The organism is Saccharothrix violaceirubra (genome assembly GCF_014203755.1).
GTDB lineage: Bacteria > Actinomycetota > Actinomycetes > Mycobacteriales > Pseudonocardiaceae > Actinosynnema > Actinosynnema violaceirubrum.
In genome coordinates, this window is the sequence record NZ_JACHJS010000001.1 from 4,575,082 (window position 1) to 4,690,424 (window position 115,343).

General features: G+C 71.9%; 104 protein-coding genes and 5 pseudogenes (2 of these 109 only partly in view). 62 read left to right on the top strand and 47 right to left on the bottom strand.

Going from position 1 to position 115,343, the window contains the following annotated elements; genetic code table 11:
• Together F4559_RS36480 and wzt are read right to left on the bottom strand one after the other, a co-directional pair.
• A protein-coding gene (locus F4559_RS36480; RefSeq protein WP_221447323.1) for an SbcC/MukB-like Walker B domain-containing protein crosses the window boundary here: on the bottom strand, window positions 1–657 show its 5' portion. Its footprint begins 243 nt before the window's first position; the window shows 657 of its 900 coding nt (coding positions 1–657); its start codon is at window positions 655–657; the stop codon falls past the left edge of the window.
• A gap of 366 nt (window positions 658–1,023) precedes the next feature.
• Window positions 1,024–1,815: a galactan export ABC transporter ATP-binding subunit Wzt/RfbE gene (gene wzt / locus F4559_RS21075; RefSeq protein ID WP_184671213.1), complete on the bottom strand. Its 792-nt coding sequence runs from the start codon at window positions 1,813–1,815 to the stop codon at window positions 1,024–1,026.
• A 206-nt stretch (window positions 1,816–2,021) separates the two neighbouring features.
• Here wzt and F4559_RS21080 point away from each other — a divergent pair, with 206 nt between their 5' ends.
• Complete coding sequence (locus F4559_RS21080) at window positions 2,022–2,606, top strand: TetR/AcrR family transcriptional regulator (RefSeq protein WP_312865743.1); 585 nt, start codon at window positions 2,022–2,024, stop codon at window positions 2,604–2,606.
• Here F4559_RS21080 and F4559_RS35365 read toward each other — a convergent pair.
• Window positions 2,607–3,276: pseudogene (locus tag F4559_RS35365) on the bottom strand (IS5 family transposase); the annotation flags it as partial. It abuts the gene before it with no gap.
• 1,086 nt (window positions 3,277–4,362) lie between these two features.
• Here F4559_RS35365 and F4559_RS21090 point away from each other — a divergent pair.
• The 3 genes from F4559_RS21090 to F4559_RS21100 all read left to right on the top strand — a co-directional run bounded on the left by F4559_RS21090 (window position 4,363) and on the right by F4559_RS21100 (window position 8,857).
• Window positions 4,363–5,535: a hypothetical protein gene (locus tag F4559_RS21090; RefSeq protein ID WP_184671219.1), complete on the top strand. Its 1,173-nt coding sequence runs from the start codon at window positions 4,363–4,365 to the stop codon at window positions 5,533–5,535.
• A gap of 1,002 nt (window positions 5,536–6,537) precedes the next feature.
• A complete protein-coding gene (locus F4559_RS21095; RefSeq protein WP_184671221.1) occupies window positions 6,538–7,428 on the top strand; it encodes a 5'-methylthioadenosine/S-adenosylhomocysteine nucleosidase family protein in 891 nt (296 codons plus the stop codon).
• A gap of 34 nt (window positions 7,429–7,462) precedes the next feature.
• Entirely contained in the window at window positions 7,463–8,857 is a 1,395-nt protein-coding gene (locus tag F4559_RS21100) for a hypothetical protein (RefSeq protein WP_184671223.1), read from the top strand.
• Window positions 8,858–9,007: 150 nt separating this feature from the next.
• On the opposite strand, the gene F4559_RS21105 is transcribed toward F4559_RS21100, so the two are convergent.
• A complete protein-coding gene (locus tag F4559_RS21105; RefSeq protein WP_184671226.1) occupies window positions 9,008–9,502 on the bottom strand; it encodes a flavodoxin family protein in 495 nt (164 codons plus the stop codon).
• Window positions 9,503–9,672: 170 nt separating this feature from the next.
• Here F4559_RS21105 and F4559_RS21110 point away from each other — a divergent pair, with 170 nt between their 5' ends.
• From F4559_RS21110 to F4559_RS35370, 4 genes and pseudogenes are all read left to right on the top strand, one after another.
• A complete protein-coding gene (locus F4559_RS21110; RefSeq protein WP_184671228.1) occupies window positions 9,673–10,710 on the top strand; it encodes an alcohol dehydrogenase catalytic domain-containing protein in 1,038 nt (345 codons plus the stop codon).
• Window positions 10,711–10,811: 101 nt separating this feature from the next.
• Window positions 10,812–11,054, top strand: coding sequence for a radical SAM protein (locus F4559_RS21115; protein ID WP_184671230.1), 243 nt, complete (start codon window positions 10,812–10,814; stop codon window positions 11,052–11,054).
• Window positions 11,055–11,237: 183 nt separating this feature from the next.
• Window positions 11,238–11,973: pseudogene (locus F4559_RS21120) on the top strand (IS3 family transposase); the annotation flags it as partial.
• Window positions 11,974–12,022: 49 nt separating this feature from the next.
• On the top strand, window positions 12,023–12,655 hold the full coding sequence (locus tag F4559_RS35370; protein ID WP_246445290.1) for a YbaB/EbfC family nucleoid-associated protein: 633 nt from the start codon (window positions 12,023–12,025) through the stop codon (window positions 12,653–12,655).
• Window positions 12,656–12,959: 304 nt separating this feature from the next.
• Here the strand turns inward: F4559_RS35370 and F4559_RS21130 are convergent, their stop codons facing one another.
• Window positions 12,960–15,032 (bottom strand): DUF8189 domain-containing protein, encoded by a 2,073-nt coding sequence (locus F4559_RS21130; RefSeq protein WP_312865744.1) that lies wholly within the window; start codon window positions 15,030–15,032, stop codon window positions 12,960–12,962.
• 513 nt (window positions 15,033–15,545) lie between these two features.
• Between F4559_RS21130 and F4559_RS21135 the strand changes: the two genes are divergently transcribed.
• On the top strand, window positions 15,546–15,815 hold the full coding sequence (locus F4559_RS21135; RefSeq protein WP_184671234.1) for a hypothetical protein: 270 nt from the start codon (window positions 15,546–15,548) through the stop codon (window positions 15,813–15,815).
• A gap of 45 nt (window positions 15,816–15,860) precedes the next feature.
• Here F4559_RS21135 and F4559_RS21140 read toward each other — a convergent pair whose 3' ends face one another.
• Window positions 15,861–16,319 carry a GNAT family N-acetyltransferase gene (locus F4559_RS21140; protein ID WP_184671236.1) on the bottom strand — a complete coding sequence of 153 codons (459 nt, stop codon included), beginning with the start codon at window positions 16,317–16,319 and terminating at the stop codon, window positions 15,861–15,863.
• 377 nt (window positions 16,320–16,696) lie between these two features.
• Window positions 16,697–17,326 carry an alpha/beta hydrolase gene (locus F4559_RS21145; protein ID WP_184671238.1) on the bottom strand — a complete coding sequence of 210 codons (630 nt, stop codon included), beginning with the start codon at window positions 17,324–17,326 and terminating at the stop codon, window positions 16,697–16,699.
• 145 nt (window positions 17,327–17,471) lie between these two features.
• Here F4559_RS21145 and F4559_RS36795 point away from each other — a divergent pair.
• A pseudogene (locus F4559_RS36795) lies at window positions 17,472–17,795 on the top strand (SRPBCC family protein); the annotation flags it as partial.
• 93 nt (window positions 17,796–17,888) lie between these two features.
• Here the strand turns inward: F4559_RS36795 and ppdK are convergent.
• The 5 genes from ppdK to F4559_RS21170 form a co-directional block, all read right to left on the bottom strand.
• On the bottom strand, window positions 17,889–20,618 hold the full coding sequence (gene ppdK / locus F4559_RS21150; RefSeq protein WP_184671240.1) for a pyruvate, phosphate dikinase: 2,730 nt from the start codon (window positions 20,616–20,618) through the stop codon (window positions 17,889–17,891).
• A 118-nt stretch (window positions 20,619–20,736) separates the two neighbouring features.
• Window positions 20,737–23,268: a cation-translocating P-type ATPase gene (locus F4559_RS21155; protein ID WP_184671242.1), complete on the bottom strand. Its 2,532-nt coding sequence runs from the start codon at window positions 23,266–23,268 to the stop codon at window positions 20,737–20,739.
• 5 nt (window positions 23,269–23,273) lie between these two features.
• Window positions 23,274–23,525, bottom strand: coding sequence for a hypothetical protein (locus tag F4559_RS21160; RefSeq protein WP_184671244.1), 252 nt, complete (start codon window positions 23,523–23,525; stop codon window positions 23,274–23,276).
• Window positions 23,518–24,894 (bottom strand): DUF4389 domain-containing protein, encoded by a 1,377-nt coding sequence (locus tag F4559_RS21165; RefSeq protein ID WP_184671246.1) that lies wholly within the window; start codon window positions 24,892–24,894, stop codon window positions 23,518–23,520. Before F4559_RS21165 ends, F4559_RS21160 begins: the two co-directional genes overlap by 8 nt.
• A 513-nt stretch (window positions 24,895–25,407) precedes the next feature.
• On the bottom strand, window positions 25,408–25,920 hold the full coding sequence (locus F4559_RS21170) for a flavodoxin family protein (protein WP_184671248.1): 513 nt from the start codon (window positions 25,918–25,920) through the stop codon (window positions 25,408–25,410).
• A gap of 155 nt (window positions 25,921–26,075) precedes the next feature.
• Between F4559_RS21170 and F4559_RS21175 the strand changes: the two genes are divergently transcribed.
• From F4559_RS21175 to F4559_RS21230, 15 genes and pseudogenes are all read left to right on the top strand, one after another.
• On the top strand, window positions 26,076–26,300 hold the full coding sequence (locus tag F4559_RS21175) for a hypothetical protein (RefSeq protein ID WP_184671250.1): 225 nt from the start codon (window positions 26,076–26,078) through the stop codon (window positions 26,298–26,300).
• Window positions 26,297–28,543, top strand: a complete 2,247-nt coding sequence (gene pflB / locus F4559_RS21180; RefSeq protein WP_184671252.1) for a formate C-acetyltransferase — start codon at window positions 26,297–26,299, stop codon at window positions 28,541–28,543. The genes F4559_RS21175 and pflB overlap by 4 nt, the downstream gene beginning before the upstream one ends.
• Window positions 28,540–29,268, top strand: a complete 729-nt coding sequence (gene pflA / locus F4559_RS21185) for a pyruvate formate-lyase-activating protein (protein ID WP_184671254.1) — start codon at window positions 28,540–28,542, stop codon at window positions 29,266–29,268. Before pflB ends, pflA begins: the two co-directional genes overlap by 4 nt.
• Window positions 29,269–29,614: 346 nt before the next feature.
• Window positions 29,615–30,124, top strand: a complete 510-nt coding sequence (locus F4559_RS21190; RefSeq protein ID WP_312865745.1) for a DUF6069 family protein — start codon at window positions 29,615–29,617, stop codon at window positions 30,122–30,124.
• A 90-nt stretch (window positions 30,125–30,214) separates the two neighbouring features.
• Window positions 30,215–30,550, top strand: coding sequence for an acylphosphatase (locus F4559_RS36800; protein WP_184671256.1), 336 nt, complete (start codon window positions 30,215–30,217; stop codon window positions 30,548–30,550).
• Window positions 30,514–30,597: pseudogene (locus F4559_RS36805) on the top strand (hypothetical protein); the annotation flags it as partial. The gene F4559_RS36800 and the pseudogene F4559_RS36805, both read left to right, overlap by 37 nt.
• A gap of 133 nt (window positions 30,598–30,730) precedes the next feature.
• Window positions 30,731–31,486: a HypE family hydrogenase expression/formation protein gene (locus tag F4559_RS21200; RefSeq protein WP_221447325.1), complete on the top strand. Its 756-nt coding sequence runs from the start codon at window positions 30,731–30,733 to the stop codon at window positions 31,484–31,486.
• A gap of 107 nt (window positions 31,487–31,593) precedes the next feature.
• A complete protein-coding gene (gene gap / locus F4559_RS21205) occupies window positions 31,594–32,604 on the top strand; it encodes a type I glyceraldehyde-3-phosphate dehydrogenase (RefSeq protein WP_184671259.1) in 1,011 nt (336 codons plus the stop codon).
• Between the two features lie 209 nt (window positions 32,605–32,813).
• Window positions 32,814–32,939, top strand: coding sequence for a hypothetical protein (locus F4559_RS36485; protein ID WP_312865746.1), 126 nt, complete (start codon window positions 32,814–32,816; stop codon window positions 32,937–32,939).
• Window positions 32,936–33,247, top strand: a complete 312-nt coding sequence (locus F4559_RS36490) for a hydrogenase maturation protease (RefSeq protein WP_221447326.1) — start codon at window positions 32,936–32,938, stop codon at window positions 33,245–33,247. The genes F4559_RS36485 and F4559_RS36490 overlap by 4 nt, the downstream gene beginning before the upstream one ends.
• Window positions 33,244–33,390, top strand: a complete 147-nt coding sequence (locus tag F4559_RS34565) for a hypothetical protein (protein WP_221447327.1) — start codon at window positions 33,244–33,246, stop codon at window positions 33,388–33,390. Before F4559_RS36490 ends, F4559_RS34565 begins: the two co-directional genes overlap by 4 nt.
• 86 nt (window positions 33,391–33,476) lie before the next feature.
• Complete coding sequence (locus F4559_RS21215; protein ID WP_184671261.1) at window positions 33,477–34,664, top strand: hypothetical protein; 1,188 nt, start codon at window positions 33,477–33,479, stop codon at window positions 34,662–34,664.
• Window positions 34,665–34,908: 244 nt separating this feature from the next.
• Window positions 34,909–35,478 (top strand): SRPBCC family protein, encoded by a 570-nt coding sequence (locus F4559_RS21220; protein WP_184671263.1) that lies wholly within the window; start codon window positions 34,909–34,911, stop codon window positions 35,476–35,478.
• Window positions 35,479–35,585: 107 nt separating this feature from the next.
• Window positions 35,586–37,829 carry an nSTAND1 domain-containing NTPase gene (locus F4559_RS21225; RefSeq protein WP_345019938.1) on the top strand — a complete coding sequence of 748 codons (2,244 nt, stop codon included), beginning with the start codon at window positions 35,586–35,588 and terminating at the stop codon, window positions 37,827–37,829.
• A gap of 65 nt (window positions 37,830–37,894) precedes the next feature.
• Window positions 37,895–38,437, top strand: a complete 543-nt coding sequence (locus F4559_RS21230; protein WP_184671267.1) for a WD40 repeat domain-containing protein — start codon at window positions 37,895–37,897, stop codon at window positions 38,435–38,437.
• Between the two features lie 15 nt (window positions 38,438–38,452).
• Here the strand turns inward: F4559_RS21230 and F4559_RS21235 are convergent, their stop codons facing one another.
• Window positions 38,453–40,330 (bottom strand): HEAT repeat domain-containing protein, encoded by a 1,878-nt coding sequence (locus tag F4559_RS21235; protein WP_184671269.1) that lies wholly within the window; start codon window positions 40,328–40,330, stop codon window positions 38,453–38,455.
• 551 nt (window positions 40,331–40,881) lie between these two features.
• Here F4559_RS21235 and F4559_RS21240 point away from each other — a divergent pair.
• A complete protein-coding gene (locus F4559_RS21240) occupies window positions 40,882–42,480 on the top strand; it encodes a hypothetical protein (protein WP_184671271.1) in 1,599 nt (532 codons plus the stop codon).
• Here F4559_RS21240 and F4559_RS21245 read toward each other — a convergent pair.
• The 8 genes from F4559_RS21245 to F4559_RS21280 form a co-directional block, all read right to left on the bottom strand.
• Entirely contained in the window at window positions 42,474–44,537 is a 2,064-nt protein-coding gene (locus F4559_RS21245) for an ATP-binding protein (RefSeq protein WP_184671273.1), read from the bottom strand. The two genes, F4559_RS21240 and F4559_RS21245, sit on opposite strands and share 7 nt — an antisense overlap.
• 41 nt (window positions 44,538–44,578) lie before the next feature.
• Window positions 44,579–45,727, bottom strand: coding sequence for a glycosyltransferase (locus F4559_RS21250; RefSeq protein ID WP_184671275.1), 1,149 nt, complete (start codon window positions 45,725–45,727; stop codon window positions 44,579–44,581).
• Between the two features lie 537 nt (window positions 45,728–46,264).
• On the bottom strand, window positions 46,265–46,834 hold the full coding sequence (locus F4559_RS21255) for a class I SAM-dependent methyltransferase (RefSeq protein WP_221447328.1): 570 nt from the start codon (window positions 46,832–46,834) through the stop codon (window positions 46,265–46,267).
• Between the two features lie 10 nt (window positions 46,835–46,844).
• Window positions 46,845–47,780, bottom strand: a complete 936-nt coding sequence (locus F4559_RS21260) for an NAD(P)/FAD-dependent oxidoreductase (protein ID WP_312865747.1) — start codon at window positions 47,778–47,780, stop codon at window positions 46,845–46,847.
• A gap of 184 nt (window positions 47,781–47,964) precedes the next feature.
• The gene (locus F4559_RS21265) at window positions 47,965–48,720 is read right to left on the bottom strand and encodes an FAD:protein FMN transferase (protein ID WP_312865748.1); all 756 of its coding nucleotides are present in this window, start codon (window positions 48,718–48,720) and stop codon (window positions 47,965–47,967) included.
• The gene (locus F4559_RS21270; RefSeq protein ID WP_312865749.1) at window positions 48,717–49,112 is read right to left on the bottom strand and encodes an FMN-binding protein; all 396 of its coding nucleotides are present in this window, start codon (window positions 49,110–49,112) and stop codon (window positions 48,717–48,719) included. Before F4559_RS21270 ends, F4559_RS21265 begins: the two co-directional genes overlap by 4 nt.
• On the bottom strand, window positions 49,109–50,464 hold the full coding sequence (locus F4559_RS21275; RefSeq protein WP_184671282.1) for a ferredoxin reductase family protein: 1,356 nt from the start codon (window positions 50,462–50,464) through the stop codon (window positions 49,109–49,111). Before F4559_RS21275 ends, F4559_RS21270 begins: the two co-directional genes overlap by 4 nt.
• Before the next feature lie 75 nt (window positions 50,465–50,539).
• The gene (locus F4559_RS21280; protein ID WP_312865750.1) at window positions 50,540–51,559 is read right to left on the bottom strand and encodes a DUF3500 domain-containing protein; all 1,020 of its coding nucleotides are present in this window, start codon (window positions 51,557–51,559) and stop codon (window positions 50,540–50,542) included.
• A gap of 389 nt (window positions 51,560–51,948) precedes the next feature.
• On the opposite strand from F4559_RS21280, the gene F4559_RS21285 reads away from it, so the two are divergent.
• Window positions 51,949–52,806, top strand: a complete 858-nt coding sequence (locus F4559_RS21285; protein ID WP_184671287.1) for a polysaccharide deacetylase family protein — start codon at window positions 51,949–51,951, stop codon at window positions 52,804–52,806.
• Window positions 52,807–52,833: 27 nt separating this feature from the next.
• On the opposite strand, the gene F4559_RS21290 is transcribed toward F4559_RS21285, so the two are convergent.
• A complete protein-coding gene (locus F4559_RS21290) occupies window positions 52,834–54,246 on the bottom strand; it encodes a serine hydrolase domain-containing protein (protein ID WP_184671289.1) in 1,413 nt (470 codons plus the stop codon).
• A 252-nt stretch (window positions 54,247–54,498) separates the two neighbouring features.
• Here F4559_RS21290 and F4559_RS21295 point away from each other — a divergent pair, with 252 nt between their 5' ends.
• A complete protein-coding gene (locus tag F4559_RS21295; protein ID WP_184671291.1) occupies window positions 54,499–55,272 on the top strand; it encodes a cytochrome P450 in 774 nt (257 codons plus the stop codon).
• Here the strand turns inward: F4559_RS21295 and F4559_RS21300 are convergent.
• A complete protein-coding gene (locus F4559_RS21300) occupies window positions 55,170–55,469 on the bottom strand; it encodes a hypothetical protein (protein WP_184671293.1) in 300 nt (99 codons plus the stop codon). The genes F4559_RS21295 and F4559_RS21300 overlap by 103 nt on opposite strands.
• 78 nt (window positions 55,470–55,547) lie before the next feature.
• On the opposite strand from F4559_RS21300, the gene F4559_RS21305 reads away from it, so the two are divergent.
• The 3 genes from F4559_RS21305 (at window position 55,548) to F4559_RS21315 (ending at window position 57,694) form a co-directional block, all read left to right on the top strand.
• On the top strand, window positions 55,548–56,267 hold the full coding sequence (locus tag F4559_RS21305; RefSeq protein ID WP_184671295.1) for a maleylpyruvate isomerase family mycothiol-dependent enzyme: 720 nt from the start codon (window positions 55,548–55,550) through the stop codon (window positions 56,265–56,267).
• A 14-nt stretch (window positions 56,268–56,281) separates the two neighbouring features.
• Window positions 56,282–56,668 carry a contact-dependent growth inhibition system immunity protein gene (locus F4559_RS21310; protein WP_184671297.1) on the top strand — a complete coding sequence of 129 codons (387 nt, stop codon included), beginning with the start codon at window positions 56,282–56,284 and terminating at the stop codon, window positions 56,666–56,668.
• A gap of 69 nt (window positions 56,669–56,737) precedes the next feature.
• The gene (locus F4559_RS21315) at window positions 56,738–57,694 is read left to right on the top strand and encodes an NAD(P)-dependent oxidoreductase (RefSeq protein WP_184671299.1); all 957 of its coding nucleotides are present in this window, start codon (window positions 56,738–56,740) and stop codon (window positions 57,692–57,694) included.
• On the opposite strand, the pseudogene F4559_RS21320 reads toward F4559_RS21315, so the two are convergent.
• From F4559_RS21320 to F4559_RS21330, 3 genes and pseudogenes are all read right to left on the bottom strand, one after another.
• A pseudogene (locus F4559_RS21320) lies at window positions 57,653–58,363 on the bottom strand (AraC family transcriptional regulator); the annotation flags it as partial. The gene F4559_RS21315 and the pseudogene F4559_RS21320 sit on opposite strands and share 42 nt — an antisense overlap.
• A gap of 323 nt (window positions 58,364–58,686) precedes the next feature.
• Window positions 58,687–59,541, bottom strand: a complete 855-nt coding sequence (locus F4559_RS21325) for a DUF4231 domain-containing protein (protein WP_184671301.1) — start codon at window positions 59,539–59,541, stop codon at window positions 58,687–58,689.
• 28 nt (window positions 59,542–59,569) lie between these two features.
• Complete coding sequence (locus tag F4559_RS21330) at window positions 59,570–59,998, bottom strand: MarR family winged helix-turn-helix transcriptional regulator (RefSeq protein WP_184671303.1); 429 nt, start codon at window positions 59,996–59,998, stop codon at window positions 59,570–59,572.
• 84 nt (window positions 59,999–60,082) lie between these two features.
• On the opposite strand from F4559_RS21330, the gene F4559_RS21335 reads away from it, so the two are divergent.
• Entirely contained in the window at window positions 60,083–60,715 is a 633-nt protein-coding gene (locus tag F4559_RS21335; protein WP_184671305.1) for an FMN-dependent NADH-azoreductase, read from the top strand.
• Window positions 60,716–60,874: 159 nt separating this feature from the next.
• Here the strand turns inward: F4559_RS21335 and F4559_RS21340 are convergent, their stop codons facing one another.
• The 3 genes from F4559_RS21340 to F4559_RS21350 all read right to left on the bottom strand — a co-directional run bounded on the left by F4559_RS21340 (window position 60,875) and on the right by F4559_RS21350 (window position 64,450).
• The gene (locus F4559_RS21340; protein WP_184671307.1) at window positions 60,875–61,888 is read right to left on the bottom strand and encodes an acetamidase/formamidase family protein; all 1,014 of its coding nucleotides are present in this window, start codon (window positions 61,886–61,888) and stop codon (window positions 60,875–60,877) included.
• The gene (locus tag F4559_RS21345) at window positions 61,885–63,261 is read right to left on the bottom strand and encodes an APC family permease (RefSeq protein ID WP_184671309.1); all 1,377 of its coding nucleotides are present in this window, start codon (window positions 63,259–63,261) and stop codon (window positions 61,885–61,887) included. The genes F4559_RS21340 and F4559_RS21345 overlap by 4 nt, the downstream gene beginning before the upstream one ends.
• A 79-nt stretch (window positions 63,262–63,340) precedes the next feature.
• Window positions 63,341–64,450: an ABC transporter substrate-binding protein gene (locus tag F4559_RS21350; RefSeq protein ID WP_184671310.1), complete on the bottom strand. Its 1,110-nt coding sequence runs from the start codon at window positions 64,448–64,450 to the stop codon at window positions 63,341–63,343.
• A 46-nt stretch (window positions 64,451–64,496) separates the two neighbouring features.
• On the opposite strand from F4559_RS21350, the gene F4559_RS21355 reads away from it, so the two are divergent.
• On the top strand, window positions 64,497–64,916 hold the full coding sequence (locus tag F4559_RS21355) for a MarR family winged helix-turn-helix transcriptional regulator (protein ID WP_184671312.1): 420 nt from the start codon (window positions 64,497–64,499) through the stop codon (window positions 64,914–64,916).
• 165 nt (window positions 64,917–65,081) lie between these two features.
• Here F4559_RS21355 and F4559_RS21360 read toward each other — a convergent pair whose 3' ends face one another.
• Complete coding sequence (locus F4559_RS21360; protein ID WP_312865751.1) at window positions 65,082–66,614, bottom strand: S8 family peptidase; 1,533 nt, start codon at window positions 66,612–66,614, stop codon at window positions 65,082–65,084.
• A 642-nt stretch (window positions 66,615–67,256) separates the two neighbouring features.
• Here F4559_RS21360 and F4559_RS21365 point away from each other — a divergent pair.
• From F4559_RS21365 to F4559_RS21400, 8 genes are read left to right on the top strand one after another with little or no spacing between them, the layout of a single operon-like run.
• Window positions 67,257–70,769: a penicillin-binding transpeptidase domain-containing protein gene (locus tag F4559_RS21365; protein WP_184671313.1), complete on the top strand. Its 3,513-nt coding sequence runs from the start codon at window positions 67,257–67,259 to the stop codon at window positions 70,767–70,769.
• The gene (locus tag F4559_RS21370; RefSeq protein WP_184671315.1) at window positions 70,766–72,832 is read left to right on the top strand and encodes a protein kinase family protein; all 2,067 of its coding nucleotides are present in this window, start codon (window positions 70,766–70,768) and stop codon (window positions 72,830–72,832) included. Before F4559_RS21365 ends, F4559_RS21370 begins: the two co-directional genes overlap by 4 nt.
• Window positions 72,829–73,113: a hypothetical protein gene (locus F4559_RS21375; protein WP_184671316.1), complete on the top strand. Its 285-nt coding sequence runs from the start codon at window positions 72,829–72,831 to the stop codon at window positions 73,111–73,113. Before F4559_RS21370 ends, F4559_RS21375 begins: the two co-directional genes overlap by 4 nt.
• Before the next feature lie 26 nt (window positions 73,114–73,139).
• Entirely contained in the window at window positions 73,140–74,876 is a 1,737-nt protein-coding gene (locus F4559_RS21380; RefSeq protein WP_184671318.1) for a hypothetical protein, read from the top strand.
• Window positions 74,873–76,927, top strand: coding sequence for a hypothetical protein (locus F4559_RS21385; RefSeq protein WP_184671320.1), 2,055 nt, complete (start codon window positions 74,873–74,875; stop codon window positions 76,925–76,927). The genes F4559_RS21380 and F4559_RS21385 overlap by 4 nt, the downstream gene beginning before the upstream one ends.
• Window positions 76,928–76,956: 29 nt before the next feature.
• Entirely contained in the window at window positions 76,957–78,138 is a 1,182-nt protein-coding gene (locus F4559_RS21390) for a hypothetical protein (protein WP_184671321.1), read from the top strand.
• A complete protein-coding gene (locus F4559_RS21395) occupies window positions 78,138–78,644 on the top strand; it encodes a hypothetical protein (RefSeq protein WP_184671322.1) in 507 nt (168 codons plus the stop codon). The genes F4559_RS21390 and F4559_RS21395 overlap by 1 nt, the downstream gene beginning before the upstream one ends.
• A complete protein-coding gene (locus F4559_RS21400; RefSeq protein ID WP_184671323.1) occupies window positions 78,641–79,339 on the top strand; it encodes a hypothetical protein in 699 nt (232 codons plus the stop codon). Before F4559_RS21395 ends, F4559_RS21400 begins: the two co-directional genes overlap by 4 nt.
• Here the strand turns inward: F4559_RS21400 and F4559_RS21405 are convergent.
• A complete protein-coding gene (locus tag F4559_RS21405) occupies window positions 79,317–80,177 on the bottom strand; it encodes an NAD(P)-dependent oxidoreductase (RefSeq protein WP_184671324.1) in 861 nt (286 codons plus the stop codon). The genes F4559_RS21400 and F4559_RS21405 overlap by 23 nt on opposite strands.
• Window positions 80,178–80,254: 77 nt before the next feature.
• On the opposite strand from F4559_RS21405, the gene F4559_RS21410 reads away from it, so the two are divergent.
• Window positions 80,255–80,590: a winged helix-turn-helix transcriptional regulator gene (locus F4559_RS21410; RefSeq protein WP_184671325.1), complete on the top strand. Its 336-nt coding sequence runs from the start codon at window positions 80,255–80,257 to the stop codon at window positions 80,588–80,590.
• A gap of 1 nt (window position 80,591) precedes the next feature.
• Here the strand turns inward: F4559_RS21410 and F4559_RS21415 are convergent, their stop codons facing one another.
• Window positions 80,592–81,158 (bottom strand): DUF4291 domain-containing protein, encoded by a 567-nt coding sequence (locus tag F4559_RS21415; RefSeq protein WP_184671326.1) that lies wholly within the window; start codon window positions 81,156–81,158, stop codon window positions 80,592–80,594.
• Between the two features lie 62 nt (window positions 81,159–81,220).
• A complete protein-coding gene (atpB, locus tag F4559_RS21420; protein ID WP_184671327.1) occupies window positions 81,221–81,985 on the bottom strand; it encodes a F0F1 ATP synthase subunit A in 765 nt (254 codons plus the stop codon).
• A gap of 200 nt (window positions 81,986–82,185) precedes the next feature.
• Here atpB and F4559_RS21425 point away from each other — a divergent pair, with 200 nt between their 5' ends.
• Window positions 82,186–83,190, top strand: a complete 1,005-nt coding sequence (locus F4559_RS21425; protein WP_184671328.1) for an Acg family FMN-binding oxidoreductase — start codon at window positions 82,186–82,188, stop codon at window positions 83,188–83,190.
• Here the strand turns inward: F4559_RS21425 and F4559_RS21430 are convergent.
• Window positions 83,160–83,645 carry a CAP domain-containing protein gene (locus tag F4559_RS21430; RefSeq protein ID WP_184671330.1) on the bottom strand — a complete coding sequence of 162 codons (486 nt, stop codon included), beginning with the start codon at window positions 83,643–83,645 and terminating at the stop codon, window positions 83,160–83,162. The genes F4559_RS21425 and F4559_RS21430 overlap by 31 nt on opposite strands.
• Before the next feature lie 133 nt (window positions 83,646–83,778).
• On the opposite strand from F4559_RS21430, the gene F4559_RS21435 reads away from it, so the two are divergent.
• The gene (locus F4559_RS21435) at window positions 83,779–84,840 is read left to right on the top strand and encodes a VanZ family protein (protein WP_184671331.1); all 1,062 of its coding nucleotides are present in this window, start codon (window positions 83,779–83,781) and stop codon (window positions 84,838–84,840) included.
• Here F4559_RS21435 and chrA read toward each other — a convergent pair.
• On the bottom strand, window positions 84,827–85,951 hold the full coding sequence (gene chrA, locus F4559_RS21440; protein WP_312865752.1) for a chromate efflux transporter: 1,125 nt from the start codon (window positions 85,949–85,951) through the stop codon (window positions 84,827–84,829). The two genes, F4559_RS21435 and chrA, sit on opposite strands and share 14 nt — an antisense overlap.
• Window positions 85,952–86,149: 198 nt before the next feature.
• On the opposite strand from chrA, the gene F4559_RS21445 reads away from it, so the two are divergent.
• A complete protein-coding gene (locus tag F4559_RS21445) occupies window positions 86,150–87,166 on the top strand; it encodes an IPT/TIG domain-containing protein (protein ID WP_184671335.1) in 1,017 nt (338 codons plus the stop codon).
• Between the two features lie 10 nt (window positions 87,167–87,176).
• On the opposite strand, the gene F4559_RS21450 is transcribed toward F4559_RS21445, so the two are convergent.
• Both F4559_RS21450 and F4559_RS21455 read right to left on the bottom strand, forming a co-directional pair.
• Window positions 87,177–88,034: a DUF4231 domain-containing protein gene (locus F4559_RS21450; protein ID WP_184671337.1), complete on the bottom strand. Its 858-nt coding sequence runs from the start codon at window positions 88,032–88,034 to the stop codon at window positions 87,177–87,179.
• 174 nt (window positions 88,035–88,208) lie between these two features.
• Window positions 88,209–89,690: an amidase gene (locus F4559_RS21455; protein ID WP_184671339.1), complete on the bottom strand. Its 1,482-nt coding sequence runs from the start codon at window positions 89,688–89,690 to the stop codon at window positions 88,209–88,211.
• Between the two features lie 65 nt (window positions 89,691–89,755).
• Between F4559_RS21455 and F4559_RS21460 the strand changes: the two genes are divergently transcribed.
• From F4559_RS21460 to F4559_RS21475, 4 genes are all read left to right on the top strand, one after another.
• On the top strand, window positions 89,756–90,724 hold the full coding sequence (locus F4559_RS21460; protein ID WP_184671341.1) for a magnesium transporter CorA family protein: 969 nt from the start codon (window positions 89,756–89,758) through the stop codon (window positions 90,722–90,724).
• 89 nt (window positions 90,725–90,813) lie between these two features.
• Window positions 90,814–91,683, top strand: coding sequence for a PP2C family serine/threonine-protein phosphatase (locus F4559_RS21465; RefSeq protein ID WP_184671342.1), 870 nt, complete (start codon window positions 90,814–90,816; stop codon window positions 91,681–91,683).
• A gap of 183 nt (window positions 91,684–91,866) precedes the next feature.
• The gene (locus F4559_RS21470; RefSeq protein ID WP_312865753.1) at window positions 91,867–92,661 is read left to right on the top strand and encodes an ion transporter; all 795 of its coding nucleotides are present in this window, start codon (window positions 91,867–91,869) and stop codon (window positions 92,659–92,661) included.
• Window positions 92,662–92,833: 172 nt separating this feature from the next.
• On the top strand, window positions 92,834–93,601 hold the full coding sequence (locus tag F4559_RS21475) for a hypothetical protein (RefSeq protein WP_184671345.1): 768 nt from the start codon (window positions 92,834–92,836) through the stop codon (window positions 93,599–93,601).
• A 94-nt stretch (window positions 93,602–93,695) separates the two neighbouring features.
• Here the strand turns inward: F4559_RS21475 and F4559_RS21480 are convergent, their stop codons facing one another.
• The gene (locus F4559_RS21480; protein WP_184671346.1) at window positions 93,696–94,574 is read right to left on the bottom strand and encodes a LysR family transcriptional regulator; all 879 of its coding nucleotides are present in this window, start codon (window positions 94,572–94,574) and stop codon (window positions 93,696–93,698) included.
• A gap of 70 nt (window positions 94,575–94,644) precedes the next feature.
• Here F4559_RS21480 and F4559_RS21485 point away from each other — a divergent pair, with 70 nt between their 5' ends.
• Complete coding sequence (locus tag F4559_RS21485; RefSeq protein ID WP_312865754.1) at window positions 94,645–95,544, top strand: DMT family transporter; 900 nt, start codon at window positions 94,645–94,647, stop codon at window positions 95,542–95,544.
• A gap of 181 nt (window positions 95,545–95,725) precedes the next feature.
• Window positions 95,726–96,529, top strand: coding sequence for a transglycosylase SLT domain-containing protein (locus F4559_RS21490; RefSeq protein ID WP_246445293.1), 804 nt, complete (start codon window positions 95,726–95,728; stop codon window positions 96,527–96,529).
• Between the two features lie 117 nt (window positions 96,530–96,646).
• Here F4559_RS21490 and F4559_RS21495 read toward each other — a convergent pair whose 3' ends face one another.
• From F4559_RS21495 to F4559_RS21505, 3 genes are read right to left on the bottom strand one after another with little or no spacing between them, the layout of a single operon-like run.
• A complete protein-coding gene (locus F4559_RS21495; RefSeq protein WP_221447331.1) occupies window positions 96,647–97,948 on the bottom strand; it encodes an ABC transporter permease in 1,302 nt (433 codons plus the stop codon).
• A gap of 5 nt (window positions 97,949–97,953) precedes the next feature.
• Window positions 97,954–98,652, bottom strand: coding sequence for an ABC transporter ATP-binding protein (locus F4559_RS21500; protein ID WP_184671349.1), 699 nt, complete (start codon window positions 98,650–98,652; stop codon window positions 97,954–97,956).
• Complete coding sequence (locus F4559_RS21505) at window positions 98,649–99,632, bottom strand: efflux RND transporter periplasmic adaptor subunit (RefSeq protein ID WP_221447332.1); 984 nt, start codon at window positions 99,630–99,632, stop codon at window positions 98,649–98,651. Before F4559_RS21505 ends, F4559_RS21500 begins: the two co-directional genes overlap by 4 nt.
• 299 nt (window positions 99,633–99,931) lie before the next feature.
• Here F4559_RS21505 and F4559_RS21510 point away from each other — a divergent pair, with 299 nt between their 5' ends.
• Window positions 99,932–101,575, top strand: coding sequence for a peroxidase family protein (locus F4559_RS21510; RefSeq protein WP_312865755.1), 1,644 nt, complete (start codon window positions 99,932–99,934; stop codon window positions 101,573–101,575).
• An 11-nt stretch (window positions 101,576–101,586) separates the two neighbouring features.
• Window positions 101,587–101,997 carry a DoxX family membrane protein gene (locus F4559_RS21515; RefSeq protein WP_312865756.1) on the top strand — a complete coding sequence of 137 codons (411 nt, stop codon included), beginning with the start codon at window positions 101,587–101,589 and terminating at the stop codon, window positions 101,995–101,997.
• 43 nt (window positions 101,998–102,040) lie between these two features.
• On the opposite strand, the gene F4559_RS21520 is transcribed toward F4559_RS21515, so the two are convergent.
• Window positions 102,041–103,816: a S9 family peptidase gene (locus tag F4559_RS21520; protein WP_184671355.1), complete on the bottom strand. Its 1,776-nt coding sequence runs from the start codon at window positions 103,814–103,816 to the stop codon at window positions 102,041–102,043.
• 98 nt (window positions 103,817–103,914) lie between these two features.
• Between F4559_RS21520 and F4559_RS21525 the strand changes: the two genes are divergently transcribed.
• From F4559_RS21525 to F4559_RS21535, 3 genes are all read left to right on the top strand, one after another.
• Window positions 103,915–104,460, top strand: coding sequence for a winged helix-turn-helix domain-containing protein (locus F4559_RS21525; RefSeq protein ID WP_184671356.1), 546 nt, complete (start codon window positions 103,915–103,917; stop codon window positions 104,458–104,460).
• An 88-nt stretch (window positions 104,461–104,548) separates the two neighbouring features.
• On the top strand, window positions 104,549–105,307 hold the full coding sequence (locus F4559_RS21530; protein WP_184671357.1) for a GntR family transcriptional regulator: 759 nt from the start codon (window positions 104,549–104,551) through the stop codon (window positions 105,305–105,307).
• A 15-nt stretch (window positions 105,308–105,322) separates the two neighbouring features.
• The gene (locus F4559_RS21535; protein WP_184671358.1) at window positions 105,323–106,291 is read left to right on the top strand and encodes an NAD(P)-dependent alcohol dehydrogenase; all 969 of its coding nucleotides are present in this window, start codon (window positions 105,323–105,325) and stop codon (window positions 106,289–106,291) included.
• A gap of 150 nt (window positions 106,292–106,441) precedes the next feature.
• Here F4559_RS21535 and F4559_RS21540 read toward each other — a convergent pair whose 3' ends face one another.
• Both F4559_RS21540 and F4559_RS21545 read right to left on the bottom strand, forming a co-directional pair.
• Window positions 106,442–106,933, bottom strand: coding sequence for an anthrone oxygenase family protein (locus F4559_RS21540; RefSeq protein WP_184671359.1), 492 nt, complete (start codon window positions 106,931–106,933; stop codon window positions 106,442–106,444).
• Between the two features lie 90 nt (window positions 106,934–107,023).
• A complete protein-coding gene (locus tag F4559_RS21545) occupies window positions 107,024–107,698 on the bottom strand; it encodes a YdcF family protein (RefSeq protein WP_246445295.1) in 675 nt (224 codons plus the stop codon).
• Window positions 107,699–108,132: 434 nt separating this feature from the next.
• Between F4559_RS21545 and F4559_RS21550 the strand changes: the two genes are divergently transcribed.
• A complete protein-coding gene (locus F4559_RS21550) occupies window positions 108,133–108,729 on the top strand; it encodes a TetR/AcrR family transcriptional regulator (RefSeq protein ID WP_184671360.1) in 597 nt (198 codons plus the stop codon).
• A 259-nt stretch (window positions 108,730–108,988) separates the two neighbouring features.
• Here the strand turns inward: F4559_RS21550 and F4559_RS21555 are convergent, their stop codons facing one another.
• Both F4559_RS21555 and F4559_RS21560 read right to left on the bottom strand, forming a co-directional pair.
• Window positions 108,989–109,465, bottom strand: coding sequence for a hypothetical protein (locus tag F4559_RS21555; RefSeq protein ID WP_184671363.1), 477 nt, complete (start codon window positions 109,463–109,465; stop codon window positions 108,989–108,991).
• Complete coding sequence (locus tag F4559_RS21560; RefSeq protein WP_312865757.1) at window positions 109,462–110,718, bottom strand: NsdA family TPR-like regulatory protein; 1,257 nt, start codon at window positions 110,716–110,718, stop codon at window positions 109,462–109,464. The genes F4559_RS21555 and F4559_RS21560 overlap by 4 nt, the downstream gene beginning before the upstream one ends.
• A 580-nt stretch (window positions 110,719–111,298) precedes the next feature.
• On the opposite strand from F4559_RS21560, the gene F4559_RS21565 reads away from it, so the two are divergent.
• Genes F4559_RS21565 through F4559_RS21575 form a run of 3 tightly spaced genes read left to right on the top strand, consistent with a single transcriptional unit; the run spans window position 111,299 to window position 113,429 of the window.
• A complete protein-coding gene (locus F4559_RS21565; RefSeq protein WP_184671365.1) occupies window positions 111,299–112,531 on the top strand; it encodes a Fic family protein in 1,233 nt (410 codons plus the stop codon).
• Window positions 112,528–112,815 (top strand): transcriptional regulator, encoded by a 288-nt coding sequence (locus F4559_RS21570; protein WP_246445297.1) that lies wholly within the window; start codon window positions 112,528–112,530, stop codon window positions 112,813–112,815. The genes F4559_RS21565 and F4559_RS21570 overlap by 4 nt, the downstream gene beginning before the upstream one ends.
• Window positions 112,812–113,429 (top strand): hypothetical protein, encoded by a 618-nt coding sequence (locus F4559_RS21575; protein WP_221447333.1) that lies wholly within the window; start codon window positions 112,812–112,814, stop codon window positions 113,427–113,429. The genes F4559_RS21570 and F4559_RS21575 overlap by 4 nt, the downstream gene beginning before the upstream one ends.
• A 167-nt stretch (window positions 113,430–113,596) precedes the next feature.
• Here the strand turns inward: F4559_RS21575 and F4559_RS21580 are convergent, their stop codons facing one another.
• Window positions 113,597–114,172, bottom strand: a complete 576-nt coding sequence (locus tag F4559_RS21580; RefSeq protein ID WP_184671367.1) for a TetR/AcrR family transcriptional regulator — start codon at window positions 114,170–114,172, stop codon at window positions 113,597–113,599.
• Window positions 114,173–114,282: 110 nt separating this feature from the next.
• On the opposite strand from F4559_RS21580, the gene F4559_RS21585 reads away from it, so the two are divergent.
• Window positions 114,283–114,735: a MarR family winged helix-turn-helix transcriptional regulator gene (locus F4559_RS21585; protein WP_184671369.1), complete on the top strand. Its 453-nt coding sequence runs from the start codon at window positions 114,283–114,285 to the stop codon at window positions 114,733–114,735.
• Window positions 114,732–115,343 carry the beginning of an MDR family MFS transporter gene (locus F4559_RS21590; protein WP_184671371.1) on the top strand. The gene runs 927 nt beyond the window's last position, so the window shows 612 of its 1,539 coding nt (coding positions 1–612); it begins with the start codon at window positions 114,732–114,734; its stop codon lies off the right edge, out of view. Before F4559_RS21585 ends, F4559_RS21590 begins: the two co-directional genes overlap by 4 nt.

The following is a 115,343-nucleotide window of genomic DNA, read 5'->3' on the forward strand; positions in this document are numbered from 1 at the left end:
GAAGAGCGCTTCGACGCGACCTGCGCCTCGCGACGTGACCCCCACAAGCGCCAACGCGAGCGCCAGGCTGGCCAGGAACGTCTCGCCGCCGGACAGCGTCTTGACGTCGCGGACCTGCCCGGTGGTCGTGTCGACGATCTTGAACTTCGCGGCGAAGCCGAACCGGCCGTCCGTCATGGACTCGAAGATCTGGCTTGCCGTGCCGAGCGGGGTTCCCTGCCGGCGCCGCACGACGCTGTCGACGAACTTCCCGTCCGCGAGCAGCTTCACGGGCTCGTGGAGCCCCTCCACCACCGGACGCGCCGCGGCGAGCCGGGCGTCGAGTTCCTGGCAGACGGGAAGAGCCCGTTCCGCCTCCCGGCACTCGCGTCTGGCGGTCTCGACCTTGACGTTCGTGCTCCGGACGAGCGTCTCGAGGTGATCCTCGTCAAAGACCTCGACGCCTGCGTACACGAACGTGATCTGTTGTCGCAGTTCCGCGACCTCGGCCTGGCAGGCGTCCGCCTGCTGGAGGCACGCTTCGAGAGCGGACGCGACCGCCACGACCGTGTCACTGGCCCACGCCGAGTCGTCCGCGAGCGTGGGCTCCGTGCCTCGTCCGGGAATCCCCTCGCGGTTCAGCGCGGTAAGTACCACCGAGGCGCGCTCCACGAGCACGCTCAACTCCTCGACCAAGGCCGCTCTCGGTTTCTCGATCTGCTCGTCACGACCTGGGCGCATGTCGGGCCATCCGGTCGATCAGGTCGTCGACCTGCGCGTTGGTCTGAGCGACCACCATCACGGCCTCACCGCCGGCCGCCATTTCGGTGCTCGCGCGGACGACCAGGGTCGACTTCCCCGGTCATGAGGGGTTCTCCTGTCGGTCGGATCGCCGGGCTTTCCCGGGTGCGCACGGCCGGAACCCGCGCCGGGGAGGGCTGTCGGGGCCCGGGGACCGCCGTGCGGGGCTTCGCTGTCGGGGTGGGGGCGCGGTCGGCGATTTCATCCGCATGGCTGCGGCGGTCGCGCCGGGTATCGGAGCCGTCAGCCGCCGCCGACGACCGTCGCCTCGACCGGTTTCCGGTCGTCGTCGGAGCGGGACCGGCCCTTGTACGCCGCCAGGACCTCGTCGAGCGCGCCGTGCATGATCATCCGGCCCTCGTCCATCCAGATTCCGGTGGTGCACAGCTCTCGCAGCAGGTCGTCGACGTGCGAGGCGAACACGAGCAGGCCGGAGCGCCGGGCCAGGTCGACCAGGCGTCGGCGTGCCTTGGCGATGAACGACGCGTCCACCGCGCCGAGGCCCTCGTCGAGGATGAGGATCTCGGGGTCGATCGTGGTCACCACGCCGATCGCGAGGCGTACCCGCATGCCGGCGGAGTAGGTCCGCAGGGGCAGCTCCAGGTAGTCGCCGAGTTCGGTGAACTCCGCGATGTCGTCGATCCGCTGCCGCATCTGCCTGCGGCTCATGCCGAGGAACAGGCCCCGGATCATGACGTTCTCGTATCCCGAGACCTCGGGGTCGAGGCCGATACCGAGGTCGAACACGGGCGAGACCCGACCCACGATCCGCGCACTGCCCCGGGTCGGTTCGTAAATACCTGACAACAGGCGCAGGAGGGTGGACTTGCCGGCCCCGTTGTGGCCTACCAGAGCGACCCGATCGCCCTCCTTCAGGGACAGGGTGATGTCCCGCAGGGCTTCGACGATCGGGACCCGGGCGTCCGTGCCGATCTTGCCGCCGACCTTGCCGAGCACCTGTTTCTTGAGTGACCTGGACTTGGCGTCGAAGATCGGGAAATCGACGTAGGCGCCCTGTACTTCGATGCTCGCCATGCAACGCACCGTCCTCGCTGGTCGACTTCACTGGATGCGAATAGAAGTTATCATTCGCATTAAGGCGGGTCGCGGGACCCGTCGATCGAGGGGCGGGCCCATGCGGCCCGCTGTCGGGAGGTAACGTGCGATCGGTGCGCGGGCGAACTGTCGACGAGGGCTTTCGCCCACCACAGCAGGCTCGCAGTCGGGAGACTCTGCACAAGGTGTTGGCCGCAGCCGAGCACGTGCTGGCCGATCAGGGCATCGAGGAGTTCACCGTCGCCGCCGTCGCCGACCGGGCGGGCATGTCGGTCGGTGCGATCTACCGTCGGTTCTCGGGCAAGGACCAGCTCCTCTACGCCGTGAAGGACCGCATGCTGGGGCTGCTGGAGGACGGTGTCGGCCAGGCGCTCCGGTCGCCCGCGCCGGGCCTGGCCGGGGTTGTCGGCGCGTTCACCCGGACCCTGGCCCATACCTTCGCGGGCCACCACCGGATCTTTCCCGAGCTGCTCGACGGCCAGCGCACCGACGGGCGCGATCGCGGCCTCCAGGCGCTGGCCGCGATCCAGCGGGCCTTCGTGGACGCCGTCGGGCCCTGTCAGGGGGAGATCCGGCGGTCCGACCGCGAGACGGCCGTCCGGATGGTCTCCCGGACGATCATCGGCTCTTGCGTGCACCGCGCCGCCAGCTGCCGGTTCTGGCCCGACGACGGGACGTGGACCGACTGGGCCGCCGAGACGACCGACCTGGCGCTTGCCTACCTGCGCTCACCGGAGAGCGCGGAAGAACCGGCGTGTCTGGAGTTGTGATCATGCGGTGGGGCGAAGGCTGCGTATCCAGATCAGCGCTCCGCGTAGATGGAGACCGGCAAGGCAGCGCTCCGGCTTCTTGTCGTAACGAGTGGCAAGCCCGCGCCATGTCTTGATCTTGTCGATGCAGCGTTCGACGGTGTCGCGTCCTGTGTAGAGCACGGCGTCGTGAGAGACGGGCCGCCCGCCCCGGCGGCCCTTCCTCTTGCGGTCGGCGGCCTGGTCGGCCTTCTCCGGGATGACCGCCCTGATGCCGCGTTGCGCAGGTGGGCGCGGTTGGCACGGCTGGAGTCGGCCTTGTCCGCGGCGATCGCGCCCGGCCGGGTACGCGGACGGCCGAACGGCCCGCGAACCTCGATCCCTTCCAGGACCGGGACGAACCGGGGACCGTCCGCGGCCTGCCCCTCGGTCAGGACGAAGGCCGGCGGGCGGCACCGCGGGTCGGAGGCGCGATGGACCTTGCTGGTCAAACCGCCGCGCGAACGTCCGAGCAACGTCGCCTTCAGCCGCGCCCGGCGTCGCCGCCGGACCCGCCGCCGCTGCTCCCGTTGTGGGTCCGGAACCCCCGGATCGTCTACGACGGACGGCTCCCGCCCCGTTTTCCCGCGCCCTTTGACGCCTCCGCCGCGTCCTCCAGACAGCTCAGAACCTCGTCGCCCACCCGTGCCCCGCCGCGTTACCGTCTGGTCACGACCCTCACCGACGCCCACCGCCACCCGGCCGGCCTCGAGCAGGAGATGTGGTCCCTGCTCGGTCTTTGCCAACTCCTGCGCACCGTCATGGTCGACGCCGCGGAATCCCGACCCGGCACCGATCCCGGCCGCTGCGGGTTCAACACCGCCCTGCCCGCCGCCCGCGACCAGGTCGTCCAGGCGACCGGAATCATCATCGACGGCAACGAAAAGTCCGCGGTCATCGCGCGTCGGGTCCTGGCCGCACTCCTTCCGCCCCGACGCCCACGGGTGAGCACCCCGCAAGGTCGGATCCCCGATCTCCCGCTACGGCGAACGCCGCGACGACGGCAGACCCGACCGAAGCCGCACCGTCACCGCCCTCGACACCGGCGTCCTGGAACCGCCGGATGCACAGCCCGCGCTGCCCGCGGCTTCCCGGGACGACCGCAGTATCACCCCGGCCGAACGTCGCAGGCACCGGATTCTGGTCCTGTTACAGGAAGATTCAACCCGTCTCTGGCGCCCCCGTGACATCGCGGTCCACTTCGGCGACATCACCCTCGACACCATGGACAGACAGCTTTCCCGGTGGGCCGACAGCGGACTCGTCCACAAGATCGGCCCCGGACTCTACGCCGCCACGACATGGTCGCCGACTTCCCTGCAGGAGCACGGAAATCCTTGACTACCCGGCCTTGGGACAACCTCAGACATCCTCCGCGAACAACTCGACGGCGTCACGGGAACCGCAGCCGACTACCAGGACACGCGACACGACAAGGAATACTGGGCAGCCCGGCACAGCGAGATCGAGCGAGCCGCGAAAGCCGCCGCCCGGCACCGACCACCACCCGGTCCCACGCCCCATGGGGTCGTCCGCCCCGCCGGGCGACTCCAACCGACCCGGTCGGTTTCCGCACCCGACGTCCCACAATCACCGCGCGACCGGCATCGCGCCGGAAAGACGGACCGGCGGCATCCCTTGGTCTCTTCGGTCGATCGAATAACACCGCGTTGTTTCGGTAACGTCCGAACCGCCCACCTGTTCCGTCGGATCCACTCGTTCCACGAAAAGGTGTGACATGGGAAAAGCACTGAGAGCCTGTCTGGGCGTCGCCCTGATCACGATGCTGACCACGGTGCCGACCGGGGTGGCGGAGGCGGCCGCGGACCCGCCCGCCATCATCGACCTCGGCACCTTGCCCGGTGACGACGGCAGCGGCGTCACCACGCTGAACAACGCTGACACCGTCATCGGGTACTCAAGGTGGCGGCGGGCACCGGGCGACGCCACCAGCACCTACCGCCCGGTGAAGTGGAACGCCGCCGGCGTCATCAGCGCCCTGCCCATCCCTCCCGGCGACACCAATTCCAGCCATGTCGTCGTCGACCTCAACGACTCGGGCGTCATCATCGGCAACTCCACCGACGCCGTGGCCTCCGGGCCGACGGATCGTGGCCTGAGGTGGGCCCCGGACGGCACCGTCAAGGTTCTCGCTCCCTTGCCCGGTGACACCGCCAGCAGGGCGACGGACGTCACTGCGGACGGCACCGTGCTGGGCCAGTCGTGGCGGCAGGGCAGCCCCGCCCGCGTGGCGCTGTGGTCACCTGACGGCAAGGCCACCACCCTCCCGGTGCCCAGCGGCTACGACAGGAGCTCGGGCGGGGCCATCAACGACGACAAGGTCGTCGTCGGGAACGCCGAGGGCCCCGGCAAGCCCAGGCTGACCCTGCTGTGGAAGCCGGACGGCACGTACGTCGAAATCCAGGACCGGGTGGGTTACCCCTTCCTCATCAACAACGCGGGAGCCGTCGCCGGCTGGTCGCCGGGCTTCCGCTGCGTCAAGCTGAACCCGGACGGCACCGTGGTCGACCTCGGCCCGTACGGACAACTGGCCACGCTCACCGCGGCGGGCGCCGTGGCCGGAGGCATCGGGAACCCGCCCTACTGGCAGCCGACCCGCTGGACACCGGACGGAACCGCCACCACCCTCCCCCGCCTGCCGGGCGACCAGGTAGGCAGCGTGGCGGACATCGACGACCGCAACGTCACCGTCGGCGCCTCGACGCACGTCGTGTCGACGATCGTGCGGGAACACCACGCCGTCTACTGGACCCCGGACGGCACGCTCGTCCCCCTCGGCGCACTGCCCGGCGGCAAGGAGAGTTGGACCCGGGCCATCAACTCGAAGGGCACCATCGCCGGCAACTCCTCCTCGCCTCGCGGGGAGCGGGCCGTGCTCTGGCGCCTCTGACACGCCTCGGTCCCCCGAGCCGACCGTGCCGGATGTCTCCGGCACGCGGGCGACATCGGCCGGGGCGGCGCATCGCCAAGTAATCCGTTGCACGAACACGGCACCCCCGGGGTGGACGGACCGACCCGGACGGTCGTGGTCACCGCCACGGACCTGTACGCCCGACCCCGGACGGTTCGGTCGTGATGCGGTGGACCGGACGGGGTGAGCGATGGGAGCGGGTCGGCGGTCCCGCCGGCGCGTCCACGGGTCGGGCGACGCCCTGCCGGCCGCCGGCAACACCCGCACCGCCATCGACCCGAACACCGGCCGCACCGCCACCGGCGCGGAGGCGTCGACCGGCGAGGCGGGCCTGTTCGGCACCAACGCCACGGGCCTGTTCCGCCGGAACGGCACGGGCGCCGCCCGCCCGGTGGCCCGGCCGGCGCCGTCGTCACCGCATTCTGACCGTCGCCCTCCCACCGGGGCCCACGCCTGGTGGGAGGGCGACTCTTGTGCGCGGCGGTACCCGAGCCGGCAAGAAGCATGCCCACGGCCGAGATCCCGGACGTGCCCCGGCTTCCCGCGCCGACCCGACACGCGGCCGGCTTCCGGTCGGCTCGTGCCCCGGCGCGACAGGCGCGGAGCAGCGGCAGCACGACGACGGTCGTCGAAGCGGCGATCACCTCGGCACGGAAGACCGCGGTCCCGACCGGGCCTGTCCACCACTCCCGCCACCGCGCCGGACCGTCACGTCGGGCGATGCGCGCGACCTCCCGAACCACCCCTTCTGGTCATCGGGACAATTGGCTCTACTCCACCACGTTCCCGATTTGATGTCAGGCTGACACTAAGCTAGTGTGCCGGTCGCGCCCCTCGACGAGGTCGGGGCGTTCACGATCCCCGGGGAGCCGTGCCCACCACACGTGCTCCGGGAGGTTCGGGGCCTCCACCGCACCCGACCGGGCCGCGTCCGCGACGCCCGGTCGACCGTCCTTGGAACCGAGGGAAGCGGTAGTGGCCGTGACCGATGTCGACGGATCGATGAAAGCGTTCCTGACCGCGCCGGAGTGCGAGCGGGACGCCGTGCTCGCGCACCTGGTCGACGTGGAGACCCGTTCCCACGGGAACGGGACGGTGTTCGACGTGGGCCGATCGCCGTCGTGCCCGGGATTCTCGATCGCCGTGGGGTGCACCGGGATGGGCAACCTCAGGCCGGGCACCTTGACCGAACGCGCACTCGCGATGTACTCGCCGTCCTCCACGGTGTTCGTGGGCATCGCGGGCGGGTTGAAGGACCACTTGGAACTGGGCGATGTCGTCGCGGCGTCCAAGACCTACGCCGTACACGGCGGTCGCGGCCAGGACGACGGTTTCCGCGCCCGGCCGCAGTCGTGGGAGGTGCCGCACGTGGTCGAGCAGGTAGCGCGGCGGATCAAGCCCGCGCACTGGCACGGCCTGTTGTCGGACGAGGGCCGGGCGCCCGCACCGCGCGCGTACCTCGCACCGATCGCGTCGGGCGAGGTCGTGCTCGACTCCCGCACCTCGCCGCCGGCCCGGCAGATCGACCGGCACTACGACGACGCGACCGCGGTCGAGATGGCGAGCGCCGGATTCGCGAGCGCGGCCCACGCCAACCGCGGTGCCCTGATCGCCACGGTCCGCGGCATCAGCGACCACGCCGACGGGGACAAGGAACGGGCCGACCGCCAAGGCTCCCGGGAGATCGCCGCCGCCAACGCCGCGGCGTACGCGCTCGCCCTCACGGCCGCGCTGCACGTCAGCGAGGGCCACGCCACCGAGTCCACGCGCCCACGCCCCGAACTGCCCGGCATCCGCAACACCAACGTCGCCAAGGGCCGCGCGCGGATGGGTCAGCAGATCGGCGTCGTCCTGGACGGGCGGGGTCGGTGAACATCGACAACACCAACTCGGCTTCCGGGCAGGCATGGGTCGGCCAGCGGAACGGGTCGACAACGGAACGACCATTTTCCACAACGGGCAAGCGACCTACCGGCTGTCCGATGGCGAGAACCGGCAGGAGCGGATCACCGTGGCGATCAACCGGCTCAAGGCCGGAATGCCCCGGCTGGCCGAAGAGGCGTCGGCGGTCGACCGGGTGCTCGACCGGCTGGAATCCCTGGACGAGAAGACCCGGCTGGAGATCATGCTGAACGTCGAGCGGATCGTGGGCGGCGTGCTCCAGGACGCGCTGCACGTGGCCAACGCCAGACTGGTCGCCGGACAGCGGATGGAGGCCGGTCGCGAGCGGCGCGCGTGGAAGTTCTTCGAGCCCGAACCCGCCGCCCCCAGGCTGCTGGATTGGGGCGTGGCCGAGGTGCCCGGGATGTGGCAGCCGGCGGTGGCGGCCGTCGCGGCGTTGTCGGGGCTGGTGGCGATGGGGATCGGGCACGACCTGTCGACGACGTGGCTCGCGCTGCCGCTGCTCGTCGGTGGTGGGTGGCTCGTGTTCGGAGCCGCGCCGGAACGGGGACTGCTCGACGCCCGGATGGCGAAGGCCGGCCGGGAACACGGTGTGCCCGCCCAGCCCGCGCCGCCGGCGTCGAACGAGTTCCGCCGGCTGATCCGGTGGCACGTTCGACAGGTCGCCGGGCATTGGCACCGTGGGGACTTCTTCGCGTACCGGCCGGCGCTCACCGTGCCGAAGAACGTCACACTCCGCTTCGGCGGCGGGGTGACGACTGCCACCGTCGGCCTCGTGGTGCTGTTGTGCGGCGGCTGCGCTTGGTTCGTCGCGCGGTCGGTCGCGCCCAGGGCGGCGGCCATCGCCCGCGACGAGGCACAGGAACTCCACCCGGCCGAACAAGCGGAGTTCGAGCGGTGGCGCGCGGTGTTGGCGTACCACCCGGAAGACGTGGAGATGGGGCGGTGGCTCGAACTGGACAGCGCCTACTTCCTCGACGGCGTCGCGCACGACGAGCAACTCAGGTCGTTTCGCTACGAGGCACTCGCCTCGGCCCGGGTGGAGGAGGAAGGCATCCGGAGGGCGGCGGACGGCGAGGACCCCGGTGCCGGCGCATCGGCCCCGTTCGACCGGCAGCGGTTGCGGCGCCGGAGATTCGCCCTGTCCCTTGTGGACTGTCATCCGATCTCGGCGCTGGCCGAGACCTTCCAGGGCCCGCCCGACGCCGACGCCGAGAGCCAGGCCGAACTCCTGTGCCTCGCCGTGGGAGGTTCGGGCATCGAAAGCGCACCGCACATCCGGGAGTCGGTCGCCGCCGAAGGTCCGGGGTGGATCGCGCGCGAGGGGACCGGTGGCGTCGTCGGCAGGACGCGTGGCGACAGACCGGGACGGCGTCGGAGGAAACGTCGGAAACGGTAGTACCAGGAGGACTGCCGACGCCCGAACATCGGCGCGGGCCGGGTCGGCGCGACGAGGTCCGAGCGGAGCGACCCGGCGTCCACCGGACCTCGTGGTCGGTGGGCACGGGCGGGTCCGCCGAGGGCGGGTGTGGCCGCACCGTCGGCGTCGTCACCGCGGTCGCGTCGACGTCTCCGCGAGGATCGTCCGCGCCCAGGCGGTCGCGCGGTCGAGTTCGCCGTCCAGGAGCGGTCCGGTGGTCCCGGTGACGCGGAAGGACGCGGGTCTGCGCGGGACGGTGAACCGCAGGGCGCGCAGCTTCCGGGTGACGGCCTTGGCCGCCGATCCGGTGGGCCACCGGGTGGCCATGCGGGTGTCGAACGCGTGGGCGGTCACGAGGTGGCCGGGTGGGGAGAGGGCGGCGAGCCATTCGCGGATGCCCCGGACAGGGGTCGTCGGGGCGTCGGCGGACTCGCGGGTGGCCGGTCGGCTCAGGCCGAAGGCGTGGGTGGGCGCGCCGACGACGAGCAGGTCGACGTCGTCGGGCAGGACGTCGGGGGCGTCGGAGACCGCGACGACCCGCGCGTCCAGGACCGCGCCGACCGCCTCGGCGACCGCGCGGGTGTTGCCGAACAGGGACTCGTGGACGACCAGTGCCCGGGTCATGGTGGACCGCCTTCCTGCCGCCTCCCACGGTGCCCGCCGGCACGCCGCCCGCCCAGCGGCGGACGACCCGGTCCGGCAGGGACCTTCGTCGTGCGTTCCCGAAGCCCGACGGCCCTGCTCCGCACGGTCTGCCCGGAGCAGGGTCGGGATGGAGCGAACGAGGAGGACACATGAAGGCGATGGTGTTCCGGGGCCCGAACCGCCGGTCGTGGGAGGACGTGCCCGACCCGGTGGTGGTCGCGCCGACCGACGCGGTCGTGCGGGTCACCGCGGCCACGATCTGCGGGACGGACCTGCACATCCTCAACGGCGACGTGCCCGAGGTGGAGCCCGGCCGGGTGCTCGGGCACGAGGCGGTCGGCGTGGTCGAGAGCGTGGGCGCGGCCGTCACGTCGATCAAGCCGGGCGACCGGGTGCTGGTGTCGTGCATCAGCGGCTGCGGCCGGTGCGAGTACTGCCGCACGGGAGCGTCCGGGCAATGCCGGGGCGGCGGCGGCTGGCTGCTGGGCCACCTGGTCGACGGCACGCACGCCGAGTACGTGCGCGTGCCGTTCGCCGACTTCTCCACCCACAGGCTGCCGGACGAGGTCACCGACGGCGACGCGGTGATGCTCTCGGACATCCTGCCCACCGCCTACGAGGTGGGGGTGCTCAACGGCCGGGTGCGGCCGGGACAGGCCGTGGTGGTGGTCGGCGCGGGTCCGATCGGGCTGGCGGCGATCGAGACCGCGCGGCTGTTCAGCCCCGGCCTGATCGTGGCCGTCGACCTGGCCAAACCCCGGCTGGAGGCGGCGAAGCGGTTCGGCGCGGACGTGACCGTGCACGCCGACGAGGACGTGGACGACCTGGTCGCCGACCTGACCGGCGGGCTCGGCGCGGACCTGGCGATCGAGGCGGTCGGCGTGCCGGAGACCTTCGAGCTGTGCGCGCGCCTGATCCGGCCCGGCGGCCGGGTCGCGAACGTCGGCGTGCACGGCCGGCCCGCGACGCTGCACCTGGAACGGCTGTGGATCAGGAACGCGACGATCACCACCGGCCTGGTCGACACCTACTCGACGCCCATGCTGCTGCGGATGCTCGCGGCAGGCCGGTTGGAGGCGACGGGGTTCGCCACCCACCACTTCGCCCTGGACGAGATGGATCTCGCCTACGACGTGTTCACGCGGGCCGGGGAGACGGGCGCCTTGAAGGTCGTGCTGACCCGATGACCGCCGTCGAGGAGCGCGCGGACGTACCGGCACGTCACCGGCGGCGGCGTGGAACCCATGCTCCGGTTCGCCCGGCGGCTGGCGGACCTGGGCAAGCCGATGTGGATCAGGTTCGGGCTCGTGCCCGGCCTGACGACGGGGACGCCGAGGTCGAGGACGTCGCGTCGTTCGTGTCCGCTTTGGAGGGAGTCGAACGCGTGGACGTGCTGCCGTTCCACAAGATGGGTGCGCCGAAGTACGCCGCGATGGGCCTGCCGTTCGCCCTCGCGGACACGCCGACACCGGACGGCGGGCTGGTGGAGCGGGTGCGTACGCGGTTCCGGGCGCATGGCCTGCGGGCGTGACGGACGGGACCCCCGGCCGCCGCGGACCCGGCCGTTCACAGGGCCGGGTGCGCGTCCTCGCCACGCCGAAGACGGCAGAGGGTTCACCGCCAGGGTCTGCCGCACGGAGTGGTGACATCCGAGTCGGCTTGCCGTGATGGTGAGCTGGGAGGATGTCGCTGTGCCCAAGCCCCATCCCCGGGAGACCAGGCATATCGGGCGAACGCGTTGTTCGACGCGCACCGCGACGACCCGGAGTTCGGCTACCGGTTCCCGGCCGACGAGGCCCGCGACGCCGGCCGGTCGGACCGCGTGGCGGATCTGCTCGTCGATGGGCTGGTGGAGCGCGTTCGGCAGGAACCGCGGCCGCGACGGCAAGAAGACCGGCCCACCGGTCCACGACGACCTCGTCCAGCGTGACTTCACCGCCGCCGCGCCCAACCGCGTGTGGCCGGCCGATATCACCGGACATCGCACCACAGCGGGAAAGCTGTATCTCCGCGCGGTCAAGGACGTCCATTCCAACCGGATCGTGGGCTACTCCATCGACTCCCGGATGAAGTCCCGGCTCGCGGTCACCGCGCTCGCCAACGCCCTTGCCCGCCGCGGCGACGTCGCCGACTGCGTAGTGCACACCGACCGCGGCTCGCAATTTCGATCAAGGAAATCCGTCCGCGCGCTCGCTCGCCACGGCCTGGCCGGGTCGATGGGCCGGGTGGGTGCCGCGGGCGACAACGCGGCCATGGAGAGCTTCTTCGCGTTGCCGCGGAACAATGTTCTCGACCGGCGCACCTGGTCCACCCGCGAGGAACTGCGGATCGCGATCGTCACCTGGATCGAACGCACCTACCACCGCCGCAGACGCCAGGCTGCCCTCGGCAGGTTGGCCCCTGTCGAACACGAAGCAATCATGACCACGTCAGCCAGTCAGGCTGCGTGACTACACCTGTCACCTACTCGTGCGGCAGACCCTTGTCACAGGGGAGCCGATGACTGATCCGTTGGCCAACGTGCAGCGCTTGGTGGACGAGTGGGAGCGCGACGCGGAGGAGAAGTCCGCCCGGTACGAGTCGGTGCGGCACGAGGTCGAGCGGATCTGCATCACCGCGTCGGCCGCCGGTGGCGCGGTGAGCGTGACCGTGGGACCGAACGGCATACCCAGTGCGGTGACCATGACCGACGGGGTGAGCAGGGTACGGCCGGCGCAGATCGCCGCGGCGGTGATGGAGGCGATGGCAAAGGCCCGGGCCGGTTACCCGGCCCCGCACTCCGGTGACGAACGCCTCTGCTGTGCCGTGGGCGCGCGGGTGGACGCTGGTCCCGTGGCCGCGGCCCGTCCGGTCGTGTGCGTCCCACCGGAGCAGGCCCGACGTGGGCCCGCGACCACCGGCACCGAGGAGGTTGTCATGCGCTGGTACTGCGGCGACGGCTACGGATGGGGAATGCTGCCGGTGATCGGGCTGTCGGTGTTGCTGGTCATCGTCATCGCGGTGGTGGCCGTCGTCCTGGTGCGCTCGCAACGGGGTGGCTCGGCCGCCCGCATCGTGGACGAACGCCTCGCGCGGGGCGAGATCGACACCGAGGAGCACGCACGCCTGCGCAGCGCGCTGCGCTCCCGGTAGCCCGCCTCCGATAGCCGGTACCCCTCGTTGTCGGCCTCGTCCCCGCGTACTCGGGGTCTTCCCTCCAGCCATCTGCCCTTGGCGTCGCGGATGCGGGCCGCGTCCGCGAGTCGCGCGAGCGCGTCGTCGACCCGGTGCCCGTGACGAATCGTCCACGGCGGACAGACGACCGCGATCGGGCACAAGCGCGAAGCCCCTGGCGATGACTCGCTCTTGATCGAGGAGTCATCTGCCAGGAGCTTCGCCAGGTCCGCTGCGGTCAACGCCCGAGTCGCCAGGCTGCGGCGAGGGGCGGAGCCCGCGGCTACTCGATCTCGCGGTAGCGGTCGAGTGGCGCGGCGCCGGTGCAGGTGGTCTGGTTGCGCACGGTCAGGCTGCCCGCGTCGGTCATCGCGAACGAGTACACGCACCCGTTGCGGTCGACACCGGCCGCGGGTTGGGCGATGTGGGCCGAGCCGAGGTCGTCCCAGGATCCCGTGTAGCCCTGGTCGGGCTCGTTCTGCCTGGTCATGCTCTGGCCGCTGCCCCCGTTCCCGGTGAAGACCAGGATGCGGGCGTCCGGGATCTGCGCGGAATCCGCCCAGGGGCCGGGCGCTTCGCTGACCGCGACCGCGCCGACACCGCCGTGTCCGCCGATCTGCTCGCCGGTCGGGCTGAAGGACTCGTCGCTTCGCTGCCAGGTGTGGCCGACCATGCCCGCGAAGTCGTTGGCGTTGTTGCTCGCCAGGCGGTAGAACACGTCGAGCCTGCCGTCCTTGTTGTGTGCCACGGCGGGCGGCCCTGAGGGTTCGAAGCCCGCCAGGTTCGGCTGCTGGGCGTAGTCCTGACCGGCCGCGGCACGCCAGTGCTGGATGACGCCGACAGTGCCGTTGATGGCGTAGGCGAACACGTTGACACCGTTCGTCCGGTCGATCGCCAGTGCGACCGGGTCCTGTACGCCCGGACCACCGCCGAGGTCCGCCCAGCCGGTGTTCCACGCACCGTTGGCGATTTGCTGGCTGATCAGGCTGACCCCGCCACCACCGTTCTTCACCGCGAGGCGCAACAAACCGTCCGGACCGAGGATCGAGACGGGCGCGCCCACCTGGGCCGCGCTGTCCGTCCCGGCGTTGGGGTTGCCCATCGATCCCCACTGGTGGGAGAAGACGCCGTTGACCGAGACCTGCCAGGTGGTCACGATCTCGTGGTTGTCGGCCCTGCGGGCGAACACCTGGAGCCTGCCGTCCGCGTTGCGGTTGACGGTCACGCCGGGCAGCAACCGCCAGGGGGTCACCATCACCTCACCGGGGCCGAACTCGCCGTCACCGCGCTGGTACCAGGTGACAAGACGACCGCTGAGCACGGCGAACGCCTGCAACCGGCCGTCGGCGTTCGCACCGACCCAGGTCGTGCCGGTCGGGTACCGGTGGTACATGCGCTGGGTCCACGCCAGGTAGCCCGAGTCGTTCTCCGCCGTGAAGGTGTCCCACCCGGTGTACGCGAAGAAGGTCGCCGCCTTCTGGCCACGACTGCCGTCGGGGAGTTCGGGATGTCCCGACAGGTTCATCTGGCTGTCGGAGATGTTGTAGTCGCGGTAGTTGATCAGGTCGACACCTTGGCGGCCGGTGGCGTCGGTGTGCGCCTTGGCTGCCTCGCCCGCGAAGCGGGCGGTGTGGACGTGGTCGCCGTGGTCACCCCTATACCTCGGGTCCGGCTCCGGGTCCTGCACCCGGATCACGGTCGGGAGGTAGTGGTCGAACAAGCCGCGCAGCACGTCGACGAGCCGGTCATGGTCGTAGGTGTAGCGGCCTGCCAACGTGCCCCAGGTCAGCACGGTGTTCGCACTGGCGGTGCGCTCCCACAGGCGCACCAAGCTCGCTCCGCCAGGCGGAGCGACATCGTCGTGGACGTCCGCGTACTCGGGCAGGTTCAGGAAAACCAACGCCACCTCAGGCCGACCACGCAGCGTGTACTGGTCGACGACGACCGGACCCGCGCCGGTGGCCACCGACAGGGTTCCGTGGTCCCACTCGTCGGCCTGGTCCGCCATCAGCGCGTACGCGGCCATGGCGCCGCGCTGGCGGCAGTACGCGTACTCTTCCCGGACCAGGTTCTCCCCGCGCTTGCAGCGGTCGCGGCCGGGTAGCGTGCCGTGCTCCCCGGGTCCGTATTCGTTCTCACCCGCGGTGACGAAGATCGTCTTGACCGGTCGGCCCACCCGGACCGAGTTCTGCAGGTCCGGATTCATGAACAGGATGTCGTCGTCCTCGTGCGCGACGACCTGGACGATCACCGGGTCGGGCGAGGCCACCTGCGCCAACGCGGGTACCCCCGCCGCGGGTAACAACGACAACACCACGCCCGAAATAGCCATTGCACACATGAGCTTTTTCTTCACGATCACTCCTCACACATTGTCGCACCAGTGCCGGAAACGCCGACCGCGAACGTTTCATCGTGGGCCCAGCCTCGCCGATCGTCTGCCGAGCCTTGGCGGACCGACGCGTGCGATCTACTTTGTCGGTGCGTCCACAGCGTTCTTCGATACCCGAGGAATCGACTCACCGCTGTCGTCTTGTTCGCGACTCGGCGAATTCCGAACAAGAATGTTCGGCCTTACGTATCCGCCCGTCGAATTCCCGAGTCAGTCCAGCACTTCGGCACGGCAGGCGCCACGCAGAACGACCGGCAGGACAAGACCGGACCGGCAGAAGTCAGCCTCCCGTCGGGGCCGGGCACACCGGCACGGCATCATCCTGCCACCCCATGACCCGACCACGTGGGTGTCGGTCACCCGGCAGTCGGACACTGTCGACCCCGACGAGTTGGCCACCGATCGACCGAAACGGATCGCCGCGGACGCCGACGTGTGTGCCTTCCCACCGAAGACGAACTCACGACTGCCGCGGGCGTGCCGTCCGCGAAGCCCGTCGGACGCCTGCCCGGCGAGTTGTGCATGTGGCAGCTCGGCGACGAGAAGGGTCTGGTCGACGGATACCCGGCGCGGCGGCGGTCCGGGGAGGGGTTCTGTGGCTACGAAGTCGGGCTGCGCCGCCCCGAAACCCGGAACGACCGGGTGGTGCTCACGGTGGACCTGCGTCGCGCCGACAAAACCGCCGACGCGTGCCCTGCCACCCAGAAGCTCACGGAGGCCGCCTTGGGACGGGTTCCCGACGCCTGAAGTGCCGGCGGCGGCGTGTCGTCGGCACGAGGGGCGTGCCCGGGATCAGAGCGGGCGGCTGATCAGGCGGCGGCCTTCGTCCCGGAAGCCGTGTGCGAGGTAGTAGTCGACCAGTGGGCCGATGTCGCGGCCGTTGGGCGCCACCACGAGTTCCAGGCTCCGGCAACCCCGCTCACGCGCCCATGCGGCGCTGTCGGCGACGAGTCGACCACCCAGTCCCCGGCGTCGTGCCGACGGCAGCACGTAGAGGTCCTCCAGTTCGGCGATCAGCCCGTTCTCCAGGCCGAAGCCGGTCGTGGTGACCGCGAAGCCGAGCGGTCGGGTGTCGGACCGCACCACCGCGACCCGTGCCGCGGGCGACTCGAGCAGCACTGTCAGGTTGTCGCGCAGCGCGTGCTCGCCGGTGCCGAAACCGTGCTCCGCGTAGAACGCCACGGCCAACGGCAACACCGCCGCCAAATCGGCGGGGCCGGCCCCGCCCAGAACCACCGGCGCGATCGTCATGCGCTCCAGTACACCCGAGTCGGTCACGGTCGTGCACGGGTCTTTCGCGGCGCGTGATCAGGGACGGAACTCGTGATTCGGCGACCACGGGTACGGCGGGTCTGGTGGGACGTGCCCGACGGTGCGGAGGGCGGCGATGGTCGACCGGGTGGTTCCGGTGCGCCCGGAACAGGTGCGGGGATTGGTCGGGTGGCCGGCGTCCGCAGAGCTGCTGATGGCCTGGCAGGGCCCACCTGCGACCCCCGACCGGCCGGGATGATGACCGACGGACGCTGCGGGACGTGGCGGCGACTGGCCACCACCGTGCTCGGACCGCTGCGCGCCGACCCGCACGTCGACCGGCTGCTGGTCGCCCTGCGCGCCTGGTGCTCCGGCCGTCATCGCGACCCGACGTTTCCGGTCAGGAACCCGGTGACGGCGTCGACGAACGGTTCCACCTGCGTGGCGAACTCCGGTCGGGGCGGCTCCGCGGACCCCGGCAGCTCCTCCGCATGCGGCACCAGCGCCTTCACCGCGTCGATGGTCAGCCGCTGGTGGAACGGATTCTCCGGCTCGGACGGCACCAGGCCCACAGGCATCGTGAGACTCTCGAGAGCGGTGTCCGACACGCCGCGGATCACCCCGCCGGAGAGCAGTTCGTCGACCACCGCCGCGGTGGCGCCGAGCCGGGTCAACCGCCGCCGCGTCGACTCGTCGACCACCGGGTCCGCCGCGGTCGCCGGCCAGGCCAGGACCATCCGCGCCACCCGACCCGGACGGGTCGACGCGAGCCGCACGGCCACCGAGCACCCGTTGGAGCCCGCGATCATCGTCACCGGGTGGTCCGGCAGCATCGGCGCCATGTGGTCGACCTCCTGCCCCCACCCGGTCGCCCGGTGCCCGCGGTCCGGCGCGAGCACCTCGATTCCGCGTCGCCGCAACGCCGACACGATGCCGGGGACGACCCAGAACCGCTCGGCGTCCATCTCCTCCCACAGACCGCCGTGGATGAGCACCACCGTCGGCATCAGGACCTCCGTTCGACCGCAAGGGATCATCGCGCACCGCCGGCGGTCGATGGAGGTGGTTCCCGCCGACGCGACCGCACCCCCGCGCGACGGGAAGCTCCGGGCATGGCCGACCCGACCGGATCGGTGGAGGGCGGACGAGACCATGGCTTTCGCACGTCGGACCAGTCCGCTGACCTTCGCGGTCGTCGCCGTGTTCGGTGGCGCCGCCGCGCCTGCCCAAGCCGCTCAAAGGTCGGTGCCGGCGACCTGTCCGGGCAACGGCGTCGACCCGGACGGCGAAGCCCGCCACCGGGCCGAGACCCTCGTCCACGCGCCGTTGCGCACCGTCTGGAACCTGCACACCGACGTGGAATCCTGGCCCTCCTGGCAGCGGCCCGCGACACCCATGACCATCGAACGCCTCGACCCCGGTCCGCTGCGCGCCCGCTCCCGATTCCGATTCCGATTCCGATTCGGCGCCACGATCCAGCTTCCCGCGCCGCCGACCGCCACGGTCGTGATCACCTCGACCGTTCGGCAGATCCGACGGTCCGGGCTCGGGCCGTCGGATACCGAGGAGTCACCGGTCGTGCCCGGGGCTCGGGTTTCGCCGCTGCCTTGGCGGCTTTCCAGCGGTGGTCGGATCGGCATCGCCGACGGCGGCACGGCCTGCTTCCAGGCGGGCGACGGGCACCCGGAACGGTGAGCAGGACACGTAGTCGAGGCCGGCCTCGTGGAAGAACCGGATCGACGCGGGGTCGCCGCCGTGTTCGCCGCAGACACCCACAGTGAGGTCCGGGCGGGCGTCGCGGCCTTCCCGCACCGCGATCTCGATCAGTCGGCCGACGCCTTCGCGGTCGAGTGTCTCGAACGGGGACACGGTGAACACGCCCTTGGCCAGGTAGGTCGGGAAGAACGAGCCTTCGACGTCGTCGCGGGAGAAGCCCCACACGGTCTGCGTCAGGTCGTTGGTACCGAAGGAGAAGAACCCGGCGGTCGCGGCGATGCGGCCCGCGGTGACCGCGGCACGCGGCAGTTCGATCATCGTGCCGATGCGGTACCTGATGTCCACACCGGACTCCCGGGCCACGTCGGCGACGGTCCGCCGGGCCTGGGCCGCGACCACCTCCAGCTCCCGCGCGTCGCCGACCAGCGGGACCATGATCTCCACGTGCGGTCGTCCGCCCACCAGGATGCGCGCCGACACGGCTTCGGCGATCGCGCGGAGTTGCAGGTCGTACAGCTCCGGGATGAGCAGCCCGAGCCGCACGCCGCGCGTGCCGAGCATCGGGTTCCGCTCGTGCAACCGGTCGACCGCGCGCAGCAGGTCCTCGGGTGCGCCGGTGTCACCGAGCGCCTTCGCGACCGCGACCCGCGCGGTGAGCCCGACGCGGTCGGGCAGGAACTCGTGCAGTGGCGGGTCGAGCAGCCTGATCGTGACCGGCAGGCCGTCCATCTCCTCGAAGATGCGCGTGAAGTCGTTGCGCTGCAACGGGAGCAACGCGGCGAGCGCCACGGCGCGGGCGTTGTCGTCGGCGGCCAGGATCAGCCGTTCGACGAGCACGCGGCGGTCGCCGAGGAACATGTGCTCGGTCCGGCACAGCCCGATGCCGGTGGCACCGAGGCGACGGGCACGCGCGGCGTCCTCGGGGGTGTCGGCGTTGGCACGCACCTCAAGCCGGCGTCGACGATCGGCGTGGGTGATGATCCGGTCCACGGCGCGCAGCAGCTCGTCGCCCTCGGCCGGGCGGCGGCCCTCGAAGTAGTCGGCGACCGGGGACGGGACCACCGGCAGTCCGCCCGCGTAGACCGCGCCGGAGGTCCCGTCGACCGAGATGACGTCGCCTTCGGCGACCACCGTGCCGTCGGCGGTGGTGAAGCGGCGGGCCTCGGCGTCGACGGTCAGCGACTCCGCCCCGCACACGCAGGTCCGGCCCAGGCCGCGGGCGACGACGGCGGCGTGCGAGGTCTTGCCGCCGCGGCTGGTCAGCACGCCTCTGGCGTGGATCATCCCGTCGAGGTCGTCGGGGTCGGTCTCGCGGCGCACGAGGATCACCGCGGTGCCCTCCTCGCCTCGGCGGACCGCGGTCGCGGAGTCGAACACCACCGCGCCGACCGCCGCGCCCGGCGACGCGGCGACACCGGTGGCCAGCGGTGTCCGGTCGGTGTCGGCGAAGCGCGGGAACATCAACCGGCCCAACTGGGCGCCGGTCACCCGGCGCAGCGCCTCGTCGGCGTCGATCAGACCCTCCTCGCGCAGTGCGTCGGCGATGCGGAACGCGGCGGCGGCGGTGCGCTTGCCGACGCGGGTCTGCAGCATCCACAGCTTGCCGCGTTCGACGGTGAACTCGATGTCGCACAGGTCGCGGTAACGCCCCTCCAGCGCCGCCATGATCTCCATCAGCCGCTCGTGGGCCCGGGGCTGCAGGTCGGCGAGCCGGTGCAGCGGCAGCGTGTTGCGGATGCCGGCGACGACGTCCTCGCCCTGGGCGTCGGGGAGGTAGTCGCCGTAGACCCCGGGGGCACCCGTGGCGGGGTCGCGCGTGAACGCGACCCCGGTGCCCGAGTCGTCGCCCAGGTTGCCGAAGACCATCGCGCACACGTTGACCGCCGTGCCGAGGTCTTCCGGGATGTGCTCGGCACGCCGGTAGATCCGCGCCCGGTCGGTGTGCCACGAAGCGAAGACCGACGTGATCGCCATGCCCAACTGCGCACGCGGGTCCTGCGGGAAGTCGCGGCCTGTTCGGTCGCGGACGATGTCCTTGAACGTCGCTGTGAGCACACGCAGGTCGTCGGTGTCCAGGCCGAGGTCGCCGGTGGCACCCTTGGCGCGCTTGGCGTCCCGCAGCGCGGCGGCGAAGTACTCCGCTTCGACACCCAGCACGGTCGTGCCGAACATCTGCACCAGCCGGCGGTAGGAGTCCCACGCGAGGCGCTCGTCTCCCGCCCACGCGGCGAGCCCGGCCACCGAGTCGTCGGTCAACCCGATGTCGAGGACCGTGTCCATCATCCCGGGCATCGAGAACCGCGCGCCGGAGCGGACCGCGACCAGCAGCGGCCCGTCGGCCTGCCCGAGCTTGCGGCCCATCGCCCGCTCCAACGCGTGCAGGTGCTCGTCCACTTCCCCGTCGAGGCCTTCCGGCACCGCGCCGGTGGCCAGGAAGGCGCGGCACGCTTCGGTAGTGATCGTGAACCCGGGCGGTACGGGCAGCCCCATCACGGTCATCTCGGCGAGGTTGGCACCCTTGCCGCCGAGCAGGTCGGCCATGGACAGGTCGCCCTCGGCGAAGTCGTACACGTACTTGGGCATCATCGCTCCTCGTTCGGTCGCTTGTGGACGGATGCGGGTCGGCTTCCGCGGCGCACGTCGAGCGGCGGGCGGCGGTCGCCACGAGGGCGAGGAACAGCGGGAACCCGCCCGGCCCCGGTCACGTCAGGCGCCTCCGCACCCACTTCTGCACCGCGTCCACGAGCAGGACGACCGGGATGGTCGTCGCCGCGAGCGCCCAGCCCAGCGGGGTCGGCGCGCTGCCACCCAGCAGGCCCGGCAACGGCGGCACGAACAGGAACACCGCCAGCAGCACGAGTTCGAACAGCACCGCGCCGACGAGCAGCCGGTTGCCCCGCAGGGTCTTCACCGGCGTAGTGGCGCTGCGGCACGCGAACGCGTTCGCCAGCTGCCCCAGCACGATCGCGGTGAACGCGGTGCCCGAGGCGGTGGCCGCCAACACCGGGTCGCCCAGGTCCCAGTCGCCCGCGAGCAGCACGAGCGTGAACGCCGCCATCGCCGCCAACGCCTCGGCCGGACCGAGCACGCCGAACGCCCGCACCAGCACCGAGCGGTCGATCAGCGATCCGGTCCGCGCGGGCCCGGTCATCGTGCGGGGGTTGGGCTTCTCCGCGCCCAGCGCCAGGGCCGGGAGGAGGTCGGTGCCGATGTCGAGCGCGAGGACCTGGAGCACGCTCAGGGCGAGCGGGTACGAGCCGCCGGACAGCGCCCAGAACACGAACGGCGTCAACTCGGCCACGTTGTCGGTCAGGTGGTAGGTCAGGAAACGGCGGATGTTGGCGAACGTCGCACGTCCCAGTTCGACCGCCGCCACGATCGTGCCGAAGTGGTCGTCGAGCAGCACCAGGTCGGCGGCCTCGCGGGCCACGTCGGTACCGGACGCGCCCATCGCCACGCCGATGTCGGCCGCGCGTAGCGCCGGGCCGTCGTTGACGCCGTCGCCGGTCATGGCCACGACGTGGCCGCGGCCCTGTAGTGCGCGGGCGATGCGGAGCTTGTCCTCGGGGGTCACGCGGGCGACGACGACGCCGTCCCGGTCGAGCAGTTCACCCAGGGCGTGGTCGTCGGCGGGCAGGTCCCCGCCCTCGACCACGAGCCCGTCGGGACCGAGCAGCCCCGTCTGGACGGCGATGGCGCGGGCGGTGGCCGGGTGGTCGCCGGTGATCATGGCGAGCTTGATGCCCGCCTCGCGGCACAGCGCGATGGAGTCGGCGACGTCGTCGCGCGGCGGGTCCTGGAGTGCGACGACACCCAGCAGGACCAGGTCGCGTTCGGCGTCCGCCTGGTCGACGGCGGCTCCGGGGCGCCACGCCACGGCGAGCACGCGCAGCCCTCGCGCGCCGAGTTCGGCGACCGCCTCGCGCGCTCCGGGGGTGGGTGCGCACAGCGGCAGCACGGCGTCGGGTGCGCCGATCACGTGCACGCCGTCGCCATCCGCGACGGACGAGCGGCGGCGGCGTGGGTCGAACGGGAAGCGGGTCGCCTCCGGCGTGGAGGTGTCCGCGCCGACGCGTGCGGCCAGCACGTGCAGGGCCACTTCCATCGGGTCGCCGACCGGCGACCACCGGCCGTCCCGATGCTCGGCGCGGGCACCGGGCGAGCACCGGACGGCGCCGGCCGCCGCTCTCCGCACGGCCGCGAGGGCGTCGGGTCCACCGGTCACGCGACCGGTGGGGGCGTAACCCTCTCCTTCGACCGAGACCTCGCCGGCCGGGGTCCACACCCGCACCGCGGCCATCTCGTTGCGGGTCAACGTCCCGGTCTTGTCCGTGCACACGAAGGTGGTCGCGCCCAGGGTCTCCACCGCGTCCAGCCGCCGCACGAGTGCCTTGCGGTGCGCCATCTCCTGGGCGGCACGCGCCAGCGACAGCGTCACGGTGGGCAGCAGACCTTCCGGAACCAGCGCGACGGTGACGCCGACCGCGAACAGGAAGCCCTCCGCCGGGTCGAGGCCCAGCAGCATCGCGACCCCGTAGAACGCCACGCCCACCGCGACCGCGATGAGGCCGACCACGGTCACCACGCGGTGCAGTCGCAGGGCCAGCGGGCTCTTCGGCCGCACCGCGTCACGGGTGAGCGAGGCGATGCCGGCGAGCCGCGTGTGGGCGCCGGTGGCCGTCACCACGACGGTCGCCTCCCCCTCCGTGACGTAGGTGCCGGCCCGCACGACGTCGTCCGCGGCCGGGTGCACGGGCACGCTCTCACCGCTGAGCATGGACTCGTCCACCGCCAACGCGGCGACCTGGAAAACCCTGGCGTCGGCGCAGACCCGGTCGCCGCCCTGGAGCAGGACCTCGTCGCCGACGACCAGGTCGGCCGCGTCCACCACCCGGGGCTCGCCGTCACGGCGGACGGTGGCCCGGGTGGGCATCAGGTCGCGCAGCCGTTGGGCCGCACGGTCGGCCCGGTATTCCTGGGCGAACGCGAACACGCCGTTGAGCACGACGACCAACGCGATGGCGACCGACAACGCCGGCATGCCCGCCACGGAGGCCAGCGCGGCGGCCACCCACAGCAGGATCGCGAAGAAGTGCCCGAACTGCTTGAGCAGCAGGACGACCGGGTGCGTCCCGCCGGCGGCGGGAAGCAGGTTCGGGCCGTTCTCGCGCAGCCGCCGGGCCGCCTCGGCCGAGGTCAGGCCGCCCGTCGTGGACTTCGTCGTGGCCGGCACCGCCGTCACCAGGCCCGGTGACCGGCGTCGTCCCGGCCATGGGACGGGCGGTGGTGGACGGCGATCATGCCGGGCACGGCCGGGGCAAGCCTCTTACCGCCCGCGGCGGGATGCACCCACGACGTCCGCCGCGAGGCCTCGGGTACCGCGCCGCCCGGTCGGTCCTCGCCGGCGACGACGATCTCCGGGCACGGGGCACCGATGTCGGCCGTGGCCGCCTCGTGGGCCACGGGCGGGGCGACCTCGGGTTCAGGCATGGTCCTCGTCTCCGATCGTCGTCCGGACGGGTGCGGCGGGTCGGGTCGGGCGGGTCGCGGCGAAGAGCACCAGCCCGCCGCCGAGGAGCAGCAGGAGCACTCCGCCGCCGAAGGCGGTCCACGACAGCGGTGCGAGCGCGGGCAGGGTCGCGGTGGCCACGACGGGGGTGTCGACCACGCGCGAGCCGTCGGCGTTCATCACCACGGCGGTCCAGTCGCCGGGCCGCGGGGTCCAGGTGAGCGAACCGACACCGGTCGCCGCCCAGAACGGCTGGGCGTGCGGCGGGGTGGTGGGCGCGACGCCCGTGCTGTGCCGGTACGCGGTCCGGTCGCCGAAGCCGGTGACGCGGTCGCGCTCGACACCGGCCAGGTACCGGGTCACGTCGGCCGCGGGGCCGATGCCGACGAACGTGCCGGGGTCGACGCGCAGGCCGACCGTGCCGAGCCAGTCCTCGCCGACCGCCTGGCCGGCCTCCGTCCACCGCAGCTCGGCGGTGCCCAGTTCCACGGCGTAGCCGGAGGTGTGCACGGTCAGCGCGGGCGCGGCGACGGCACCGGTCGCGTCGCGGCGGGCCTGCTCGGCCCACAGCCCGAGCGCGCCCGCCGACGCCGACCCCGTCCCCAGGAGCAGGAGCAGGACGCCGATCACCGCCGGGACCACCCGGCTCGGCGGGCCGCTCGACGATGCGGGTGGCGGCGGTGCGTCGAGCGCGGCGGCGCCGGGCTCGTCGCCTCCGGGGTCGAACCGGAAGGGCGGGTAGGCGTCGGTCATCAGGCCGACGTACGCGGCGACGCGCAGCGCCCAGCGGTCCATGCCGAGCACGAAGTCGAACACGCCGCGGGGGTAGCGGCCGGTGAACAGCAGCACCACGCCGGCGATGAGCACGAGCAGGCCCACCAAGCCGCCGGCCGGGCTGAACGCCCACTCCCCCGCCCGGAAGGCCAGGTAGCCGCCACCGCCCAGGAAGATCGTGACGACGACCAGGTGCGGGATGGCCAGCAACCATTTCACCAGCACCAGACCGCGGGAGAGCCGCTCGGGGTAGGCGACGTCGAGGGTCGCCGGGTAGTCGGGCTCCTCGCCCAGGCTGAACGGCGGGTACCGGTCGGTCGCCAACGCGCCGAACGAGTAGTACGCGACCCGCCAGGTCCAGCGCAGCACGCCGAGGGCGAAGTCGAACAGCGGACGCGGGTAGCGGCCGGTGACCAGGATCGAGACGAACGCGCACAGCCCCACCACGCCGAACGCCGTCCACAGGACGGCGAGCACGACGTAATGCGGAATCGCCGGCAGCCACTTGACCAGCCAGAGCCAGCGGTTGAGCGCCGGGTCGAACCGGCCGTGCACGCGAACGGGATAGGTGGTCATGACTCCTCCGGCCGGGCTCGACGGCAGCCCACTCGGTGTCCGGCGAGCGGCTCCACGTCCGGGCTCGCGCCGACCGGGCCGGCACGTGCCCGTGCGCGCCGAACGCGGTGGGCGTGGTGGTTGGTGCGTGGGGACCGAGGCCTGCGACGGGCCTGACCGATCAGGCGATCGCGACCCGCGCCTGGGCCCCGACCGACCGCGGTGATCGGCGACCCGACGGCGAGGGGGCGGGCCGCCGGGAAGTGCGGCGTGCCGGTCGTGCGGTACTCGACCGCGGGTCCATGTCCGTCCTCCTCGTCGGCTCCGGTGCTTCCCAGGCTGGTCCGATCCCGGTTGGGCACACAGAGTCGTTGGTCGTCGCGGGGGTCCCTGATCGGCCGGGGCCTACGGCCCTGCGGCGGCCGGCGGGTTGGCCCGGCCTCACGTCGGGGGCCGCCGGTTACCGTCCAATATGGACAATCAGCCGACGGCTCCGACCGCCCGCGTCGGGTCACCTCGGAACCGCCGGACACGTCACGTCCGACTCGCGGGGCGGATCGCCCTGGCCCAGGTCGTCGCGCGGTCGACCTCGCCCGCGAGCAGGGGGCCGGGGGTTCCTCCGACGTGGAACGACGTCGGCGCACCCGCGACGGCGAAACGCAGTCGACGCAGGCGTTTCGTGATCGTCTTGGCGGCCGAGCCCGGCAGCCACCCCGACTTGACCCTGGTGTCGAACGCGAGGGCGCTCACGGCACGGCCGGCGGGCGCGAGCGCGTCGAGCCACTCGCGCACGCCTCGTCCCCGTGACACCAGCTCGCCGGTCGCCTGGTCGGCGGCGGACTTGCGCGTGGCGGCCCGGCTGAGGTCGAACGCGTGCGTGGGCGCACCGACCACGAGCAGGTCGACGTCGCCGGGCAGCACGTCCGGTGCCTCCCCGACCTCCACGACGTCGACCTGCCCGCCTTCCGCCAAGCCCGCCCGCACCGCTTCGGCGACCGCCTTGGTGTTGCCGAACATGGATTCGAAGACCACCAATGCCCGTGCCATCGTCGGCACCGCCCTTCCTCGTCTCCGCACCACGCTGCGCCGCCCGCGGCTCCGTCGACAGCGGTCGACAGCCCTGTCCACCCGGGACCTCGGACCCTGCCCGGCGGACCGGCACGCGTGGACGCTCGAAGCGGACGGAGATCGAGGAGGAGACGATGAAGGCGCTCGTTCATCGCGGTCCCAGGCGGCTGACGTGGGAGGACGTGCCGGACCCGCGCACTTTCACCGACGACGTGCCCGGGATGGCACCCGGCCGGGCCCGGGGCAAGGCCGTCGACGGCACGCACGCGAAGTACGCGCGAGTGCCGTTCGCGGACGCGTCGACCGAACCACCGCGGACGGGCGGGACCGGGGTGCCGAAGGTGGTGGCGACCCGATGACCGCGGTGGAGGAGCGGCTGGACGCGTGGGCCGGGTTCCGCGGCTCGGACTGGCGACACGACATCGACGTGCGCGGATTCATCCAGGCCAACTACACCCCCTACGAGGGCGACGCCGGCTTCCTGGCCGGACCGACCGAGCGGACCGCGACGCTGTGGCGGAACCTGTCCGGGCTGTTCGCCGAGGAGCGCAGGCGCGGCATCCTGGACGTGGACGTGCACACGCCGTCCACCATCACCTCCCACCGCCCCGGCCACCTCGACCGGGAGCACGAACTGATCGTCGGGTTGCAGACCGACGCGCCGCTCAAGCGGGCCATCATGCCCAACGGCGGCCTGCGCATGGTCGAAGCCGGGCTGGCCGCCTACGGCTACGAGCCGGACCCCACCGTGCGCGAGATCTTCACCAAGTACCGCAAGACCCACAACGACGGCGTGTTCGACGCCTACACCGAGCAGATCAAGCGCGCCCGGCGGGCCGGGGTCATCACCGGCCTGCCCGACTCCTACGGACGCGGCCGGATCATCGGCGACTACCGACGCGTCGCCCTGTACGGCGTGGACCGGCTGATCGACGCCAAACTGGCCGAACGCGCCGCGATCGACGACGTGCCGTCCACCGAGGAGGTGATCCGCGACCGCGAGGAACTGGCCGAGCAGATCCGCGCGCTCGGCGAACTGAAGGAGATGGCGGCGTCCTACGGCGACGACATCTCGCGACCGGCCGCCACCGCACGCGAAGCCGTCCAGTGGCTGTACTACGCCTACCTGGCCGCGGTGAAGGAGCAGAACGGCGCGGCCATGTCCCTGGGCCGCACGTCCACCTTCCTCGACGTCTACCTCCAGCGCGACCTCGACGCCGGGCTGCTGACCGAGTCGCGGGCCCAGGAGCTGGTCGACGACCTGGTGATCAAACTGCGGATCGTGCGGTTCCTGCGCACCCCCGCCTACGACGAGCTGTTCTCCGGCGACCCGACCTGGGTCACCGAGAGCATCGGCGGCATCGGGGAGGACGGCCGGCCGCTGGTCACGCGCACCGGCTTCCGGTTCCTCCAGACCCTCTACAACCTCGGCCCGGCACCCGAGCCGAACCTCACCGTGCTGTGGTCGCCCGCGCTGCCCGAGGGGTTCAAGCGGTTCTGCGCACGGGTCTCCGTGGACACCAGCTCGATCCAGTACGAGAACGACGAGCTGATCCGGCCCCGCTTCGGCGACGACACCGCCATCGCCTGCTGCGTCTCGGCCATGCGGATCGGCAGGCAGATGCAGTTCTTCGGCGCGCGGGTCAACCTCGCCAAGGCCCTGCTCTACGCGATCAACGGCGGACGGGACGAGCTGACCGGCGACCAGGTCGCGCCGCACCGACCTCCGATCGCCGGCGACTACCTCGACTACGACGAGGTGCGCGCGGCGTTCGACCGGATGCTCGCCTGGCTGGCCCGCACCTACGTGGACGCGCTCAACATCATCCACTACATGCACGACAAGTACGCCTACGAACGCATCGAGATGGCCCTGCACGACCACCCCGCCCAACGGCTGCTCGGCTGCGGCATCGCGGGCCTGTCGGTCGTCGCCGACAGCCTCTCGGCCATCAAGCACGCGAAGGTCCGGGTCGTCCGGGACGACACCGGGCTGGCCGTCGACTTCGTGGTCGAGGGCGACTTCCCCCGCTACGGCAACAACGACGACCGCGCCGACGCCCTCGCGGTCGGACTGGTCGAGGACTTCATGGCCCTGGTGCGCGGTTACCCGACCTACCGCGACGCCGTGCACACCCAGTCGGTGCTGACCATCACCTCGAACGTCGTCTACGGCCGGCACACCGGCAACACGCCGGACGGCAGGCGCGCGGGCGAGCCGTTCGCGCCCGGCGCCAACCCGATGAACGGCCGGGACCGCCACGGTCTCGTGGCCGCGGCCCTGTCGGTGGCCAAGCTGCCCTACGACCAGGCGCTGGACGGCATCTCGCTGACCGCGAGCATCACGCCGGACGGGTTGGGCAGGGACACCGAGGAGCGGGTGACCAACCTCGTCGGCGTCCTCGACGGGTACACCGACGCCGGCGGGTTCCACCTCAACGCCAACGTGCTCGACCGGGACGTCCTGCTGGACGCCATGGCACACCCCGACAGGTACCCGCAGCTGACCATCCGCGTGTCCGGGTACGCGGTCAACTTCGTTCGCCTGACCCCCGAACAGCAGCGCGACGTGGTCAACCGCACGTTCCACGGGTCGCTGTGACGACCACCGGGACCGTCCACAGCTGGGACCTCGCCACGGCGGTGGACGGCCCCGGCACCCGGTTCGTGGTCTTCCTGGCCGGGTGCCCGCTGCGCTGCCTGTACTGCCACAACCCGGAGACCCGGTTCGCGCGGTACGGGCGGCGCGTCACCGCGGCCGACCTGGTGGACGAGATCGCGAAGTACCGCCGGTTCATCGAGGTGGCCGGTGGTGGCGTGACCGTCAGCGGCGGCGAACCGCTGCTCCAGCCGGAGTTCACCGCCGAGTTGCTGCACGCGGTGAAGGGCATGGGCCTGCACACCGCGCTGGACACCTCCGGCTTCCTCGGTGACCGGGCCACCGAGGCGATGCTGGCCGACACCGACCTGGTGCTGCTCGACATCAAGTCCTGGGACCCGGCCACCTACCGGCACGTCACCGGCGGCGAGGTCGGGCCGACCCTGGAGTTCGCCCGCCGGCTGTCCGACCTGGGCAAGCCGATGTGGATCAGGTTCGTCCTGGTGCCGGGCCTGACCGACGCGCCGGACAACGTGGAGGGCATCGCCGGGTTCGTCGCCACCCTGCCGTCGGTCGAACGCGTCGACGTGCTGCCGTTCCACAAGATGGGCGCGTCGAAGTACCAGGCCATCGGCCTGCCGTTCCCACTGGCCGACACGCCGACGCCGGACGCGGCGCTGGTCCGCCGGGTCCGGGAACAGTTCCTGTCCCACGGTCTGCGGGCATGATCAGGGCTGCTCACCGCTCGACGGCGAAACCGGTCCGCACGCCGGGCTGTCCGGATCGGCGACGCCTGGCGCCCCGGCACGACGTCGAGAGTCGTGTGCTCGCTGCCCGGGGCCCCTACCGCCGGTACCGACCCCCGGACATGTTCGAGCCGTGCACGACGGCACTCCCGGCGATGCCCCCGGGCCGCCGAAGCCGGCCCCGCGAAGGTGCCCGTACGGCCCTGCGCGGCGGGGACTTTCGACCGCTGCCGGTGGGCACCTGCCCCGGCAGGGTCGAGGGGGGCGACCACGAGAAGCCCTCGAACCGGCCCCCGGGCGGTCATCGGACACGACGGAGGAATCAGCCGTGACACCACGACAGGACGGCGACGAGCCCCGTCGCGTCGAGCCCACCGGACGGTTCGAGCTGGAATCGCCGGCGGAGGACACCGGTAGGACGCCGTCGAACCGCTACTCCGCCGGCCTGCTGTGGGCGGGTGGCGCCGCCACCGCGTTCGTCGCGGGACTGCTCGCCGTCGTCGGCATCCTGGCCGCGCGCGGCCTGCTCGACATCGCCGTGCTCGCGCCGAAGGAGGACGGTGCCTGGGGCGGCGCGGACACCCTCACCTACACGCTGGTCGTGGCGGGCGGTGCCTTGGCGGCGACCGGTCTGCTCCAGCTCCTGCTGTCCACGACACCGGACGCGGTCCACTTCTTCACCTGGATCGTCCTGCTGCTGACGGCGATCACGGCGGTCCTGCCCCTCAGCCTGGAAGTCGACACCGGCAGTCGCGTGGCCACCGCGACCCTCAACGTCCTGATCGGCATCACGATCGCGGTCTCCCTGCGCGACGTCGCGCGCCGGTCCCGCCGCTGAGCACGGCCGGCGGACGCGGTCCACCGGCCCCTGGAGCCCTGCGGCTCGCCACCACCCCACGATCGGCGCGGAACCGGAAGGGGCGACGACATGGCGAAGGCCGTGGAGCGGATCGAGGTGCGCGGAACGGTGCAGGGCGTCGGTTTCCGGCCGCACCTGCACCGCGTCGCCTCGGCGCCGGGGATCGACGGCGACGTGCGCGACGTCGACGGCCGGGTGGTGATCACCGCGGCGGGCGAGCCGGGCGAGCCGGCCGCCTTCCGCGAACAAGGTGCGCGCGGTCGCCGGCCGCGGCGGTGGTGGAGCGGATCGACGTGTGCCGGCTGCCGGTGTCGGCGGGTTTCGCGGTCCTCGCGAGTCGCGCCGGCGAGCACTTCGGTGCCCGCACCGTGCCGCCCGACATCGCGACCTGCGGGCCCTGCCTGACCGAGCTGTTCGACCCGGCCGACCGCGGGTTCCACCACCCCTTCGTCACCTGCGCCGACCTTGTCCTGGGGCGGGTCGACGGGCGAGGACGCGCGGAGCGCGGCCATCACCGGCCGCGCATGGCTTTCGCCGTCATGGTGCGCGACGAGGAGGCTGCGCGCGGACTGTGCACAGTGGACAGTGCCGCCCTCCCCTGCCGCACCGGTGGTGCTGTCGCGCCGACGGGACGACGCCGATCTCCCACCCTCCGTCGCGCCCGGTTCGGCGGAGTCCGGGCTCTTCCTCCCGTACAGGCCGCCGCACCACCCGCTGCTCGCCGAACCGGCCCGCCGCCGGGGCGCGGCGGACGGGCTGTGCGTAACGACGACGGGTGTCGGTCTGCCGATAGGCGACGCGCAGCCGTCCGCCGCCGGCCGGGTCGGCGACGTGGTGCTGCTGTCGGGGCCGATCGGCGCGCACGGCACCGCGATCCTCGGCACGCGGGAGGGGCTGGGCTTCGAGGCGGAGAGCGAGTCCGACGGCCGGCCGCTCGACGGCCTGGTGGCGGCGGTGGTCCGCGCGGTCGGCCGGGACCTGCACGTGCCGCGCGACCCCACCCGGGGCGGGTTGACCGGTGCGCTCGACGAGTTGGCGGAGGCGTCCCGTGTCGCCGTCGAGATCGTGGCGGACGACGTGCCCGTACCGCGCCCGGTCGCGGCGGCGTGCGAACCGCTGGACCTGGACCCGCCGCACGTGGCCGACGAAGGCTGCCTGGTCGCGTTCGTCCCGCCCGGTGGTGCCGACGCGGCACCGCGGTCGGTGGCCGCGGGTACGCGGGCATGCGTGATCGGCCGGGTCACCGACGGCCCGGCGGGACGCGTCACCGCGCGCACCGGCATCGGCTCCACCCGGATCGTGGACGTCCTCGTCGGTGAACAGCTCCCCCGGATCTGTTGACCGGAGCCGGAAATCCCGACCGGCCGGGACTTTCGTCACTGCCTGCCGGCACCGCGCGAGGGACAGCATCGAAGCGGGAACCACGGACGTTTCGAGGAGGAGACAGCATGGCGGTCCGAGTGGGGATCAACGGATTCGGCCGGATCGGTCGCGACGTCCTGCGGTGCGCGGTGGATCGCGGCGCCGACACGATCGAAGTGGTGGCGGTCAACGACATCGCCACCCCGGAGTCGCTGGCGCACCTGCTGGCCTACGACTCGACGTACGGCCCGTGGACGCACGAGGTCGACTTCGGCCCCGACCACCTGGCGGTCGACGGGCGCGAGATCCGGGTCGACGCCCACGCCGACCCGGCGGACCTCGACTGGGGCGCGCATGGCGTCGACATCGTCATCGAGGCGTCAGGCCGGTTCCGGACCAGGGAGACGGCCGGTGCGCACCTCTCGCGCGGCGCCCGGAAGGTCCTGATCACGGCTCCCGGCAAGGACGTCGACGCCACGATCGTCCTCGGTGTCAACGAGGACACCTACGACCCGGCCACGCACCACGTGGTGTCCAACGCCTCCTGCACCACCAACTGCGTGGCGCCGATGGCTTCCGTGCTGCACGAGGCGTTCGGCATCCGCGAAGGTCTGATGACCACCATCCACGCCTACACCAACGACCAGTCCATTTTGGACCGCCCACACAAGGACCCTCGACGGGCCCGGTCCGCGGCGGTCAACATGATCCCCACCTCGACGGGTGCGGCGAAGGCGGTCGGCCTGGTCATCCCGGCGCTGGCCGGGCGGCTCGACGGGTCGGCGGTCCGCGTCCCGGTCGAGGACGGTTCGCTGACCGACCTCACCGTCGTGCTGGAGCACCCGGCGACCGCGGCGGAGGTCAACCGGGCGTTCGCCGAGGCCGCCGACGGCCGGCTCAAGGACGTCCTCGTCTACAGCACCGCGCCGTTGGTGTCGCGCGACATCATCGGCAACCCGGCGTCGTGCGTGTTCGACTCGCAGCTCACCAAGTCGACCGGCGGCACCGTCAAGGTGTTCGGCTGGTACGACAACGAGTGGGGTTATGCCAACCGCACCCTCGACCTGTGCGACCTCGTGGCCGCGTCGCTGCCGTGACTCCGTCCTGGACCTCGCCGGTCTCGACGCCCTGATCGCGGCGTTGCGCCGCGGCGGGCACGGGCTTCGACATCGCCCTGGCCGAACTGGTCGACGGCGACGGCCACCGGTTCGTCGCGGTCGCCGGCAGCCCGGTCGGGCTGCGGCTGCTCGACGGGCTGCCCGCCCGGACGGCGGCGGCGCGGTCGGCAGTCGACGCCGCCCGACTGGTGGCCGACCACCTCGACCTGGACGACCACGCGCTGGTCTCGCTGTGCGAACGCGCGATCCGCAACCACGACCCGTGCATCTCGTGCTCGGCGCACTTTCCGCACTTCCACCGGGAACGAGCGTGAACGCGGTGGTCGTGGGCGTGGGCAACGAGTTCCGCCAGGACGATGCCGTCGGACCGGTCGTGGCCCGCGCACTCGCCCGACATGGGGTGCGGGCCGAGATCACCGACGGCGACCCGGTGCGGCTCATGGAGGCGTGGGACGGCGAGGACCTCGTGATCGTCGTGGACGCCATGCGCGGCCTGCCCGGCACCCTGCACCGTTCTCCTTCGGCGGCACCGCCCAGACGGCCAACGGCTCGCACGGCTTCGGAATCCCGGAAGCCGTCGAACCGGCCACCGCCCTCGACAAGCTCCCGCGCCGACTGGTGATCTTCGCGGTGGAGGTGGCCGACACCGACGTCGGGCGCGGCCTGAGCCAGATGGTCCGGATGGCCGTTCCCCGCGTCGTCCAAGCCGTCCTGGACGAACTCCACGACGTGGACACGGCCCCGTCGTCGGGCCGAAGACAGTGACGACCGTGCACGACCTCAGGCTCGGCCTCGACCCGCACCCCGATCACAGCCCATCGATCGGCGACTCTCCCGGGAAGGCACTCGACATGCGACTCCTGCCCTTGGGCTTGACCTTGCCCCTCGCACTGGCGACCGCGGCATTCGCCGGCACGGCGACCGCATCGCCCCGACCGGTGGTGGTGGACCTGGGCACGCTGCCCGGCCACGCCATCAGCGAGACGATCGCGATCGACGACCACGGCTGGGTGGCCGGCATCTCGTACTCGGAGAACCTGACCACCTCCCGCGCCGTCCGGTGGGACGCCGCCCACCAGATCACCGACCTGGGCGTCGTTCCCGGAACCACCCGGAGCGCGGCGAGCGCGATCAACAAGCACGGCACGGTCGTCGGATTCTCCTACACGAACGACCTGACCGACATGCACGCGGTCCGATGGGATCGCGACGGCCGCACGACCGACCTCGGCACGCTGCCCGGCGCGATCGGCAGTCGGGCGGTGGGCGTGAACGACCACGACGTGATCGTGGGCGTCGCACTGCTGCCCGGGAACCTCCAGCGCGCCGTGCGGTGGGACGCCGCGGGCCGGATCACCGAACTCGGCCTGCCGAGCGGGGACCGCAACAGCCTGGTCGGCGGCATCGCGGACGACGGCGTGGCCTTCGGGACGACGTACTACGACCTGGGCCGCTCCCGCCCGGTGCGCTGGGAGCGCGACGGACGCGTCACGGTCCTGGAAAGCCTGCCGGGCGACTCCGAGGGCGCACCCGTGGTCATCAACGACCGCAGCGTGTGCGCCGGGAACGTGTACACCTACGGCAGCGACCAGGGACCGCACGCCCGGCGCTGGGACCGGCAGGGTCGCGTCACCGATCTGGGCACCCTGCCCGGCGCCCGCTACAGCCAGGTCACCGGGATCGACGACCGGGGCACCGCGGTCGGCACGGCGCAGTTCGACGACGGCCGGACCCGCGGCGTGCGCTGGGACCGCGACGGCGTTCCGACCGACCTGGGCGGACTCGGCGACACGACGAGTTCCGCCGCGGGCATCGACCGCCGCGGCCGGATCGCCGGCACCGCCAAGACCGCGGCCGGCCAGGACCACGCCGTGCGTTGGGACCGCGACGGCCGCGTCGTCGATCTCGGCACCCTGCCCGGTACCGGCCTGTCCAGCTGGGCGGTCGGCATCGACGACGCGGGCACGGTGATCGGCAATTCCTTCACCGCGAACGGCCCCTGGCACGCCACGCTCTGGCCGGGTCCGGCAGACCGCTGACGCGCCGGCCCGGCACCGTCCACCCACCACCCCGAAAGGCCGGCGGTGGTGGGTGGACCACGCCGGTCCGGCCGCCGACCGAGGACGTCCGCATCGGCGTGGCGTGTCAAGCGCACCGGAACTCCCTGCACGGCGCCGGCGGGCGGTGTAGGTGGTTCCTGCCGACGCGACCGCACCCCGTGCGACGAAAGACTCCGGGCAAGGCCGACCCGACCGGGTCGGTCGGTGAACGGAGGACGAAGTCATGCCCGCTGCCCGTCGCACCGCCGCACTGGCACTCGCGCTCGTCGCCGTCCTCGGCGTCGCCGCTCCGCCTGCCCAAGCCGGTCGTGGTCCGGTGACCTGCCAAGGGCAGGGCGTCGACCCGGACGCCGAAGCCCGCCACCGGGCCGAGACCCTCGTCCACGCGCCGTTGCGCACCGTCTGGAACCTGCACACCGACGTGGAATCCTGGCCCTCCTGGCAGCGGCCCGCGGCACCCATGACCATCGAACGCCTCGACCCCGGTCCACTGCGCGCCCGCTCCCGATTCCGCGCCACCGTCGATCTGCCCTTCCCGCCCACCGCCCAGATCGTCATCACCTCGACCGTCCGGCAGATCCGACACCACCGGTGCGTCCGCTGGACCGGACCCGCCGACGGGCCCGGCTACCACATCGACGGCACCCACGTCTGGACCTTCACGCCCACCCGCACCGGCGTCCTGGTCCGCACCGAGGAGACCCACACCGGACCCCAAGCCGACCCGAACTCCGACATGGGACTCGACACCTGGCTCGCCGACCTCAAGGCCGCCGCCGAAGCCCACCCGTGACGAGACATCGGACCGGGCGATCCGCTGCTCGAAATCCACGATGCCGAGCAGTCCCCGAGAAAAGGGCGGGTCCGGCGAGACCGGCAGGCTCGACCTGCCGCCGTGGAATGGAATCGCGGGTTCGACTCCACTGCGCCGTTGGAGTGGTCCGCCGCGAATCGACGTTCTTCCGCGCCGCTCCTGAACAGCATGCGTCGTTGTCGGAAAGGAGAACACTCGGACATGCCACGATCCGAAGCGCCGCTCGAGCCCGACGGTTCATCCCTGGTGGAGTTCGCCGCGGACCTGCGGCGACTTCGAAACGTGCGGGCGGCACGCCCTACCGGGGACTGTCGGCGTACGAGGCGGACGACGCGGAATGGTTCTTCGGCCGTGAGCGGCTGCTGGACGAATTGGTCGAGAAGGTGGAGAACCGGCGGTTCGTGGCGGTCTTCGGACCGTCCGGGACCGGCAAGTCCTCCCTGCTGCGCGCGGGCCTGATACCGAAGTCGACGGCCGGCGGTACGAACCGGGTCCTGCTGGTCACCTCCGGCGCTGATCCGATCCGGGAGTGCGCGATCCACCTGTCCGTGCCTCTAGGCACCACGGCCGGCGCGGTCAAGGCCGAACTGGACGCCGATCCGACGAACCTCGACCTCCTGCTGCGGCAGTCCTTGGTCGGCGCCGCCGCGAACGCCGAGATCCTGGTGGTGGTCGACCAGTTCGAGGAGTTGTTCACCCAGTGCGGCGACCGGGCGGCTCGGACCCGGTTCCTCTCGGCGCTGACCGGGGCGACCGAGGCCCCGGGCAGCCGCTGTCGGGTCGTGCTCGGTGTCCGCGCCGACTTCTACAGCCACTGCCTGCTCGAACCCGGGCTCGCGGGCATGACGACCGACGCGCAGGTCGCCATGCGTTCGATGACCGCGGAGGAACTGCGGCGGGTGATCGTGCATCCCGCACGACACGCCCGATGCGTCATCGAGAACGCCCTGCTGACCACCTTGGTCGCCGAGGCCCACGGCGGCATCGGGACGCTGCCGCTGTTGTCCCACGCCCTCCTCGAAACCTGGCGGCGACGACAGGGCAACACCCTCACCCTGGCCGCATTCCATCGCGCGGGTGGCATCGACGGCGCCTTGGCCGCCACCGCGGAAGCCGTGTACGCCACCATGACGCCTCGACAGCAACAGCTCACCCGGAGTCTGTTGCCACGTCTGGTCGTCCTGGGCGACGCCACCGAGGACACCGAACGCCGCACTCGCCGAAGCGAACTGGACGACGACGAGGACACCACCGCCGTGCTGTCCATCCTCGCCGAAGCACGGTTGCCGGTACTGCCCGCCGACAGCGTGGAGATCACCCACGAGGCCCTGCTCGACGCCTGGCCGAGGTTGCGGGACTGGCTTGACGAGGACCACGACGGACAACGCCTGCTCCGCGGCCTCACCGAATCCGCCGCCATCTGGGCGGACCACGGGGAGGACCCCGATACCCTGCTGGGTGGAACCCGTCTGGAAGTCGCCCGGGAATGGGCTCGTGACCGCCACGACCTCAGTTCCGCCGAAAGCCGGTACCTCGCGGCCGGCATCGCCGCCGACAAGCGCGACCGGCAGTCGAAACGACGGCGTCGCCGATCGCTGCGCGCGCTTCTGGCGCTGGTCTCGATCCTGGCGGTGACGGCGGCCGGCACGGCGTTCCACGCCGACACCGTGCGGAAGGCGTCGGCACGGGAACGCGACATCGCCGCCGCACTCGGCGTGGCCGACGAGATCACCGCGTCGATCGTCGACGATCCCCCGCTCGCCGCCGCACGCGGCCTCGACGCCTACCGGCTCTCCCCGTCGCCGACGACCGGTGACCTGCTCCTCGCGGCGGCCGGGACGGCGAGCGGGGCACGCCTGGCCGATGGCGAGTGCGGTTGCATGATCACCATGGCACCGCGGCGCGACCTCGTCGCCACCACCCACCGGCGCACCGGACTCACGACCCTGTCCCTGCTCTCCGGGCAAGGCACGACCGACACCGCTTCCTTCACCGGAGGTGTCGGCAGCGGTGTCTTCAGCCCGGACGGCCGCACGCTCGTCACCCACGACGCCGAGGCGAGAGCCCACCTGTGGGACGTCACCGACCCGAGCCGACCGGTTCGCCGGGCGACCCTCGACGGCCGTTTCGGAAACTCCGTGTTCGCGGCCGACAGTACGACGCTGTTCACCCAGGGCTCAGGCTGTCGACCGAGCCGGGAGCCGTCCTCGTCCGGGATGCGGCGAAGGAACCGTACTGGACGGCCGGAGGCCCCTGGCGGCTGTGGGACCTCGGCGAACCATCCCGGTCACGGCACCTGGCCGAACTGCCCTCCAGGGGGTCGTTCCTGAAAATCGGCCGTGATCTCGCCCTCCTCCAGGATCTCGGCCAACTCGGGGAAAGTCGTGTCGGCGATGTGGAGATCTGGGACATCACCGACATGACGGCACCGCGGCACATCGCCGACATTCCCGTAGCCAAAGGGGACATGCCGGGCCTGGTCTACTTCGTCGACGACCGCCACGTCGCCGTCGTGGGTTCGGACGGGGTGCTCACGGTGTGGGACCTGACCTCGCCGCGAGAGCCTCGGCGCGGCACGAAGACCGCGTTCCACCACGGCTTGGTCGACTACGCGGCATTCAGTCCCGACCGGCGCACCGCCATCGGCGTCGGGGACAACGGTGAGATCAAGTTCTGGGACGTCATGCCCGACTACGCCCTACGTCAGCGAGCCCGGTTCACCTATCCCGTCCAAATTCTTGGCCGATCCGACATTCCGCGGCGACGGGTCCCCCACGCGATCCGTGACAACCCTGAAGGCGACTTCCACTCGGTGCGGTGGTTTCCAGACCCTGAAGACGCCGCCACCGCTGTCTGCGCGGTCGATTCGGCACGCCTCACTGAACCCGACTGGCGACGGCACTTCGGCGATGTCCCCTTCCGCGCTCTCTGCGGATGACCGGAACAGTGGTCCTCAAAGCCGCCCGAGCAATCGGGACGCGGCGGTGCGGAGGGTCTCGTCCTCGGTGAACGCCTGCCAACCACCGGAGTACGCGATGCGGCGCGGGTCGTCGGCGATGGACTGTGCCAAGGCGGCGACGGGTTCGGTCCGGATGTCCATGTCCGCCAAGTGCTTCAGCGCGACGATCCGCACAGGCAGGACGTCGCCGGTCGCGAGTGGTCGAGCGATGTCGGTCAGTACCGCGGCGGGTCCGGTCGGGTCGTCGGTGATGCGCCACAACGCGAACGCCGCCGCTACGCGAACCCAGTCGTTCTCGGAGCGGGTGAGTCGGCGAACCGTGTCCGCGGCGGCCGAGGCCAGGGGGCCGAGGTCCGCCAAGAGGGCACAATCCTCGTGACGGGTCAGCACGTCGACCACCGGTCCTGGTTCGCCGCCGGTGCGCCACAACGCCCACGCGGCGGCCGGTTCGTCGGCTCTGCGCCGGAGTGCGTCGACCGCCACCGGTGTGCCCACGGCCCCGATCGCCTTGGCGGCTTGGGTGAAGATCCGGTCGTCGTCCAGCACGGCGACGACGGCGGGCAGTGCCGCTGCCGCGGCCGGTCCCCATTCCTGGACCACGCGGCACAGGGAGTTCGCGAGTACGTGGTCGTCGTGGGCCGCCGCGAGCCGGGTGGCCAGCGCGTCGACGAGGTGCTCGGCGTGTTCGCGCAACGGGATGAGCACGGTGCGGATTCCGGGCAGCCACAGCGTGGGTACGCCCGGACCGTGGCTGCTTTCGGCCGGCGCGAACCCGAGCCGGTCGCCGGTCAGGCGTTCGGTCAGGCCGGTGACGCAGCGCGGATCGCCCTGGCGTGCCAGTGCCCAGACGGCCGCGTCGCCGACGGTGCTCACCACCCGCGAGTCGCGTCGCGCCGGATCTCCGGCCAGTGCCGCGAGCCGGTCCGTGTGTCCGCCGACGCCCAGACAGCCGAACGCGAACGCCGCGCCGTAGCGGACCTCGGGGAGGTCGTGCTCCAGGTGGTCGGCGAGGAACGCTGGGATCGCGTCGATCCCGGCGTGCCACGTCTCCAGGGTCAGCCACGCTTCCCGCACCGCGGCGACGGGACGGCTGCGGCCGAGCCCGACGACGTAGGCGGCCGCGGCGGCCGGGTCGTCGCGCACCAGGCTTCCCGTGGCCCGGACGACCACTTCGGGACCGCCGCCGAGCCACGCGGACTCCTGCCACAGTCCGGCGTCCGGGTGTCGCACGGCCTCGACGAGCACGTCGACGTGTCGTGCCGCCAGGGTCGGGTCGGCCGACGCGTGGGCGGCGGCCAGCCGCAGGTGCGGGTCGTCGGCCTCGATCAGCGCGTCCACTTCGGCCCGCAGCCGGTCGTCGTCGTGCCACGCGTGGACTTTCCCGAGCGCGTGCGCGAGGTCCCACCGCGTCACCCGGTCCGTCTCGACCAGCCAACGCCGACGCAACGCCGCCACCGAGTCGGGGTGCCGGATGCCGCGGGCGGCCACCATGGTCGCTGCCCCGCGCACTCTCGCGTCGGGGTCGTCGAGCAGGGCGAGCAGGCGGTGGCGGGTGGCGTCCAGCGCGGCCTGCCAACCGTCGTCCACGAAGCGGCTCTCGACGCGGTGGGCTTCCGCGGCCACCTGGTCGATCAACCCGACGATCCCGGCCCGGTGGTGGGCAGCGGTGGCCGCGAGGTCGGCCAGGAACGGCAACGCGGCGGACGCGGCCGAGCAGACCCAGCCGCCCTGGTGGTAGAGCAGGTTGAACAGGTCCTCCGCCGCTTCCGACGCCGTGTCGGCGTCTTCGTCGGCGCAACGACGCAGCAGGTCGGGGATGTCGGAGGCGTTGCCGTAGTTGTGCTCCAACGCCGCCCAGTCGATCGCGTCCATGGCGGGAACGGTAGGGGAAGGGCACGGGCGGTGTAACGCGCGCGCCCCTCGGCGAGAGATGCGGACAACCGGCCCGGGATCGGTCAGCCGACGGGAGACGACGATGCCGGACCGCGGCCGAGGACGTGCGCACGGTCATGTACCGGCCGGTGCTCGCGTCCCGTGAGCCGCTGCTGATCGGGCCATGTACGCCGTCGCGCTCGGCGAGTGCGGTCTCGCGATCGGGTCGGACGTCGTCACGTTGGCCACGCCACTGCCGGGCTTCGCGCACCGGACGGCTCCCGACCTGGTCCGGACGGCCCGAAGTGGACGTTCCCGGTCGCTATCATGTCTCGTCGTGTGTGGATCACGGGTGGTCGCGTCGGTGGCTCGCGGTGTTCCGCACCTTGTGGCACGGTCGGGTGTGGGGACATCGGCCGAGTCGAGGCGGAGCAGGGCTTCTCCGGTTGAGGTCTGGCTAGGATCGAAGGTCTGCCGGGAGCCGGGAGCCGGGAGCCGGGAGCCGGGAGCCGGGAGCCGGGAGCCGGGAGCCGTTCGAGGCGGTGACGTCCGTGGGCGGTGACCTGACCGACGACGGGTCCGACGCCGGGCGCTGGGGCACGTTCCGGGTCGAGCGGACCGTGTTGGCCGTCACGCGGACCCTCACCTCGGCGATCCGGTTGTTGGAGGCGCTGCCGGTGTTCGCCGGGGACCACCGGGTGCGGATCGTGTTCGCCGTCGACCGCCGGTCGCGCAACTCGACCGGCGTCGCCGAGTTGATCCGGGGTCTGCCCGCGAAGGTCCACTCCGTCGAGGACGTCACGCACGACGACTGGGACCTGGTCGTCACCGCCAGCGAGAAGCTCGACCTCGTCCTGGACCGGCCCGCGCCCATGCTCGTCCTCCCGCACGGCATCGGGTTCCACAAGCGGGTGCCCGACGCCGACAGCGACGACACCCGGGTCTCCGGGGTCGTCGCGCCCGAGGTCCTGCGCGGCGGGCAGGTGCGGATGCTGGTCACGCACCCCGATCACGAACGCCGGCTCGCCGAGCTGTGCCCGGAGACCGTCGGCCGCACCCTGCTCGGCGGGGACACGAGCCTGGACCTGCTCCTGGAGAGCGCGCCCCTGCGTGCCCGCTACCGCGAGGCGTTGGGCCTGCGCGCCGGCCAACGGCTGGTGCTGGTCACGTCCACCTGGCGCGGTCAGTCCCTGCTCGGCACGGACCCCGGTCTGCTCGCGGACCTGGTGCGCGAACTGCCCGCCGACGAGTACCGGGTCGCCCTGGTCGCCCATCCGAACGTGTGGGCGTGGGAGGGCGGCTGGGAGCTGCGGCGGGTCGCCGACACGGCGTTGCGCTCGGGCATGCTGCTGGTCGACCCGACACGCGGGTGGCACGCCGCGATGGTGGCGGCCGACGTGGTGATCGGCGACCACGGTTCGGTGAGCCTGTACGCGGCGGCCACGGGCGTGCCGCTGCTGCTGGGCGCGTTCGGCGACGAGGTCGTGGCCGGCACGGCGATGGCCGGGCTCGGCCGGACCGCGCCGAGGCTCGACCGGTCCCGCCCGCTGCTCCCCCAGCTCGAAGAGGTCCTGGCCGGGCACCGGACGCTCGTCGCCGCGTCGGACGTGTTCACCGAGCCGGGCCAGGCGCTGCGCCTGCTCCGGACGCACTGCTACGACGCGCTCGGCCTGCCCGAACCGGATTTCCCGCAACGCCCCGGTCTCGCACCCGATCCGCCGGCGGCGCTGCCGCCGCTGCACAGCCTGGACGTGGTCGGCACGGCCGCCGAGTCGCTCGTCACGCTGCGCCGCCACCCCGTGGCGGCGCGCACGAGCGGCGGCATCCGACATGTCAGCGTGGACGTCCGGGAGCGCGACGTGCGCCGGTTCGCGGACGCGGCGGTGGTGGTGCGCACCGATCCCGCCGGGCCGACCTGGCCCGCGGAGGCGCTGGACCGCCATCCCGGCGCCCGGATCGCCGGGATGGCCACGCCCGACGGGTGCGTGCTCGCGGTGCGCGGGTCCGGGCGGTTCACCGTGAAGTCCGACCTGCCCGACCCGGGCCTGCTCGCGTCGGCGGTCTACACGCGTCTGGTCCACACCGGTCTCGTCGAGGGGACGTTCGACCTGCGCGTGGGCGCCGACACCACCCGGATCACGGTCTACTGACCGAGCCGGGCCTTCAGGTCGTCGACGGGAAGTCCGGCGTCCTCCCGGATGACGATCAACCGGCGAAGGCGTTCGCGGGCCTCGTCGACCAGGCCAAGCCGCTCCAACACGTCCGCCAGGACCGGCAGCGCCTGCGCCTCGTAGTGCGTCAAGCCCGCCCCGTTCAGCACGCGGACCGCGGCTTCGAGATCGGCACGGGCCTCGTCGAGCCGACCGGCGTCCGCGCGCAGGGCACCCAACGTGACCGACACCCGCGCGGCCATGCGCTCGTCCGACGCGAGTTCGTCGTACGCCTCGACCAGCAGGGCTTCGTCGGGCCGGCCGGCCGCGTGCAGCGCGGCACCCAGGAAGTACTTGGCCAGGGCCGCGCCACGCCGCTCCCCCGCCTCCAGGTTGCGGGCCAACGCGGTGCGGTACGCCTCGACCGCCGCGGCCGGGTCGACCCGGTCGAGGTGGCGGCCGGTGAACTCCCACACCGAGGCGATGAGCACCGCGTGGCCGCTGCGCTCGGCGAGTTCCCGGGCGACCCGCAGCTCCTCGCCCGCCCGGTCCGGGTGGTCGAGTTCCGTGTAGGCACGGGACACCACGCTGCGCAGCCGGGCCTCGGCCGCCGGGTTGTCCACCCGCCGGGCCGCCGCCGCGCCGAGGTCGGCCGACTCGACCCAGTCCTCCAGGTGGCGTCGGTTGAAGTAGAGCGCGGTGAGGCCTTCGGCGAGCTGCCACGCCACGTCGTCGTACCCGTGCGTGGCCGCTTCCCGCAGCAACGCGAGCAGATTCGCCCGCTCGGCGGCCAGCCGGTCCAGGGCCTGCGCACGGTCGACGAACCGCGACTCGCCCGGCTTGCCCGGCGTGATCCGCAGTCGGTTCCCCATCACCACCCAGTCCGCTTGGCGCACGACGTCGAGGTAGTACTCCAGCACTCGCCGCAGCCACACGTCGGCCCCGTCCTCGTCCCGCGCGCGTTCGCGGGCGTGCAGGGCGACAAGGCGGTGGAACGCGTAGCGATCCTGATCGACCTCGTCCAGCAGGTTGGCCCGGACCAACCGCTCCAGCGAGTCCCCCGTCGGATCGGCGAGCCGGATCACGTCGAGCGGGAAGTCGCGCACCGGCAACAGGCCCAGCCGCCGGTACAGGGCCGCGGCGGCGGGGTCGAGGTCGCGGTAGGAGTTGTCGAACACGGTGGACAAGCGGTGCTCCCCTCCGTACGCCAGGGCATCCAGCCCCCGCGCGTCGTCCGCCAGCTCGTCGGCCAGTCCGGCGACGGTCAGGAACCGCCGGGACAGCAGCCGTCCCGCCGCCACCCGCAGCGCGACGGGCAGTCCGGCGCACCGCCGCGCCAACGCCCGCGCGGCGACCGGGTCGGCGTCGATCCGGCCGTCGGTGCACAGTGCGCGCAGCAGGAGCACCGAGTCGTCGGGCGTCAACGGGCCGAGTTCCAGGGTGGCCGCGCCGTCCAGGGTCAGTTCCACGAGCCGTTCGTTGCTGGTCGCCACCACGACCGACCCGGACGCGCGGGTGAGGAACGGCGACACGTGCGCGGCTTCGGACACGTCGTCGAGCACGACCAGGCGCCGACCGCCCGCCGTCTTGGTGCGGTAGAGGGCGACCAGGGCCGCGAGCGTCGTGGGCAGCTGCCGGTGGTCGACGCCGAGCGACCGCAGGCAGCCGGCGAGACCGTCGGCGACGGCCGTACCGCCGGGCGTGCGCAACGCGGCGAAGTCCACGTACAGCTTGCCGTCCGGAAACCGCCCGGCCTGGCGATCGGCCCATTCGTGGACCAGCGCGCTCTTGCCGACACCGGCCAGTCCGGTCACCACCGCGACACCGGCGGCGCCGTCGAGGGCGGCCAGCTCGCGCACGCGGTTGACGAACCCCGACGGTGGCGGGGGCAGTTCGTCCGGCGGTCCGACCGGCACCCGGCCGTAGTTGTTGACCACGATGCCGCCCTGGACCGGACCGGCCTGCACGACCGCGCCGACGGTGCCGTCGACGTCGTTGTCGACGTCGTTGTGGGTGGCGTCGTTCCGCCGTGCCCCGTCGTTCCCCGGCTGGTCCATCCACGCCCCGCACATCGGCCGTCTGTGATCGACGGCCAACGCTACGCCATGTCCGGTGCGGACAACGGGTGATCGCGCGGTCCGGCGAGCCGTTCGAGCAGCGGCACGGCCCGTGCCGGTTCGGGCAGTCCCAGGATCTCGGCCCGCACGCGTTCGGCGGCCCGCCGGTGGTCCGGATTCGTCAGCACCTCGTGCACGACCGCGCGGACGTCCTCGGGCGTGGCGGTCACCGGGTCCAGCTTTCCCGCCACGCCCAGCCTGACGCACTGGTCGGCGTTGTGCGGCTGGTCGGCGCCCAGCGGGACGAGCACCATCGGCAGGCCGTGCGCGAGCGTGCCGACCACGCTGCCCGACCCGCCGTGCGAGATCACGAGGTCGCAGCGCGGCAGGATCTCGTCCTGGGGCACGTACCGCTCGATGCGCACGCCGGGGCGGCGGACGCCGAACTCGGCCGGGTCGACGTGGTGGCCCACCGTGGCGATCACGTCGACCGGCAGGTCCTCCAGGCCGTCGAGCACGCGGGCGAACAGGTCGCCGGACTCGCTGTTGAACACCGTGCCCAACGTGAAGTACACGGTGGGCTTGTCGGACCGCGCCGTCGCCCCGACCGGCGGCCGGATCGGGAAGGCGTTGTCCGGCAACGGGAACGCCGGGTCGCGCAGGCTGGGCGGGAACGGCGACAGCAGCAGGTGCCGGTGTCGCATGACCAGGTCCGGATCGGCGGGCAGACCGTGGGCGGCCCGCAACTCGCCCAACGCCTCGCCGACGACCTCGGGACGGATGAACGACCCGGACGCGATCACCTGGACGTTGGCGTAGGGCAGCCCCAGCTTCTCGGCGGCGAGCACGCCGCCGAAGTCGACCTCCTCGCACACCACGACGTCCGGCCGCCACCGCCCGAAGAGTTCCAGGTATTCCGGCACGTTGCGGGCCGCCATCCGCCGGACGAAGCCTTCGCGCAGGTCGTGGTCCTCCCGTTCCCGGTCGGGCACGAGCAACGGCCGCCGCTCCGGCGGACCGGACTCGGGCCCGACCGGGAACGCCGCGAACCCGGCCGCCTCGATCTCCGCCCGCCGGGCCGGCGACGCCGCGAACGCGACCACGTGCCCGGCGGCGGCCACCGCTTCGGCCAGGGGTACCAGCGGACGGAAATGTCCTGATCCACCAACGAACGTGAACAGCATGCGCATCCGGCGGACCTTATCGACCCGACGCGGAATACGCCCCTCGATAACGGCTCAGATCCGCCGGCGCACGGGCTTCCCGTCCTCCGCGATGCCGCCACGTCGCCGGTCCGCCGCGGGCGTGATCCGGTCTGCCACCGGCTGCCGGTGCCGGCGGGCGTGACCGACCCGTGGGCGCGGGCCGTCGACGAGTCCGGCACGGCCGTCGGGGTCGGGTTCGGCGCGGACCGGAGGACGGTTCCGCCGCTGTGGAAGGGGAATCAGGTCGTGGGGTCGACCTCGGGGTCACGGGGGAGCCATGCCGAGGCGGTGGACGACCGGGGGCGCGTCCTGGTGCGGCGCGACCATGCGGACAGTTCGGTGCGCTCGTTCGTGTGGCAGGACGGCAGGTACACCGGACTGCCGCCGCTCAAGGCCGGGGACCCGGCCGGGGCGCAGGGCCTGACCGACACCGGCATCGTCTTCGGTCGGAGCGTGCGTCCCGGTGCTGCCGACGGACAGTGCCCCTACTGCCGCCGAGGGCCCTCACCCCCACCGTGCGCATCAGGGAACCGCCCACCCCCCGCCGACGACCTTGCGTGCCGAGAACACGGCGTCGCGCAACGCATGCCCATGCGGCCCGTCGACCGTCCGGGCCTCGGCCACCAGGACCTCCCACCCATCACCGTCCACAGTGGACGAGATCTGCCCCGCCGTGAGCCGCGACGAGTGGGCACTGTGCCGATCGTCCGGATCGTGACCGACGATCAGCAGAATGCCGCCGGGCGCCACGGACGCGGCCAACCGCGCGACCAGCTCCTCGGTCATCGGGTGGACGTAATGCGACGTGACCAGGTCGTATCCGTCGACGTCCGGCACCCACTCGGCAAGATCGGCGGTGATCCACTCGACCCCGTCGGCCACCACGGCGGGTGCCGCGATGTCGACCGCCGTCACCCGCCACCCCCGCGCCGCCAGCCACCGCGCGTCGGCACCGTGACCGCTCCCGGCGTCCAACGCACGGCCGGGCGGAAGTTCGGACGCCGCCGCGACCAGGTGCGCGTTGGGCCCGTGGGCATGACCACCCGGGTGGGCATAGCGCTCTGCCCAGAAGTGCTTGTCGAACTCGGACATCATGATCCTCTCAGCGGCGGTAGGCAGCCACGGCACGGTCGGTGTCCTCTTCCACCAGATCCGCGTTGAGCCGGGCAGCGGCATCGGCGGCAGCGGCGGCGGCGGCACCGACCTGGGCCATCGGGTTGGTGACGTTGCCGGCCGCCCAGACACCGGACACGGCCGTACGCCCGAACTCGTCGACCGGAATGTGGTCGCCGGCCCCGGACGGGTGCTCGACCGCCGTCAGGTCGAGGGACTTCAGGAAGTCGGCCCGCACCTTCATCCGAGGCGCGACCGCGACCGCGTCCCGAGCCACGACGGAACCGTCGACCAGTCGCACCCCCACCAACCGGTCGGCCGCGACCTCCAACGCCGCCACCTCACCGACGACCACCCGGATCCCCCGCGCGGCAAGCCGTTCCGCCTGCACGTCCGGCAACGGCGAGGTGACGTGCGCGAAGTACGTGACGTCCGCACTCCACTGCCGGAACAACGCAACCTGGTGCACTGCCATCGGGCCGGTGGCCACCACACCGATGGCCCGATCCCGCACCTCCCAGCCATGGCAGTAGGGACAGTGCACGACATCCCGCCCCCACCGCTCACGCAGACCGGACACGTCAGGCAACTCGTCGACCAACCCCGTAGCCACCAACACACGACGGGCACGGACAGTGGTCACGTCCCCCCGATCCACGACAAACCCGTCATCGACCCGCCGAACGTCCACCACCTCACCACGCTCGACCAGCCCGCCGTACCGCCGCACTTCTTCCCGCCCTACGGCCAACAACTCGGCCGGCGGCACCCCATCCCGCGCGAGCAACCCGTGGACACCGTCGGCAGGCGCATTACGCGGCGCCCCCGCATCGACCACGAGCACGGACCGCCGCGCCCGGGCCAACATCAACGCCCCACTCAACCCGGCGGCACCGCCACCGACCACCACCACGTCGTAGTCCACTTGAGAACCACCTCCGCGACCACCATGCGGACCGACCCGACGAATAGGCAAAGTCAGTTGCCGATCCGGCAAAGAACGCACCGAACGCCGGTTACCAGGAACGCACCCTTCCGCCACCCCCGCAACCCGCCCGCACAAAACCCTGTGCCGGGCACGGGCAGCACGGCACCCAAGCGGGTTCGAGCTACCCGGCCACAACCCCGCCGGAAGAAACCACCGCGATCGAACCATCCGCCCACACCACCAACCCACCCCGACCACGCGAGGCAAGCCACTCGACTGCGTCACCCCCCAACGCCCAGGCCGCGGTCGCATCGACATCCGCCCAGGTCAAGGAATCCGCCACGACGGTCACCGAAGCGATCCCCCGCGCCGGCAACCCCGTCCGCGCATCCACCAGATGCGCGCCCCGATGCGCCGTACCCGAGGTCGCCACCCCACCCCGCACCACCGGCACGACCGCGACGACCCGACCGGGACCGAACGGATCCTCCACCCCCACACGCCAAGGCACACTCTCCGCGCGACACACCAGATCCCCACCCGCCGACAAACAGAAGTCGGTATCCGGAAGCAACTCGAGCCACCGCGCGGCCCGCTCCGCGGCCCACCCCTTCACCACCCCGTCGGTGTCCAGCACCGACTCCCCGTCCACACGACGACGAACCGAAAACGCCCCGTAAGACTCCCGCTCGGCACGAGCACCCAGTTCCAACACCTCGGCAACCTCAGGCGGACAGTCCGCCACACCGATCTCCCCCCGCCCCAACCGGGACAGGAACGAATCAGTGCGGAACCGACTGAACACCCGATCCACCGCACGCAGTTCGGCCACGACCGCATCCCAGGCAGCACGCGCCACACCATCAGCCACATGACGTCCACGCAACGCAAGGCTGACCGGCATCCCCATGACCTGCGCGACATACCGACCGGTCACCGTCCGGCCTCGTCAAGCGCCCCTTGAAGGGACTCCACGTACCCCTCACTCGTAACGGTGGCCCCGGTGACCATGTCGATGTCCGCACTCTGGGCATCGAGCGTGGCATCCACCAGAATCGGCAACGCACGAGCATTGATCTGCTCGTCCTTGGAGTTCTCATCCGGGTACTGGAGGACATCCACCGCGGTGATACGACCGTCCTCGAGCGTCACACGCACCTGGACAGGCCCCCATCGGGTCTGCACGACAGGCCCGGTAACCCCGCCACCCGCCGGAGCCGACACCACCACGTCCTTCGCGCCCGACGTGGAAGTGGGATATCCGAACAGCAGAACCAGCGCCGTGACCGTACCCAGAACGAACAAGACAATGCGCCGCGACGATCTCACCACCCGAAGTTCTCGACGTGCACACGATCGGCAGGCGCACCGGCGTTCTCCGCGCACCGCCGCACGGTCGCCGTCCACCCCGACGGCCCGCACACGTACACGTCACGGTCGACAAGATCGGGCACAAGCACGCGCAAGGCGGCGACATCATCGACATCAGGCGTGCCGGCCCCCAACCACGACCCGGAAGCACGCCGACGCCCCGGCAACCGGACCAGCCGCAGCCCACGCGTCCGCACCAACTCGTCGAACTCGGCGTCGAACAACGGCTGCCCGGTGAAGCGGTGCAGGACGACCACCTCACCCGGCGCGTACGCCAACCCTTCGGCCAACGCACGCAACGGCGCGATCCCCACACCCGCACCGATCAACACGACCTTGGACCGGGTCCGCGCCCGACCGGTAAGTCGGCCATACGGCCCTTCGAACACCACACGCGTACCAGCCCGCAACTCGGCCACCCGCGCGGAGTTGTCGCCCGACTCCTTGACCGTGATACGCAACCCACGACCGTCCGGCGCCGCGGACAGCGAATACGGGTTGCCCCGTGTCCACCCCGCTCGATCGAGGAAACGCCACCCGAAGAACTGCCCGGCGTCGACAGCCAGCCGGTCGAGCGCACGTCCGGTCAGGTGTACGGAGTGGACACCGTCACCCTCACGCACCACATGGCTCACCCGCAGCCGATGCCGCATGTTGCGCCGGACAGGAACGCCCACCCGCCACACCAGCACCGCACCCACCGTCGCCCCCCAGGCCGCCCACCACGCGACCGTGACCGCGGTCGACGACCGGAAGTCCGTGCCGGTCCAGAGCTGGTGCGGGAGCGCGAGCCCGACCCCGAGGTACGCGTAGAGGTGCAGCAGGTGCCACGACTCGTAGCGGATCGCGCGCCGGGCCGCCTTGACGCTGGTCACCACGGCCAGCACCAGGCACACCGTCCCGGCCAGGGCCAACAGCATGCCCGGGTACTCCGTGACCAGCTCCCAGAACGTGGCCGGGGTCCGCGTGAGGTCACCGGCCGCGTAGCCCCACGTGATGAGCACGAGGTGGGCGAGCATGAGGTCGAACGACGTGAAGCCCACGACCCGGTGCACCGCCGCGAGCCGGTCCTGACCGAAGGCCCGTTCCAGCACCGGCAAGCGGGCCATGAGCACGACCTGGGCGAGCAACAGCACCGACGAGACCAGCCCCGTCAGCCGCCCGACCGAGGCGAGCGCCGACTCCCAGGTTCCCAGCTGCTGGACGCCACCACGCGCGGCCCACCAGAACACGACAAGTGTCAACACCCCATAGAGCGCACCCGCGGCCGTCAGGCGCACGGCAGCGTCGGGATTCCGAGCGGCGGTCATGCGTCCGACGATCGAGGCAGTGTCTGGGTAGGACACTGGAGAACACTGTGCGTCCGCTGTGAGACGCCCCGGGCATCACGACCCGAACTGCGCCCCGTAATCGTTCCCGGGCTCACGGTAGACCGAGTGGATGTGCATGAGACCTTCGGCGTCCTGGCTCTGCTGGTAGGCGAACTCGACGGTGAACGTCGGCCCCTGCACGCGGTAGTACACCGGCTGACCGGGCTTGGTGTCGCCGTACCAGGCGAACGTCGTCCGGTCGAGGTTCTCCAGGACGGCGGTGAACTTGGCGGCGGCGGTCTCGGCGGGCATCGGCCGGAGCCACTCCTCGACCAGGGCGAGCAGCAGTTCCCGCTGACCGTCGGTGAGGGCGGCGCCTTCGATGCCCGCCGGCGCCAGCGTCTTCCCGTCCTGGCCGGGGCCGAGCACGACCTCGCCGACCGGGGCGGGCAGGACCGCCGCCGCGCGCTGGTCGTCGTCGAACGTGCCGACCAGGTCGAACGCCTTGGACACCTCGCCGCACAGCGGTTCGGCGGTGATGCCGTCGGTCGTGTAGGAGACGGGCTGGGCACCCCAGAACGTGGGCGCGATCGTGAGGTCGTTGCCGGACAGGGTGACGTTGACCGCGAGGTTGTGGCCGCCGTACTGGACGGTCCACTTCCCGGTGGCGGCCGGCGTACCCAGGATACTGATCCAGTAGTGGTCGGCGCCGAGGTCGAGGTCGCCGACACCGCCGGCGGCGAGCACCCCGTCGGCCGTGGTGATCGCGTTGACCTGCGCGTACCCGTCGGGGCTCAGGACCGCGGCGAGGATCTTGAGCACGGCTTCGCGCTGGGCCGGGGTGAGGGCGTCCATCCGCAGGCCGGCGCGGTCGAACAGCGGGTCGGGCTGGTCCGACCACCGGGCGAGGGCCTCGTCGGTGCGTTCGGCGAGCACCGCGGTCCGCTGACCGTCGTCCAGGGTGGCCAGGAACGACTCCGTCGCCGCGAGTGCGGCTTCACCGGCCGGGGCGGGCACGTCGGTGGTCGCCGACGCGACCGGGCAGAAGGACACGGAGGCCGTGGCGCCCCCGGTGGGCAGGGGGGTCGGTGCCACGTCCTCCCCACCGCCCCCGGAACAGGCCGACACCGCCAGCACCAACAGGGCCCCCGCCATCATCCGACGCCGCACCGTTCCCCCTTCCGAGCCGACCACCGAACCGCAGCGACGCTAGCCGGCACCCGCGCCGCCCGCAGTCCGAACCGGAACGGTCGCCCCGAACGTGTGGATCACCCGGCCCCTTCGTGGCGTTCCCGAAGCTTCGCTCCGTCGGCCGGTCGCCGCCGCGGTCGGACGATCGGTCCGCCGGGAAGTGGGACACGTGTCCGGGGCTCCGACCGGCCGGACGGGGCGTCCCGGTCCGGCACTTCGGGGGCGCCGCCGCGGCCGTGACCGATCAGTGGTGTAGACCACTAGGGTCTGCTCACCCCACGACGGAGGTGTGCATGTCCAGGCTCGGAATCGGCATGGCGGTCCTCGGCGCGATGGCCGTCCTGGCGACGGTGGTCACGCCCGCTTCGGCGGCGGGCGGGCCGACCGGGGAGATCGTCTACTCGACGCGCGGCGACGGCCGGGCGCTGGCGCTCACGTTCGACGACGGCCCGTCCCCGACGTGGACGCCGCCGCTGCTGGACCTGCTGCGGGAGCGCAAGGTCCGGGCGGTGTTCTGCGTGCTCGGCGGCGAGGCCCAGCGCCACCCGGACCTGGTCCGGCGCATCGCGGCGGAAGGTCACGCCCTGTGCAACCACTCCATGTGGCACGAGGACCTGGCCGCGAAGACCCCGGACGAGGTGGCGGCCGACCTGGTCGCGACCTCGGACGCGATCAGGAAAGCGGCGGGCGACCCGAACCTGCCGATCCCCTACTACCGCGCGCCGTTCGGGAGCTGGGGCACCACGGCGACCGTCGCGGCCTCGTTGGGCATGAGCGCGGCGGCCTGGTCGGTCGACCCGCGCGACTGGGACGGCTCCCCCGCCGACGTCCTGGTCGACCGGCTCACCGCGCAACTCCACCCGACGGCCGTGATCCTGAGCCACGACGGCGGCGATCGCGGCCCGACCCTGACCGCGTACCGCACGCTGATCCCCCGCTGGCAGGCCGACGGCTGGCGCTTCGACCTGCCCCGCCTGACCGGCGGCCCCTACCCGTCGCTGTGCACCGCGCCGACCTGGGAACGCGACCGGTCCTACCCGGGCGGCAGCCGGGTGTCCCACGAGGGCCACGTCTACCAGGCGAACTGGTGGGCCAGGGTCGAACGCCCGACCACCGCGCCCTGGGTGTGGTCCGACCTCGGGGCCTGCTGACACACGGACGGCACGCGTGCCGACGGGTCACCCGTCGGCACGCGTCGCCGGGACGGAATGCCGTCGAAGCGCCACCATCCGGCCGGCGGCCGTGACCACGGCGGCGACGGTCGCGGCGGCCGGCAGGATCGCAGTGGTGGGGAACAGCAGGACGAACTGCGGCCACGACACCGTCCTGCCCCGGTAGAGGAAAGAGATGATCTGGGGCGCGGTGCCGAGCAGAACGGCCGGTAGCAGGAAAAAGACCAGGCGCAGACGGCCCTTGCCCCGATCCGCCCAGCGGCGGGCCCGCCGCACACCGAGCACACCCAGGGCCAGGGCCGTCGCCGCCAAGCCGAGGATCACGGCATCGACAACAAGATCGGCGTCGGTCGGCGGGGCCGTGGAGCGCCCTTCGAGCAGCGCGATGAGCATCTCTCCGATGCGCTGCGCGTCGCTGTACTGGGTCCCGGTGTTCGCCAGGACCGCGACGCCGTAGCCGGACTCGGGCAGGAGTGCCTGGTAGGCCGTCGAGGTGACCAGGTCGCCGCCGTGGTCCACCAGCCGCGCACCCGACCCGGTGGTCCCGACGTACCAGCCGAAGCCGTACGAGCCCGCCGACGGGGTGTGCGCGGCCTCGACGTCGGCCGGATCCGCGACCTGACGTCCGGCCGGGGTCCGACCGGCGTTGTTCCCGGCGATCAGCCACGCCGCCAGGTCGCGGGCCGACCCGACCACGCCGCCCGAGCCGCCGCCGAAGTCCTGCGGCTCGGCCGCCGCCACGGGCCGGCCGAGGATCTTGACGTGGCCCTGGGCGAACTGCGGCACGTCACGCGCGGTGTTGGCGGCCACGCTGTCGGCCATGCCCAACGGGCCGAACACGGTCCGGGACAGGTAGTCGGCCAGGGACTGCCCGGTCACGGTCTCCACCACGGCGGCGGCGAGCTGGTAGTTCCCGTTGAAGTAGGCCCATTTCGCACCCGGCTCCGATGCGAGCGTCGCCGAGCCCATGCCGGCCGCCAGTTCCCGGGGTGTCCGCACGTCCGGGTGCGGCGTGGTGGCGTCGGTCAGGCCCGAGGTCTGCGCGAGCAGGTGGCGGACGGTGATGCCGTCCGCGCGGGGATCGGCGGGGTGGAACTCCGGTAGGTGGCGGCGCACCGGGTCGTCGAGGCCCAGCCGTCCTTCCCGGGCCAGGTTCTGGACGGCGAACGCGGTGACGGACTTGCTCAACGACGCGAAGGGCATGGGCGTGCGGTCGGTGACCGGCTCACCGGTCGCGGTGTGCCCGTAGCCGGCCACCCGGACGATTTCCGTGCCCCGCGTCACGGCCACGGCGACGCCGGGCACGGCGACGACGTCGCGGTAGCGGGCCACCGCAGCGTCGATCGCGACATCATCCACAGTGGACGGTGTGGTGAATCCGGTTACCAGTGGCAGGATCGCGACCACGGCGGTGAACATGAGTCCAGCGTGGACGACGGGACACCTCGATACATCGGACCGCGGTCCGATGTCCACCACCGGCCGGACAACCGCCGAACAGGGGCGAATGACCGTGTCATTGGACATTGTCGGGTGACAAGCCAGTACGCACCGTCGACGGGGTACCCCGTCGACGAGAGGCACCGCGACGACCACGACCGTCCCGATCCCCCAGCGGACCCCGTTACCGCTGGTCGGCCACGCCCTGAGCCCGCGGCCGGGCTCCGGCAGATGATGGCCGAGGCCCGCGAACTCGGGCCGATCTACCGGATGCGGATCTTCAACTCGGAGTTCGCCCTGGTCACGGGCGCCGACCTGGTCGCGGAACTGGCCGACGGGACGCGGTTCCGCAAGAACGTCCACGCCGAATTGGTCATGCTGCGCGACCTCGCCGGGGACGGCCTGTTCACGGCGTTCAACGACGAGCCGACCTGGCGTAAGGCGCACGACGTCCTGCTGCCCTCGTTCTCCCTCGGCGCCATGCGCGGCTACCACCCGACGATGCTCCGCGTGGCCCGCGACCTGCTGCGCAAGTGGGACGACGCGACCGGGCCGGTCGACGTGGCGGCCGACCTGACCCGGCTGACGTTCGACACGATCGGCCTGTGCGGGTTCGACTTCGGCTCGTTCCGCGATCCCGAGCCGCACCCCTTCGTCAAAGCCCTCGCCGGCGCCTTGGCGTACGCACGACACAAGAGCGAGTCGTTGCCCGGCATGGAGTTCCTCCGCCGCGATCGCGCCCGCCGCTACCGCGAGGGTGACGAAGTGCGGGCACGGGTGCACGTGTGCGGCGACGGAAGGCGGCTGGCACCGGGTGTAAAGGCCGCGTTCGCCGCCTTGTACGAGGCGAAGACCGGCGGCGACGGCGGGTCGCGGGTCGCGGGGATGATCGCGTCCGGCCGCTACGCCGAGGACGTCCGGCAGGGCGGGCGGGCCGGCTCGTGCCCGGTGCGCGCGGCGGCCTCGGCGACCAGCCCGGCCGTCACCTCCGCGATGTCGACGTAGTGCACGGCCGGCGTGTCGCGCAACTGGGGCGAGCGGAGCGCGAACATGACCAGTTCCTTGAGCAGCCGGTGGCCGGCGGGCCGCTCCCGGACCGTGCGCCAGAGCGCGGCGGCGAAGGCGGCCACGGTCTCCGCGAAGCCGGCGTCCTCCAGTGGCGCGGACCGCACCTTCTCGACCAGCTCCGGAACGTGAGCCATGCCGGACACCTTGGTGACCCGCCCCGGCGCGGCACGTCGCCGTGAACCCGCCCTCCGAATTTCGCCTACCGTGATCGTATGACCCCTTTCGGTTACGAAGACCGCTGCGCGGAGATCGTGCGGCAGACCGATCTGCTGACAGCCGCCGTCTCCGGAGCCGACGCGGGGACGCCCGTGCCGACGTGCCCCGGCTGGACGCTCGGCCGCCTGCTCGGGCACGTCGGGAGCGCGCACCGCTGGGCCGAGGAGGTCGTGCGCACCCGGGCCGACCGGCGCGTGCCCGGTGCGGACGCCGACGAGGGGGACGCGGCGTGGCTCGTCGACGGTGCGGCCCGGCTGGCGCGGACGTTGCGCACGTCCGGTCCGGACGTGCCGGTGTGGACGCCGGGTCCGCCGCCGCACCGGACGTCGTTCTGGGCGCGGCGGATGATGCACGAGACCGCGTTGCACCGGTACGACGCCACCGTCGCGGTCGGCGGCGACTACGCGTTGGCGCACGTGGTCGCGGCCGACGCCGTGGACGAGTGGATCGGCTTCAGCCGGTCGGCGCACTCGCGGTCCCGGTCACCGGCGCTCGCCGCGCTCCGGGACGGCGTGATCCGGTTGGAGGACACCGAGGAGCCCGTCGAGTGGCTGGTGCAGACCGGTCGGCGGCCCGACGCCTCGGTGACCGTGCGGGGCACGACGACCGACCTGGCGCTGGCCCTCTACGGCCGACCGGCCGACCTGGACTTCGTCGGCGACGCCGCGCTGTTCCACGAGTGGCAGGACGCCTCGGCGTTCTGGATCAGGCTCTGACGGACAATCCCCTCATGTCCGACAAGCTCTCGATCGAGGAACTGGACGGCGAGCGGTGGCCGGAACCGGCGCGCGACGCGCCCCGGGAGATCGCCGTGCTGCACGCGTTGCGGCGCAAACCGGTCCGCAAGCTCACCGCCGGCGACCTGCGGCTGCTGCTCCTGCGCGACGTCGGCGTCGAGCACGTGCTGCCGCGTGCCGTCGATCTGCTGCGCGTCGACCCGCTCGTCAACGGCGGGCACTACGACGGCGACCTGCTGTTCGCCGTCGTGACCCGGGACCACGCGGTGTGGACGCGACTGCCCGAGATCGCCGCCGTGCTGCGGACCGTGGTCACCGAAGCCGGACTGCCCGCGCGCCTGCACGACGACGTGGACGCGTTCCTCGACGCGACCCGCTGAACGCACAGACGTTCAAGACCACCGGGCGGCACGACCGGTAGGAACACGGCCGACGAAAGGGGTTCCACCGTGCGTGTGGGGTTTGCCGGACTTGGGGTGATGGGCCTGCCGATGGCGCGCAACCTGGCGCGCGGCGACGTGCCGGTGGTGGTGTGGAACCGGACCCCGGCGCGATGCGCCGAGGTCGACGCCGAGCGGGCCGACGACCCGGCCGACCTGTTCGCGCGGTCGGACGTCGTCCTGCTCATGCTCGCCGACGAGAGCGCCACCGACGCGGTCCTCGACCGGCACGGTCCCGGTTTCGGGCAGCGGGTGCGCGGGCGGACCGTCGTCCAGATGGGCACGGTGTCGGCGGGCTACTCGCGGGCGTTGGACGCGGACGTGACCGCGCACGGCGGCGCCTACGTCGAAGCGCCGGTGTCGGGTTCGCGCGGACCGGCCGAGGCGGGGACGCTCGTCGCGATGATCGCCGGGCGGGACGAGGACGTGCGGCGCGTGACGCCGTTGCTCGGGCCGATGTGCGCGGAGGTCGTCGAGTGCGGGCCGGTGCCCGGCGGCGCGCTGATGAAGTTCGCGGTGAACGTCTTCCTGATCACCACGATGGTCGGCCTGGCGGAGGCGTTCGGGTTCGCCGAGTCCACCGGCCTGGACCCGGCCGTGCTGCGGCGGATCCTCGACGCCGGGCCGATCGCGTCGACCGTGTCGCGGACCAAGGCCGCCAAGATCGTCGACGGCGACCACTCGGTGCAGGCCGCGGCGGCCGACGTCTTCAAGAACACCCGGCTGATCGTCGAGGCCGCGCGGGAAGCCGGTGCCGCGTCACCACTGCTCGACGTGTGCGACGCGCTGATGGCCGACACCGTCGCCCACGGTCGCGGCGGTGACGACGTCGTCGCCGTGCTCGACGCGATCCGCCGACACCGCACGCACCCAGGCGGCGGGCGGGAGACCGAAGGCGCGGCCGAACATCCGGGTGAGGTGGCTCTGGTCGGCGAACCCGGCGGACAGCGCGGCGTCGGCGGGTGAGGACCCGTCGAGCAGCGCGGCGCGGGCCACGTCGAGCTGCCGGGCGGTGCGGAACCGGGTCGGGCTCGTGCCGAACGCGAGCCTGAACTGGCGGGCGAGCGACCAGCGGTCCAGGCCGGAGACGCGTTCCAACTCCGCGGCCCGGTGGCGGGTGGTCGGGTCGTCGACGAGCAGCTCGCGCACCGCCGTCACGGCGGCCAGGTCGACGCGTCCGCGTGCCGGCCCGCCGTGCGCCACGAGCAGGTCGGCCGCCAGTGCGGTGATCTCGGCGGCCTCGAGGTCGTCCAACGGGCGGTCCAGGTCGTGCAGGTGGTGCGCCAGCGCGGCACCGAGCGGCGGGGCGTCGAGCACGGGATCGGCGACGAAGGGCAGCGGTCGGCCGCCCAACGCGGCCTGCACCAGCGCCGGGTCCAGGTAGAAGATCCGGTAGCCGAAGCCCTCGCCGGTGCCGGGCGCGCCGTCGTGCACCTCGTCGGGGTGCAGCACGTGCCACTGGCCGGGCAGGCAGAACCGCTGTTCGCCCCGGTAGCGGAACGTCTGCACGCCCGCGAGCGTGAGCCCGATCGCGTAGGTGTCGTGGCGGTGCGGCGAGAACGCCTCGTCGACCAGGGCCGCCGCCAGCCGTTCGATACCCCGCGCACCGCCGCCGAAGGTGAGTCGGCAGGCCATGCCGCGATCGTAACGCCGGTCCGCGCGTGGACCGGCGTACGACCGTTCTGCCCGGACGGCCGGCACGGTGGCCGTACGTGGTCCGAACGGCGCATGTCGCAGCGCCGTTCGGCGTTCCCATCGTCGGACCACCCATGCCGGACCGCAAAGGGAACGACCCGGTTCCGCCCGTGGTGGAGGAGCCGGACCGTGCGCGCGCTGGGCCGTCCGGCTGACGGCGGCGTCGCGGCCCACCGTGCCGGGCCACCCGCTCGGACGCCGCGACGCCGGACCACACGGCCTTCGTTGGGCCACGCGGGTGGTTCACGGATTCGCCCGGTCGTTCACTGGTCGGCGGGCCGGGTCGCCAGCCACAGGGCGTGTTCGCGGCCGATCGTCTCCTCGACCTCCGCGACGGCGGCGGGCCACGTCTCCTCGCCGGCCTCGACCAGCGAGGCGTGGATGAGCGCGAGGTCGCGGGCGGCCAGCGAGTAGGTCGTGGCCAGCGAGGAATGCCGCTTGAGCCCGATCCACGCCGCGCCGCCGGCCACCAGCGCGGCCAGCACGCCGGACCAGTCGGCGTCCCACACCCCGAACGCGCGGCACCCGGCGAGCACGATCGCGACCATCTCGCCGGCGATGAGCACGGCACGCCACTGGTTGACGCGGTCCTCGTTCTTGCGGGCGTTGCGCGAGTACCAGTCCTTCTGGTCGAGCACGCGGCATTGGAGGTAGGCGGATTTGCGCTCGGCGAAAGGCGCGGCGCGCAGGGTGAGCATCCGCTCGGTGACGTAAGGGTTCTCCGCCGTCAGGTGCAGACCTTCGTAGCGGGTGACGATGCCACGGGCGCGTTCGCGCAGCAGCGCGCGGGCGTCGGCGCCGTCGAACGGGAAGCCGGCCACCGCGAACCGCCAGGACAGGCTCTTCAACGACTCGGCGACGGCACGCGCGGAGTACCACTGGCGCTCGGGGCGCTTGAACGCCAACAGGAGTTCGGTCACCAACGCGAGGCAGAACCCGGCGACCGCGACCGCCGCCCACACCTCGAAGCCGTCGACCTTCCACGTGAGCGCACCGCCCAGGGCCGCGAGCAACGCGCCGCCCAGCCTGATCCGGCTCCACCAGAGGGTCTGGTACTGGGCGCGGGCCGCCTCGCGTTCCGCGTCGTGGAAGAAGCCGGGTAAAGCGTCCTCGGTCATCAGCGTCACCTTGTCCACAGTGGACTTCTCAGTCCTCCGAACAGGGGGCGTCCTCCGTCTTGCCGAGCCGATCGAGCAACCCGGCGAGCCGGGTCAGGTCGGCGGGCGCGAGATCGGCGAACAGGTCGTGCTCCACCGTATCGATCGCGTGGTGGAGGTCGGCGACGACGGCACGCCCACGTTCGGTGATCTCGACGATGTGGCGGCGGCGGTCCTCGGGCGCGCGGCGCCGGGTGGCCAGGTCGCGGTTCTCCAGGTCGTTGAGGACGGCGACCAGCACGCTCGGGTCGACGTCGAGTTCGCGGGCCAGGTCGAGCTGGTTGAGCGGGCCTTCGGCCAGGCGCATGACGGCGAGGCACTGGCGGGGTTTGAGGCCGGTGACGGCCATGGCCGTGTGCAGCCGGGCACTGACCGAGAGCCCGAGGCGCGCGAGCGTGAAGCCCAACCTGTCCGCCATGTGGACACCGTAGCAGATGGTCTATGGTCGTAATTGATTGATTGTCTTCAACGATTTTTCTCCGTCGATGATTTGGGGGACTCTATGGCTCAGCTGCTGCGGGTGGACGCGAGCATCCGGCGTTCGGCATCGGTGTCGCGGGCGGTGGCCGACACCTTCCAGCGGGCGTGGTCGGCGCGGCACCCGTCGGGCGTGGTGACCGTGAACGACCTGGAAACCGACCCGCTGCCGTACCTGACCGTGGACGACGTGGCCGTGAACTGGACCCCGCCGGAGGGGCGGACGCCGGCGCAGCACGCGTCGGCGGCGACGGCGGCGGGGTTGGTCGACGAGCTGACGGCGGCGGACGTGCTGCTGCTGGCCGTGCCGCTGTACAACTGGGGGACCCCGGCGTTGTTCAAGAGCTGGGTCGACCACGTGCTCAACGAGTCGCGGGTGGCGGGTCGGCGCGGGGCGTTCGCCGGGTTGCCGACCGTGGTGGTGAGTGCCCGCGGCGGGGCGTACGGGGTGGGGGCGCCGCGTGAGGGGTGGGACCACGCCGTGCCGTACCTGCGGCACGTGCTGGGCGAGCAGTTGGGGTTCGACCTGCACGAGGTGTTGGTCGAGTTCACGTTGTCCGACGTGGACCCGGGGTTGGCGCCGTTCCAGGAGGACGCGCGGCGGTCGTTGGCCGAGGCGCACGTGGCGGCCGAGCGGCTGGCGAAGGAACTCGGCTGACGGCACCCGGCGGCGCCGGAGCGCGCGACTCGCGGTGCCTGAGTGCATGACTCGCGGTGCCGGAACGCACAACTCGCGGTGCCTGAGTGCATGACTCGCGGGTTCCGGCTGGGGGACGGGGGGTGGAGGGGCGGGTGGAGAGGTACCCGCCCCTCCTGGTCAGCGTTGGGACAGGTAGGTGGTGGCGGTGGCGCGCAGGCGGGTGTGGATGTCGGCGTAGGGGGTGGTGGTGAGGAGGTTCTTCGGGAACTTGGCGAGCATCGTGTAGTTCGTGTCGACGACGTTGCCCGCCGGCGCGAGGCCCGCCTGGCTCACCAACTGGTAGGCGTCGAGGATGTCCAGCGACAGCAGGTCGGCGGTCCAGCCGACCAGGTCGTGCTGGCTGACGCGGAACGCGTCCTCCAGCGGACGGGCGGTGCCGGTGGACATGATGTGGTCGGCGGACTCCAGGCGCGGCCACGGGGTGGTCGCGCCCTTGATCAGGTCGACGACCACGACCGTCGCCATCGCCGCCTCGACGGCCGTGCCGCAGACCTCGCCCTCGCCCTGGCGGCAGTGGCCGTCGCCGATCGAGATCAGCGCGCCGGGTACGTTCACGCCGAAGTACGCGGTCGTCCCCGCCCGCATCTCGGGGGTGTCCATGTTGCCGCCGTGCGCGCCCGGCGTGATGCTCATGATCACTTCGTTCGCCGCCGGCGCCACGCCCACCGTGCCGTGCATGGGGTCCAGGGGCAGTTCCACCGAGAATTCGCTGGAACGGGCCTGGAAACGGCACACCCAACGGTCCACGTCGACCTCGTAGCGCCACACCCGTTCCGGCAGTGCGTCGTGCAGCATCGCGGTGGTGTGCGTGGCCGTCAACGCGCCGAAGTGCGGGAACGTCGTCGAGATCGCCCAGTCCCGCACCGGCCGGATGTCGACGAAGTGCACGGCGACCGTGTCGCCCGGTTCGGCGCCCTCGACCGCGATCGGACCGGTGACCGGGTTCAGGTACGGGAACGTGCACACCCGGCTGGGCAGGTCGTCGACGCCGCGCACCGCGCCGCCGAAGCAGTCCTCGGTGGCCAACTCCACCACCGTGCCGGGCTTCACGGTCAGGACCGGTTCCCGGCCGCCGAACACGTAGCCGAGCCGCTCCGGGTCGGCGGTCAACCCCACGACCTCGATGCTCACTTCTCCTCCGTAGCGCCGACGCCCGACAGGACGGGCTTGCGGCCCGTCGCGAGCAGGCCGATCAGGACCAGGACGCCGATGCCCAGCCAGACGAACCCGGTGGTCTGCGCGGCGACCTTGGCGTTGACCACCACGTAGGCCAGGATCGCGAACCCGATCGCCGGCGCGATCAGGTGCGCCCACCAGTTCCGGCTGCGCGAGCGGACCACGTAGTGCACGACGACGGACACGTGCAGCACCAGGAACGCGGCCATGGCACCGAAGTTCACCAACGAGCTGAGCAGCGTGATGCCGTCCTCGCGGGACTGCATGTACAGGCCCAGCGCCAGCGACACGGCCGCGACCAGCAGCGTCGCGTTCACCGGCACGCGCCGGGTCGGGTGCACCCTGGCCAGGAACGCGGGCAACTGCCGGTCGCGGGCCATGGCGAACAGCAACCGCGCGGTCGCGGCCTGCGCCACCAACGAGTTCGCGAAGCCCCACGAGACCGCCGTCGCCACGGCCGTCAGCGTGGCCAGCCAGCCGCCGCCCGCGACGCGGGCCGCGTCGTAGAACGCGGTGCCCGCCGCGTCGCCGTTCTCGATCAGCCCGGCCGGGTCGGGCACGAGCAGTGCGGCGACCCAGGTCTGCACGATGAACAGCACGCCGGTCAGCAGCAGCGCGGCCACCATCGACCGGCCGATCGCACGGGCCGAGTCGCGGTTCTCCTCGGCGAGCGTGGAGATGCCGTCGAAGCCGAGGAAGCTCAGCACCGCGATCGACACCGCGCCGAACACCAGCGACCACGAGAACGTGCCGCCGTCGAAGATCGGCGCGAAGCTGAACCCGCGTCCCCTGCCCTGGAGCAACGCGACCACGCCGATCACCAGGAAGATCGCCAGGACGACGAGCTGGAGCACCAGGATCACGCGGGTCACCAGCGCGGTCAGCTCGATGCCGACGTAGTTGACCGCCGTGTTGAGCACGACGAACGCGATCACCCACAGCCAGATCGGCACCGCCGGGAGCAGCGAGTTCATCGCCACGCCCGCGATCAGGTAGAGCAGGCTGGGCACCAGGACGTAGTCCAGGAGGATCAACCAGCCGGCCAGGAAGCCGACCGGGGCGCCGATGCCGCGTCCGGCATAGGTGTAGACGGAGCCGGCGATGGGGAACGCCTTCGCCATCTGCGCGTACGAACCGGCGGTGAACAGCATGGCGAGCATGCCGATCGCGTAGGCCAGCGCGATCATGCCGCCGGACCCCTGGAACACGCTGCCGAAGATGCCGAACGGCGCGATCGGCACCATGAAGATCAGGCCGTAGACCAACAGGTCGCGGAATCCCAACGACCGGCGCAGTTCCTGGGCGTACCCGTACTGCTCGACTCCCATGACGTCCTCCTGCCACGAGCTGGTGCGGGCAGCCTAGACAGACTCCTTCCATTTGGAAAGATTCCGTTCGCAAGGAGTTCTACAACGGGGCGATCACGGTCAGGTCCAGGCCGTCCGCTCGGGCCAGGAATCCTCCCGCGCGCGGCGGTCCCAGCGCCGCCCACGCGTGGCGGTCGATGCCCGCCAGCAGCGCGGCGGCACCCGACTGGGCGTCGGCCGCCGTGAGCCGGCCCGCCGCCGCCAGGGCGACCGCGAGGTGCACGCCGTCGTAGACGCCTTCCGCGTACGCGTCCAGCACCGGTGCCTCGCCGCCGAACAGCGCGTGGTGCCGGTGCGCCAGCGCGAGTCGCCGCTCGTCGCCCTGCCCGGCGAACGACCGCATCGCCGCGTACAGCTCGCCCGTGTCGTCGCCGCCCGCCGCGAGCAGGCCGTTCTCCTCCAGCGACCCGGACAGCCGCACCACCCGCCCGGCCAGCGGGGAGGCGGCGAACACCCGGTTGAACCGGGCCAGGTCGCGACCGACCAGGCTGACCAGCACGGCGTCGGCCCGCGCCCGGACCAGCCCGGCGACGATCGCCTCGGCGTCGATGCCCGGCCCGGGGAACGGCACCAGACGCCGGGCCACGACCTGGGCGCCGAGCGCCCGGACGATCGCGGTCGCGTCCCGGTGCACGGCCCGCGGCCAGATGTAGTCGCTGCCGACCAGCGCCCACCTCGTCCGCCGCCGGCGTTCGACCAGCCACCGCAGGGCGGACGCGAGTTGGCGTTCCGGGGAGTCGCCGAGCAGCACCACGCCGCTTTTGCGTCGTCCGCCTTCATGGGGTGGCGTGAACACGTAAGGCACACGTCCGGCGAGCGCGTTCTCCAACGCCCGGTGCACGTCGCTGGTGTGGAAGCCCACGAAGGCGTCGACGAGTCCGACCAGGCCCGACGCGTCGACCGCCACCTCGGCGGGCGCACGTCCGGCGTCGACGAGCACCAGGTGCGCCTCCCGCCCGGCGACGCCACCGGCGGAGTTGACCTCGGTGGCCGCCAGCGCGGCGGCGAGCAGCCCGGACGGCCCGGTCAACCCGAGCGCGCCCGACAGCGGCAGCAGCAGCCCGAGTCGCAGGGCCGCCGGGTCGGGTCCGGCCAGCACGACCTCGATCCGGTCGCGCACGACCACGCGAACGACCGCCGCCGAGTCCATGGCCGGAAGTATGCTCGCGGACGCGTCCACCGGCGAAAGGCTCGTCATGGCTGATCAGCGGGGCCTGGTCCGTGCCGACCTGGTCGACCTCCTCACCCGTGCGCAGCGCGCGTTGGCCCGCGATCTGGGCACCGTGCTGGAGGAGGAGGGCGTGACCGTGGACCAGTGGCGCGTGCTGCGGGAGCTGTCGACGGGTGGCCGCACGATGGGCGACCTGGCCATGGCCGTGGAGATCCCCCACCCGACGCTGACCCGGCTCGTGGACGCCCTGGTCGACTCCGCGTTCCTCTACCGCTCGCAGTCGCCGACCGACCGCCGCAAGGTGGCCGTGCACGTGTCGGACCCCGGCCGCGCCAAGCTGGACCGCCTGGAGGCGTTGGCCGCCGCCCACGAGCAGGCCCTGTCGACCCGCCTGGGCACCGACACCGTCACCCACCTCGCGACCCTGCTCCGCACCCTCCCCTGACCCGCACGCGCGAGTTATGCGTTCAGACACCGCGAGTCGTGCGTTCAGACACCGCGAATTGTGCGTTCAGGCAGGTCCGGACACGAAAACGGCACCGCAGGGCGGTGTGCCCGGGTGCCGATAGGGGTGGTGCGGTGCCGGCCGGGGCCGACACCGCACCGGAGATCACTTCACCACGTGGCCGAGGATGCCCTCGGTCGTCTGGCCCTCACAGGTGCTCGAGGCAGAGTCCATGTGGTCGCCCGTGCCCTTGACCTGGCAGCGGTACAACGGCCGCGAATTCGCCTGCGCGGAGTTGAACGCGTAGCCGAGCGTCGCGATGACGGTCTTGCCCTCACAGGCGGCGTTGGCCGACGTGAAGTAGTCCCAGTCGCTGCGGCACTGGTACACCGCGTGGGTGTTCGGCTCCTGGCCGTAGAACAGCTTGCCCAGTTTGCCCTCGGTGACGAAACCCTCACCGGGGGCGCCGTTCACGGTGCTGACGTGGTCGGGCGCCTTCTGGTAACGCGTGAGCACCACCGTCGCGCCCGGCGTGCCGCCACCGTTGAAGAGCAGCTTGTTCGGCGACTCGGCACCGGGGTTGCCGATCTTGTCCGGCGTGGTCTGACCCAGCAGCGCCGTGCCGACCTCGGCCGGCGTGGCGTTCGGGTTGGCGCCCAGGTACAGCGCCGCCGCGCCCGCCACGTGCGGGCTGGCCATCGACGTGCCGTCGATGGTCTCCGTCGCGTTGTCGCCGCCGATCCAGGCCGACTTGATGGCCTCGCCCGGCGCGAACAGGTCCGTGCACCGGCCGTAGTTCGAGAACACGGCGCGCTGGTCGGTGACCGTGGACGCGTTGACCGTCAGGGCCTCCGCGACGCGGGCCGGGCTGAACTGGCACGCGTCGGTGTTGGCGTTGCCCGACGCCACCGCGTAGGTCACGCCCGACGCGATGGAGGCGCGCACCGCCTGCTCGATGGGCTCGGTCTGCGTGCCCGCGACCGCGCCGAGGCTCATGTTGGCCACGGCGGGCTTGACCGCGTTGGCGGTCACCCACTCGATGCCGCTCAGCACGCTCGCGAAGGTGCCGCCGCCCTGGCAGTCCAGCACGCGGACCGCGACGACCTTGGCACCCTTGGCGACGCCGTACTCGGCGCCCGCCGCGGTCCCGGCGACGTGCGTGCCGTGACCGTTGCAGTCGACCTTCGTGCCGTCGATGAAGTCGGCACCCCACGACGCGCGGCCACCGAAGGTGGAGTGCGTCGTGCGGATACCGGTGTCGATGACGTAGACGGTCACGTTCGACGCCTGCGTCGTGTAGCTGTAGCCCGAGTTCAGCGGAAGGTTCCGCTGGTCGATCCGGTCGAGCCCCCACGACGGCGGGTTCGTCTGGATGTCGGTCTTCTGGACGCGGCCGTTCTGGACGACCGTCTTCACCGCCGGGTCGGCGGCCAGACGCTTCGCCTCGTCCTCCGACGCCTGGACCGCGAAACCGTTGATCGCCCGGTTCCACGTCGCGGTGACCTTGCCCCCGTGACGGGCGGTCAGGTCGGCGGAGGCCGACACGGCCGCGTCGTCCTTGAGCACGACCACGTACTGGCCGGGCACCGCGGTGCCTTCAGGGGCCGGGACCACGGACGCGGGCTGCGCGCCGGCGGTGGCGGTCGCCACCGACAGTGCACCGGCCGTGAGCGCGATCGCCCCGAACGCTCTTGTCACACAACGAACTGCGTGCTTCACACACAACCTCCAGCGGTCTACTCCCGACGTCAGAGATTGGCATCCCGACCGACGGAGCGGAGGGTCATTGATCGGTTTGCATTGCGGGATGCCGAAGTCTTGTGACGACTTCCGCACAACTCCGCGCACGACCCGCTACGTCCCGGACGACGGCCTCGCACCCATTGACCCGCAATGACATCCGCACGATTGCGGACAGAGCCGGGTCCGCGCCCGTCGGCGACGGGCGCCGGCGGGCGAGCCGGGCTGGAAGTCCACAAAGGACCGACCGGGCCGCCCCCTAGGGAATCACCCTGAATTTCCGGGCACCCCCGCCCGGAAATCGGACGGGGATTCGTCCCGGGACGCGGCGGACCGGTATACCGGAGGCACGGGCGACCGCCGCCCGACACGGACCCGACGACCACTCGTGTGCACTCCGTCACAATTACCCGCACCGAGCGCGACAAATGGGCCGACGACGGACGGAACACCTGCTCAGCCGCTGATGACCGACGACCGGGAAACAACCTGATCACGGCCGTAACGTGGTCGCGCGCGCCCGCGATCAGCGGATGAGTCCATTGCCGGACAGCGCCGGAAACGCGCACCGGAAAACACCTTGGGGAGGCACGGGCGCGAATGGGGGACGACATCGTCTCGGTCCTGGCGCTGTTCTTCGGCGGTCCGACGGCGTTCGGACGGCTGCTGATCCTCACCGGTCTGGCACTGGCCCTGGTGAACTGCTTCAGATTCCTCGTCGCCCGGCCCGCCGTCGCCCTCGCGGCCGACGGCGCGGCACCGACCGTGCGGCACGAGGGCGGCGCGCGGTTCCTGCGCGGCGCGGGCCCGGCCCTGTTCGGCCCGCCCGTGCTCGTGCTGCTCGGCGCGTGCTCGGCGACCTTCCTGATCACGCCCTGGTACGTGATCACGGCCGCACCGCTGTTCGCCGCGGTCGTCGTCGCCGTCCGGCGACTGCGCGCCGAACACGGGCGCCGCGGCGAGGACGCGGTCGCGGGCCCGGTGCTGGCCGTGGTCCTGTCGACCACCACGCTGGTGCTGGTCGGTGTGATCATGACCGTCCGCCTGGTCGTGCAGCCGGACCCCACGAGCGGGTTCGCCGACTCCGACCGCGGCACCGTCACCGATGTCGTGTTCTCCCTGGCCATCCCGTTGCTCGGCCTGCTCGGGCTGATGTGGTGGGAACGCCTGCGCGTGGTCGACCGCCTGCCGTGGCGGCCACGCAAACCCGTGCTGCTCTACTGGATCGGCATCGGGGCCGTCGTCCTGCTCTTCGTCGCGCCGCTGCTCGACCTGAACCGGAACGACAACCTCGCGTTCTTCGGGATCGCCACGCCCGAGTACGGCAAGGTCCTCTACATCTGGGTGCTGGCGGTGGTCCTGGCCCGGTACGCCATCGGCTTCCAGGTCCGGCCGGGCGCGCTGCGGTGGCGCCCGTCGGTGGCCCGGCTGCGGCGCGCGGCGGCCAAGGGCAAGCACGTGGGCTACATCTTCCTGATGTTCGGCCTGGTCGGCGTCGCGGGATTGATCAAGACGGACATCGGCCCGACCATCCCCACGTTCTTCGCGACCGTGACGATCGTGGTCTTCCTGCTGCGCCTGCAGGTCCGGTCCGGCACGCGGTTGCTCGACACGCTCAACTCCAGCCGGTCGCTGTGGGCCGCGCTGCTGCTGACCGGCCTCATCGCGTACTTCGTGCTGCAACTGGACTACGTGAAGACGCGTCAGGAGGCGTGGCACCAGCCGTGGACGTTCGGGTGGTCGACGCCGTGCGCGCCGCCGCCGGAGGGCGTCGAGCCGCCGAAGGCCCCGGACGGCACGACGGCCTGCCTGGAGTCGCTGGACGCGGTCGCGGCGGGCAAGCGGTCCCAGGTCGCGCAGTCGATGTCGGCCGTGGCCGACGGCGGCGTGTGGGGTCGCGGCCTGTCCGACACGGGCGCGGGCCGACTGCCGGCCGGCAGCACGGACTTCATCCTCGCCGTGCTGTGGAACAAGCTCGGCGGGTTCGCGGTCGTGCTGCTGGCGCTGCTGCTCGCCGTGCTGGCCGCGGCCCTGGCCCGGTGCCGTTCGCACCTCGACAAGTTCGCCGACGAGCGCGCCGACCTGCCGGGCGCGGACCGGCAGTCCCGCGCGGCCCGGCTGTTCGCGGTCGGCGTGGCCGGGATGCTGGTGGGCCAGTTCGGTTTCGTGTTCGTCACCACGCTCAACGTCGTGCCGCACTCGGGCATCACGGTCCCGTTCCTGTCCCGGGGCGGCCATTCGACGCTCGCGCTGGTCGGCGCCGTGGTCGCGGCCGTGTGGCTGCTCTACCGGGCCGACCGGCCGCCACGCCCGAAGGCCGCCACCGAGGCGCGCACGGCCGTCGTCCGCACGGCGCCGATGGGCGGCATGTGGCTGCCGAAGGTCCGACGGGTCCTGCCGCTGACGTTCGTCGCCATGTTCGTGGGCACGACGCTGCTCGCCACCACGATCACGATCGCGCCCTACGGCCGGTACGCCCAGGACCGCCCGTACTGCCCGGTCACGCGGGTCCGCGTCGACCCCGAGGTCTGCTCGACCGACCGGATCGCCAACCGCCGCACGCGGGTCGAACTGCGGGTCGGCGGCGAGCCGGTCTACGTGCGCGACCGTTCCGAGCAGGCGTGGCAGGCCGTCGGCACGCCCGCCGTCACGCTGTCCGACCTCGCCGGGCTGATCCGCTTGAACGGCCGGGGCGGCACGCTCAACAACACGCTGGACGACCTGATCGACCGCGCGTCCGGCACGTCGCTCAAGGAACGCGTCCTGCCCACGCCGGGCGGACCCGAGGCGGGTCTGATCGACCTGACCGTGGACCCCGCGCTGCAACGGTCGCTGACGGGTGCGTTGCGCGCCGACGCCGAGGAGTCGAAGCCGCTCGCGGGCGGCATCGTCGTCATGGACGCCAAGACCGGCCGGGTGCTCGCCGCGTCCAGCGCGCCCAGCGCCCTGGACTGGCCGGTGGTCGAGCCGGTGGAGGCCGACAAGAAGGCGGTCGAGGCGTTCGGCGACGACCACACCGTCTACGGGCCGATCGAGAACGGCAAGGTCGTCACCACCGGCGACGACTGCGACGACACGGACTGGGACGACCGGTGCCGCCGCTGGATCCTGGAGACCGCGCCGACGACGCCCAACCCCAAGGCCCTGGAGGAACAGCGCCGCTACGCGCCGGACACGCCCGACGAGGTGCTGCCGTCGTTGGACGAGAACCGCGCGCTCGACCGCCGCTACGGCCTGGGGTCGACGTTCAAGGTCGTGGTGGCGGCGGCGTTCCTGAAGAACCGGCCGGGCAGCACGGCCCAGTCCACGATCCCCTCCCCCACCGTCTACCAGCCGCCGTTCGGCAAGCCGATCCGCAACTACAACAAGGGTGCGTGCCAGGGCACGGCGAACGAGCGGATCACGCTGAAGCAGGCGCTGACCGTCTCGTGCAACACCGCGTTCGTCGCGCTGGCCGACGAGCTGGGCTGGGACGCGGTCCGGGACATGGCCGTGGAGATGGGTTTCGCGGACCTGTCGGCCCAAGGAGCCGACGACGCCTGGCTCGCCGGTCCGGCGGCCGGCAGCGCGTCGTACGTGCCGCCGTCGGTCGACACCGACGGCATGGACTCGCTGGGCAACAACACCCTGGGCGGCGGCCGGGTCGAGGGCACGGCCGTGCAGATGGCCACCATGATGACCGCCGTCGCGAACGAGGGCCGCGTCGTGCAGCCGACCCTGGTCGCCGCCACCGCCGAGCCGTTCGGCCGCGACCAGGTCCGGTACTCCGGCGAGGTGCGCGAGGTGCTGCCGTCCGGGCAGGCGCGCGAGCTCGCCGAGGCGCTCAGCGGTGTGACGCAGAACGACGATGGCACGGCGCACAGGCTGAAGGCGGAACCGGATCGCGCGCTGCGCGTCAAGACAGGCACACACGAGATCTACGGGGAGGACGAGACGCCACCCGACAAGCGGTTCGCGAAGCAGAACGCGTGGGTCGTCGGCTCGCTGGACACCAAGGCCGGACCGGTCACGTTCGCCGTCGTCGTCGAGACGAAGGTCGAGAAGGACGGGTCCCGCCGGGCGCAGTGGCTGACGCAGCAGGTGATCGACAAGGTCGTGGAGGTACGGGGATGAGCGCGGGGGACGAGGAGCGGCGGGCACGCGCCGTGCGCGGCGCGGTGATCACCTCGGTGCACGACGTGTTGTCGGAGTGCGACGACCTGACCGACGAGCGGGTGCCGCGCGTGGTCGTGCGCACGCGGGTGTCGCTGGACGGCGAGGCGCAGGCGGACATCCGCGCGGCCGTGCGCGAGGTGCGGTCGACGTTCGGCGACGGCGACGGCCGGGTGCGGGTGTCGTTCGAGTTGTCGGCCGACGCCGCCGACCCGTGCGACGTCGAGTGCACGGTGCCCGGCGTGGAGCGGCCCGAACCCGAGGCCGAGCCGGAACCCGAGGTGCTCGACGCCTCGGCCCGGTTGCTGGTGCTCGGGTTCGACGGGGTCGAGTTCCACTTCCTGCTGGAGCCGGGCCGGGACTGGCTGCCGCTGCTGCGCCCGGCGGCGGGCTACGACGGCACGGGTCTGCTGCTGCCGCAGGCGTTGTCGGACGTGCCGCACGGGCACCTGGTGGACCTGTCGTTCGCGGGCGGTGTGCTGCGCGCGCGGCGGGCGTCCGAACGTCCGGACTACGCGGTGTCGGTCAACGGCACGAACCTGGTCCCCGAGGGCGCGGCGATCCCCGAGTCCGGCGAGGTCCTGTTCGCCTCGCTGACCGGGTCCGGCTCGCGCGCGTTGACCTACGAACTGCTGGCGTGGAGCGACGAGGTACCGAGTCCGGGCACGGGCGCGGACGTCCTCGACGGTGCGCCGCACCCGACCGAGTCCGCCGACCCGGCCAATCCCGGCGCGCTGCTGGTGCAGCCGCCCGCGGCGGGCACGAAGTCGGCCGCCCGCCGGTTCCCGCTGCCCACCGGCCGCACCGACGCGCCCGTGCACGACCTGCACGTGCAGGTCCTCTACACCACCGCGACGCACCCCGGCTCCAGCGACCGGTCGCACGTCAAGATCTACCGCTGCGCCACGCCGCAGCACGCCGCGTACCTGCGTCGGCACCTGGCCACGCAGGCGGGTCTGGTGCGCCAGGCCAACGCGGTCGCGGGCAGGCCCGGCGAGCGCACGTGGTCGGTCGCGCCGATCCACCTGGTCGCCGTGACGCCCGCGCCGCAGGTGCTCACCGCGCGGGCCGACCCGTCCTCGGTCACCACCAACGCCGAGAACCGGTTGTCGGCGTGGTTCGGCGTGCCCGACCAGCCGCAGCCGGACTGCTTCGTGATCGTGGCCAGCCCGCTGCTGGAGCCGGTCGGCTGGGCCGGGCACGAGCAGTTGGGCACCGCGCCCAGCGGCGGTCAGCTCTCCGCGCTGGCCGCGCTCGCGGCGGGCGTGGACCACCTGCACTTCCTGGGCGTCGCGCACTGCGACATCAAGCCGCAGAACGTGTGCCACCACCTCGACGCGCAGGGCCGCGGCGTGTACGTGCTCGTCGACGGCGACGCGATCACGCGTACCGGCGGGCCGGTGGCCGCGCTGCGGTTCACGCCCGAGTACGCCTCGGCCGAGGTGATCCGCGCGGCGCAACGGGTCCGCGCGCCCGGCCGCGAGGTGATCGACGTGCGCGAGCACGACCGGTTCGGGTTCGTGCTCGTGGTGCTGACCGCGCTGGTCGGCATCGACAAGGTGGACGCGCTGCTGCGCGGCGCGTACGGCAAGCGGCCGGTCGACTCGATCTCGATGGTCGAGGAGGCCGTGGCCGACCTGTGGTCGACGCGGTGGGACCGGTTCACCGAGGAGCTGATCAGACCGCTGCGGCCGGGCACGCTGCTCGACGACGAGTGGTCGGCCAAGGCGTGGCTCGACCGGCTGTCCGCGCTGTGGAGCCCGGAACAGGAGCAGCGGGTCGTCGAAGCCGACCGGGTCGCGGTCGGCACGTACGGGCGTGAGGTCACCGCGATCCGCACGGGCGTCCAGGACGAACGTGCGCCCGCGTGGGCCGAGTGGCGGGCGGAGTTGGTGAACCGGATCAGGGCGCACCAGCAACTGGTGGCCCGGCGGGTGTACCGGAACTGGCTGTGGGCCGGCCGGGTGGCGTTCGGGGTGTGCGTGCTGTTGCTCGTCGCGACGATCGCGGGGGTGCTGTCGTGATCAAGACGTTCCTGGAGACCGGACCGGGTCACCTCAAGGCGCGGGTGGGTGCCCTGCCGTTGGGCGGTGACGCGGACGAGGGCGTGGACCACCAGGTCGTGGACTGGGCCATGGGCGGGCTGCCCGACGCGGCGGCACGCGACGTGGAAGCGCGTGTGCACGGCTACCTCCAGGAGGCGGCCGACCTCGGCAGCGCCCTGGCGAAGCGGCAGTGCGTGCTGTGGCTGGTGGCCTGCGTCCCGGTGCTGCTGCTCATCGGTCTGCTGTTCAAGTTCACCTGACCCCGCCGCGTGGAACGGACGCACCCATGACGAAGAGCCCCCGCAACCTCGACCGCCTGCGCCGGTGCCCCGCCTGCTACGCCGACCTGGGCGTGCCGCCTTCCCTGGACGAGGACGGCTACCCGCGACCGCCGAGCCTCTGGCTGGAGGTGCACGGCACCCAGCCCGGCGACATGCAGTGGCGGGTGGGCCTGTTCCAGGACGCGCGTTCGTGGTCCTCCGGGGAGTTCCAGGAGCGCCGCGTGCGGTGGTGCTACCGCGTCTGCGGGGACGGGCACGTGTTCCTCGACCACATCCGCACCTCGGGCGCGCGCTACGACCCGGAGTGGACCGTGAGCCGGTTCGACGTGGCCGCGGCGGTCGGCGGCACGGCCGCGGGCAAGAGCTATCTGGTGCTGCGCACGCTCAACCAGCAGCTCACCCCGACCGGCCTGGACTCGCTGGACTGGCACGCGGGCACCACGCAGATCAACCCGCAGACCTCCGACGTGCTGGAGGAGCACCCGCTCAACGTCCTCATCGGGCACTACGCCCGCACCGAGGAGGAAGGGCGACCGATGAACGCCACGCAGCTCGGCGAGATGATGCCGGTGACGTTCCTCAACGACACCGTGTCCGCCGACCTCGTGGACCAGGTCGACCGCATCCAGGAGGACCTGGCGCCGGGCAACGAGTGGGGCAAGCGCATCCGGCAGCCGATCGTGCGCCGCTACCAGATCGGCGGCGACCGGGTGCTGACCGCGATCGCCGACCTGCCCGGCGAGCTGTTCGACCAGCGCACCGTGCTCGCCGACGACCGGCAGCGGCTGCTGCGCAACTACGGCACGCTGCTGTGGGTCGTGGACCCGGTGGTGACCAAGGGTTTCGCCGGGATGCTGCCCGACGAGCAGGCCGAGCGCGTGACGTTGGCCAGCATGCGCCCGGCCAACGACGTGAACACCGACCGCGACCGGGTGCGCGGCAAGCGCAACACCGTGCAGAACCAGTTGGCCCGCCAGCTCTCCGAGCTGTCCGGCACACTCGCCGTCGACCTCGGCGGCACGCAGCAGGTGCTGGTCTGCGTGACCAAGGCCGACCTCCTGCGGCTGGCCCTGGAGGGCGGGAAGACGTTGCGGGACCTGGGTCGCGGCCCCGACGCCGACGGTCCCGGCGACGTGGTCACGGGCGTGGCCCGCTACCTGCTGGAGGTGGCACGCCGCTGCGACGCGGGCCGGCTCACGCTCGACGCCGACGGCCGCACCGCGATCGACCGGATCCTGCAGAACCAGTACGACCGGCAGGTGCGCAACAAGGCCGCGCTCCAGCTCGCCGAGTCGCTGGTGACCCACTACAGCGACCCGCACGCGTTGTGGAACCTCGTGCACCTGGGCGGTCGGGACACGGTGAAGATCCAGGCGGGCGAGCCGTCCGCGCTGTTCCCGCCGGGTGCGATCCCGGTGCCCTCGCTCGACCGGCACCTGACCGAGTCCCTGGTCGCGGGCCGTGCGCGCACCCTGCACGTGCGCGACCTGGTGATGTCCGCGCTGACCTGCGGCCTGGTGTACGGGCTCGGGTTCGGCGAGCAGATCCAGAAGATGCTCGGCCAGGACTGGCGGGAACTGCGGTTCTTCCTGTGCTCGCCGCTGGGCGAGGTGCCCGTGCCCACCGCCCGGGACGCGGTGCTGTTCGAACCGCTGGGCAAGGGACACTTCACCGACCTGACCGCGCGGTCGAGCGCGCTGTCCCAACTCCTGCTGTGCGTGCTGGGGAGGCTGCGGCCATGACCGAATTCGTCCTCGTCGAGTACGGAGACCTGGAGGGCGGCGGGTTCGTGCCGTACGTGGCGGAAGGCCGCCCGGCACCGCCCGCGCCCTACACCGCCGTGGCGACCAAGCTGCTGACCAACGTGCCGCAGCCGCCGGAGCCCGCCGACGACGGTTTCCGGTACCCGATGTGGAGCCTGCGCCGGGTCGACGTGGACGGCGAGCCGCACTGGTGCTTCGCGGTGCAGGGCCGGGGCGGGGCGTTCGGCCAGGCGGGTATGTGCCAGTTCCTGTTCGCGCCGGCCGCGTTCAACCCGGCGACGCTCTGGTACGGCGCGGTCCGACTGGTGCGCGCGGACGGCCGCCTGGTGCACCCGGAGGCGGGCGAGCCGAGCGACACGTGGCTGCGGCCGGTGTCCGCCGAGCGCCTGTCGGGTGCACTGACCGCTTTGTTCGCGGGCGACTCCAAGGTGGTCGTCGACGGTGGCCCGGTGGACGTGGCCGCGACGATCGGCGCGCTGCTCTCGGTCGTGCCGCTTTCGGTGGTGGACGGGTACGTGTGGACGACGTGCCTGGTGCGCCGTCCGGTGCAGGACAGCCGGCCGCTGGTGACCGGGCGCTGGCCCGAGGAACTGCCCGGCGGCAACGCGGGCCTGCGGTCGTGGCTGGACCGTGCGCCCGAGAAGCCGGGCACGCCGGTGGCGCACCCGAAGACGCCCGAGGTCGTGGCGTGGCTGACCGACCTGGGTGCGCGGGACCTGTCGCTGCCCGAGGAGTACGCGGCCGCGCCGACTCTGGCGGACCTGGCCGAGCTGATCGCGACCAAGCAGCTCGACATCGACCCGGCGGACGTGCCGCACCTGCTGGCCAAGGACGACCCGCGGCTGGCGATCGGCCGGGGCCGCGAGCTGGTGAGCCGGTGGGCGGCCGACGACCCGGCCGGGGCGATCACCCGGCTGGTCGGTTCGCCGAAGTTGTCGCCGCAGCTCACCGAGATCCTGTTCGACAGCCTGCTGGACGCGCACGTGCACGCGGCGCCGGGCACGAACCCGGCGTTGTTCCCCCCGGCGGCCAAGGCCGTGGCGGGCTGGGAGGCGGTGTTGACCAGGCTGCTGCGCGACCGGTTCGAGGACCGGCCCCGAATGGTCGAGTTCGTGCGGGACTACGTGATCGCCGAGGGCCGGCCGCTGCACGACGGCGACGCGCAACTCGCGCACGGCAGGTGGTTGACGGCGCTGGGCGTGTCACCGGACGACCCGGCGTCGGGCATCTACCCGGTGCCGACCGCGCGGATCGTCGCCGAGATCCGCGAGCGCCGCTCGCTGGGGTCCGTGGGTCGGGCGTTCCTCGCGGCGGCGGCCGACCCGGTCGCGCAGGTGCGGGTCGTGCTCGACGGGCTGGACAGCGTGCCGCCGGTCGTGGCCGCGGAGTTCGTGGCGCTGTGCCCGGACGACCGGCAGGCGGGCGAGGTGCTGACGTACGCGCTCGACCGGGGCCAGGCCCGTGCCGGGGTGGCGTGGGCCGAGAAGTGGTTGCTGGAGGTGCACGACCGCGTCGAGGCCGGGCGGCGCGGGGTCGTGCTGGACACCGGTGTCGGACACTTCGGGCGGATCGACCACGAGCTGCCCGCGAGCCTGTTGGTCCTCGCCCTCCGGTCCGAGCTGGCCGGGCTGGGCGCGGCGGACGCGTTGCGGCGCAAGGTGTTGACCGATGCCGTGGCGAAGCTGGAGGCCGGTTCGCGACGCGGTCACGCCAAGGCCAAGGCGCCGGCGCCGCACCTGATCGTGCACCAGCCGGTCCAGCCGGCCGTGGCGCAACCCCCGGCGCGACCCCAAACACAGCCGCAGCAGCAGCCACGACCGACGCCCTACCCGACCGAGCCGACCGAGTCGCTCGACACGCGGGCACCGTGGAACGTCGACGTCGAGGAAGCCGCGACGAAGCGCAAGCGGCGTCGGCTGCCCGACCTGTCCGCGCACTGGCCGCTGATCGGCAAAGTGCTGATCGCCGTGCTCGTGGTCGCGTTGATCGTGGCGCTCTACCTGCTCGCCCGACACATGTTGCAACGCTGATGTCACCGAAGATCAAGCACGGAGACCCGATGTTCCCGAACATGCCCGACCCGGACGAGGAGTCGGCGGCGGTCCGCGTCGACAAGCTGGTCACGGCGGCGATGCGCCGCCTCGACCGGGTCACCGGCACGCACGCGGGCAACCGGCCGCCGCACCTGGCCCAGCTCGACGCCGTGCTCACCGCGGCGGTCCACCAGGCCAAGCAGGCCGAGGCCGGGTCGTCGGCCGTCGACCGCGACTCGGACCTGTGGCGGCTGCGCGAACCCGGCTACCTGCGCGCGATCTGCGACCACCCGGTGGACCGGCCCGGCGGCACGCTGCCGCTCGTGCCCGTGGTGCTCACGTGGGCGTTGCTGGGGTACGCGGAGTGGACGTACCTGGACGACTACGCGTCGGCGCCGGCCGCCGACCGGCCGTCGTTCTTCGCGGACTGGATGACGCAGCCGGTCTACCGCAGCCCGGTCGCGCTGTCGCTGGCGATCGTCGCCACGGTCGCCGTGATCATGTACAAGTACCGCGCCCCGGCACGGGCGCAGCGGGTGGCCGACGAGGTCGACCGGATCGTGCACCGGCTGGAGGTCGACCTGCTGCCGCCGCTGACCGTGCTGCGCGGCGCGCTCGGGCCGGTCAAGGTCGAGGAGCACACCCGGCAGGCGGCCGTGGAACTCGGCGCGGCGGCCAAGCTGTTCACCACGGCCACCGCGCGGCTGGCCGAGTCGACCGCCGTGGTGGACCGGTTGGTCGCGGGCGTGGAGCGGTTGGTGACCGCGTTGCCCGAACTCGGCGCGCAGACCGGCAAACTCGAAGAGGTGCGGCGCGACCTGGACCAGACCGCGCAGATGATCTCCACCGGCCTCGCCCCGCTCCAGGACCTGGTGTCCGATGTGGACGGAGCGGCCAAGGCCGCGAAGGAGGCCGTCGACCGGTCCGAGACCGTGCTGGGCCGGGCGGCCGGGCAGCTCGCCGACGCCGACGAGGTCGCGCAGCGGCACGCCGGGCACCGCGCGGCGCTGACCGCCGCGCAGGCGCCGTTCACGGCCGTGGCCGACGTGGTCGACAAGGCGTCGAGCCGGTTGGACGCGACCTCCGCGCAACTCCAAGAGGCCGTGTCCGAGCTGCGCAAGACCGTGGCCGAGGTCAACTGGCTGGTCATGGTGTCCGACGGGCTGCGGCACGGCGAGGGCGAGCACACCGACGGGCAGGCGGGCTGATGCGCCGTCGTCGGGGCCGGCCGGACACGTCCGCCGGGCTGTCCACGGCCGGGTGGCTGTTCGCGGAACTGGCGTTGCTGCTCCTGGTCGTCGCGGTCGGCTCCGAGGTGCCGCCGGTGCGCAACGCGATGTCGGAACCGGCCGTCACGAGCACGCCGACGACGACGCAGACCGCGCCGCCGACCCGGGGCCTGTCGCTGACCACCGAGCGGTTCGTCATGCCCGCCGTGCCCGACGACCAGGTCGTGGCCCGGTTCACCGAGCTGATGACCGCCCGGATCGGGCCGGACGCCCAGGTGGGGCTCGTGCTGCTGTTCGGCGTGTCCACCACGGGCGTGCTCGGCGACGGCGAGCAGGTGTCCAAGCGGCTCAAGGGTTTCGTCGAACCCGCCGGGCTCCCCCAGCTGCGGACCAGCACCGACATCCGCCCCTACATCGGCAGCCGCAACGACGCCGGCCCCGGCGAGGTGGTCGTCGAGCTGTTCCTGATGAACGGGCCGTCGTGATCGGTTTCCTGCGGCGTTTCCGGCGCGCACCCGTCGTGGTGGAGCACGACCCCGTGGTGCACCACGGGGTCGTGGTCGCGGACGGCACCGGACATGGTGTCGGCGACGCGTTGTGCTCGGCGTTGGCCGTGCACGGGATCGCCGCGTACGCGATCGACCCGTTCGAGGTGGACGCGGGCGCGGACGTGGTCGTGCTGCTGCTGCCGGTGCGGCCGGACACGATGCCGATGCCCGGTGGCACGGCCCTGTCGGTGCTGGGTCGGGTCGGCGCCGACCCGGTCGCCGCCGCCGCGTTCCGCAGCCGGCTGGTCGTCGTCTGGTACCTGCGCAACGCCGCGCGCCCCCGGCTGTCGGCGCCCGGTGTCGGCCGGACCGGGCGGGTGTGGAACGGCAGCGAGCTGCTGCTGGCCACGTCGTGGCGCCGGGAACTGGCCCACCACGGCGGGGACCTGGCGGCGGCCGTGCGCTGCCGCAGCGGCCGGGTCGACCGGATGGTGCACGCGCCGACGCACCACCGGCTGGGCGCGAACCTGGTCCCGGACGTGTGCCGTGACCTGCGCGTCCTGGACCCGGACCTGGTGCACGGCCTGTGCGTGGAGGTCGCCGACCACCGCGTGGACGACACGGTGCTGCGCTGGACCGGCGCCCGGTCGGTCGCGGCGGCCGTGCGGGTCAGCGCCGCAGCAGCTCGATGAGCCGCGCGCCGTCCTCCGCGCCCTGGCCCTCGGCCACGCCCCGGGCCGACAGGTCGAGGTAGGGCGTGATCAGGTCCGGGCGCACGCCCTGGTCCACGGCGGTGTCGACCATGGTCCGGTTGGCCGTGACCTGCATGGCCAGGTTCGACGTGACGTCCGAGGTGTAGTCGCCGGTCACGATGCGCTGCGCCATGCGCTGCGTGAACGGCAGGCACGCGGCGAGCCAGTCCACGAGCAGCGTGGCGAACTCGCCGGTGTCGATGTCCTTTTCGCCGTGCACCAACGCGAACGCGTGCGTGACGCCCGCGAACAGGCCGGTCATCCCACCGAGCAGCGCCACGTCGTGCAGCGCCGCGTGGCCCGGGTCGTCGCCGACCCACTTCGCACCGGCCGGGACGGCGAGGGTCCGCTCGTGCTCGGCGAACAGGTCGACCGACCCGCTGTAGAACACGTACGCGCCCGAGTCGGGGACGCCGATCATCGGCGGGACGGCCATGATGCCGCCGTCGACGTACCGGGCGCCCCGGCCGGCCGCCCACTCGGCGCGGTCCCGGGCCTGCGCGGGCGTGCCCGTGGTGAGGTCGACCAGGTCGCGGCCGGCGAGGTCGGTACCGTCGAGGACGTCGACGACCGAGGCGTGGTCGAGCAGGCAGGTGACGACGAGCCGGTTGGCGGCGACCGCCTCGGCCGGTGTCGCGGCGACGGTCGCGCCCTCGGCGGCGAGGCGTTCGGCCCGGGCGGGCGTGCGGTTCCAGACGGTGACGTGGTGGCCGGCGGCGAGCCAGGCCCGGGTCAGGGCCGTGCCCATCGCGCCGAGCCCCAGAACGGTGAGGGTCATGCGTCCCAGGCTGGGACCGGGGCTCTTGATGATCAAGTACGCACTCGGAAGTGCGTGGTTACCGGGAGGAAAGCGACATGCGCAGGCCAGGGGCGTACCACTGCGGGCTGGACGCGGCGGTCGAGGTGATCGGCGGCAAGTGGAAGGTGCTGATCCTCTGGGCGCTGGGCGAGCGCCCGCACCGGTTCGGGGAGCTGCGCCGCGAACTGGCGGGCGTGACGGAGAAGGTGCTCGCGTCGCACCTGCGCGAACTGGAGGACGACGGCATCGTGCACCGCGAGGTGTTCGACGAGGTGCCGCCGCGCGTGGAGTACTCGCTGACCGGGTCGGGCGAGGCACTCGTACGCGCCTTGGAACCGCTCGGCGAGTGGGGCCGCGCCCACGTCCCCGGTGTCCCGGTCGAACGGATCTAGGTCACCCGCCCGGGGCCACGACCCCGCGCAGCGCCGACGGCATCGGGTAGTCGCGCTCCGCGGGGAACAGCCGCTGCGCCTTGGCGGCGTGCCCGGCCCGCAGCAGTGCCGAGGCCTTGCGGACCAGGGGCGTGAGGTCGGTGAGACCGACCACCCACTCGTCGGCGAACGTCCGGATCAACCGGCGACCGATGCCGACCTGGATGCTGTAGTGGTTCAGCGCCGCTCCGCGCGGCGAGCGTTCCGGGTCCCACTGGACGTGCACGGCCGCACCCGCCAAGGCCGCCGGGTCGGAGGTCGTCGGCACGGCCCGGGAGAGGGCCTCCGCCCAGCCCTCCCGGGTGATCCGCACCGCGAGGACCCGTTCCTGGCCCGGTTTGCGGGCCCAGTTGCTTCGGTGCATCAACCACAGGAACGACGGCTTGATCCACGTCATCCGCTGGAACGAGAACGGCGCGACGAAGCGACCCGCCCGCAGTGCCGCGTCGGCGATGGCGGGCGAGTACGCCTGGTAGACCACGATCGTGTGGGCGTCGTAGTCGGCACGAACCTGGTACCGGGGCGTCATGCGGCGCACCCTGCCACCCCGTCCACCCCCGCGGCGAGCCGATTTCCCCGGCCACCCCGTGCCTAATGGTGTTCGGCGAGGGAGCGTCCGATGAAATGCGCGCTCAACGTGGCGAAGATGTACGCCTGCAAAACCTGGATGAACGCTTCCAGCAGCGTGATGGCCACCGCGAACGCGAAACTCACCGCCGAGATCGGCTTGAGCAGCGGTGCCGCCTCGAAGAGCAGGAATTCGCCGCCGAGCGCGAAGACCGCCACGAGCAGGTGGCCCGCGAACATCGCGGCGAAGACCCGCAGCGCGAGCGTGACCGGGTCGAAGAAGAACTTGAGGATCACTTCGGTGGGGATCAGTAGCCCCCAGAGCACCGGTTTGGGCACGTCCGGCACGATGAACTGGTTGCGCAGGTAGCCGCGCAGGCCGTGCCGGCGGATGCCCACCCAGTGGTAGGTCGGGTAGACCAGCAGCAACGCCAGCGCCGCCGGGAACCCGATGTGCGCCATCGTGGGGAACTGGACCAGCGGCACGATGCCGAAGATGTTGTTCACCAGGACGAACGAGAACAACGCCATGATGAACGGCACGTACTTGCGGTACTCGGCGCCGATCTGCTCCTTGGCGATGCCGTCTCGTGCGACCCCGTAGATGTACTCCAACGAGAACTGGAATCGCCCGGGGACGAGTTTGAGGTTCCGCGTCCCGACGAGCAGCACACCGGCGATGATCACACTGGACAGGACGACCAGGAGTATCGGTTTGGTCACCCACCCGAACAAGGGTGGTAATTCGAAATCCGCGGGCGTCGGCGCCGGGAAGGAATCGGCGGCCATCGGCGTCACCTCCACCGTCCACCCTAGGGATGATCTTCGCCTGCGGGCGACACTCGAACGTCGCCGCCGGTCGCGACTTTCGTGGCGCGAATTCCGACTTTGGTCGTCGCGCGCACCAGGGACCTTCGACCGTGTCGGGGGACCGCATCACGGCGGACAGTGGTCGGATCAAATCGACCGGGTGGACGGGTGGGAGCGGGATGTCGGGGGTGACCGGGGCACTGGGGCTGACGGCCGAGGAGGTCGCGGAGGTGTTGGGTGCCGCGGTGCTCGCGCCGTCCGTGCACAACACCCAGCCGTGGCGGTTCCGCCTGCTGCCCGACCGGATCGAACTGCACCCGGACCCCGACCGGGTCCTGCCCGCGACCGATCCCGAGGGCCGCGAACTACGGCTGTCGTGCGGCGCGGCGTTGTTCAACCTCAGGCTCGCGCTGCTCGGCCTGGGCGTCCGGCCGCTGGTCACGCTCGTGCCCGGCGACGACGCGCCCGGCGCGTTGGCCGTGGTGCGACGGGGCGGCCGGCGGGCACCCGACGACGACACCCGACGCCTGCTCGACGCCGTGCCGCTGCGCCGGACCAACCGGCTGCCGTTCGCACCCGGCGGGGTGCCGGTGGACCAGCGACGGGCTTTGCTGCGCGCGGCCGAACGCGAACGCGCGTGGCTGCACCTGGTCGGGCCGACCGAGATCGACCGGGTGCGGGAGCTGGCCGTGAAGGCGCACCGGCTGCAACTGGAGGACGCCGAGGTGCGCGGGGAGCTGTCCGAGTGGAGTGCGACGCGCCCGTGCGGCGACGGGGTGCCGCACGCGTCGGCGGGCCTGCGGCCGGCACCCGACGACGGGTGGCCGATGCGCGATTTCCGCGGTGCCGAGCGGGCGGCGGACGAGGCGTACGAGCCCGACCCGCTGGTGGCCGTGCTGTGCTCGTTCTACGAGGGTCCGGCCGCCGAACTCCAGAGCGGTCAGGCGTTGCAGCGGGTGCTGCTGACCGCGACGGCACTGGGGCTGGCCGCGTCGTTCCTGTCACAGGTGATCGAGGTGCGTCCGGTCCGCGAGGAACTGCGCCGGTCGTTGGGCGGGACGCTGGTGCCGCAGACCGTGCTGCGGCTGGGTGTCGGTGCGACCGTGCCGGAGCGCCCCCGTCGCGACGTCGCCGACCTGGTGTTGCCGGTCGGTCAGCGGGTGCCGAAGTTCTGGGTCCAGTAGGCGCGCTTCTTGGAGTCGGTGGTGTAGGCCACGCCCAGGTCCTTGTAGCCGCAGTTGAGGATGTTGGCGCGGTGGCCCGGGGACTTCATCCACGCCCGCACGACCTGCTCGGCGGTGCGCTGGCCGTAGGCGACGTTCTCGCCCGCCATGCGCCAGTAGTAGCCGGCTTCGTCGATGCGCTGGCCGGGGGTGCTGCCGTTGACGCCGGTGTGGGTCATCTTTCCGGTCTTGGCCATCTCGTCGTTGTGGCCCTTGGCCGAGCTCTCGAGCTGGGTGTTGGCCTTCAGGGCGGCGCAACCGGCGGCGGCGCGCTCCTTGTTGGTGAGCGTGAGCACCTGGGTCTCGAAGCTCGGCGTCGTCGCGGCGGACGCGGCACCGGCCGTGGTCAGGAACGCCGCGAAGGCGAGTCCGGTGGCGGCGGCGACGGTGGCGATGCGGCGGGCGACGGCGTTCATGTCCGGCTCCTTGGTGGTGGCTGTCTCGGTGGGGTGAGACAAGATTCGGCTGCCGCGGGTCGTGCTCCGGTTCGACGTCGGGTGCGGTTGGGGTGCGGCTTTTCCGACGTCCGGGGTTTGGCGGACGCGCGGAGTGGGCATCGGGATCGGCGTGGGGACGTACCTGGAGTCGGTCCGCGCGGGGTTCGCGGCGTTCGTGGGCGTGGGCGCGCTGGTGCTGCTGCCGCTGGCCGTGCTGCACTACCGCCGGTTCGGTCGGGTGGAGCCGCGTCGGGCGTTCGTCCTGTACGGGCTGCTCGCCTACGGTCTGGTCGCCGCGGCACTGATCTTCCTGCCGTTCCCCGACCCGGCGGCGGTGTGCCGGGGCGAGACGATGACGTCCCTGCGCCCGTTCCAGTGGGTCACGGACATGCGCGCGAACCTGTCCGCCAACGGCCGGTCGGGGCTGGTGGCCGTGGTCACGTCGACGGCGTTCCTCCAGCAGGCGTTCAACGTGGCGTTGTTCGTGCCGCTGGGCGTGGTGATGCGCAAGGCGTACGGCCGGGGGCTGCTGTCCGTGGGCTGCGTGGGCCTGGGGTTGTCGCTGGCGGTCGAGGTCGTGCAGTACACGGGCAACTTCGGGGTGTACGCGTGCCCTTACCGGATCTCCGACGTCGACGACCTGATCTCGAACACGTCCGGCGCGCTGCTGGGCTGGATGCTCGCGCCCGCCGCCGTGGTCGTGCCGGCCGTGCCGTCGCGGACGGAGTCGGTCGCGTTGCCGGAGGCGGTGAGCGTGCCGCGGCGGCTCGTGGCGCTGGCGGCGGACGCCATGGTCGTGGTCCTGGCCGTGCTGCCGGACCCGCGCTGGGCCCCGGTGGCGGCACTCGTGGTGCGCGTCGTGGCGCCCGCCGTGACCGACGGGTGGACGCCGGGCTCGTGGCTGGTCGGCCACCGCCTGCGCACGGCGTCCGGAACGCGGGTGCCGATCCACCGGCTGCTGGCCCGTGAAGTGGTCGGCGCCACGGGGTTGTGCGCGTACGTCGTGCTGGTCTCGCCGCGTTGGGACATGTTCGCGGTGGACGTCGCCGTGGTCGCGCTGGTCTTGCTGGGCGCGTTCGTGGTGCCGGTGTTCCGCCGGGACCAGTGCGGCTGGCCGGACCTCCTCGCGGGGACCCGGGCCGAGCACGCGCGGCGGTCGCTCAGCCGAGCGTGATCAACGCGCCCGCCACGCTCGAGACGACCAACGCGCTCACCACGCCGCGCCGGAGGAGCAACAACCACACGGCCGCCGCACCGAGCACCACGAACTGCCAGGGTCGGTGCAGGGACAGGGCCAACGGCAGGGTCGACCCGCCGATGGCGCCGATCGCCGCCGCGCCCGCGCCCGTCAGGAACGCCTTCGCGGTGGCGTTGGCCCGCAGCCGGTCCAGACGCGGTCCGCCCACGAGCACGAACGCGAACGACGGCGCGAACGCCACCAGCGCGGCCAGCAGCCCGCCGCCGAGCCCGGCCGCCGCGTAGCCGACCACGGCGACCGTCTGCACGACCGGTCCGGGCGTGATCTGGCCGAGCGCGACCGCGTCGAGGAACCGCTCGTCGCTGAGCCAGCCGTACGTGTGCACGGCGTCCTGCCGCATCATCGGGATGATCACGAACCCGCCGCCGTAGGACAGCGCGCCGACCTTGGCCGCGACCCACGCCACCGCACCGAGCCCGCCGCCGACCGCGGGCAGCGCCAGGACGAGCGGCACGGCCGACCGCCGACCCAGCGGCGCCCGTACCGAGACCTCGACCAGGCCGGCGGCCACCAGCACGAGCACCAGCCACGGCCCGGTGACCGCCGCCGCCACCCCGCCCACCAGCAGGTACGCGGCCCACCGCACCCGTGCCGACAAGACGGGCCCGACCTGTCGCAGACTTCCCCGCACCAACGTGGCCGCGGCGTGCGCGGCCACGGCCGGTACCGCCGCTCCCGCGCCCGCCGCCGCACCGAGCACCCAGGCGGGCGCGGCCGTGGACAGCAGCAGCGCGGCGAGGGCGAGGATCAGCACCAGGCCGGGGAGGATGAAGCACGCACCACCGACCAACGCCCCGGGCACGCCCCCGAGCCGCCACGCGCACAGGATCGCGAGCTGCGTCGAGGCCGGTCCGGGCAGCAGGTTGGTCACGGCGATCGAGTCCTCGAACTCGCGCTCGTCCACCCACTCGCGCCGCCGCACGCACAGGTCGCGCAGAAGCGCGATGTGCGCCGGCGGGCCACCGAAACCGACGCAGCCGATGCGCAGCCACTCACGGGCGATGATCGCCACCGGGACCCGGGTCACGCGTCCATCCTGGTGCACGGCCACCCGGACCATCCCACTCGTCGGGAGTTCCGCACATCCCCTGAATATCTGAACGGCCTGATCGACGGAGTCCGAAAAGCCTATTTCCCGTTGCGCGAACGCCGGGAGAATGGACGAGGCGGACCGTTCGACTTTTCCGCAGAAGTGCGGAAATAATTCGGGGCTCGGGGACGGCTGATGCGTTCGCACAAGGTTCTGATCGCCGCGGCGATCGCGCTCGTGGCGGTGTCGGGAATCCTCGCGATCTGGCCACCACGCCAACCCGGCACCCGGACCGGAGACCCCCGACTCCCGGCGGCGGCCGGCACCGCCGTGGTCGGCACCCGCCCGCCACCCCCCGCCCGCCCGGCACCGACGACAACGACGACACCACCGCCCACGACGGCACTCCGCTCCACCACCACCCGCCCGACACCACCACCCCGCGCCTTACAACCCACGACCACGACCGAGCCCCCCGCCGCCCCCCGCCGCCAAGCCCCACCGCCGGACGAGGGTTTCCCGTGGCTGCCACCGGGTCCCGCCGACCCCGGCGACCCGGCCCCGTACCGCTGGTACGCGGCCTACGCACAGGGCAAATGCGACGCCGAGCCCCCCAAGGGGCCGTTGTGGGAAGCCGTCGACGCCCTCTGCGACGCGGCCGTGGACGGCGAGACGAACGAATGGGCGCACGCGAAGTCGGCGGCTGCCTCCGCACCCGCACCGTCGAACTGCTTGGAAACGGCGGCCACGGCCCTCCTGCGCCGTGCCCTCGCCTGGCACGAGAAGCACCCGGGCGACACGAAACCCGTGATCAGACTGTCCGCCCTCGACGACACCCCGGCGTGCGCACTGGCGGTACTCGACCTCACCACCGCCCCGGACAACCTGACCTGCGCGGAAGCCCTCGCACCCCAGGCCGCCGCCATCCCCGCCGGCCCGGTGACCGGAGGCACCCGCCTCCTGCTCACCACGACCGGAACGGACCGGAACAGCACCAAGGTCACCGTGGGCGGCCTCCAGGCGAAGATCGACTGCCTGTCCCCCACCCGCGTGATCATCCGCACCCCGCCGTCCCCGAGGTCCGGCCGGGTCACGATCACGGTCACCACCTCGACGGCCACCGCCAACGCCCCTGCCCAGTTCGAGTACCTCAGATCACGCTCCGACACCACCACCACACCGATGCCCAGGTACGCACCTCCGAGTGCGTGACTCCCGGCCGTCACTCCGGCGGGTCGGGACTCCACAGGCCGGTCCACGACTGGTTCTCGCCCAGGATGATCGCCTCGCACTCGTCGACCAACGCGCCCAGACCGGGCGCGTCCGCGATCGCCGCACGATCCCGCAACGCCCGCAACCGACGCGCCGCACGGCTGTACGACTCCGACTGCTCGAGATGACGTGCCGCGGCGACGTGGGCGGCGACCGCCGTGCCGACCGTGGTCGCCACCGCGACCCAGGCCCCCAGGTCGAACCCGGTGGCCGAGGCCAAGGCCCCCAACACCACCGCCGACACGGCCAACACGAACTCGGCGGTGTGCAACCGCTCGTACCGCCGCCGCTCCTCGACAGCACGCCGCGCGTAGTAACCGTCGACGGCCACCGCCACCCGACGCTCCACATAGGACGGAATGTCGTGGACATCGGGCAACGGACGCTCCTCGACCGGCGAACGCAGCCAGGTCTCGTAACGCTCGCCTTCGGCGACAGCGGAATCACGCCGCCCCAACAACACCGCGTCCCGATCCGACCGGTCATAGGGAGCGACACCGGCCAGGTACCGGTAGACCTCGCTCTTGAGCCGCTCCGACACGGCCCGACTGGCGGTCCACGCCAACACCCGATCGGCACCGAGCTCGCGGGCGGTGATGAACGGCACGACCGCCAGACACGCCGCACTCACCCCCGCCACCACCTGCCCGGGACGCCCACCCCACTGCGCCGAGACAGCCGCCAACACCGCCCCGGCCACGGTCAGCACAAGCTGGCACAACCGCCAGCCGGCAACCCGGGACTTGGCCCGATCCGCCGCCTCGGACCACGCCACCTGGTCCGACATGACCACCTCGGCCGTCGTCATAGCGCAACTCCTCCCACACCAGGGGAGTGCTTCTTACCGAAGAACACCCCCGACCCGGGACCCACGACCACGCCACCCACCCAAAAGGAACAACTTCACCCCCGAACGCACAACTCGCGGTGCCCGAACGCACATTTCGCGGTGTCTGAACGCATAACTCGCGCGTTCACACCCTCAGGGCAGATAGCGAGGCGCCCGCCGAGCCCGAGCCTCCGACTCGAACGCCGCGGCGAACCGCAACACCTTCACATCCGCCCGGTACCCCGCGAAGAACGACACCCCGACCGGCAACTCCCCCACGAACCCGGCCGGCACCGACACGTTCGGATACCCCGCCACCGCCGCCGGGGTGGAAGACCCCAACTCGTACGCGTCGCCGGCCGCGTAGTCGGTCTTCCACGCCGGCGAATTGGTCGGCGCCATGATCACGTCCAGGTCGTTGGCCGCCAGAACCTCGTCCACCGACCGCCGGGCCAACGACGTGGCCGTCGCCCGCTGCTCCCGATAACCCGGATCATCCACCCCGGGAGCATCCACGGCAGCCTCGAACAGCTCCTGCCCGAACTTGCTCAACTCGACCGGATCCGCCCGGTTGAACCCGACCAACGACGCGATGGTGCGCGGCGCCCCCGGCCGGGTCCGCAGGTACTTCTCCAGATCGTGCTTGAACTCCACCGTCAACGCCGGGAACTCGGCCTCGCCGATCCGGTCCTGGTAGGGCAGATCCACCTCGACCACCGTGGCACCCGCCCGCCGCAACACCTCGACCGACCGCGCCACGACCCGGTCCACCCCGGCGTTGCCCGCGAGCCGCCACAACCCGATCCGCGCACCCTTCAGCACCCCCGGCCGCAAGGCCGCCCGGTGATCGACCCCGCCGAGCACCGACATCAGGATCGCCGCGTCGACGACGTGCCGCGCCATCGGCCCGGCCGTGTCCTGCCGGGTGGAGAGCGGCACGATCCCCTCACCACTGACCACGCCCAACGTCGGCTTCAACCCCACGACGCCGTTCTGCCCGGACGGGCAGACGATCGACCCGTCGGTCTCCGTCCCCACCGCGACCTGGGCCAACGACGCCGCCACCGCCGCACCGGACCCCGACGACGACCCGCAGGGGTTGCGGTGCAACACGTACGGGTTGTTGGTCTGTCCACCGACCCCGGACCACCCCGACGTCGACCGGGTCGACCGGAAGTTCGCCCACTCCGACAGGTTCGTCTTCCCGAGCACCACCGCACCCGCCCGCCGAAGCCGGGTCACCAGCTCCGCGTCCACCGACGGCGGCGTGCTCAACGCCCGGGAGCCCGCCGTGCTCGCGTACCCCGCCGTATCGATGTTGTCCTTGAGCAGCACGGGAATGCCGTCCATCAACCCGCGCGCCTGTCCCGCACGACGCCTCCGGTCACTGGCGGCGGCCTGCTCCAAGGCCCGGGGGTCGACCGCGAGGACCGCGTTGACCTTGGGGTCCACCGTCTCGATCCGCCGCAGGTACTCGCGGGTGAGCCGGACCGACGTGAGCGTGCCCGCGTCCAACCTCCGGACCAGGTCGGGGATCGTCGCCGCGTCCAGGTCGAACCCGAGACCGACGGGATGGGCCGCGGCCGGCGGCGCGATCAGGACGACGGCCAGCACGGCCGCGAGCAAGGGGCGCATGCGCACACCACACTGGCGCGCACGGTGCCCGGTCAACCCGCCGAACGTCTACTACCCTGCGGATCATGGCGCGCACCCGCCGGTACCGCGACGGCGTCCTGGAGGCCGAGGACTTCCCGGCCGAGGAGATCCCCCGGCACCTGGCCGAGGACGGCGTGACCGTCTGGCTCGACCTGTGCGAGCCGACCCGGGACCGGATCGCCGCGGTGGCCGACGAACTCGGCCTGCACGAGCTGGCCGTCGAGGACGCGTTGTTCGAGCACGAGCGCCCGAAGTTCCACCGCTACGACACGCACTGCCTGCTCAACGCGTACGCCGTGCGCCTGGACCGGCGGTCCGGCCGGTTGGCCACGGCCGAGCTGACCGCGTTCGTCACGCACAACGCCCTGGTCACGGTCAGGACCCGCAAGTTCGACATGGACGCCGTGGTCCGCGCATGGGACCAGTCCTCGCACCTGGCCGCGAGCGGCGTCCCGTTCCTGCTGCACGGCCTCGTGGACCACATCGTCGACACGCACTTCGAAGCCGTCCAGGCCCTCGACGACCACGTGGAGCAACTCGAGGACCTGGTCTTCGCCGAGCACAGCACGAACGAGGAGATGCAGCGCCGGTCCCTGGCCATGCGCCGGTCGCTGGTGACGCTGCGCCGGGTCGTCGTGCCCATGCGCGAGGTGATCACCCCGTTGCTGCGGCGCGACCACGACATCGTCGACGACGTCATGCAGCCCTACTTCCAGGACGTCCTCGACCACGTGCTGCGCGCGTCGGAGTGGACCGAGTCGTTGCGCGACCTGGTCGCCACGATCCGGGAGACCCAGCTCAGCATCCAGGGCAACCACCTCAACCTGATCATGAAGAAGGTCACGGGCTGGGCCGCGGTGATCGCCGTGCCGACCGCCGTCACCGGCTACTACGGCCAGAACGTGCCTTTCCCCGGCAACGGCGAGCCGTGGGGCTACTGGGTGTCGACCGGTGTCGTCGCGAGCCTGTCCATCGGGCTCTACGTGCTGTTCCGCCGCCGCGACTGGCTCTGACCCGCTCTTTCTTCTCGCCGACTTCCCAGGTAACGCACAGGCCGCACTCAGCATCGACCCGCACCCTCGAGGGTGACGGGAGGTGGGCCATGACGGTTCTCGATCACCGGGCGCCCTCGACGGGGTGGGCGACCGCACGCAACGCACGCCGGTACCGCGCGGACGCCGCGGCCGTCCGGACCTCGCCCCACGCGTTCGCCGCCGCCGTCGCGGACGGCATCGGCGACACCCCTCGGGCCGCCGAAGCGGCACGCCGGTTCGCGGAGGTGGCACTCGACGCGGCGTGGCTCCACGGCCCGACGGCGGGGATCATGGCGGCCCGACGCGCCGCTTCCTCGCCACACCCCGATGAACCGGCCCTCACCGCTCTCGCCCCGGCCCGGCACGCCGAACCGGGTCCGCACAGGGCCACCACCCCTGGACACGACGGACCGCCGCTCCGGCTCCACCGCCCCGCACCGCACCTCCGCCCGGTACCGAACCGTCCCGCGGCCTCCCCGGACGACCGCCCGCCCGGCAACGCTGTCCTCGTCGTCGCGACCGGCGACCACCGGGGCTGGTCCGTGGCATGGGCAGGCGACGCCCGGGCGTACCTCGTGACCGACGGCGACGCCATCCCCCTGACCACCGACCACACCGTGGGCCGCTACTTCCGGGACCGCGGCGCCGACCCCGGCCCCCGACTCGACCACGTCGTGACCTCCACCGTCCGGTCCGGCGCGATCGGCACGACCCACGGCCGCTCGACCGGCCGCCTGGTCCTGGTCACCGACGGCGTGCACCGCGTCCTCGACGCCGCGACCCTCGGCCGCGTCACCCGCGCGGTCGCGGACCCGGCCGACGCCGCCGGCGCCCTGCTGGACGCCGCCCGCGCCGCGGGCACCACCGACGACTGCGCGGCCGTGGTCCTGGACCTGTCCCGACCGGCCGCACGGGCGGCACTCCACGCCGCCGCCTGAGCCGTTCCTCCGCGACCGGAACACCAAGATCGGGTACGCGTCCGCACGTCCGGGTGATCACCGCACGACTCCGAGGAGCGGCCCTACCAGAATTCCCTTGCCCGACCAGGTGAATCGACTCAAGGCGACCCGCCGGCACTCCGATGGCCTCCGTGTCCGTTCCATCGCATGGGGGTAAGGCACGTGAAGGTCCTGCGTCAGCGCGTGGCGGCAGTGGTCGACGACCGGGTGTTCCAACGGGTGATCATCGGGGTCATCGTGGTCAACGCGATCACGCTCGGCCTGGAGACGTCGCCGTCGGCCGTGGCCGCGTTCGGCGATCTGCTCGACATCCTGGACGGCACCGCGCTGACCGTGTTCGTCCTCGAACTCGCGGCCCGGCTGTTCGCGCACGGCCCGCGGTTCTTCCGCGAGCCGTGGAACCTGTTCGACCTGGTCGTCGTCGGGGTGTCGCTGCTGCCGACGGCGGGCGCGCTGTCGGTCGTGCGGTCGTTGCGCATCCTGCGCGTGCTGCGACTGGTGTCGATGGTGCCGAGCATGCGCCGGGTGGTGACCGCCCTGGTCCGCTCGATCCCCGGCCTGGTGTCGTTGACCGGGTTGCTGCTGCTCATGCTCTACGTGGGTGGCGTGGTGGCGATCAACCTGTTCCGCGCGGGCGGCGATCCCCGGTTCGACGGGCTCGGCGCGACCCTGCTCACCCTGTTCCAGATCACCACCGGCGACGGCTGGTCGGACCTGATGCGCGACCAGATGCTCAGCCAGCCGCTGGCCTGGATCTTCTTCGTGGTCTACCTGCTGGTCGCCACGTTCACCATGGTCAACCTGTTCATCGCCGTGGTGTGCAGCGCCATGGAGTCCGAGGCCGACGACCGCCTCCCGCGTCAACGTGAGGAGGGCGACTCGGCCGTGCTCGCCGAACTGCGGTCGTTGCGGGACGAGGTCCGCGCGCTGCGCGACGAACGCCGCGTCGACGCGTAGTCAGGCCGAACACCTCGTCCGTCCTCAATGGACTTGAACGCCGCCTCGCCGACGAGGCGGCCTCACATCCGGCCGGACATCGCGCACGGAACCGGCGATCCGGCGTAACGCCGGGCCACCCCGCCCCGAATCCTCACCATAACGGGGGAAACGTGCGCGGTGGAGGCCGATCGTGGACCGTGACGCACGGGGCGACCGGGAGGTCTCCCGGTCGCGCGTGGTCGGGACGACCCATCTGCTCGACGGGCTGTGGCACCGACTGGGGCACGCGCACGTGCTGCGCGAAGGCTTCGCGCGCGTGAACCTGCCGCCGCACTGGGAGCGGTACGTGTTCGCGGCGTCGGCCTACCTCGCGCTCGACCACCACGACGACGTGTCACTGGTCGAGTGGCTCGCCTACGACGTGGACGTGCCGGGCCTCGAACCGTGGGTGCGGCTGGACGGGGCGGCCACGGCCCTGGCGGGCGCGGAACTGCGGGCGGTCCTGGCTCGGCACTCGCTGGAGCAGGTCGACGGAACCGTCTACATAGGACGGGTCGGCACCGGGCACGGCACGGTCGACCTGGCCATGACCCCGGACGGCACACCGATCCGCCACGACACCAACCTGGCCGCGCTCTACCGCTCCCGGCCGGGCCGGCACCGGGTCGTGGTCGTCGACCACGCCGCGGACGGTCAGGTCGCGGACCTGCTCGTCGCCGCGGTCGGCACCGCCGAACGCCTTTACGGGCGCACCCCCCGCCGCATGCACCCGTGCGTCGGTTTCGCCCAACTCCTGGTGCACACGGCCGAGACCGCGACCGGCACCGAGTGGCCGCGGATCGCCACGCAACTCGACCGCGTGCACCGCGTCGAGTTCGACGACGGCACGACCGCGCTGACCGCGCTCAACCGCCGTCAACGCGAGCTGTTCACACTGTGCGCCGTCGATCCTCCGTGAGTTCGCGGTGCGGTCGCGGCAACACGAACCGTGCGCACCACGCGCCGCCGGCCCTCCGCGAAACCCAGGCCCGACCGCCGGCGACACGAACCGCTCACGCCGTGCGCTGCCGCCCTTCCGTGAAGTCCGCCGACACCGACTCCACCAACGCCGTCACGGCCGGGTGCCACTCGCGGTCCGCCGGGCCGCTGAGCACCAGCCGCCGCGCCACCCGACGAGCCAGCGGCACGAGCACCAGCCCGGACGGCAGCATGGCCGCCGCCAGCCCCGGCACGATCGACACCCCGACGCCGGCCCGCACCATGGCCAGCAGCGTGCCCAGCTCGCGCACGCGGTGCACGGGTTCGGCGGCCCACGCCGGGCTGATCCGCCGCACGTGCCGCTCGCACCCGCCGCCGGAGAGCAGGAACTGGTCGTCGACCAGGTCGTCGACCGACACGACCTCCTGCCCGGCCAGTGGGTGGTCCTGGCGCAGCACGACCTGGAACACGTCCTCGCCGATCCACGCGCCACGCGCGCCGGGCGGGTCGACCAGCACGGCCGCCTCGACCGTCCCGTTGTCCAGCCATTCGGCGACCTCGTCGTCCTCGCCCTCGAACAGCCGCACGCGCACGTCCGGGAACTCGGCCCGCCACCGCGCCAGCAGGTCCGGCAGCAGCCCTTGGCACACCGTGGTCGGCGCACCGAGCTTGACGGTGCCGCGCGGCCGTCCGGCGAGCCGGGCGGCGAGGTCGGTGATCGCGGCGGAGGCGTTGACCGCCGACCGCGCGTGCGCCAGCAGTTCCTGGCCGAACGCGGTCGGCTGCGGACGGCCCTGACGGGTGAGCACGGGGTGCCCGAGCGTGCGTTCCAACGCCGCGACCGCGTGCGAGACGGCGGACTGGGTGAGGCCGAGCGCGTCGGCCGCGGTGCCGAACCCGCCCTCGTCGACGACCGCGAGAAAGGCTCGGAGCTGCGCGAAGTTCAGTCCCATGAGTGACGCTCATACCCTTTCGAGGTCGACTTGTTGGACTCATTCTGCCTGCTCCGGACATCCTGGGTGGGTGAAATCCGACTGGGCGGTGAAGTTCGTCCTGCTGTCGGCGATCTGGGGTTCCAGCTTCGCTCTGATCAAGATCGCGGTGGACGCGGGCGTGCCCGCCGTCTGGGTGGCGCTGGCCCGCTGCCTGTTCGGCGCGCTCGCCCTCTGGGGGGTCTGCGTGGTGCAGCGGGTGCCGCTGCCGCGCGACCGGGCGGTCTGGGGACATGCCATGGTCGTGGCCGCACTGCTGAACTCGGTGCCGTTCACGCTGCTGGCGTTCGGCGAGACCCTGGTCAGCTCGGTGCTGGCGGGCGTGTTCAACGCGACGACGCCGTTGACCACGCTGGTGTTCGTGCTGTTGATCGTGCCGCAGGAGAAGGTGACGGGTAAGCGGCTGCTGGGTCTGGCGACCGGGTTCGCCGGCGTGCTGATCGTGCTGGGCGTGTGGCAGGGGCTGGCGGGCGACCTGCTCACCGGCAGCCTGGCGTGCCTGGGCGCGACCGCGTGCTACGGCGCGGGGTTCGCCTACACGCGGCGGTTCTTCTCGGGGAACAAGCAGGGCGCGACCGTGCTGTCCGCCGTGCAGGTCAGTTGCGCGACGGTCCAGCTCGCGGTGGCCGCGCCGGCGTTCGGCGGCCTGCCGGACTGGCCGGGCACCGAGGTGGTGCTGGCCCTGTTCGCGCTGGGCGCCATCGGCACGGGCTGGGCGTACGTGCTGAACCTCGAGGTGATCCGGGGTGCCGGGCCGACGGTCGCGGCGACGGTCACCTACGTGACGCCGCTGTGGTCGACGGCGATCGGTGCCGTGTTCCTGTCCGAGCCGGTCGGCTGGAACACCCTGGTCGGTGGAGTGATCGTCATCGGTGGGGTGTTGCTGGCCAGGTCGACGACCGAGCGTAGTCGGGTTCGCCAGCAAACGTGACGCACGTCACCCAATCCGCCAGTCTTCTTGCCCTGCGGCGTCACGAGCGGTTACGTTCCGGCCCGCAGATCACGGTTCGATTAACGCGAGGACACGGACGCGGACTCCCCCGACCGCGACCGCCCGGACCCCCGCCGGGTGCTCCCCGCAGATCGGGCTCCCCGACGCAGGAGGCTGTTCGTTGGCTCGGCACACGAAGGCGACCGGCCGCACCGTGTACACGGCAGCGGTCGCACCCGAGGGTTACCGGGGCGCGCACAGGGCCGAGCCCGAGCGCGCCGGACTGGCGAGCCGGGTCGCGGCGGTGGCCGTCGCGGTGGGTGCCGTGACCGGTTCCGGTGCCGCGGCGGCGGCGACGATGGGCCCGTTCAACCCGTTGGCGGGTGCCGCGGACTTCGGCGGACTGCCCGACGAGCCCAAGACGATCGAGTACAGCGGCAAGGTCGACACCGTGCACGCCATCGACCTCGGCTCCGAGACCGCCCGCATGCTCAAGGGCGAGCAGCTCGCCGCGCTGGACGCTTACACGCAGGCCAGCGGCGTCGCGTCGTCCGGCTACACGGCCCGCCAGGAGGCGGCGGCGAAGAAGGCCGCCGAGGAGGCCGAGGCCCGCAAGTCGCCGCACCAGCGCCAGGTCGAGGGCTGGATCAAGGAGGCCATCAAGGTCCTCCAGGCGAACGGGACGCCGATCGACGAGAGCGCCGTCGACGAGATCTACACGATCATCGAGAAGGAATCGAACGGGAATCCCGACGCCATCAACAACTGGGACTCCAACGCCGCGCGCGGCACGCCCTCGAAGGGCCTGATGCAGGTCATCGACCCGACGTTCCAGTCCTACAAGCTGGCCGGGCACGACGACATCTACGACCCGGTGGACAACATCATCGCCGGTGTCCGCTACACCTACGCCCGCTACGGCGGCTTCCACAACCACCCGGGCCTCGTCGGCATCGCGAACGGCAACGGCTACCAGGGCTACTGAGCAAGAAGGCCGGGCCTCCTACCGGGGAGGCCCGGCTTTCGCCGTTGTCACGGCAACGGCCACCAAGCGCACGGCGACGGCCGGGCACCAACGAGGGTGCCCGGCCGTCGCCGTCTCTCACGCGCGCATCACGGTCGCGATCGGGATGCGGGCCGCGCGCAACGCCGGTATCAGCCCGCCGAGCACGCCGGCCGCCACGCCCGCCACGATGCCGGCCACCGCGGCCTGCCACGGGAACGGCATGTCGCTCAACGCCGGGTACTTGTCGGCCACCAGGCCGACCGCGACCGGGAGTGCCGCCGCCGACACGCCGATCGCCGCACCGGCCGTCAGCAGGCCCGTGATCATGGTCTCGGCCAGCACGATGCCCGCGAGCAACATCCGTGACGTGCCCACCGCGCGTCTGAGCGCGAACTCCTCGATCCGCTCCCCCACGGTCGCCAGCCCCACGTTGAGGATGCCCGCGACACCGATGAGCAGCACCAGCGACGCCATGCCGAGGAAGATCCACCGCATCAGCGCGAGCTGGGACTTCATCCGTTCCAGCACGTCGACGGTCCGGACGGACAACTGCTCGGCCGGTGCGCCGGCGGCGGCCAGCCGCGACGTCAGCAACCGCTCGGTCTCCCCGGCGGTCGGGGTGAACATCACCTCGACCCCCGGACCTCCCCGACTGCCGCCGACGGCGTTCGGCGGCATCCAGTTGAGCAGCTCGTCGATGCGCACGTAGGCGGCCGGCGTGTAGCCGCCGTCGTCGACCACGCCCACGATGCGCGGCGTGGCGTCGGTGGTGGCGCCGGTGATCCGCAGCCGCGCGGGCACCTGGTACCGGGAAAACGCCTTGGCCGCCTCCAGGTTGAGCACCAGGCCAGGGGACAGCGACGGCTCCGTGCCGAACTCCAGCCACTTGCCCTGGGTGGGGTGCAGCGGGCGGAACGGCCGGATGTCCCCGCTGAGCCCCTTGAGTTCCAACTCGATCGCCTGGCCCGACGGCATCCCCGCCGTCCCGTCCGTCACCGGGTGGCAGCCGGTCTCGTCGCAGTACATGCCGCCGCCACGCCCGTAGGCGGGCTGGTCGATCGGCCCGCCGCCGTCGTTGATCGCCTTCACGCCGGGTTCGCCGACGATCGCGGTCACGGTGGTCATCGCGGCGGCGTCCGTCCGACCCGACAGCAGGTCCAGGGCGATGGGCACGAAGTCCTCACCCGGCGGCAGGTAGAGCACGCGCGTGCCGTCCTTGCCCGAACTCTTCTCGACGTCGGCGAGCATGAGCTGGTTGGCGATCTCCGAACCGGCCTGCACGACGACGACCGCGAGCACGCCCAGGAACAGGCTGATCATGGACAGGAACGTGCGCAGCTTGCGCGCCCGGATGCCCTGCCCGCCGATCACCAGGGACGACCGCAGTCGCCCGGACATCCTCCTCACCGCATCACCGCCCGGTCCACGGCGTGCAGCACGCCGTCCGACAACGTCAGCACCCGGCCCATCCGCGCCGCGTGATCGTGGTCGTGGGTCACGAGCACGAGCCCGCAGCCGTGGTCGGTGGCCGAGCGCAGCACCTCGACGACGAGGTTGCCGGTCTCGGTGTCCAGGGCGCCGGTCGGCTCGTCGGCCAGCAGCACGCGCGGTTCGCGCACCAGCGCGCGGGCGATCGCCACGCGCTGCTGCTCGCCGCCGGACAGCCGCTGCGGCCGGTGCTTGGCCAGGTGCGCGATGCCCACCCGGTCCAGGGCCGCCAGCACCTGGGCCTTGCGCCGCCGGCGCGGCAGCCAGCCCTGGCCGTTGACCAGGGCCATGGCCACGTTCTGCGCGGCCGTGAGGTGCTTGAGCAGGAAGAACCTCTGGAACACGAAACCGAACTCGGCGCTGCGCAACGCCGCCGCCTTGCGCTCGGGCAGGCGGGTGATGTCGCGTTCGCCGAGCAGGTACGTGCCGTCGTCCGGCCGGTCGAACAGGCCGAGCAGGCTCAGCAGCGTGCTCTTGCCCGAACCGGAACGGCCGAGGATGGCGACGCTCTCCCCGCTGTGGACGGCGAGGTCGACGCCGGCGAGGATCGTGCGCGGTTCGTCCTGTCCCTTCAGGGTCTTCGTGATGCCGGTGAGCCGGATCAGCGGAGTCATCCCGTCGGACCGCCCGGCTGCGCCTCGGGCACCTGCGGCAGGTTCGGTCCGGGCACGGCGAGCGTCTCGTCGCCGGTCAGGCCGGACTTGACCTCGATCACCTTGCCGTCGGTCAGGCCGAGCACGACGTCGACGATCGTGCGCTTGCCGTCGTCGCCGACGACCTCGACCTTGCCCCTGCCCTGGCCGCCGGCGACGGCCTCGACCGGGACGACCAGGGCCTGCGTCGCCGAGCCGGTGACGACCTCGACGGTCGCGGACGCGCCGTTGACCATCTTCACGTCGGCGGGCGGCGTGCAGACCAGGCGCAGGCCGGTCGAGTCGGACCCGGTCTTCGGTTCCGGCGCGGCCGTCTGCGGCTGCGGCGTGGGAACGCCGGTCGCGCCCGGCTTCTCCGCGTCGGGCTTCGCCGGCGGCTCGGCCGGGACCGTGCCCGCCGGCAGCGCGGCGATCGTGCCGAGCAACGCGCAGTCGAACGGCCCCGGCCCGTTCTTGATCTGCGCCTGCACCGTCCCCTTCGTATCGGCGATCTTGTAAGCCTGGTCGCCCGCGAGTTCGGCGACGATGCCGTACCCCGCGTACTTGGCGGACACGATCGGCATGCCGACCGTGACGTCGGCCTTCTCGTCGACCAGGCGACCGCTGAACGTGGACCCGGCGGGCACGTCGACGTAGGTGGGCGTGCCCGAGGTCCACACCGTCGCGACCCGCGTCGGCGTGGTGGGCGTGCCCTTCACGTCGGCCACGTCCCAGAAGCGGACCTGGCCCGCCACCGGGGCGACGAGGCCGAACACCGGGTTCATCGCGACCTTGCCGGACAGGCTGATCCTGCTGGACAGGTCCTGCCTGGTCGGCTTGGCGGTCGTCATGGTCGCGCCCCGGTCGGCGAGGCCGGGCGGCTCCGCTTTCTGCTCGCCCGAGGTGCACGCGGTCGCGCCCACCACGACCGCGACCGCGCACACGAGTACTTGTCTGGACACCGGTTCCCCCCACATGTGGAATCCGCCGGACTATCGGAGAGATCAATTTAGCGATAAGACGTCCGGCGCCATTACGGGGTTGCCCGCCGTGCACAAGTCGCGTGGATTCACTATCAGCAACCGATGGACCACAAAACCGCCGGACGCACGTATCCACGCGCGGATTCGGCGTACTTTGGAGGTGAGGGCGGCGCAGGGGGTGCGTCGTCCCGCCACCGGTTCCGACCGGAATTACAGACTCGGGGGGGTCTACGTTGAAACAGCACGGCAGTGACAGCTTCTTCGTGGTGGGCGAAGGAGTGCTCGAATTCGATCAGGGCGGCGAGCCGGTCACCCGGCAGGCGCTCACGGTCGAGGAACTGCGCCGGTTCCGCTTCTCGCGGCTGGGACCGGAGGGGCCGTCTTTCGACGAGGAGACCCGCATCGCGCTGGCCACGGCGATCACCGCCGCCGTGCCGCAACCGGATTCGACCGACCCGGCGATCCCGGCCGGCTTCACCTACCTCGGTCAGTTCGTCGACCACGACCTGACCATGGACCGCAGCGAGTCGAAGCTCGGCGACGACGTCGACACCGACGACCTGGTCCAGGGCCGGTCGCCGGCCCTGGACCTGGACTCGCTCTACGGTCGCGGCCCGCGCGACCGCACGGACCGGGAGTTCTACGCCGCCGACGGCATCAGCCTGAAGATGGGCACCACGTCCAGGACGACGTTCCCGGACGCCAAGGTGGACATCGCACTCGAAGGGTTCGACCTGCCCCGCAAGGGCGGGACGGACGGCACGGGCGCCGACCGCCGGCGTCCGCTGATCCCCGACACCCGCAACGACGAGAACCTGATCGTGGCGCAGACCCACCTCGCCTTCATCAGGTTCCACAACCGGGTCGTCGAGGACCTGGCGCTGCGGGGCCTGAGCGGCAAGCTGCTGTTCGAGGCCGCGCGCGACCTGGTCGTGCGGCACTACCAGTGGATGCTGCGGACCGACCTCCTGCCGCGCATCGTCGACCCGGCCGTCGTCGACGACGTGTTCACCCACGGCAGGAAGTTCTTCGAGGTGCCCGGTCGGGGCTTCACGGCACACGGCAACCGGCCGACGATGCCGCTGGAGTTCTCGGTCGCGGCGTACCGCCTCGGGCACAGCATGATCCGCGGTGCCTACCAGTGGAACCGGGTGTTCAACAGCACCGGGCCGGGCCCGATCGCGTCCCTCCTGCTGCTGTTCACCTTCACCGGCACGAGCGGCAACTTCGACCCCACCTCGGGCCTGCCCGAGTTGGACGACCCGAACTCGAGCACCGTGCACACCCTGCCCACCAACTGGATCGCCGACTTCCGCCGCCTCTACGACTTCACCGAGGCGGACCGGGACGACCTCGTCCCGCCGGCCGACAGCGGCGGCGGCAACGTGACCAAGCGGATCGACACGCTGTTGGTCGACCCGCTCACGCAGTTGCCCGCCGGCACGTTCGGCGGCCGGGGCACGACGATCCGCGACATCGAGCGCAACCTGGCGTTCCGGAACCTGACTCGGGCCAACATGGTCCGGCTGGCGACGGGTCAGCAGATCGCGGAGCTGTTCGGCGTCGAACCGCTGACGCCCGAGCAGATCCTGACCGGCGACGGCGGCGCGGACTTCTCCGCGCTGACCGACGAGCAGCAGGCGTTCGTCGGCGGGAACACGCCGTTGTGGATCTACATCCTGCGGGAGGCCGAGTTCAACGGCGGCCTGCTGGGACAGGTGGGCGGCCGGATCGTGGCCGAGGTCTTCCACCGGTCGATGGAGGCGAGCCGCACGTCCATCGTCCGCACGCCGTCGTGGCGGCCGGTCTACGGGCCGGACTCCGCGACGTTCCGGATGACCGACCTGCTGCTGTTCGCGTTCGAGGGCAAGGCCGACCTGCTCAACCCGCTGGGCGACAAGCCGACGACGTCGGGCGGCTGAGCATGGCGGCCGTGCGGGAGGAGGTCAGGCTGGCCGACCGCGTGGCGATGCCCGCGCTGCGTGTGTCACTCGGCCTGGTGTTCGTGTGGTTCGGACTGCTGAAGGTCGTCGGCGAGACTCCGATCGCCGCGCTGCTGGAGGCGTCCGTGCCGTGGGTCGACCCGGACCTGCTCGTGCCCGGTCTCGGCTGGTTCGAGGTCGTGCTCGGCGTGGCCCTGGTGGTCGGCCGGTACCTGCGGGCGGTGCTCGCCGCGATGGGGGCACACCTGCTCGGCACGTTCATCGTGTTCGTGCAGGCGCCCGGCATGGCGTTCGCCGGCGGCAACCCCTTGCTGCTGACGGTGAACGGTGAGTTCGTGCTCAAGAACCTCGTACTCCTCTGCGCGGTTCTGGTCCTTTTCGCGGAGCACGAACGCCGATGAGGAACGGGAGGGTGTCGCGCGGGCGGTGGCACCCTCCCCCTCCTCACCCGAGGTGGGTGGTGAACCAGTCGGCGATCAGGGCGACGGTGGCGGCGAGGGACTCGCGGTCCACCTCGTGGCCGACGCCGGGGTGACGGACCAGTTCCACCGGCTTGCCCAGTTCCTTGAGGCGGCGGTACATCCGCTCCGACTCCTCGGGGTCCACGCGGGTGTCGTTCTCGCCGTGCAGCAGCAGTACGGGCGCGGTGACGCGGTACGCGTTGGCCAGCGGTCCGCGTGCGGTCAGTTCGGCGCGGGCGACCGGGTCGTCCACGTCGCCGATCCAGGCCTTGAGGCGTTTGCGCCACGTCGGCGGTGCCGAGAGCATGTCCGTGACCAGGTCCGACGAGCCGCACTCGCTGACGCCTGCCCGCCACAGGTGCGGCAGGCGGGACACGCACGACAGCGCGGCGAACCCGCCGTAGGACGCGCCGTGCACGCCCAGCCGCGTGGTGTCGACCCAGTCGACGTCGGCGAGCGCGCCGGTGATCGCGGCCAGGTCGTCGAGGTCGCCGCCGCCCCAGTCGCCGTAGATCAGGCGTTGGTGGCGCAGGCCGTGGCCGGACGAGCCGCGGATGTCCGGTGCCAGTACACCGATCCCGCGCGCGAGCAGCTCCTGCACGAGCGGGTCGAACGTCGGGTACGCCTGGTACTCGGGTCCACCGTGGACGGTCACGACCAGGGCACCGTTCGGTTCGTGCGGCGTGTAGAGGTGCGCGCGGACGCGAAGTCCGTCGGCGCTCGTCGCCCGGATCTCCCTTGGCACGACGAGGTTATTCGGGAGTCTCGCGCCGAAGTCGGTCAGCTTCTCGGCGGTCCCCGCGGCCAGGTCCGCCAGGTACAGCTCGGTGGCGGCGTCGGGGCGGCCCAGTTGCACGAGCAGCCGGCCGTCGTGGGTGAAGCGCGGCACGAAGCCGCTGTAGCCGAACTCGTGCACGGCGACGCCGGGCGGCAGCCCTTCGACCTCGTGCGTGACGCCCGAGCCCGTCGTGGTCCAGTGCAGTCGGGTCCACCCTCCGACGTCGACGCCCCAGACCACCAGGTCACCCCGGACGGCTCCACCCTCCACATCGGACGGTGGCGTGGCGGTCCACGTGAGCGTGCCGTCCAGGGAAAGCGTGGCCAGACCCATGAAGTCCCGGCCGTGCGTGGTGCACACGTGGATGCCCGACGAGTCGGGCAGCCAGCCGATCGGCTCGTACTTGTCCGGACCGGTGCGGTCGGTCAACGGGGTGACGGTGTTCGCGCGCAGGTCGCACAGGACCAGGTCGTGCTCGGTGTTCTGGTGCAGGCGCAGGACGAGCAGCTTCGTCGCGTCCGGCGAGAACGAGACCGGGAGCCACCGGTCGTCGCCGGTGAGCACGGTGCGGGTGGCACCCGTGGCCAGGTCGCGCACGTGCACGTCGAAGACCTCGCGGTCGCGGGCGTTGCTCGCGTAGGCGAGCAGGCGCGAGTCGGGACTGTAAGGCGCGCTCGCGGTGCCGTAAGGGACCCCGACTTCGCAGCGCACGCCCGGTTCCGCGACGAGCCACTCGACGGCGCCGGTCACCGGGTCGATCTCGGCGAGCCGGTGGTCCTCGCCGCCGTCCGGGTCGACGAGCACCAGCAGTCGCGTGCCGTCCGGGCGCCAGGCGCACCGGCGCACGGACCCGTCGACGGGCAGGTGCCGGGCCGCGCGCAGCAGGCGGACCTGCGGCCGTCCGGTCGCGTCGGACACGTACGCGATCTCCCCGCCGGGACCGGGTTCGGCGCCCGAGAGCCACTCGAAATCCGTCGTCATCGGCTTCCCCCTGACTGATTCCACTTTCTGCAATCGCTTTCGAGTCAAGCAGTTCCGGCGGCGCGTCGGCAAGATCCGGGTCGGCTACCCTCGCGACCGTGACCGATCAGGCCCGGCCCGCCACCGTCGAGGAGCTGAAGGCCCTCGCGCACCCGCTGAGGTGGCGCGTGCTGCGGCTGTGCCTGGACCACGCCCTGACCAACCAGGAGCTGTCCGCCCGGCTCGGCGTCGCGCCGGCGACCGTACTGCGGCACGTGCGGGCGTTGACGAAGGCCGGTTTCCTGGTCGCCGAACCGGTTCGCACCGGCAACCGCGGCGCGGTGGAACGCCCCTACCGCTCGACCCGCCGCACGTGGCGACTGGGCCTGGAGAGCGTCGAGGGCGACCTGACCCGGCAGGTGGACCTGGCGTTGATCTCCGCCCACCGCGCCGAGGTCGTCGAGGCCGGTCCCGACGCGTACCGGGACGTGGCGCGCGGCGTGCTGCGGTTGGACAAGGCCGCGCAGGAGGAATTGAAGGCCCGCCTGTACGCCCTGATCGAGGAGTTCACTGACCGCGCGACCCCGGACGGCGAGCCGCTCTCGTACCTGTGGTCGCTCAACGCCCGCCCCCACCACCGCGAGTCCTCCACTCGGACACCCTGAAACACGCACTCGGACCCACTCGACCGGGTGGCAGTCGCGCGCCGTGGTGAGGGGCCGGCGGGACGGGCGGCTCGTAGATACTGGCGCCGTGCCCCGCACGAAGCACGAACTGCCGGCCGCGATCACGCTGCCGACGACGCTCGTCCTCGGCGCGCCCAAGGGCGGCCAACTGCGCCGATTCCTGGAGTCGCTGGTCGCGGAACTGGGTCCGGGGGTGTTGCTGCCCTCCGAGCGGGTGCTCGCCCAGCGCTACGGCGTGGCGCGGATGACCGTGCGGCAGGAACTCGACCGGCTCGCGGCCGAAGGGGTGGTGGTGCGGCGACCGCGGCACGGCACGTTCGTCGCCGAACCCGCGCGGGCCGCCGTCGATCTCGTCGCCTCGTTCACCGACCACGCGCGGGGACTCGGCCTGACGCCGGGCGCCCGCGTGCTGTGCGCCCGGGTCGAGCCCGCGGACGAACCCGTGGCCGGTCGGCTCGGGTTGGCGCCGGGCAGCCCGGTGCTGCTGCTGGTGCGGCTGCGCACCGCCGACGACGTGCCGATGGCGTTGGAGCGCACGTGCCTGTCGGTGGAGCGGTTCCCGGGCATCGAGGCGGTGGACTGGACCGACCGGTCGCTGTACGCGGAGTTGACCCGGCGCTGGGACGTGCGGGTCGCCGGGTCCGACACGCGGATCTCGGCGGTGCTGCCGGCGCCCGACGAGGCCGCCACGCTGGGAATCGGCTGCACGCAGCCGTGCTTCGTGATCGAGGGCGTGCCGCGGGACACGACGGGGTTCGCGGTGGAGAGCGGCCGGTCGGTGTACCGGGCCGACCGCTACGAGGTGGTCACCCGGGTACGGCCTTAGCGGATGGGGAAATCGATGAAAGCCGCGGTGCACACCGGGTACGGCCCGCCGGAGGTCGTCCGGATCGTCGAGGTGGACCGGCCGGCGGTCGGGGACCGGGACGTGCTCGTCCGGGTGCACGCGACGACGGTGAACCGGACGGACTGCGCCTACCGGGCGGCCAAGCCGTTCTTCATGCGGCTGCTCACCGGTCTCGTCCGACCGCGGCGGACGATCATGGGCACCGAGTTCGCCGGTGTGGTCGAGGAGATCGGCGGCGGCGTCACGGCCTTCTCCGTCGGCGACCGGGTGTTCGGGTACAACGAGGGCGCGTTCGGCGCGCACGCCGAGTACCTGGCCGTGCCGCAGGACGGGTCGATCGCGACCATCCCGGCGGACGTGACCTTCGAACAGGCCGCCCCCGGCACCGAGGGTGCGCACTACGCGCTCGCGTTCATCACGCACGCGGGAATCCGGGCCGGGCAGGACGTCCTCGTCAACGGCGCGACCGGCGGGATCGGCTCGGCGGCCGTGCAGTTGTTGAAGAGCCTCGACGTGACCGTGACGGCGGTGTGCGCCACGGAGAACCTGGCCCTGGTGCGGGATCTCGGCGCGGACCGGGTCGTCGACTACACGGCCGGGGACTTCACCGCGGACGAGCGGACCTACGACGCGGTGTTCGACGCGGTCGGCAAGAGCACGTTCGGCCGCTGTCGACGACTGCTCAAACCCGGTGGCGTGTACCTGTCCTCGGAGCTGGGGCCCTGGGCGCAGAACCCCGTGCTGGCGTTGGTCACCCCGCTGCTGCGCGGTCGGCGGGTGCGGTTCCCGTTCCCGCGCGACGACCGGGCCGTCGTCGAACGGCTGCGGGACCTGATGGCGTCCGGGGCCTTCACGCCGGTCGTCGACCGGCGCTACCCGCTGGACCGGATCGTCGAGGCCTACCGGTACGTGGAGACCGGACGGAAGGTCGGCAACGTCGTGATCGTCGTACGGGCGGACTGACCGGCGGCGGGCCTTCCGACCGCGGAAGGCGACCGCTGCCGATCATGCGGTACCCGTGCCCGCGGTCGGCACCCCTCGAACGGACCCCGGACCCGCGCACCGGCCGAGCGTTTGCACACCGACAATACTGGTCTAGCCCAAAACCTGTCATCACCCGCGCAGGGGCGGACCACCACGCACCGCGACCGCGACGAGCAGACAGGCCAGCGCGCCCACCGACAGGACCGTGCGCACGATGTTCCAGGTCACCCACGGCCCCTCGTAGGCGGCACGGACACCGGCCGCGTCGGTGGTGTCGACGGTCGCGAGCCACTCGTTGAGCGGGACGTTGAGGCCCATCGTCAGCGCGAACGCCGCCGCGTAGAGCACCAGCGCCGCGACAACCCACGGCAGGACCCGCAGACGGCGCCGGTGCAAGGCGACCGCGACGGCGGTGACCACCAGTGCGCCGAAGAAGCTCGGCGCGAAGGCGACGTTGCGCACCACGGCGTTGATCCCGCGCATCGAGGCGATGAACGTCGCGTCGTCGACCGTGGCGAGGCCCGGCATGACCGAGCACGCGTAGGCGTAGAAGAACCCGGCGATCAGGGCGGTCAGCGCGGCGGCGAGCCACAGCACGCCGCGGGCGAGCCGGTCGGACATGAGCACTCCCGATATAATCGAACCAAGCGGTACGGTTAAAACCGTACCGCGCGGTTCGGATCTACACCAGGAGGCACGACGCTCCCTGCTTCATGGCCGGATCAGGCGGCTGTCGAAACCGGCCGCGAGCAACCGGTCGTAGGCGGCGAGCACCCCGACGGGTACGTCCTGAGGTGCGGCAAAGCCCTGCTTCGGGTACTCGATGACCCGTTGCAGGTCGCCGACCACCATGTCGACGACCAGCTTCTCATCGCCGATGGAAGCCATGTAGTCGACGAACTCCAGCGGCTCGGACGTGCAGACCACCGCGACTTCCGGCCAAAGCAGGCGGCAGGTCGCGAACGCCCGACGTTCCATGTACGGCTTGGAAATGAGCAGCACACTGCGTGGCTCCAGCCCGTGTTCAGCCAGCACGGCACGCGAGAACGAGATGTTCTGACCGGTATTGCCCGCCTGCGGCTCGACCAGGATGGCCGAATCCGGCACACCCGAGGCGATCGCCTGTTCGCGGTAGTGGACAGCTTCGCCGCGCGGGAAGCGTGCGGCAGTCGTCGGGCTGTTGCCACCACTGAACACGACAAGCGGGAACATGCCTGCCTTGTACAGCTCGGCGGCGTGGTCGGCCACGCCGAGGTCATGACTCCCCAAGCCGATCGCCACATCACAGGGACGCGGCTCATGACCGAGCTGGTGGTAGTCCCAAATGGCTTCCGCGTCATGCCACTGCGCCTGAGTAATGCCTGCCGATGCCATGAAGCCGTTCATCCTCCGTGTTCACTGCGACCGCACGAAGGCAAGGCGGAGGCCTTCGATACTGACCAGTTGGTGCGACATGCCGTATTCGCGGGATACGCCTACGGCTTGACCCAGAAGCCGCAATCCACTGTCCACAGTGGCTCGACCGCGCTGCCCGCCGAGGCACGGCTGGATCGACGAAGAACCGGTGCGCCTTTCGGTAGGTCTGACGTACGGACAGCGGACCTTGGATCTCACCCTGGTCGCGCCGCGAATCGCCGAGCCCGACCAGGAAATCCGGCTGCCTACGAACCGAGCGTGCTGACGTCGACCCGCCATGAACAGGAACACGACGTCACAGCACGCGGGCGGCAAGCCGGTCGGACACGAACACTCCCGATACAATCGAACCAAACGGTACGGATAAAACCGTACCGCGGTTCGGATCCACACCAGGAGGCACCGTGCCCGAACGACGCCGAGGCCGCCCGCGAGCGGGCGAAGCCGCGGCCCGCCGCGAGGCCGCGCTCGACGCCGCCCTGGCCCTGCTCGTGGAGCACGGCGTCGACGGCCTGACCATGGCGGCCGTCGCCGCCCGGGCCGGTTCGTCCAAGGAGAGCCTCTACAACTGGTTCGACAACCGCGCCGGACTGCTGGCCGAGCTGGTCCGCCGGCAGGCCCGGGACGTGGCCACCGACCTGCCCTCGGGCAGTGACTCGCCCGAGGCCCTCCGCGACCGGCTGACCACGATCGCCGAGAACCTGCTGCTCCTGCTGGTCGGCCCGCCGTCGCTGGCGATCAACCGGGCGGCCATGGGCTCGCCCGAACTGGCCGGACTCGTGCTGCGCCACGGCCGGCACACGACGGGACCGGCCGTCGAGGCGTACCTGGCGGCCAACGACATCGCCGACCCGCCGGAGGCGTTCCGCCTGCTGTACGGACTGGTGGTCGCCGACCACCAGATCCGGGCGCTTCTCGGGGAGGAACCACCGACGCCCGAGCGCGTCCGCCGCGAGGCCGGAATCGCGGTCGACCGGTTCCTGCGCCTGACGGCCGGCTGACGACCCGCCACGACGACCTGCTCGACCGAGACCGCGGTCGTGGCACACCGACCGGACGGCACCGGACACGGTTCACGCCGGCCACCGGACGTGAAGATCGCCTTGCGGACCCGGATGAAGGGGAAAGACAACGAGCGTTTGCTCACGGGCACATTAGCTCACCGAGCCGCCCATTGGCGTGGCCCGACTCGGTGCCCGTTACCCTTGTCCCGTCGCAAGATTGCGGCCAGACGAGGGGTACCCCCGTTCTTGGTGGCGTTCAGCGGGAGGCCCCGTCAGGCCACACGACCGTGACGGGAAGATTCCTTTCGCGCGCGACGCCGACGACATCCGCTGTCCCGCCGTAGCCGCGTGCGGGCTTGCCGTCCCAGACGGCTATCAACTCGTCCGCCTCCGCGATCATGCGGACGCTCGCATCCATGTGAGCTTCAGAGTCGGACTCGGTGTGGTCCAACTCGATCACACGTGTCGCGCTCGACAGCAGGGCGTCATAGGTGAAGTGATGAGACTCGGGAAGACCGTCCCGGTACTCGGCGGCGGGCACAACGACCACCAACGATCCGCCCGCGTCGAGAACGGCCTGTGCAAACAAGGTATCGGCCCCGTCCGCAATGCATGACAGACCGACAAGTTCCCCCGCATCGCGCTCGTTCACCACCTCGCGCAACGCAGCGTCCACAAGCCGTTCCGTGGGCACCGAAAGTTCACGATGTCCAGTGATGGCAAGTCGGGTCACCCGGTTTCCCCCTCGTAGAGTGCGGTCAACGCGTCGTCCAACGATGCCGCGTCCCGCGTGCGGACAGGCAATGCCTGTCGGAAATCACGTACGCGGCCGGTGATGCGTTCGGACCCGTAGTCCCGGCCAACAGCAAGTGCCGCAAGGGCAAGCCGGCACCCCTCATCCACCATCCCTGCTCCGGCGAGCACTTGCGCAAGATCAACCTGTGCCAGTGCCCGCGGTTTGGCAGCGGAAAGAGCTGGGTCCGCGCCGGCGAACGCGTCCCGGGCCGCGCGGAGATCCCCAAGACGTCCCAATGCGGATGCCTGGTAACGCGCGGCTTTGGCCCGGTCGAAGGTGAAGACCCACGGCCAGCGGGGTTCTCCGCCCTTGCGACTGGTGAGACGTTCGGCGACTCGAAGGGCGATCAGCGTCGCGGTGCGATCACCAAGTGCCGCGTGCCCGACCGCGTGAAGGCTCGCAAGCCATGCGCGTGCGGAGTCGGGAGCGGACTTGTCGAGTTGATTCGCTGCCCGATCGAGCAGCACCACACCTTGTCGTGCGTGACCTGCCTCAACGGCGAAGTGCCCGAGAGAGGCGGTCATGTAGGCGGCGAGAAGCGGGTGGTGGGCGCGCTCCGCGTGCGCGACAGCCTCCGTGTACCGCTTGCGCGCCGCCGCGTGGTCGTCGCGGTCCACGGCAAGCCAAGCGGAAAGGCCTGCGATCTCGGACAGCACGCCGTATCCGGTCGAGTTGCGCATCCTGCTCGCGACGATGCCCGACGCGAGTCGCAGGTGGGCGTCCACGGCGGGAGCGAGCTGATCGGAAGGAACGGCCGACTCCATCCGCCGGTAGTGCGCGGTCGGCCCCATGATGGCCGTCGCGAGGTCGTCGAGGTCGACTGCCGGACCGGGAAGACGGCGTGTGGCGACCACCCCGGCACTTGCACCGAGGGCGGTCTTCAACAGTGCGCGGCGGTCCACGTCATCAGGCTTACCACGTGCCGGACGTCGAAACCCCAGCTCTGCATCGGTGCCGACGTCCAGAACGGTGCGCAGGGCGTTCCGGTAGTAGGCAGCGGGCCAGCGGAACGCGCCCCGTTCCCATTTGCCCACATGGTTCGCATCCACCGCAGTCACCTTCCCGGTTGCGCGGTAGACATGGGCATTCACGAGATCGGCCAGCTCCAGCCGTGTCAAAGGTTCGCCGGGACACGACGGTGACTCCACCCGTTCACGGGCGATGCGAAGTTGCTCGTTGCGTTCCGGCACGACGTGGCTCCTCTGCTGAACCTTCACCGAGCGTACCCAGGGGCTTACATCGCGGAAAACGACGAACTCTCCCCCGGATCTCCCCTTGCACTCCCCTCTCGGCGCCGTGTACTGCCCGACCTCCCGCACGCATTCTGGTGATCATGTCCGGATTGTTGCTCGCCCTCGTCGCATTCAGTCCGCCCACCTTGGGTGCGGCGGTCCGGCTGGCGGGCCGCGTCCGACGTGAACTGCTCCTCGGACAGACGACCAGCGAAGCCGACGTGCTCACCAGGGCTACGGAGTTGTGCGCATGGGGTCTGCTCGAACCCGGCCAGGGCTCACGAGGGATCACGTTTCGGTCCCGATACTCGACGCCGTTCCTGCCGCCCAAGATCGTCCGGAATTGCCGTTTCCGCACCTCAGAAACCATTCCACGACCTCAAACCCAGCCCCGCCCAGTGACTCGGGTGCCAGCCGACAGACCACGCCCGTCCGCACGCCCGCGCCCCGATCGCGGACGGCCACCCGGAGCGCGGGGAACGCGCGCGACCTCCACACCCAGCGCGTTCCCCGCCCCCATCCCCCAGGAATCCAACCCATGACCACAGAACACGTGCCGTGGCATGACCCACGCCGCGACGACACGGAACGCACCGTGACCGCGAGGATCAGGACACACGATGCCGCGAACCGGCGGCATCGAGCCCTGGACGACGCCTTCCACCTGCTCAGCCTGCCCACTGCCGATCCGTTCGCGCCCGCGCGCAGGCTGGCTCTCATCGCCCGACTGATGGCCCGCTCGGGCCGACGTGTCGGGGCCGCCCACCATGCCGACCTGGCACGGCGCGCGCTTCCCCTCGGCGGCGGCCGTGAGGCCGTCCGCATCACCGATGTCCTGCACCGGGTGGAGGACGAGTGCGTCGCCCGCGTCGGGCCGGGCGCCCCGGCCGGGTCCGACCGCCCCCGACGTCCCCGCGTCACGGGGTTGAGCGCACCCACCGGCTACGCCCTCGGCCGCGCACGGGAAGCGCTGCTCTGGCTCGACAGCACTGTAGAGACGTCCCGCTTCACCACACGGTGGCCGCGCACCGTGATGCTCCGCGAGGCCCGCGATTCCGCACGACTGGACGGCCTGCCCGTCGCGTTGGTCGAACTCCTGCACCAGGCCCTCTACCGGGCGCACCCGACGCACGTCGATTCCGACCTCAGCCCGTATCTGTACGGCGTTCAAGGCCCTACGCCGCCGACCCCGGCACCGGAGCCGGGCATGCCCACGACCCTGGTCCTCACCCACATGCGGCGCCTGGTGAATCCGCAGGCCACGCCAGCGGCCCGTCACGCCCAACGCCTCGGTCTGGTCGCGGACGCCGTCCACGACGGCCTGCTCACCCGCCCTGTCCTCCCGATCACCGGCCGACTTGCCGACCACGCCGAGACCTTCCGGCACCTGGCGGACGCCGCCACGACGAAAGCCGGCACGGACGGGTTCGTGCGGTTCCTGGCGGAAGGGATCATCGCCGCCTGCCACCACGAGATCGCCCTGGTCGACGCCCTTCCCGGCCTGTACGACCGCCTTGCCGGGAGGCTTCCCCACAATCCCGGCAGGTTCCAACGCCGCGTGCTGGCCGACCTGGTGGCACACCCCGTGACCAGCGGCCCGGACCTGGTGCGCCGCCACAACACGACCTCACGCACCGCGTTCAACACGATCACGGCGTTCCGCGACGCCGGAATCCTCCTTCCCCACGGCACCACCAAATACGGCCGAACCGTCTACTGCCCGGCCGCACTCGAACTCGTCCACCACCACGACACGACGGGACGACCATGAGATACACCGTCCGCCTGCGATCGGGCGACTTCACCAAAGCGGCCACTCTCGCGGGTCTGCGCTCCGACTACGCCCGATCCAAGGCCATGGGCGTCCACCGGTCGACCGTCACCCGCGTCCTCGCCGGCGAACTCCGACCCGGAGCGGCCTTCATCGCCGGAGCCCTGACCGCACTCCACCCCCTGGACTTCACCGACCTGTTCGAGATCGTCGAACAAAGCCCAGCGCCAAAGCCGTCAGTGCGTGCCACGGTCGTCAACCTTCCAGAAAATTCGACGAAGTGACCACCACAGTGACCGACACCCACTCACCTACGCTCCACGTCCCCTACATCACCGCGTGGTCCGCAGAACAGACCGAACCCCACGATCTGGTGGCCCTTCCCGGCAACACCGGCATCGGATACCGCGACGAACGTGCCCAGGATCGCGACCGCGACGGTGTCCTCTGGCGACGGGTACCGCTCGCCCGGAACCAGGGAAAGCCCCTGTTCGGCGTCGTCCACTCACCCCGCCAACGCCGCGCGATGCGCAAGCTCCTCTGCCAGGTCTGCGCCCACCCCGCCGACACCGACCCGGACGGCACCCTCTTCGCACTACCCGACAATCGGACCGACTGGGCCGACTGGCCCGAGGGCATGGCCTGCACCGAACCGCCCGTGTGCGCGGACTGCCTCACGCTCTCCACCCGCCTGTGCCCCGCACTGCGACGCGGCCACGCCGTGGTCCGCGTGCGAAACGCACCCATCGTCGGAGTCCACGGCGCACTCCACGTCGCCTCACCCAACGGCGTACGGGGGTGGAAGCCGACCATCGCCACGTTCGACGACCCCGCACTTTCCTGGGTCCTCGCTTCCCACCTGGTTCGCGAACTCCGAGACGTCACGCGGCAACGCTGAGCCTCCCGGCAATCCGACCGCATGGGAACCGTGACAGGAGCAGAGCCGCACCGAGTCAGCCCACCGTGGACAGGGCAAGGCATGTGGATAGTGCACAAGTCCGCCCTGGGACACGAGCGATCACCCCACCGGACGCAGTCGGACACGCTCGGTCACGACCAGGCCCGTCACCCGCCGGACAGGCAGTCCAGCGCCTCCTCGACCAGCTCCCCGAACGACCGGTCGGGGTGGTCCAGCCACACGTGTGCGGCGGCCCGGAGCGCGGCCAGGAAGGTCACCGCCAGCACGCGTGAACGCAACGGGTCCGGGTCGGGGAGTCTCGTGGCCACGGCCGAAGTCAGGTCGCGTTCGAACACCGCGTAGGCGGCCACCTGGTGCGCCGCGAGGCTGGGGTGCCCGCGCAGCAGCCTGCGCTGCGCCACCCAGACCGGGTCGGAGTGCGGGCTCTCGGCGACCAGCTCACGTGCCGCCCCCGCCAGCGCCGCCCGCGCGGACTCCCCCGCCGGCCGGGCGGCCACCAGCGCCACCAGCCGCCGCAGCCGGGTGTGGTCGGCGTGGAAGATCGCCTCTTCCTTGTTCGCGAAGTAGTTCGAGAACGTCCGGCGCGACACCTGCGCGGCGTCGGCCACGAGGTCGACCGTCACCCGCTCCGGCCCCAGTTCGAGGGCCAGGTGGACGGCTGCCTCGTGGATCGCCTGCCGGGTGGCGGCCTTCTTGCGCTCCCTGAGCCCGAGCTTCTCCATCGCGGTCCAGCGTACGCGGTACGTCACATTCTTTCCCACTGGGCAAACTTGCACACCAGGCAAGTTTGTGTCGATACTTGCTTGCGGCAACCAACGGGAGGAGGCACGCGATGGACGACCTCGTGGACCGACTGCGGGACCTGCTCAAGGCCGTGCGCCTGGTCAAGCAGTTCCGCTCCGAACGCCACCCGGAGTTCCCGGTGGGCATGATCGCCACGCTGACCCTGATCGACCGGTCCGGCGGCTGTCACGCCAAGGAACTCGCCGCCACCACCGGACGCGACCCGTCCACGGTCAGCCGCGCGGTGGGCACGCTCGTGGCGCACGGACTCGTCGAGCGCCGTATCGACCCGGTCGACCGCCGGGCCGGGGTCCTGGCCGTCACCGACGCCGGGCGCGGCGCGCTCGCCGAGGCCCGGACCTGGCACGACGACCTCCTGCGGCGCGTGCTCGCCGACTGGTCCCCCGCCGAGGTCACCGCGTTGACCGCGGCGCTGGGCCGCCTCACCACCGACATCGGGAAAGCCCTCGACTTCCACCACACCCGGGAGGCCGCGCGATGAGCGCACCCACCGAAACGGAGCCGATGACGCATCGGCAGGTCCTCGAAGCGCTCAGCGGCCTGCTGCTGGTGCTCTTCGTGGCGATGCTGAGCAGCACCGTCGTCTCCACCGCCCTGCCGAAGATCATCGGTGCGCTCGACGGGTCGCAGACCCAGTACACCTGGGTCGTCACGGCCACCCTGCTCACGGCGACCGCGACCACCCCGGTCTGGGGCAAGCTCGCCGACCTGTTCGACAAGAAGACGCTCGTCCAGGCCGCCATCGTGGTGTTCCTGATCGGCTCGGTGGTCAGCGGTCTGTCCCAGAACGCCGGCCAACTCATCGCGGCCCGCGCGTTCCAGGGCATCGGCGTCGGCGGCCTCCAGGCCCTGGTGCAGATCGTGATCGCGGCGATGATCCCGCCCCGCGAACGTGGCCGGTACAACGGTTACCTCGGCGGCGTCATGGCCGTGGCCACGGTCGGCGGCCCGCTGCTCGGCGGCCTGATCGTCGACACGTCCTGGCTGGGCTGGCGCTGGTGCTTCTTCGTGGGCGTGCCGTTCGCGGTGATCGCGCTGTTCCTGCTCCAGGCCACGCTCAAGGTGCGCACCGTGCGGCGCCCGGACGTG

Coding starts and splice junctions, on each gene's coding strand:
- wzt (WP_184671213.1), bottom strand. CDS start 1,815: ATGGCGAGCATCGAAGTACAGGGCGCCTACGTCGATTTCCCGATCTTC.
- F4559_RS21090 (WP_184671219.1), top strand. CDS start 4,363: ATGGGAAAAGCACTGAGAGCCTGTCTGGGCGTCGCCCTGATCACGATG.
- F4559_RS21100 (WP_184671223.1), top strand. CDS start 7,463: ATGGGTCGGCCAGCGGAACGGGTCGACAACGGAACGACCATTTTCCAC.
- F4559_RS21105 (WP_184671226.1), bottom strand. CDS start 9,502: ATGACCCGGGCACTGGTCGTCCACGAGTCCCTGTTCGGCAACACCCGC.
- F4559_RS21110 (WP_184671228.1), top strand. CDS start 9,673: ATGAAGGCGATGGTGTTCCGGGGCCCGAACCGCCGGTCGTGGGAGGAC.
- F4559_RS35370 (WP_246445290.1), top strand. CDS start 12,023: ATGACTGATCCGTTGGCCAACGTGCAGCGCTTGGTGGACGAGTGGGAG.
- F4559_RS21140 (WP_184671236.1), bottom strand. CDS start 16,319: ATGACGATCGCGCCGGTGGTTCTGGGCGGGGCCGGCCCCGCCGATTTG.
- F4559_RS21145 (WP_184671238.1), bottom strand. CDS start 17,326: ATGCCGACGGTGGTGCTCATCCACGGCGGTCTGTGGGAGGAGATGGAC.
- ppdK (WP_184671240.1), bottom strand. CDS start 20,618: ATGCCCAAGTACGTGTACGACTTCGCCGAGGGCGACCTGTCCATGGCC.
- F4559_RS21160 (WP_184671244.1), bottom strand. CDS start 23,525: ATGCCTGAACCCGAGGTCGCCCCGCCCGTGGCCCACGAGGCGGCCACG.
- F4559_RS21165 (WP_184671246.1), bottom strand. CDS start 24,894: ATGACCACCTATCCCGTTCGCGTGCACGGCCGGTTCGACCCGGCGCTC.
- F4559_RS21170 (WP_184671248.1), bottom strand. CDS start 25,920: ATGGCACGGGCATTGGTGGTCTTCGAATCCATGTTCGGCAACACCAAG.
- F4559_RS21175 (WP_184671250.1), top strand. CDS start 26,076: ATGAAGGCGCTCGTTCATCGCGGTCCCAGGCGGCTGACGTGGGAGGAC.
- pflB (WP_184671252.1), top strand. CDS start 26,297: ATGACCGCGGTGGAGGAGCGGCTGGACGCGTGGGCCGGGTTCCGCGGC.
- F4559_RS36800 (WP_184671256.1), top strand. CDS start 30,215: ATGGCGAAGGCCGTGGAGCGGATCGAGGTGCGCGGAACGGTGCAGGGC.
- gap (WP_184671259.1), top strand. CDS start 31,594: ATGGCGGTCCGAGTGGGGATCAACGGATTCGGCCGGATCGGTCGCGAC.
- F4559_RS21215 (WP_184671261.1), top strand. CDS start 33,477: ATGCGACTCCTGCCCTTGGGCTTGACCTTGCCCCTCGCACTGGCGACC.
- F4559_RS21220 (WP_184671263.1), top strand. CDS start 34,909: ATGCCCGCTGCCCGTCGCACCGCCGCACTGGCACTCGCGCTCGTCGCC.
- F4559_RS21225 (WP_345019938.1), top strand. CDS start 35,586: ATGGAATCGCGGGTTCGACTCCACTGCGCCGTTGGAGTGGTCCGCCGC.
- F4559_RS21235 (WP_184671269.1), bottom strand. CDS start 40,330: ATGGACGCGATCGACTGGGCGGCGTTGGAGCACAACTACGGCAACGCC.
- F4559_RS21245 (WP_184671273.1), bottom strand. CDS start 44,537: ATGGACCAGCCGGGGAACGACGGGGCACGGCGGAACGACGCCACCCAC.
- F4559_RS21250 (WP_184671275.1), bottom strand. CDS start 45,727: ATGCGCATGCTGTTCACGTTCGTTGGTGGATCAGGACATTTCCGTCCG.
- F4559_RS21255 (WP_221447328.1), bottom strand. CDS start 46,834: ATGTCCGAGTTCGACAAGCACTTCTGGGCAGAGCGCTATGCCCACCCG.
- F4559_RS21275 (WP_184671282.1), bottom strand. CDS start 50,464: ATGACCGCCGCTCGGAATCCCGACGCTGCCGTGCGCCTGACGGCCGCG.
- F4559_RS21285 (WP_184671287.1), top strand. CDS start 51,949: ATGTCCAGGCTCGGAATCGGCATGGCGGTCCTCGGCGCGATGGCCGTC.
- F4559_RS21290 (WP_184671289.1), bottom strand. CDS start 54,246: ATGTTCACCGCCGTGGTCGCGATCCTGCCACTGGTAACCGGATTCACC.
- F4559_RS21295 (WP_184671291.1), top strand. CDS start 54,499: ATGATGGCCGAGGCCCGCGAACTCGGGCCGATCTACCGGATGCGGATC.
- F4559_RS21300 (WP_184671293.1), bottom strand. CDS start 55,469: ATGGCTCACGTTCCGGAGCTGGTCGAGAAGGTGCGGTCCGCGCCACTG.
- F4559_RS21305 (WP_184671295.1), top strand. CDS start 55,548: ATGACCCCTTTCGGTTACGAAGACCGCTGCGCGGAGATCGTGCGGCAG.
- F4559_RS21310 (WP_184671297.1), top strand. CDS start 56,282: ATGTCCGACAAGCTCTCGATCGAGGAACTGGACGGCGAGCGGTGGCCG.
- F4559_RS21325 (WP_184671301.1), bottom strand. CDS start 59,541: ATGACCGAGGACGCTTTACCCGGCTTCTTCCACGACGCGGAACGCGAG.
- F4559_RS21330 (WP_184671303.1), bottom strand. CDS start 59,998: ATGGCGGACAGGTTGGGCTTCACGCTCGCGCGCCTCGGGCTCTCGGTC.
- F4559_RS21335 (WP_184671305.1), top strand. CDS start 60,083: ATGGCTCAGCTGCTGCGGGTGGACGCGAGCATCCGGCGTTCGGCATCG.
- F4559_RS21345 (WP_184671309.1), bottom strand. CDS start 63,261: ATGGGAGTCGAGCAGTACGGGTACGCCCAGGAACTGCGCCGGTCGTTG.
- F4559_RS21350 (WP_184671310.1), bottom strand. CDS start 64,450: ATGGACTCGGCGGCGGTCGTTCGCGTGGTCGTGCGCGACCGGATCGAG.
- F4559_RS21355 (WP_184671312.1), top strand. CDS start 64,497: ATGGCTGATCAGCGGGGCCTGGTCCGTGCCGACCTGGTCGACCTCCTC.
- F4559_RS21365 (WP_184671313.1), top strand. CDS start 67,257: ATGGGGGACGACATCGTCTCGGTCCTGGCGCTGTTCTTCGGCGGTCCG.
- F4559_RS21370 (WP_184671315.1), top strand. CDS start 70,766: ATGAGCGCGGGGGACGAGGAGCGGCGGGCACGCGCCGTGCGCGGCGCG.
- F4559_RS21380 (WP_184671318.1), top strand. CDS start 73,140: ATGACGAAGAGCCCCCGCAACCTCGACCGCCTGCGCCGGTGCCCCGCC.
- F4559_RS21385 (WP_184671320.1), top strand. CDS start 74,873: ATGACCGAATTCGTCCTCGTCGAGTACGGAGACCTGGAGGGCGGCGGG.
- F4559_RS21390 (WP_184671321.1), top strand. CDS start 76,957: ATGTTCCCGAACATGCCCGACCCGGACGAGGAGTCGGCGGCGGTCCGC.
- F4559_RS21395 (WP_184671322.1), top strand. CDS start 78,138: ATGCGCCGTCGTCGGGGCCGGCCGGACACGTCCGCCGGGCTGTCCACG.
- F4559_RS21405 (WP_184671324.1), bottom strand. CDS start 80,177: ATGACCCTCACCGTTCTGGGGCTCGGCGCGATGGGCACGGCCCTGACC.
- F4559_RS21410 (WP_184671325.1), top strand. CDS start 80,255: ATGCGCAGGCCAGGGGCGTACCACTGCGGGCTGGACGCGGCGGTCGAG.
- F4559_RS21415 (WP_184671326.1), bottom strand. CDS start 81,158: ATGACGCCCCGGTACCAGGTTCGTGCCGACTACGACGCCCACACGATC.
- atpB (WP_184671327.1), bottom strand. CDS start 81,985: ATGGCCGCCGATTCCTTCCCGGCGCCGACGCCCGCGGATTTCGAATTA.
- F4559_RS21425 (WP_184671328.1), top strand. CDS start 82,186: ATGTCGGGGGTGACCGGGGCACTGGGGCTGACGGCCGAGGAGGTCGCG.
- F4559_RS21430 (WP_184671330.1), bottom strand. CDS start 83,645: ATGAACGCCGTCGCCCGCCGCATCGCCACCGTCGCCGCCGCCACCGGA.
- F4559_RS21445 (WP_184671335.1), top strand. CDS start 86,150: ATGCGTTCGCACAAGGTTCTGATCGCCGCGGCGATCGCGCTCGTGGCG.
- F4559_RS21450 (WP_184671337.1), bottom strand. CDS start 88,034: ATGACGACGGCCGAGGTGGTCATGTCGGACCAGGTGGCGTGGTCCGAG.
- F4559_RS21455 (WP_184671339.1), bottom strand. CDS start 89,690: ATGCGCCCCTTGCTCGCGGCCGTGCTGGCCGTCGTCCTGATCGCGCCG.
- F4559_RS21460 (WP_184671341.1), top strand. CDS start 89,756: ATGGCGCGCACCCGCCGGTACCGCGACGGCGTCCTGGAGGCCGAGGAC.
- F4559_RS21465 (WP_184671342.1), top strand. CDS start 90,814: ATGACGGTTCTCGATCACCGGGCGCCCTCGACGGGGTGGGCGACCGCA.
- F4559_RS21480 (WP_184671346.1), bottom strand. CDS start 94,574: ATGGGACTGAACTTCGCGCAGCTCCGAGCCTTTCTCGCGGTCGTCGAC.
- F4559_RS21495 (WP_221447331.1), bottom strand. CDS start 97,948: ATGTCCGGGCGACTGCGGTCGTCCCTGGTGATCGGCGGGCAGGGCATC.
- F4559_RS21500 (WP_184671349.1), bottom strand. CDS start 98,652: ATGACTCCGCTGATCCGGCTCACCGGCATCACGAAGACCCTGAAGGGA.
- F4559_RS21520 (WP_184671355.1), bottom strand. CDS start 103,816: ATGACGACGGATTTCGAGTGGCTCTCGGGCGCCGAACCCGGTCCCGGC.
- F4559_RS21535 (WP_184671358.1), top strand. CDS start 105,323: ATGAAAGCCGCGGTGCACACCGGGTACGGCCCGCCGGAGGTCGTCCGG.
- F4559_RS21540 (WP_184671359.1), bottom strand. CDS start 106,933: ATGTCCGACCGGCTCGCCCGCGGCGTGCTGTGGCTCGCCGCCGCGCTG.
- F4559_RS21545 (WP_246445295.1), bottom strand. CDS start 107,698: ATGAACGGCTTCATGGCATCGGCAGGCATTACTCAGGCGCAGTGGCAT.
- F4559_RS21565 (WP_184671365.1), top strand. CDS start 111,299: ATGACCACAGAACACGTGCCGTGGCATGACCCACGCCGCGACGACACG.
- F4559_RS21570 (WP_246445297.1), top strand. CDS start 112,528: ATGAGATACACCGTCCGCCTGCGATCGGGCGACTTCACCAAAGCGGCC.
- F4559_RS21580 (WP_184671367.1), bottom strand. CDS start 114,172: ATGGAGAAGCTCGGGCTCAGGGAGCGCAAGAAGGCCGCCACCCGGCAG.
- F4559_RS21585 (WP_184671369.1), top strand. CDS start 114,283: ATGGACGACCTCGTGGACCGACTGCGGGACCTGCTCAAGGCCGTGCGC.